Origin of the sequence: Flavobacterium pectinovorum, assembly GCF_006438875.1 — a bacterium.
Classification (GTDB): Bacteria; Bacteroidota; Bacteroidia; order Flavobacteriales; family Flavobacteriaceae; genus Flavobacterium; species Flavobacterium pectinovorum_A.
The window spans coordinates 1-115,343 of the sequence record NZ_RCZH01000009.1; the positions used below are offsets into that span (position 1 = coordinate 1).

Here is a 115,343-nt window from a genome sequence, read left to right on the forward strand (position 1 = left end):
GATTTATGGAGATAGTGCTTATACTGATTACGGTTTAGAAGATTTTGCCCTAATGAAAAAATGTGTTTTATTAAAAATTCAAAGAAAGTCAAATGCTAAACGAACAGATACAATAGAGCAAAAAAATGAAAAGTTAAAAATGAGAAAAAGAGTAGAAACAACAATAAGCGACATAAAAAAAATGTTTCCAAGAACTATACATGCAGTAACATTAGAAGGTTTTTTGATAAAACTGACATTGTTTGTATTTGGACTCCAGTTAAATAAAGCAATCAACTAGCAACTTGAATTAATTATATACAAAGGTAAGAAGTTGTGTCAGGATTAAAATAAATTAAACGGTAAATTTGTAGCACAATTAAGGATTTAAAATTTGTAACTATATGAAATTCAATACTAAAGTAATACATGGTGGTCAGCATCATGATCCAAGTACTGGTGCTGTTATGCCTCCGGTTTATCAAACTTCAACATTTATTCAAACCAGTCCGGGAAAACCTTTGGCAGATTATGAATATAGCAGAGCGTCGAATCCAACTCGTACAGCTTTAGAAAATGCTTTGGCAAGTATTGAAAATGGTACTCGCGGATTGGCATTTTCATCTGGTTTGGCAGCGACGGATTGTGTTTTGAGATCGTTTAAAGCCGGAGACGAAATCATTGCAATGGATGATTTATACGGAGGAACCTATAGAATGTTCTCCAGAATATATAAAGATTCAGGAATTAAATTTCATTTTGTTGATATGACGGATATCGAGAAATTGAAATCATTAATCAATGAAAATACAAAATTGGTTTGGGTAGAAACGCCTACAAATCCATTAATGAAATTGGCGGATATTCAGGAAGTGGCAAAAATTACTAAAGCCAATAATATTTTATTTGCTGTAGATAATACTTTTGCAACGCCATATTTGCAAAAACCGCTAGATTTAGGAGCGGATATCGTAATGCATTCTGCTACCAAATATCTTGGCGGGCATTCTGATGTTATTGCGGGAGCTTTGATTGTAAAAGATGAGGCTTTAGGAGAACAATTGCATTTTCAGCAATTTGCAACTGGAGCAACACTTGGACCAATGGATAGTTTCCTGGTTTTAAGAGGAATCAAAACGCTTTCGTTAAGAGTACAAAGACATTGTGAAAACGGAGAAAAAGTGGTCGAATATTTAAGCAATCACCCAAAAATCAATACAGTTTATTATCCGGGTTTAAAAAGCCATCCGTTTCATGAAATTGCTAAAAAGCAAATGAAAGCTTTTGGCGGAATGGTTTCGTTTACTTTTAAATCAGGAAAGAAAGAAGATTCGATTGCCTTTTTAGAGAAACTAAAAGTTTTTACTTTGGCAGAATCTCTTGGAGGAGTTGAGTCATTGGCAAATCATCCTGCTTTAATGACACATGCTTCTATTCCGGCTGATAAAAGGGCAGAAGTTGGTATTACTGACGATTTAGTTCGATTGAGTGTTGGTATTGAAGATGCCGAAGATTTAATCGCTGACTTAGAGCAAGCTTTGGCATAAAAAAATAAATTCCAAGATAAAAAAAATCCCAAATTCCAAAATTATTAAGATTGGAATTTGGGATTTTTATATTTTAAGATTCTTTAAAATTCTAAGTAGTAAATGTATCCTACGTTGAACCAAATTTGTGAATCGTTTGATTTGTTTTCTTTATAAAGATCTTTATTTGGATTTAAACCATCAACCCAATCAGAGCTAAATCCCTGATAACGGGCTTCGAACATCAAATCGCTCATTTCGGTTAGTTTGTAATGAACTCCAACACCTGCAGTTATGGATAGTACTACACCGGTTTCAGTAGAAAATCCATGTGCACGACCGTCAGACGGGGTTAGGTATTTTCCCGGAGTAATATCTAAATCTCCTAACAGACCTAAAGTCGAACCTGTTTGCGTAGAATAATAACTGGCAAGGAAACCTAAACTTACATACGGACTAAAACTACCAACAGTATTTTCATAATCATGAATTTTGATTGGTGAGAATTCCATTTGTGCTCCAAGGTTCAAAACGGTGCTTTTACCGTCCATACCTTTAAGGAATTTAACAGCTGGAGTTACGGGAGTTTTATCTACCCATTTTCCAAAATGTTTAAAATTAGTTTGGTTGAAGGATAATTCAGAGCGAACTTTAAAATGTTCTGTAAAAAAATGTTCTCTATTATTATTGGCAGAAAAATTTATGAAGTGGACAATTCCAATACCAAATCCGGTATTTCCAACATTTGTATCAAAGTTATTTCTTTGACCATAATCAGATTGAAAAACTACAGGACCGAAAACAATTCCTACTTCTTGAGCTATATTGGACTGGGCAGTCGCAATTGTGGAGATGCCAAAGATGGCAAATAATGTGATAATTACTGGTTTGAGCATAGTTTTGGGGCTTTCTAATCAGGGCAAATATATAAAAAACATGTACGATTCAAAACAATAAATTTGGCTATTAGAAAATAAGTAATAAAATACTTAATTTACTAACTTTAACTATGTTAAATTGATGTAAACTTAAAAGTGTAAATGTTATTTCAATCATTGTTTGAAAAATAAACAAATCGACTGCCCGGATGCAAAAAAATAACAATTTACTGTATCTTTGTGTGTTATTACGAAAACGTTTTCTCTAAACATTTTCGGAATGCATAATTGAGCAAAAAAATAAAATAATTTATTTCAAAATGGAACAAAAAATAAATGAGTTTATGGCTCTTGTAGAGTCAAAGAATCCAAACGAGCCTGAGTTTCTTCAAGCCGTAAGAGAGTTTGCAGAAACGGTAATTCCATTTATTGCAGAAAGAAAAAAATACGACGGTAAAAATTTACTTCTTAGAATTGCTGAACCGGAACGTTCTATAATTTTCAGAGTTCCATGGGTGGACGACAAAGGAGAAATAATTGTAAACAGAGGTTTTAGAATTCAGATGAATTCTGCAATTGGGCCGTACAAAGGTGGAATTAGGTTTCATCATTCTGTAAATTTATCAGTTTTAAAATTTTTAGCTTTCGAACAGGTTTTTAAGAATAGTCTTACTACACTTCCAATGGGTGGTGGAAAAGGAGGTTCAGATTTTGATCCGGAAGGAAAATCTGATGGAGAAATAATGCGTTTTTGTCAATCATTTATGACAGAGTTATGTCGTCATATTGGTCCTGACTTAGATGTTCCTGCAGGAGATATTGGTGTTGGTGCCAGAGAGATCGGATATTTATTTGGTCAATATAAAAGAATCAGAAACGAATTTACAGGAGTTTTAACCGGTAAAGGACTTGCTTACGGAGGATCATTAATACGTCCTGAGGCTACAGGATATGGAGTTGTTTATTTTACAGATCAAATGTTGCGTACTATCGGACATGAAATTAAAGGTAAAAGAGTAGCAATTTCAGGTTTCGGAAATGTGGCTTGGGGTGTTGCTTTAAAAATAAATGAACTTGGAGGAAAAGTAGTTACGATTTCTGGTCCTGATGGTTATATTCTTGATGAAGAAGGTATCTCTGGAGAGAAAATCGAACATATGGTAGAAATGAGAGCAACTGGTGATAACAGAGCCGAAGTTTATACGCATAAATATCCAAATGCTATTTTCCATAAAGGTAAAAGCCCATGGGAAGTAAAAGTTGATATTGCGATTCCATGTGCAACTCAAAATGAGTTAACAGGTGATGATGCCAAAAAACTTATTGATAATGGTGTTTTATGTGTGACCGAAGCTGCAAATATGCCATCTACTCTTGATGCCATCAAATTATTCCTGGATAATAAAGTATTATTTGCTCCAGGAAAAGCTGCAAATGCCGGAGGAGTTGCTGCATCTGGATTAGAAATGACACAAAACTCAATTCGTCTAAACTGGACAAGTGAAGAAGTTGATTTAAGATTAAAAGATATCATGGTTGGAATTCACAACCAATGTAAAAAATATGGTTCTGGAGAAGATGGTTATGTAAACTACGTAAAAGGAGCTAACATTGCCGGATTTGTTAAAGTTGCCGATGCTATGCTTGCACAAGGTGTAGTATAAAAATAAATTAAAATTTAAGAAGCCTTCATCAATCGTAAAAGTGAGATGAAGGCTTTTTTGTTTTTTGCCACGAATTTACGAATTATTCTTCCTTAAAGGGGAATAAAAATATTCGTGAATTGCTTCGCCTATTCGCTATCGCTTGGGTCGTGAATATCTACATAGAAAGGAATTGATTTTTGTTTTAAGTAAATCGTTTATATTAGAATTTTATCCATATTTAAAGCTTAATTTTTCTTAATCTCTTAATGGTTCAAAAAAAGAACTTTATTTAAAGTAGAACAAAAATCAAATACTTTCGTTTGTAGTATATTTGTCTATCTGAATACGCTAAATAATGAAGAGAAGTTTTCTGTATATTTTATTTTTATTGTTGTTTCAATTTAATTTCGCTCAAAGTAAATTGTCCTGGCAAGGCTATTTTTCGTATAATGAAATAAAAGATATTTCAGAATCTTCGACAACCGTTTTTGCTGCTTCAGAAAATGCTTTGTTCTCTAAAAATTCCGCAACAAATTTGGTTAAAACAACCACTACGGTTGACGGACTTTCCGGTCAGACTATTTCGGCGGTTTATTATAGTGAAACATTCAAGAAAACGATTGTTGGTTACGAAAACGGTTTGATGATTGTAATCAACGAAACCGACGGAAGCATGTTGAAAGTCGTTGATATCATCAATAAACAATTATCGCCAAGCATTAAGAAAATCAATCATTTTATGGAACATAATGGTTTGCTTTATGTTTCTTGTGATTTCGGAATAGTACAATTCAATTTGACGACTTTGCAATTTGGAGATACTTATTTTATTGGTGACAATGGCGCAGAAATTAGCGTAAAACAAACTACTTTTTTTAATGGATTCATTTATGCAGCCACTTCAAACGGAATCAAAAAAGCAGACAGCACAAATCCAAATTTAGTCGATTATCAACAATGGCTTCTTGTAAACTCCGGCGATTGGTCAAGTGTTGAGGCTTTAGATACAGAACTTATTGCGATAAATTCAGCGGGATATATTCATAGGTTTAACTCCAATACATTTGTTGGTTTTTTTCAGCTTCCGCAACCGTCTACAGATATGAGGGCGAGAAATCACAATTTATTTATTACAATACCAAATTCGGTTTTCGTCTATAATAATCAAATGGTTTTGAATCGGCAGATTACAAATGCACAGGTTTTGGATAATACTTTGAATTTTACCTGTTCTACTGCTGTTGGTGATATGATTTTCATCGGAACAAAAGAAAAAGGATTATTCACTTCTACGCTTGCAGGAGCTTCAGTTTTTCAAGAAATTACACCTACAGGACCAGCCCGAAATAATATTTTTTCCTTAGACGTTTCTCCAAATGCGTTGTGGACGGTTTATGGCGATTATAACACTTCTTATGATCCTTATCCTTTAGATACTTATGGTATTAGCAGATACAATACTTCGGGTTGGCTGAATATTCCTTATTCAGAAGTTTATGATGCAAAATCGATAACGCGTATTCTTATTAATCCTAAAAATGAAAGCCAGGTTTATGCGAGTTCTTTCTTTTCAGGTCTGGTAAAGATAGAAGATGACGTGCCTAATTTTTTGTATAATGAAAAAAACAGCGGTCTGGAAAGTATTACATATGCCGGACCAGATTATATAGATGTCAGGATTAATGGAAATGCTTTTGATAAATCCGGAAATCTGTGGGTAACCAATAGCCGAATTAATAACGGTTTAAAGGTTTTGAAAACCAATGGACAATGGCAAAGTTATGCTACAAGTACAATTTTGGCTAAAGCCGAAGACGTCAGTTACTCAAATATTGCTATTGATAAAAATGGCACAAAATGGATTTCTACTAATAGAGATGGTGTGATTGCTTTTAATGAAAGTACAAACACGTTCAAAAAAATTACAATGGGTGCTGATTCCGGAAACTTGCCGGCAACAGATGTTAGATCTGTGGCAGTTGATACTAAAAATCAGCTTTGGATAGGAACTATAAAAGGTTTGAGAGTTTTGTCGAATGTTGGCAGTTTTCAAACGGAAGGTCAATTAAAAGCAAACCCAATTATTATAATGGAAGATAATCTGGCTCAGGAATTATTATACGAGCAGTTTATTACTTCGATTGTGGTAGATGGATCTAATAATAAATGGATCGGCACTAGTGATTCCGGAGTATTTATGGTGTCGCCAAACGGGCAGGAAACAAAATATCATTTTACTATAAATAATTCTCCTTTACCCAGTAATTCTATAAATGATATTAAAATTAATAGTGTAACCGGGGAGGTTTTTATTGCAACAAACAAAGGAATGATTGCTTTTAAAGGAATCGCAACGCAGGCAAATGAAGATTTGAACAATGTATATATTTATCCAAATCCTGTTCGTCCAACCTATTCAGGAACTGTAAAAGTAGCCGGATTAATTGATAAAGCCAATGTCAAAATTACAGACATTGAAGGTAATTTGGTTTATGAAACCACTTCAACCGGTGGAACTATAGAATGGGATACAACTGCTTTTGGAAGATATAAAGTAGCTTCAGGAGTTTATATGGTTTTTATTTCTGCTCAGGACGGAAGTGAAACTAAGGTTAAAAAAGTCATGATAATTCGTTAGTTTTTCAGTCTCGGTCGCAGTTTTCAGTTTCAAAAAATTAATAATTGGCAATCAGGTTTTAGTTCTTCAAAAAATCTAAAATCTAAAATCTAAAATCTAAAATCTAAAATTGTTAGTCAAAACCAAAGCAATAGTAATTTCGACATTAAAATTTCAGGAGAAAAGTTTGATTGTAAAATGTTTCACACTTTCAAACGGACTGAAATCTTATTTTGTGCGTGACGCTTTTTCGAGTCGGAAGGCAAGTCAGAAAATTGCTTATTTCCAGCCTTTGTCTATTCTTGAAATTGAAGCGGTTCATAAAAATAAAGGCACTTTAGAAAACTTCAAAGAAATTAAAACCGCAGTTCCTTTTCAAAGTATTCATACCGATCTGGTCAAAAGTACGATGGTAATGTTTCTGTCCGAAATGTTGCATTACTCCATTCAGGAAGAAGAAAAAAACGAATCCCTTTTTGTGTTTCTTGAAACGGCTTTAACCTGGCTTGATCATCATGACGAAATTTCTAACTTTCATATAATACTGCTTTTAGAAGCTACCAAGTACTTAGGTTTTTATCCTGATACTTCAGAAATTGATTTGCGTTATTTTGAAATGATTGAAGGCATCTTTACGCCTTTTCATGGATTAAGTGCACTTACGGAGCACGAAACAAACGTGTTTAAAAAACTAATTGATTTGAAGTTTGATAACGATCAAAAAGTTTTCAATGTAGTCGAAAGACAGCTTTTATTGAAGATTCTAATCGATTATTACAGTTTTCATTTAGATGGTTTTAAAAGGCCAAAATCTTTAGAAGTTTTGAAAGAAATATTTTCTTAAAACCGATTCCTATTTTTATATATTTGTGCGCTGAATTTTTATTAAATGTTAATTTTTTTCTCATTTAATAAGTTAATTCAATAATCAAACCACATCCAAAAATATTAATTTTTTAAGAAAAAGACTACTATGAAAAAAATTACATTCTCGATTTTTTTGCTTTTATTAGTTTGCGTTTCAGCATTTTCCCAAAGGAAATATGACGAAATCGTAAACACAGACAGTGCTGTACAGGATTTGGTACAGAACGGAATTACAGGAATTGTTGTTTTTAAAGAAGGATCAACTATAAAAGGTTTGGATCCTGAAACTAAAAAAGTGGTTTGGACTTTGACTAAAGAGGATTTTGGAGGTAAATCAGCAGTAGATATCATAGCTGATACAGATCTTACAAAACTTTTTGCGGATAAAAGTTCTTTAACAAACGTTGCCGGAAGTCCTTATGTTGAAGCTTACATCAATAGTAAGTACATGATCATTAATACTGATACTGGTAAAGTAGTTTACAATTCATCAAAAGAATCTTTTTGGGTAACACAATCAGATTTTATTCCGGAGACAAATGAGTATTTGCTTACTTTGAAAAAAGATGGCGACATGGCAATTGCATTGTTGGACATGACGACTGGCGAATTAAAATGGAATACTACTGTAGACAAAGCAAAGTCATTATTTAGCTTCTCTTTCAAAGAGTCAGTAAATACAAATATTGCTACAGTTCACGGATCAGTAATTTACTATTTACTATACGGAAAATTATATTCTTTTGACAGAGCAACAGGAAAGTTAAACTGGAAAGGTGAAGAAGATTATTCAAAATTCTATTTAACTCAAAACGATAAAAATATTGTTGTAGTAAATAATACAGGAACTTTTTCGAATAAACAATATTTGAATGTTTTGAATACAGAAACAGGAAAAAGTATCTGGAAAGAATCTATCAAAACAAAAAGAGTTGTTTATCTGGAAGATTGGGGAACAAAAATATTGGTAGCTCATTTTAGTGGATTTAACTTTTTTGACTTAAAAACAGGAGAAAAAATCTGGAAAAAAGATGCTCGTGGAGACGGATTGAAAAGAGTAATTCCTATCGATCAGGATTTCTTATATGTTGCTGAAAACGAAATGATGTTGATCAACAAAGACGGAGAAAAACTTTGGAAAAAATTCATCGAAATTTCTGACGATAAAGAAGATCCAATTTACTACTTAGGAAAAGTGGGTGAAAAAGTAATGTATCTTACAGGAACTTACGGAAACATGGTAGATTATAAAACAGGAGTTAAACTTTGGAAGCGTAATATTCAATTTGACAAAGATCGTCCGGTTTTGCCTACCTATGACGAAGCTACAAATTCTTATTTAGTATATAATGACGAGAAATTATACAAATTTGATCCAAGCATCAGCGACAAACCAGAGCCATTTGCTAAAGTAAACATCAAAAAAGAAAAAGAATTAAACAGTATCGAATTATTCCCTTGGGGAGTTGTGCTTTCTGGACCACTTGAAGTAATGGGTGTCAATATGGATGGTACAATTAAATATCACCTTACATATTCACAACCGGGAGAAGGAACAAGACGTCTTCTTAAAAGTGCTGCCATTGTTGGAAGTATTGGTTTAGGAGTTGGAGCAGGTGTAAGTGAATTTAAAGGTTCTGAGGTGACAATGACATACCGCGACTCTAGCGGAAATATGAGAACTACTGTTTTAGTGCCAGAAGATAAGAAGAATATGGATCAGGCAAAAAATTATGCAGCAGGAGCGGCGGCTATGGGTATTGTAGCGGCTAAATTTAATTCTCGTTTTAATGCAATGAAACAAAACAGAGATTACTCTTATATTTTTGCAAAAGCAGAAACAGGAGAAAAAATTCTTGTAAAAGTGAGTAAAGTAGACGGTGTTGAGGTTGATAAAATTATTTTTACAAACAACAAACCGGTTTACGAAATAGATCCTGCGACACAAAACATTTTTTATGTTTCGGATAAATCTATTCAGATTTTTAATAAAAAATAAGAAAAATAAAAACCAAAAGCCATCAGCATTTATTTTCTGATGGCTTTTTTTTTGCCTATGAAAAAAATAGTACTCTTAGTGGCTTTGCTTGTAATTGGATCAATTCAGGCACAAGAAAAAATAAGCTCCAAAACAAAGAAATTTAAAATTCCGGTAATTAGATATCCTGAATTTCCAGCTCTTGATAATGTATTGACGCAAACTGCTTTTTATCAAATGGATAAATCGCTGCAAGAAGAAGAAGCTAATTTAAAGAAGGATTTTTTTAATATTGACGGATTTATAAAAGATCCGGTAAACGGAAAGCTTAAGCTTTACTTGACCTTTGCGATGCCCAGATATACAGACACTCAAATAGATAGTGTGTATGATAAGGAAAAAAATCGCTGGACTTATAATGCACATTCTAACTATATAAATAATGTAAAACTGGATGTTAAATATGGTGATAAAATTATACTGACCAGAGATTTTGGAGGTTCAGATTCCTATTCAGTAAGTGTGGGAAATAGTATGGGCGCTTTGAAAATTGCAGCCTCAGAACAGGACAAAAAAGTAAAGACGGCAGTTAAGAACTCGGATTACAGTGATGTGGGACTTGGATTTGATAATGTTGTTTACAAAGCGGCAATAAGGATACAGGATTTTTTAAATTATAAATTTGGATATACAAGAGATATAGTAAAGGAAAAATTTGAGTTTGTAACTTCAAAAGGACATTCGGAATACAAACAAATGCTTGCTTTTGAAACAGAAATTACAGCTCAGATGGAGAAAGTAACTCTTGAGAAAGGTCTGGACGAGAAATTGCTGACACCGCATTTGCAATATTTGGAAAGTTTGTTGGTTAAATATCCGCTTTCTCCGGCAAATGAAGATATTCGTTTTATAGTCACTAACAATCTAGCTGAAACTTATTTCTTACTTGAAAATAAAGAAAAAGCTTTGCAGTATGCCAATTTATTGATTGAAAATGATAAGCAAGATTCAAGAGGATCTACAATTATCGAAAGAGTTAACAGAGGCTATTTTGCAGATAAAAAAATAAGAAGTCATACACCTCGTTTTGCAGAACTTAAAAAATTAGGTTTAAAAATTGCCGAAGAAAAAGAAGAATTACGATTAGCGTTTTTTGAAAAAATCGATCGTCAGGAAGCAGATTGGAATGTTGAGAAAGAAAATAGAGCTGCAGCTTTAGAAAAAAGTAAAATTCATCGTGAAAACATGCTGGATTCTATCGCATATCAGTCTAATCCCGATTTATTAGCAAAAATCATTGCTAATTTTGGCGGAAGTGATGTCCTGAAAAAAATCGAGAAAACGCATTTGTTGTCTAAGTTAACTTTAGAAGAAAGTAAGATACCTCAAACAGAAGAAAGATGGGCGACGACGACTAACTATCTTCTAAAAAAGAAAATGCCCGAAACGTATTATGAAATCGTAAATGGGCCGGAAGCATGGAGTCACAGCGATCGCGAAAGTGCAGTAGAGGCAAAATGGGCAAAATTACCGGTGTATACGTATAGCAATCTTTCGGCAAACTTAGATCCGGTGAATTTTTTGACTGCTTTTAGACTTGATTTATGGAATAAACTGGAACTTTTGCAAGACGAAATGGTGGACGGAAAATTATGCTATCACTTGAATTATTTCGAAAAAACTTTAAATTCAAGTAATAGAACAATTCCTAAAACAGATTATCATCTTTTTGTAGACAAAGAAAATTTTTCGATTGTAGCGACAGAAAGAACAGAATTTGATGATGGAAATAAAAGTTTTTTTGAGAGAAAGCTTTTCAAAGATTATCGTCCGGTAGCGGCTTTAAATTCAGGAAAGATTCCGCATAAAATTGATTATGAAATTGAAGATTTTTATGGAGATACTTCCTATCAGGAAAGCCGTGAAAAAGTTGAGGTAAATGCTGTTTTTGGAAATAGAATTTTCATGAAAGAAGTTTATTTCGGAAGTTTTAAATAGTCTTTTACATTTTAAAAAAAGAATAATAAGAATTGATTGGTTTTTGGATTATTAACTCAAAATTTTGAGATTAGTACCGGAAACTAATCAATTCTTTTGTTTTTGTATCTATTATCTCAACAAAAGTTTGTGAAATTTCAAGAAATTGATGGTCAATAATCCAAAATTCCTTACTTTCGCACCTCGATTAAGAAAAGGATAAAATGAGCACAAAATTTACTGAATACAAAGGACTTGACTTACCAACAGTAGCGTCAGAAGTACTTGATTTTTGGAAGGAAGAAAATATATTTGAAAAGAGTGTAACAACTCGCGAAGGAGCAGAGCCTTTCGTGTTTTTTGAAGGTCCGCCTTCAGCAAATGGTTTACCGGGAATTCACCACGTGATGGCACGTGCGATTAAAGATATTTTTTGCAGATATAAAACTCAAAAAGGTTTTCAGGTAAAAAGAAAAGCCGGCTGGGATACGCACGGATTGCCTGTAGAATTAGGTACCGAAAAAGAACTTGGAATTACAAAAGAAGATATTGGTAAAACAATTTCTATCGAAGAATATAACGAAGCGTGTAAAAAAACCGTAATGCGTTATACCGACGTATGGAATGATTTGACCGAAAAAATGGGATATTGGGTAGATATGGAAGATCCATATGTAACTTATAAACCAAAATACATGGAATCTGTTTGGTGGCTTTTGAAACAAATCTATGATAAAGGTTTGTTGTACAAAGGATACACGATTCAGCCATATTCTCCTAAAGCAGGAACAGGATTGTCTTCTCACGAAGTAAATCAGCCTGGAGCATATCGTGATGTTACAGATACTACGATTGTAGCACAATTCAAAACTTTACCGGAAACTTTACCAAGCTTTTTACAAGGATTTGGAGATATTCATATTTTGGCTTGGACGACAACTCCCTGGACATTGCCGTCGAATACCGCTTTGACAGTTGGGCCTAGAATCGATTACGTTTTAGTAAAAACATTTAATCAATATACTTTTGAACCAATCAATGTTGTTTTAGCTAAAAATTTAGTTGGAAAACAATTTGGAAAAGGATTTTTCGCAAGCGAAGATGATGCTGACTTTATTAATGTAAAAGAAGGGGATAAAAAACTTCCGTATAAAATCTTAGCAGAAGCTAAAGGAGCTGATTTAGTAGAAATTCGTTACGAGCAATTATTACCATACGTATTACCTTATCAAAATGCAGAAAATGCATTTAGAGTAATTGCCGGAGATTTCGTTACTACAGAAGACGGAACAGGAGTTGTACATACCGCTCCAACTTTTGGTGCAGATGATGCTAAAGTTGCAAAAGAAGCTAAGCCGGAAGTGCCGCCAATGTTGGTTTTGGACGAAACTGGAACACCAGTTCCTTTGGTAGATTTACAAGGAAGATTCACTTCGCATTTAGGAGATCTTGCCGGTAAATATGTAAAAAACGAATATTATGATGCAGGTCAGGCGCCAGAGCGTTCTGTAGATGTTGAAATTGCTATTCGATTAAAAGAAGAAAATAAAGCCTTTAAGGTTGAAAAATACGTACATAGTTATCCACACAGTTGGAGGACAGATGAGCCGTTATTATATTATCCACTAGACTCTTGGTTCATAAAAGTAACCGATGTAAAAGATAGAATGTTCGATCTGAACGAAACTATCAATTGGAAGCCTAAGTCTACTGGTGAAGGACGTTTTGGAAATTGGTTGAAAAATGCCAACGACTGGAACTTATCTCGTTCTAGATATTGGGGTATTCCGTTGCCAATTTGGAGAACAGAAGACAAAAAAGAAGAAGTTCTTATTGGTTCTGTTGAAGAATTGTACAATGCGATCGAAAAATCTATCGAAGCTGGTTTTCAAAAAGAAAATCCGTTTAAAGGTTTTGAGATCGGAAATATGTCTGAATCTAATTATGATTTAATCGATTTACACAAAAATGTAGTCGATCAAATAACTTTAGTTTCGGCTTCAGGCCAACCAATGAAACGCGAAAGTGATCTAATTGATGTTTGGTTTGATTCAGGAGCAATGCCGTACGCCCAATGGCATTATCCTTTTGAGAATAAAGATAAAATTGACGAGAATAAAGATTTTCCTGCGAATTTCATTGCAGAAGGTGTTGATCAGACTCGTGGATGGTTTTATACGTTACACGCAATCGGAACTTTGGTTTTTGATAAAGTAGCTTATAAAAATGTAGTTTCGAATGGTTTAGTTTTGGATAAAGACGGAATAAAAATGTCTAAGAGCAAAGGGAACACTATTGATCCTTTTAAAACTATTGCCGAATATGGTCCTGATGCCACACGTTGGTATATGATCATGAATGCAAATCCTTGGGACAACTTAAAATTTGATCTTGAAGGAATTGCTGAGGTTCGCCGTAAATTCTTCGGAACATTATACAACACCTATTCCTTCTTTTCGTTATATGCCAATATCGATGGATTTAAATACGCTGAAGCGGAAATTCCGTTAAACGAAAGACCGGAAATCGATCAATGGATTATTTCTGAATTGCATACATTAATAAAATTTGTTGATGAATGTTATGAAGATTATGAGCCTACAAGAGCAGCAAGGGCTATTTCTGACTTCGTTCAGGAAAACTTGAGCAACTGGTACGTTCGTTTATGCCGTCGTCGTTTCTGGAAAGGAGAATATGCTCATGATAAAATTGCAGCTTACCAAACGCTTTATACTTGTCTGTTAACGATCAGTAAATTAAGCGCTCCGATCGCTCCTTTTTTCATGGATAAATTATACCGAGATTTAACAAGTTCAACACAAACCGAGCAATATGCCAGTGTTCACTTGGCTGAGTTTCCAAAATTTGTCGAAAACTTTGTTAATAAAACGTTAGAAAGCAAAATGCAGAAAGCGCAAACCATCTCGTCTTTGGTTTTATCGCTTCGTAAAAAGGAAATGATTAAAGTACGTCAACCCTTGCAAAAGGTAATGATTCCGGTACTTGACGATAATCAGAGAGCTGAAATTGAAGCTATTTCTGAGCTTGTAAAAGCAGAGGTAAACGTTAAGGAAATCATACTTTTGGATGATGATTCAGGTATTTTGGTGAAACAAATTAAGCCTAATTTCAAGGCTTTAGGACCCCGTTTTGGGAAAGATATGGGTCTGATTTCCAAAGAAATACAATCTTTTTCGGCAGATCAGATTAGTCAATTAGACAAGCAAGGGACGTTAGATGTTGTTATTGCTGGAAATAATGTAACTTTATCACTAGAAGATGTCGAAATAACATCTCAGGATATTGAAGGTTGGTTGGTTGCAAATTCAAACGGAATTACAGTTGCGCTTGATATTACAATCTCTGAAGAATTGAAAAACGAAGGTATCGCGAGAGAATTAGTAAACAGGATTCAAAATATCCGTAAAGATTCTGGATTTGAAGTTACTGATAAGATTAAAATTCAAATAAAGAGAAGCGGTATCTTAGAAGAAGCAATTCTGAAAAATGAAGACTATATTAAGTCTGAGACATTAACAGAAGATTTGGTTTTTGTGGACGCCTTAGAAAACGGCACAGAAATTGAGTTTGATGATATTAAAACATTGATATTAATTTCAAAATAATATAAATACCATGATAGATGAAATTACAAGATACTCTGATGCTGACTTAGCAGAGTTTAAAGAAATAATTCAAAACAAAATACAAAAAGCACAAGCCGATCTGGATTTGATAAAAAGTGCTTACATGAACGATTTGAATAACGGAACAGATGATACTTCTCCAACTTTTAAAGCATTTGAAGAAGGAAGCGAAACAATGTCTAAAGAAGCAAACTCACAGTTGGCAATTAGACAGGAGAAGTTTATACGCGATCTAAAAAACGCCCTATTCCGTGTTGAAAACAAAACGTATGGTATTTGCAAAGTAACAGGTAAATTAATCGGTAAAGAAAGGCTTAAAATCGTTCCTCATGCTACCATGAGTATCGAAGCTAAAAACTTGCAACGATAATCTACTTTTAGATACAAATAAGCGCTCCTTTTAGGGGCGTTTTTTTTTGTTTAATGTTTGGCAAAGCTGTTTAAAGACTGGTGTTTTTTATTTTGAGAGAAATTATTTATAATTATTCAAAATAAGCCAAAATAAAGGTGTTGTTATTTKTAAGAATAATAAAAAAGGAAGAAGATTGAGATGGGAAAGATATATTTTAACTAGAACTGCTCATCTTATGAGCAGTTCTAGTTAATAAAAATAAAGATTAAGCTAAGTTTTTTTCTAATTCTAATTTGTGTTTTCTTAAAATAGCTCTAGTCATTCCTAAGTTAGCCTTAGTAGAATCTGCTGCAAGATAAATCATGAACTTTTTGTTTGGGGAAATGTCAATAATGTGAATTTGATTAGAAAGTGTAATCAAAATATCTTCAATTTCCTGATTTAAATTTAAGGCTTTTACAGCGCTTAATTTTGCTTTTACAACTTCCAGGTTGTAAGCTGCTGCAAGTTCAGGGTCAAAGCCTGGATCTACTGTTAAGTTTCCAAAGCTCAATCCTGATTCAATTTCGGTTACAGCTACTGCTATAAAACCATTTACGTTGGTTTTCATTTCATTTAAAAACACGTTTAAGAAGTCGTTACTCATAATTTAGTGGGTTTGTTGGGTTAATAGATTTATGTTATTTTAATAGGGAATTCTTACTTAACTCAGTAGCTACTTCATCCGTTGATCGCATTAACAGACCAAGATTGCTTCCGTCTTTAGAAAAAGCAATTATAAAATTTGTACCGCTTATTTTGTTTCCGATCACAACGCCTTCGGAGGTTTTTAAGAAGAGTTGTTTTAATGCGCCTTTATCTAAATCGATTAAAAATTTTTCGCTCATAGATAAAATTGCCGCGCTCATTGCTGCAATACTGTCTCCGTAATCCAGGTGAAGAGAAGTGATTAGTTTTCCTTTTCCATTTAGAATTAATGCAGCGCTGGATTTTGTGTTAACTAAAAAAGCGTTTAAGGTGGTAGTGATTTCATTCATATTTTGTAGGAGTTGGGAGAGTTATTAAAAATAATTCATTGTCGTATCTTATGAGTGATAAATATAGCTTTTTTAGATAAACAAGTGTTAATTTTTATTAACAAATTTAAATTAATTTATGTATTATTGTAATACCAAAACATTACTGATTTTATTATTTACTATAAACAACTTGTACTATGGCTAAAGTTTTGAAATTTAAAGAAGTTAACTCTGATGTTGAGCATAGAATGAAAGAATTTGAAAAGATACGTATCAAGTTCAAAGCGGATGTGAAAAAGGCTGAAGCTAAAAAACCAACTGACGGAAAAGAAGGTAAAGGATTGCTTAAATCTATATCAGATTTTTTTACTGATAGTCCAAAAGCACCGGCGAAACCAGTTGTCAAAAAATAACTTACACATGAAATTTAATCTAAACTAAATGTGGTTTGATTTTATTACAAAAGAATTAACGCTCCATTAGGGGCGTTTTTTTTGATTAAATTGCTATTTTTGCCGCATCAAAAAATAATAAAATGACATTACGAAAAGCGTATTTCCTTATATTCTTAGTTTTAATTGTTGATCAGCTTTCTAAAATCTATGTAAAAACAAATTTTGTTTTAGGTGAAGAAGTAAAGGTGATGGGTGCTGAGTGGTTCAAAATTCATTTTATCGAAAATGAAGGAATGGCTTGGGGAACAAAAATTCCCGGAGAATATGGCAAATTGATTTTGACAGTTTTTAGAATTTTTGCCGTTTTCGGAATTGGGTATTGGTTAGCCGATGCAATAAAAAAACGTCATTCTACTTATTTGGTCGTAGCTATTGCATTAATCTTTGCGGGCGCGGCAGGAAATATTATCGATTCTGTGTTTTACGGAGTAATTTTCGATGACAGTACACACAACCTGGCAACTCTTTTTTCGCCAACTCCATACGGATCATGGTTTCATGGTTTGGTAGTAGATATGTTTTATTTCCCTATTTGGGAAGGAAATCTGCCAACTTGGTTACCAATATTTGGAGGTAAGCATTTTGCTTTTTTCAATGCAATTTTTAACGTAGCCGATATGGCGATTTCAACAGGAGTTGGGATCTTGCTGGTTTTCAATAAAAGAGCATTTCCAAAAACAACATAACTAGTTTTTAAAATTCCAATCTCGAAGCGCAATGTCATTAAGTTAAGCTTTTGAAAAATAAAATTATTGCAAATCAAATCCGTTTTTATCCGCGTTTTTACGAAGTAAATCTGTTATATCCGCGTCAAAATTAGACACTGATTTTACTGATTCGCTAAAGCGAAAACGCTGATAAAAACGGATTTTTCTAATTATTTTCTGGATTAAATTGTTAAGTGATTTTATAGATTTCCCCTTGACTTAATGAAATTGCCCGCAACGTCGGGATAAATTCCAAATTCCAATATCTGTAGCCAGGAAAGCTTCAAATATTGGAATTTGGAATTTTATATTATTGGGATTTACATTTAGGGCTTGCAGATATTGGAATTTGGAATTTTACATAATGGGGATTTAATATTATTGTGTTATTTTTACCGTACGAAAAACCAAACTTATGCAAAGTCCGTCTTTCTCTATATATGATGCATCGGCAGGCTCAGGAAAGACCTATACTTTGGTTAAAGAATATCTGAAAATTATTCTTTCTTCTCCAAGAAATGATGCTTATCGAAATATTCTGGCAATAACTTTTACCAATAAAGCGGTTCACGAAATGAAAAGCCGTATTGTTGGGAGTTTGTCTGAATTTGCAAAAGAAGAACCTTCTGCAAAAGCGGTCGACTTAATGGAGGATTTGGCTCGCGATACAGGACTTTCTATAATTAAAATCAAAACAAAATCTCAAAGTATTATTAAGCATCTTATTCATAATTATGCTGCTTTTGATATTTCTACGATCGACAAATTCACCCACAAAGTAATACGTGCTTTTGCGCACGATTTAAATTTGCCAATGACTTTTGAAGTTACATTGGATACTGAAAATTTATTGATCGAAGCGGTTGATGCAATTATTGCTCAGGCAGGACAAGATGAAACTTTGACAAAGTTGTTGATTGATTTTACGATGGAGAAAACAGACGACGATAAAAGTTGGGATGTTTCGCGTGAAATTCTGGAAACAGGAAGGTTGGTTTTGAATGAAAACAATCGAAATGAGATTTTGCATTTTCAAGACAAATCAATTGAAGAGTTTGTCGAAATAAAAAAGAAAATGCTGGGGCTGTGTAAAGATTTGGAATCTGAAAATGAAAATTTTGCCACAGAAGCACTTTCTCTAATTGATAAAAACGGAATCGATTTAAAATCGTTTTCCCGAGGTACTTTTCCTAATCATTTAGAAAGTATTCGAGATGGGAAATTTAATCCCCGAAATAAAACATTTCATGAATTTGATGATATTGCGATTAATAAAACAGCCAAAGACAAGGCTTTAATCGAAAATATAATTCCGGAACTGCTTCAAACTTTAGAAAAAATCTATAAAAATTTCGAAAAAAGAGATTTTTACAAAGCCTTTCTGAAAAATATAACGCCACTTTCGTTACTGAATACCGTTAGTAATGAGTTGGCTAAAATTCAATCCGAACAAAATATTTTATCTATATCTGAATTTAATGCGATCATCCATCGTGAAATTCAGAATCAACCGGCGCCTTTTATCTATGAACGATTAGGGGAAAGGTATCGTCATTTTTTTATTGATGAATTTCAGGATACTTCAGAAATGCAATGGCAAAACCTGATTCCGTTAATCGATAATTCACTTTCAGGTCAGGATGATTTTGGAAATAAAGGAACTCTGATGATTGTGGGGGATCCTAAACAATCTATTTATCGCTGGCGCGGAGGAAAAGCAGAGCAATTTATTGAATTAAGTAAAGAGGCAAATCCTTTTAACAATCCCGATAAAGAAATAAAGCATTTAGATACAAATTATCGCAGTTATAGCGAGGTAATTGATTTTAATAATGCTTTTTTTAAATTGATGTCAACTGAATTTTCAAATGAAGATTATAAGGATTTATACGAAAATCATAGTTTTCAGAATTCAAATTCAAAAAAAGGCGGTTATGTAAATATTTCTTTTCTTCCGATAATTGAAAAAAGTGATGCTGATGAAGAAGAAGTTGTTGAGAAATCAGATTTGTATGTTTTGGCAACTTTAAATACAATTCAAAAAGTAGTTAGTGAAGGTTTTGAATATAAAGACATCGTGATTTTGACTCGAAAAAGAGATCAGGGAATCGCGATTGCAAATTATTTAACGGAACAGAATATTCCGCTTTTGTCTTCAGAAACCTTAATGATTCAAAATGCGACAGAAGTTCGGTTGATTGTTTATTTGTTGAAGTATCTGAATAATAGTGCTGACTTAGAATCTAAAGCTAATTTTCTGCATTTTTTGGCAACTCACAAAGAAACGAATCTGCCAATCCATGATTTTATTGCAATGGGAATGTCAAAAAGGTTTGAAGCTGATTTTGAAAAATGGCTTTTGACTTTTGATGTTTCGCTTTCTTTTGAAAACGTTCGCAAGAAATCTTTGTATGAAGCCGTTGAAATTATCATTTCGAAGTTTGTGCTTCCGGCAGAAGGAAATGCATACATTCAGTTTTTTCTGGATATTGTTCTGGAACGGGATATTAGGAATCAAGCCGGAATAGCTGATTTTTTATATTTTTGGGATAAAAACGGTGATCGATTTAGTATTCCTTCTCCCGAAGGAAATAATGCCGTCCGGATTATGACCATTCATAAGTCAAAAGGGCTGGAGTTTCCAGTGGTTATTATGCCTTTTGCAGAAGAAGATTATAATCGAAAACCAAAAGATAAATTATGGCTCGATACAGAAGATGTTGATTTGGATATTCCTCGAGCTTTAATTGATAATAGCAGCGCAGTTGAAGGTTTTGGAGAAAGTGCTTCGGCGGTTTTTAATCTGAAGAAACAAGAAGAGTTGTTGGATAATATCAATGTTTTGTATGTTGCATTGACTCGTGCCGAAGAACAGTTGTATGTAATCTCTCAATCTTTAAAAGAAAGAAAAGATGGCGAATTCCCGAATAACATGGCTTCTTTTTTTATTAAATATCTCATTAATGAAGGAGTTTATGATTCTGGAAGATTAGAATATGATTTTGGAAATAAAACCAGACTTTCGAATCGTGGAAGAACTGTTGATTTAGTAAAACCAATTCCTGTAGTTTCTGAAGTTTTAAATCCGAAGAATATAAAAATTGCACAACGAGAAGCCTTAATGTGGGGAACGCATCAGCAAGAAGCAATATCTTATGGAAATGTTGTGCATGAGATTTTGGCTTTTGTTAAAGATAAATCTGATGTTGATTTGGCGGTTACAAAAGCACTTGAAAATGGATTGATAAAGGTCGATCAGGTTGATCAGGTCTTAAGGACGTTGAAGGAAATTGTAAATCATTCGGAATTGAGTTTTTGTTTTGATGGAAATTACTCCATTTTAAACGAGCAGACTATAGTTCAAAAAGAAGGAAAGATTTTAAAACCAGACCGAATTGTGATAACCAATAATAATGAAGCTTATCTTTTGGATTATAAAACCGGACTGGCTAATCCTAAATATAAGCAACAACTTCAGGAATATCAGGATGCCATCGAAGATTTGGGATACAAAGTGTTAAAAAAAGCTCTTGTATATATAGGAACAGAAATCGATGTAGTAAATTTGTGAAAAAATTAATCAGATGTTAAAGGATTAACGTAGCTTAAGTTTTGATAAGTAGTTAATATTTAACGTTTTAAATATATTAAAATGTACGGTAAAATTAAAGAGCATTTGCAAAGTGAGTTGCAAACTATTGAAGAAAATGGGATTTTTAAAAAAGAACGTATTATAACATCTGCACAAGATGCTGAAATTACGATTTCTACAGGGGAAAAGGTTTTGAACTTTTGTGCCAACAATTATTTAGGGCTTTCTTCTCATCCGGAAGTTGTTCAGGCAGCTAAAGACGCAATGGATACTCATGGTTTCGGAATGTCATCGGTTCGTTTTATTTGCGGAACACAAGATATTCATAAAACTCTGGAGAAAAAGATCTCTGATTTTTATGGTACAGAAGATACGATTCTTTATGCAGCTGCTTTTGATGCAAACGGAGGAGTTTTTGAACCTTTATTAGGAGAGAATGATGCTATAATTTCAGATAGTTTAAATCATGCTTCTATTATAGATGGTGTTCGTTTGTGTAAAGCGGCTCGCTATCGTTATGAAAATAGCAACATGCAAGACCTGGAACAGCAGTTAATAAAAGCTAATGAAGCCGGAGCACGTTTTAAATTAATTGTTACGGATGGAGTTTTCTCTATGGACGGACTTGTGGCGCCTTTGGATAAAATTTGCGATTTGGCTGATAAATATGATGCAATGGTTATGGTTGACGAATGTCACGCTGCCGGATTTATAGGTGCTACCGGTAAAGGTACACTTGAAGCAAAAGGCGTAATGGGAAGAGTTGATATTATAACAGGGACTCTTGGTAAAGCTCTTGGTGGTGCAATGGGAGGTTATACAACAGCAAAGAAAGAAATTGTTGAATTGTTGCGTCAGCGTTCAAGACCATATTTGTTTTCGAACTCACTTGCACCGGCGATTGTTGGTGCTTCTATTAAGGTCTTTGAGCTTTTAGAAAAAGATACTACCTTAAGAGATAAACTAGAGTGGAATACAAACTACTTTAAAGAAGGAATGAAAAATGCCGGATTTGACATTATTGATGGTGATTCAGCAATTGTGCCTGTTATGTTATATGATGCAAAATTATCTCAAACGATGGCAAATGAACTTTTGAAGCAAGGAATTTATGTAATTGGCTTCTTTTTTCCTGTTGTTCCAAAAGATAAGGCAAGAATCAGAGTTCAGCTGTCAGCGGCGCATACAAAAGAACATTTAGACAAGGCTATAAAGGCCTTTGTATCAGTGGGACAAATGTTAAAAGTTATATAATTCCCACTTTGGTGAAATTTTTGTAGGTTTTTTTTAACATTTCATTTTGTATTTAAAAAATTTGGTGTTACTTTTGCTTGTAATTAACTAAATTGTAATTAAAAAAATTAAGTATGAAACATCTTAACAAACTTTTAGTTGCTGTGATGATGGTGATGGGTTTAAGTTCTCACGCACAAGACAGTAACAATCCATGGGCTATCTCATTTGGAGTTAATGCAGTTGATACAAGAACCAGTTCTGGTGCAGGACACGGTTTCTTTGATCAACACTTTTCTCAGCCATTCGCTGTAAAAGACAATTGGAACATCCTTCCTTCTTTATCTTACATTGCTGTAAATAGATATGTTGGACATGGTTTCTCTGTTGGTTTACAAGGATCTGTAAACAAAATTGATAAATTGGTTACTTTTGCTCCAACTGCTCCAGGGCATGACAACAGAGGTAATATTGTAACTAATCCTGGAGACTTAATGTATTATGGTATTGATGCTACTGTAAAGTATAGCTTCCAAGAATTAATCAAATCTAAAGTAGTTGATCCTTCGCTATCTGTTGGTGGTGGTTATACTTTCTTTGGTGACGAAAGTTTTGGTACAGTTAACCCAGGTGCTGGTGTAACTTTTTGGTTCACAGATGCAATTGGTCTTGAGCTTGCTACAAAATACAAATGGGCTGTTGCTGACGGTCAAGGAGATCGTTCAGTTTTCCAACATACTGCAGGTCTAGTTTTCAAATTCGGAGGTAAAGATACTGACGGAGACGGAATCTACGATAAAGATGATGCTTGTCCAGATGTTGCTGGTTTAAAACAATTCAACGGATGTCCTGATACTGACGGAGACGGAATCGTTGACGCTAGTGATGCTTGTCCAGATGTATTTGGTTTAGCTGCATTAAACGGATGTCCTGATACTGACGGAGACGGAATTGCTGATAAAGATGATGCTTGTCCAGATGTTGCTGGTTTAGCTGCTTTAAAAGGTTGTCCTGATACTGACGGTGATGGTATCGCTGACAAAGATGACAAATGTCCTACAGTTGCTGGTCCTAAAGAAAATGGTGGTTGTCCTTTCTTAGACGCTGACAAAGACGGTGTTGCTGATAAAGATGATGATTGTCCTACAGTTTACGGTCCTGCTTCAAACAGAGGATGTCCAGAAGTAACTTCTGAAGCTTTAGAAGATCTTAAAGTTCAAGCAAGAGCGGTTTACTTTAACTCAGGTAAAGCTACTTTCAAAACAGGAGACAAAGAAACTCCAGCTAGATTGGATGCGATTAAAGAAATCCTTAAAAACTATCCAAACGCGAAATTCTCTATTGAAGGACACACAGATAGTACAGGTTCTGTTAAAATCAACCAAAAATTATCTGAAGATAGAGCTGCTGCTGTAATGAACGCTTTAATTGAAAGAGGTGTTAATCCAGAAAACTTAGTTTCTAAAGGATTTGGATCTACTCAACCAGTTGCAAGTAACAAAACTGCTGCAGGTAAAGCACAAAACAGAAGAACAGAAATTAGACACATTGGTTCTAAATACCAAGGTAAAATCTAATTTACTTTCTAAATAAATTTTAAAAGCCATTCTTAATTGAATGGCTTTTTTTATTTTTATCAAATGAAAAATATTTCTTTTCTCGAAAAAATTGCTGCTGTTGTAATTCAGGATTATTCGGCTAAACTTGCGGATATAACTATTGTTTTGCCAAATAAAAGAGCAAAGGTTTTTTTAATTGAAGCTTTAAAAAAGGAGACAAAAAAAACAATTCTTGCTCCTGAAATTGTTAGTATTGAAGATTTTGTACAAGATGTTGCGTCTATCAGATCTGTAGATTCGATTGAACTTTTATTTGAGTTTTATGAAGTATATCTTTCTATAACCGAAAAACAGCATCAACAATCTTTTGAGTTATTTGCAAACTGGGCTAAAACCCTTTTGCAGGATTTTAATGAGATTGATCGTTATCTTTTAGATCCTTCGCATGTTTTGTCGTATTTGAAAGATATAGAAGATATTAAAAAATGGGGTATCGAAGTCGAAAACAAAACAAAACTTCTGGAAAATTATATTGAATTCTGGAAGCTATTGCCTTTGTATTATGATTCGCTATACAATCATTTGCTGAACAAAGCAATTGGATATCAAGGTTTAATTTATAGAGAGGCTGTAAATAATTTGAACCACTTTTCGAATTCCGTTGCAAACAAGACTTTTATTTTTGCGGGATTTAATGCCTTAAATGCTGCTGAAGAAAGAATTGTTCAACATCTTTTAGCACTGGATCAGGCGAAAATTTATTGGGATGTTGATCAAACTTTTCTAAATGATCCTTATCATGATGCCGGACTCTTTGTGCGTCGTTTTAAAGAAAGCTGGAAACATTATAAGTCAAATATATTTGAGTGGATTGCAGACGATTTTTCTCAGTCTAAAAACATTCAGGTTATTGGAACTCCAAAAACTATTGGTCAGGCAAAATTGGCAGGAAGTATTATTGAGAATATAATCAATAATGATCCGTCAACATCTCTTGACAAAGTGGCTATTGTACTTGGAGAAGAAAATTTATTAATGCCAATTTTGTATTCATTGCCGGCTTCGGTTGGAGCCTTGAATATTACGATGGGATATTCCGGAAAAAATAATCCATCGCAAATATTAATTGCGAAGTTGTTTAAGATGCATACAAATGCGCTTTCCCGAAAAGGCGAGAGTTATGTTTTTTATTATAAAGATGTACTCGATATTTTGACACATCCTTTGGTAGAACCTTACGCGAACGCAAGTAATTTGGTGAAGATTATCAAAGAAAATAACTATACATTTATTACTCATAATAGAATTTTAGAACTCAACTCAAGTCCTTCTATTCTATTTGGTTTATTATTTCAGAAATGGGAGAATGGATCAATGGCAGTCTTAGAAAATATTTCGACGCTTTTGCTGTTGATAAAAGAAAATTTCAATAATGATAATGAAGAAGAGAAAATTGCGAAAGCTTTTGTTTTCTCTGTTTTCAAAGTGATCAATAAGCTTATAAATTATTATTCGAAGCATCATTATATAGATAATATTGATACGCTTCATGCAATTTATAAACAAATTATCGATCTAGCAGAAGTTTCTTTTGAAGGAGAACCTTTGCATGGTTTGCAGATTATGGGAGTTTTGGAAAGTCGTGTTCTTGATTTTGATACCGTCATTGTTACATCAATGAATGAAGGGAAATTTCCTGCGGGAAAATCACAAAATTCGTTTATACCTTATGATGTAAAACGCGAATTAGGTTTGCCAACTTTCAAGGAAAAAGATGCTATTTATACCTATCACTTTTATCATTTGCTGCAAAGAGCCAAAAATATTTATCTGATTTATAATACTGAAAATGATGGATTGGATGCTGGAGAACGCAGTCGTTTTATCACGCAGCTCGAAGTTGAAAAACAAAAACAGCATAATCTTACATTTGATATTTACAACCCGGTTTTACCAACAATGGCATATCAGCCTATGATAATTCCAAAGTCTGAAGCAGTGATGGAACGATTGAAAGAAATTGCTCTTGCCGGTTTTTCACCTTCTGCATTGACGAGTTATATTAGAAATCCTATCGATTTTTACTTTCAAAAAATACTTCGAATTCGAGAAGTCGAAGAGGTCGAAGAGAATATTGCGTTAAACACTTTGGGAACAATAATTCACGAAACCTTAAAAGCTTTGTACGATCCTTTTGTCGGGAAGTTTATCTCGGAAACGGATATTTCAAATTGCTTTAAATTGTTAGATGATGAAGTTTTAAGACAGTTCAAAGTAGTTTATAAAGAGGGAGAGATTAAGAAAGGACGTAATCTTTTGGCTTTTGAAGTTGCAAAACGTAATGTTTCTAATTTCCTGAGAATGGAATTGGAGGAAATTAAAAATGGTGACGCAATAAAAATCATAGCTTTAGAAAAAACTTTCGAAAGAGAATTAAAGCATCCAAATTTGCCATTTCCGGTTCTGATAAAAGGAAATGTAGACAGAATTGAACTGCGTAACGGAAAAATAAGAATCATTGATTATAAGACCGGAAAAGTAGAAAAGACGAATGTTGTATTGAAATCATGGAATGGATTAACTCAGGAGCTTAAAAACGATAAAATTATTCAGGTTCTGGCTTATGCTTTTATGTTTGAAAAAGAAGCCAATGATGTTCCTATAGAAGTTGGAATTATTTCGTTTAAGAATTTGAAATCCGGTTTTTTACCATTCGGTTATAAAGAAGAAAAAGAATTGAACTCAACGGTGGGTAAAGAAATCTTAAACAATTATATTGAAGAAATTGTGGTTTTGTTGAAAGAGATTTTTGATGTGAATATTCCTTTTGAAGAAAAAACAGACTAATTGCCAAAGTATAATCAAAATTTGAACTCAGTTAATTTTGATTAAGGATAACTGGCATCATTTTTAAACAAAAGCTGAACTTACGTATAAAGCATATTTTACAAGTTCAGCTTTTTTATAAATAGCTCTTAGCTAAATATCTTTTTGAAAAAACCTTTCTTTTGGGTTTCCTGATTATTTGTAGTGTTGATACTTCCGTTCTCAAAACGAAACCTTCTAAACTTCATCAGTTTTACATTTAAGTCAAAGCGCAATTCGTCAACAGTTTTCATGGGATTGATTTTTTTGCAAATTTATGAAAAACTTCCGCTAAACAGGGGTTAAGATAAATGTTGAGATAATAATTTAATAATCTGAACCGGATTGTTGTGTTTTTAGATAAATCTTCTTTTTTTGTTAGGATTTATTATAGTTTCTACTTTAAAAATAAAGAAATGTTGTGCTATAAACAAAAGTAATTCAAATGGTTACGTGTGCCTTTTTTTTAACAAGTGTTTATCGGACAATTATATTATTTAAAAATATCTTTGGCCATTCCTTAAAAAATAAAATAACATTATGATTGATTTAAATGCACTTGTTGAAGAGACCGGAGCCGAGTCTGGTTTGAGTTTTAATATAGATGGAGTTTTACTTGAATCAGTTAATTTGGAGTATGACGGAAATGTTGCTGCAATGATAGGAATGATCTTAAAAATGTGTTTAGAAATGTCTGAAGATGTAAATAATGGAGATCTTAAACAAGTCATGATTAAAAACCAGGATGGTATTGTGGTTGCGAATAAAAATGAGGAGGATAATTGTATTGCACTACTTTCTAAAGATATAAGTAAAATGGGACTTTTGCTGCGCAAGATGGATACCATTTTCAATAATTAATTTAAACCTAAATTTAAACATGTCAGATTTTTTACAGAATTTTCAAAATGATTTAAGAGAGAATATCAACGGATTCATTGCAGTTTCAGTAACTGAAGTTGAAACAGGAATGTCTTATTGTTCACTTTCTTTAAATCCAAATTTTGACCCCGAATTAGCATCTGCTTATAATCTAGAAGTTGTAAAAGCAAAATTAAACGCTATTAAAGCTTTAGGATTGGACCAAAAAATCAACGATATCTTAATTACACTTACAGATCAAATACATATTATTGATGTTTCTGAAGACGGTAAATACTTTATTTATTTAGCTGTTGATGCAACAAAAGCAAATCTTGGATTAACAAGAGCGACATTGGCTAAATTTAAAAAAGATATTATTTCAAAGCTTTAATATTTGCCCCCAAAAATGAGAAAAGGCTATTTCAAGATGATTTTGAAATGGCCTTTTTGGTTTTTTGTACTTTCTGAGTTATTGAAAAAAGTCTAATAAAACAGCTTTCAATTCTTCTTTATTTTCAATTTGACTCATATGTCCGTCTTCAAAAGAAACAAGTTGAGCAGTTGTATCTTCTATTTGGGAAAGACTTTCTTCGTAGTTCAAAACCGGATCTTTTTTGCCTAAAATCAATAAAACCGGAAATAGGTTTTTATGTAAAAGGACTTCTCTGTCTTTTCTGATTTTCATTCCTTCAAGCGAAGCAATAATTCCTTGTAGAGGAGTTTTTAATGCCTGAACTTTTACTTTTTCGATTTCATCTGCCAATCGTGTTCTGTTGTTTTCGCTGAATAAATTACCAATAGCCAGGCTTACAAAGTTTATATAATTTTGTTTTACCGCTTTTATAGCGCGATTTCGGTTTATTTTTTTCTCGTGGCTATCTGCTTTTGAAGTTGAGTTCAGCAAAACTAATTTCTGAATTTGGTTTGGGAATAATTCGGCGAAAGCCAAACCAACATATCCACCCATAGAATGTCCAAGAATGGTTGCTTTTTCAATTTTTAAATGTTCCAGAACTCCATGAACAGCTTTTGCATTATCTTCCATTTCATGAACATATCCCAGACAATCAGATTCGCCGTGACCTAATAAATCAATGGTAATCACGCGATGTTTTTCTGAAAACAAGGCAACGTATTCCTGCCACATTTTTTTGTTTTCCAGAAAGCCATGAAGCAGCACAATTGCAGTTCCGGAACCTGAGTCAGTATAAGAGATTTTTGTATTTTTATATAGAATGTTTTTCAAAATGGTATTTTATTGTAAAAGTTTGTTGTGGCAACGAAGTTTTTTCGCCACGAATTTCACAAATTTACGCGAATCAACTTAATTTTAAAAATTCAATTGCACGAATTTTACTTTAAAAAGGAGATTAAAATAATTATAGAGTTTTCTAATTTGTGAAAATTTGTGCAATTTGTGGCGAACTTTTTTCTGTCTTTTACCAATTAAATGAAGTTGCTAAAAAAAACGGCTTCCATTTCTGAAAGCCGTTTAGTTTATGATTTTAAAAAGGAATTAACATCTGCAAAATACTTTTCTTTTGCATCCAGCCATCCATAATGCCTGCAATGGTCAAGCAAAATTAGCTTTGAATTTGGAAAGGTTTTATTTGCCAATTCACCAATTTGATTACTGATAACATCTTGTTTTCCCTGAATAATCAGAACAGAATTTTTAAAGGTTTTCAGCTTTTCTTTACAGTCAAAATTAATTTTCTGCATATCATCCCAAAGTAATCCGTTTATTTTTGAATTTCCCTGAGTCAATCTTTCTGCAATAATTGGAACATATTTTTTGTCGTAAACATAAGCCGGCGCCATTGCTCTTCCGCGAGCTAAACGTGCTGCGTGAGAAGTGTTACCTTTTGCAATCTCGGCATTCCAGTAATTCATGGAATCTTTCTCGACTTTGGTCAGGTTTCTTTCAATAAGATTTTCTGTTTTCAGCAAAGTCAAATCGATTCCGCCAGACGATGATAAAACCAATTTATTGATGCTATTGGGATAAATTGTAGCATAATACGAAGCTAGCATTCCACCAAAAGAATGCCCTAAAATATTCCATTTTTTAATATTGAGATGTTTTCTCAATGATTCAATATCATCAGCCATTATTTTCATCGAAATGGTTTCTGAATTCAATTCTTTCAATTCTGATTTTCCGGTTCCGCGCTGATCGTAAATAATAGTTTCCTGACTTTCGGCGAGTGTTTTAGCCATGCTTTCAAAACCGTTACTGTTCATTCCCGGACCACCGTTAATAATCAAAAGCGGTTCACCTTTTCCGAATATTTTATAATAAGTTTTACTCGAATCATTGTTCGTAGCATAACCTTCGGTTTGGGCAAAAGCGTTTCCTAAAACCATTAGAAAAGCAAATAGAAAAATCTTTTTCATTATGAATTAGGAGTTCATTAAACTTTCGATTTCATCTACTTCAATCGGAATATTACGCATCAGGTTAAAAGGTTCTCCTTTTTCCTGAACCACAACATTATCTTCCAGACGAATCCCAAAACCTTCTGCCGGAATATAAATTCCAGGTTCAACCGTAAAAACCATATTGGCTTTCATAGGTTCGTGAAGCAATCCATAATCATGAGTATTCAATCCCAAATGATGAGAAGTTCCGTGCATAAAATATTTTTTGTACGCTGGCCATTCCGGATTTTCGTTCTGAACATCGGCTTTGTCAATTAAACCTAAGCCCAGTAATTCAGAAGTCATTACTTTACCCACTTCAATATGATATTGTTTCCAAAGCGTTCCCGGAGTCAACATTTTTGTCGCTTCGTTTTTAACTTTCAAAACAGCATTGTAAACCGCTTTTTGTCTTTCAGAGAATTTTCCCGAAACCGGAATTGTTCTCGTCATATCACTCGAATAATTAGCATATTCAGCAGCAACATCCAATAAAATCAAATCTCCGGCTTTACATTGCTGATTGTTTTCGATATAATGCAAAACGTTTGCATTGTTTCCCGAAGCAATAATTGGCGTATAAGCAAAACCTTTAGAACGGTTACGGATGAATTCGTGAATCAATTCGGCTTCGATTTCATATTCTGTAACATTTGGTTTTACAAACGGCAATAATCTACGGAAACCTTTCTCTGTAATATCACAAGCTTGCTGAATCAAATCGATTTCTTCGCTTTCTTTTATAGAACGAATGCGTTGCAAAATTGGGTTGCTTTTTGCCACATTATGTGCAGGATAATTTTCTTTCCACCATTTTACAAAACGAGCTTCGCGAGTTTCAGTTTCAACAACTGCGCGATAGTGTTCGTTAGTATTAATGTACATCGTATCTGCATACGTCATCATTTCGTTCAAAACCTTATGAAAATCCTGTAACCAATAAACCGTTCTGATTCCCGAAACCTGAAAAGCGCGTTCTTTAGTCAGTTTTTCACCTTCCCAAATTGCGATATGTTCGCTGGTTTCTTTCAGGAAAAGCATTTCTTTTTGGCTCTCATGAGGCGCATCCGGAAACAAAAGCAAGATACTTTCTTCCTGATCCACACCGCTTAGATAAAAAATATCTCGGTGTTGTTCAAACGGCAAAGTACTATCTGCACTAATTGGGTAAATGTCATTTGAGTTAAAAACGGCAACACTGTTAGGTTTCATTTCTGCCGTGAATTTTCTGCGATTTTTTACAAAAAGAGCGCTGTTTATTTGATGATATTTCATAATAATGTGAGTTTTGAACTTCGAATTTCAAAATTACTAATTTTTAGAGAATGGCATCAGATTGCTTTATTAAAGTTTTCTTATTTGTTTTGGTTTTGCCACGAAGACGCTAAGGCACTAAGTTTTTTTCAATCTTGTCTTTCTGAGGAACGAAGAATTTCCGCGACAATTGTCACGCAATCTTGTCATTTCGACCGGAGGGAGAAATCGCACTCGTAAATCGTCAAAGATTGGCGATTTTGATTGCGGAGCTTCTTGTGGGGATTCTTCGTTCCTCAGAAAGACAAGTTTGTGGGTAAACGGGATTTTCTAAAGACTCAGAAACTTAGATTCTCAGAACCTTAGAACGTTAATAATGGCGTGTCCCTCCGGGTCGGGCTTTCGGCTATATCTTTTATTTCGTCCTGATAGCTATCGGGACTTTCATAAAAGGATACCACCTCAATCCCTCACGCGAACTTCGGTTTTATAAGAACTTTATTTTTACGGGATGTGGTTTCCCGTAAAGAAGTTAATTGAGAAATAACAACATTTGCATTTAATCTTGAAAATTGTGTTTAATTTACAAATGTCAGATCATTTGTTTGAAATCAAGATTAACAGTTTTGTATAAATAGAACCAAAATAATATTACTTAAAATAATGAAAACAAAATTACTTCGATTTACAATTCTTTTATTTATTACTTTCTTAATGATCTCATGTGCTTCCGAAGAAATTTTGAGTGCAGAAAATACTGTTTTAGAGTTTAAAATTAATGATCAATATTTGATAACAAATGCCGAAATTGATGAGCAAACAGGAATTGTCACTAAAAGATTGCCTGAATTTATTGATTTTAAAAATTTAAATATTGATTTGAAAATTTCAGAATCTGCTTCAATTACGCCAGATCCAAAAACCATTAAGGATTACTCTTCTCCCGTAACTTTTATAGTTAAGTCTGAATCGGGATTAGAAAAAACGTATTTGGTTAAATTAGAACATATGGATATAAATAGGTATGAATCATGCACAGATTCTAATGCTCATAAATGGTTTGGAGGAGATAATAGAACCAATGCTCCGGATATCTTGCCATTTGACAGAAATATTGGGACAGGGCAAACTGTATTGTTAAATAAGGATTTAGTTCCGTCGCGTTTTGGTATTCATCTTCGAGAAGGTTTTGCGTACTATGAAACGAAGACTCTATATGGGGAAGAGGTGAAATTAAAATTAATTATTAGAGATGAAACTAAAAAAACTATTGCGTCTACTGAAACTATTGTTTCGGCAAACTTTAGTGGTGGTTTTATTTCTTTTGATTTGCAAAACCAATATCTTTTATTAGAAGCCGGAAAAAAATATGTTTTCTATTGGTATTTAGTAGATGGTGCAGCTTTAGGAATTATGGCAGGTAGTTCTGGAGATACAACGAATGGTTCTGGATTCTGTTTCCAAACAGGATATTCAGGAGATTCTAAAATTAGAAATAAAACCACTCTGGAAGATTTAAGCGTTTGGGGCGAACATCCTTGGCATTTTAATATGGAACTAGAAGGAAAAGAATAATAATTAAGTATTTATAAAAAAATCGAAGCAACAAACTTCGGTTTTTTTATAAATATATCTTTCGTAGAAATTATCTTTTTTCGCTCAACAATTTCTCTAATAAAGCCACTTTCTCTTTTTCAGCTTCAACCAATCTTTCGTAAAGTTTTTTATTCTCTTCAAAAGATTCAATGAGTTTATCTAAAGGATTAAAAGTGCAATTGTTGTTTTTTATAGAAGAAGCATCATTATGATAAGTATTCCCAATAATATTAAAAACAGCTTCTTCAGAGAAATTCTTTATTACTTCGGCGGGAACGCCCAAAGCTTTGGCAATTGCATTTAGTTTTTCGTCGTCAACGCTTTCGCTTCCTTCAATAATAGAGATAGATTGTTGATTAGTGCCAATTGCAATCGCAAGGGCTTCTTGTTTCATATCTCTAAGCTCTCTTATTCGGCTTATGTTTCGCCCGATGTGTCTAGGTTTTGGTGCTGTGCTCATAATTCAAAGATATTTAAAATTCTTTTACATTTTTGGTTTTGGTAGAAAACAAGTCTTTGTTTGTGAGATACATTTTGTAAATTGTTTCCGATATTGTAAAAATACAATTTTTCTTACTATTTATGATTTTGAATGAAGATATTATTACACTTGTCATTTTTCTGTCACTTCGGCACGGGATCGGGCAATGTCATTAAGTTAAGCTTTTAAAAAATAAAATTATTGCAGATCAAATCCGTTTTTATCCGCGTTTTTACGAAGTAAATCTGTTTTATCCGCGTCAAAATTAGATGCTGATTTTACTGATTCGCTAAAGCGAAAACGCTGATAAAAACGGATTTTTCTAATTATTTTGATTATACTGTTAAGTAATTTTATAGATTTTCCCTTGACTTAATGACATTGAGATGCGGGATGCAAACAAAATCGCTAATCTTTGACGAGTTTCGCGTGTGATTTCTCTCCCGAAGCCTCGGGATCGAAATGACAAGATTGTGTAATATTGTTATGTCAAAAAACAATTAAAAGAAATGACCATAGAAAAAGCAAAACCAAACGACGACCAAATCCTCACAGAAATCACCAAAAAGTCAAAAGCATATTGGGGATATTCTAAAGAACAAATTGAAAACTGGTCGCAATTCTTAACAGTTTCAAAAGAATATATTGAAACCAAATCCGTCTACAATTTAATTGTTGAAGATCAAATTATTGGATATTACTCATTCTTCCACGAAAGTGAAAATACTATTAAACTGGATAATTTGTTTGTCTTGCCCGATTTTATTGGCAAAGGATTCGGGAAAGTATTAATGAATGATTTTCTTATCCGTTTAAAAGATCAAAGCGTTCACAAAGTAATTCTCAATTCAGAACCAAATGCTGAGGAATTTTATTCTAAATTAGGATTTGTAAAAGTGGGGCAGATAGAAACGTCTATTAAAGATCGATATATGCCAATAATGGAGTTATTGATAGAAAATTACAAAAACGAATAGTAAAGATTTAGAATAAATTTTAAAGTCATAAAAGATGAAATTAAATACCGAAGTTAAGTATTTAACCCATAAACAAAGCGCCAATTTTTTGTTGGTTTCGCTATCTCTTATCTGGGCGTGGATGTTTATTGCATCCAAAATTGACAGAGGAAACGATCGCGGATTTATGACTAGTTTTGGTACTATAATAATTTTGACTTTTATATTGGTGCAATTCTTTGCAAAGGTTAAATCAGGAGAATATCTCGCAACATTCTTTTATCTCAGTTTTGGGATTTTAGCAGTTTTTTTATTTACCATGACTATTGGGCTTCTTATTGCGGCAGTGATCGGATGGGCAGGTTTTGTAGTTCCGCTAACTACAATTGGTTTTTTGTTATTTTTTATTCTTAGACGATTGTTTTCGTTTCCAGATAATTTTGTTGCATTTTGGGTATTGTTTTCATTGCCAATCCTGATGGGTGTAACATTGAAAGTATTGCCTTTTATTGTAAGTATTGATAAGCACGAATTAGGAATTGGGTTTCCAATTGCGATTTATTTAAGCTTTGTTTTTATCGCAATTGCGATACTTTGCAGGGAAAGTCAAATAGTAATTATAGAAGAATAAAAATGGAAGAGTAACAACATGTTATAAAAGATAAGATGAAATTCGGGCGTCTTGAATTGAATAATTATCTATTATAAAACAAAAGTATTATGATTGAGAGAGAAAGAATAAACCTTATATGAAATCAAAAACTGAAATAAGAAAAGTCGAAAACCGAGATCTGGATTTTGTCTATAAAGCAATTTGCGAACTTGAAAATGAAGAACTGGATTTTGAAGTTTTTACGGCAATATTCAATGAGAACATTTCGAATCCAAACAATTTATATTTACTGGCAGATAATGAAAACGAAGGTTTAGGATTTATTAGTTTTCACACACAAAACCTTTTACATCATTGCGGAGTGGTCGGCGAAATCCAGGAATTTTTTATTCATCAAAATCATCGTGGAAAAGGAATTGGTAAACAATTGATAAATGAGATTCTGCAATATGCAGATCAAAATAATCTGAAAAGTATCGAGGTCACGACAAATAAAAGACGAGTAGAAAACGTGTTGATTTATGAAAATCTAGGTTTCAATCTATCGCATAATAAGTTTACGATTTATAAATAAGCTTTACAGCGATTAAAAGATTAAACATAAAAAAAACTGCTATTGTTAATAGCAGTTTTAATATATTGATGATTATCTTGTTATTATAGAGCGTATTCCATACAAATACTATTTGTTGCTGTTCTCCATAAATACCAGCCACAAACGTTTCTTCCGTAATAAGAAACTTCGTCACCATTACACATCGGATATGGTACGCAGTTTACGGCTCCGGCATTGATTGATTTCAATTCTTCTTTTGATAATTTTTGTGATGCTAATTTTTGTAAGTTTTTCATAAATAAGTTTTTTTGGATTTTCCTACTCTATAAGTTTTTCGGATACGACTTAGATAAAAATACAAATTATTTTTTCTAAATAAATACTTACAAAAAGAAAACCTTGCGTTTCTAATTGATTTTTTAAGAATCGTCAATCTTTTTCTTTATTTGAGATAAATTTGCAGTAATTTCCTTCTTTTTTATGCTTTTAATGCAATTGTTGGTTTTGAAAATAAGTGAAAAAAACTTGTGGATCTTATAGTCCATCATTGCTTTTTATTGGGTTGTCACTTCATGCTTTAAATTTTATCAACACAAAAACAATAAGTGCAGCAATGGTCATTTTTGCTTCATTTGCAATTAGTTTTTCCTTTTTTGTATTAAAAGATGGTGTTTATATGTTACTGAGTTGTGTAGTTTTTACTTTAGGATTGGGATTGTTGCTTTACAGGAAAGAAAGAATAATTACTGAATAAAAGAGAAGTGGAATTGGAACTCTTGTTTTTATTTGTATTTTCGTTTATCTGAAAGCGTAAAAATAAAACCAAACGAAATTGAATAAATATCTAAAATATCTAATCTCGCTCTTTATGGCTTTTGTCGTGATTGCGAGTGATGCTACTTTAGATTTTCAATCAAAATCTGCCGATTATTATCAATCTTCGTGTGTAATTCTAAAAACAGAAATAGATATAAAAAAGGCTCGTTTATATTCATATAAGCGCTTTGTTTCTCCAATTAAGATTTCGTTTTTAGTTCCTTTAAAATTTCTTCAATTTGCAGTTGTTTTTAGTCTCCAAATTCTGGTTTTTCTAAAAATGAGAATATTTCTTTATCAAAAAATAAACTCATTTTTAAATGAATCTGTTTTTGTAAACGAAATAATCACTTCAAACAATTATTATAAAAGTTTATACAACGCTTAGTTTTTTCTAAGCCTTTTGTGCGTTTCAACGCATACGATGATAAAATAATGTCTAATCATTTATCATTTTCAAAATGTATAAACAAAATAATAAAACACGTTTAGAGCAATCTAAGCGACCATTTCTTTATTGGATAAAAAGAAAATTCATTGTAATAATAACCGCTTTTATGCTCGGAATGTCAAACGGAATGAATGTACACGATCAAGCCATTAAAGGAAATCAGAATTATACGGAACAGCATAAAAAGGATTGATTTCTTGATGTTTGATTTATGAAAAACGAGGCGATTAAGCTTCGTTTTTTTTATATAAGTAAGTGTAAGTGTTTCGTAATTTGGGTGTTATTGTTTTTAATAGAATAATATTATAAATCATTCTGTGTCAGAGAAATAATTTGAGAGCTAAATTTAATTATATTTTTCTGTCAAAAAATCAAGTTTAATTCTAAATGTTAAATTTTTTTTAATAGTTTTGAGCCAATTCCTACACAACCACTAGCCTGAATTATGGATAATAAAACCAAGTTTTTTAAAAACACATTATTACTTCAGTTTATCCCCGTTTTTTTATTAGGGATTTTTATTTTATCCAATTTTAGAGAACAAAAAACACTTCGAATAAGAGATTTTCATCCGTACGAATTTAATTATGGGCAATTGGTTCCTGTATTAATTTTCGGTATCGGATTGTTGCTTTCGCTTTTAAGTTTATTAATTAAACAAAAAGAAACTGAGCAGGATGAAACAGAAGTTTTAAAAATAAAACGCAGACAAAACTTCTGGAAGTTTGCTTTTTATAATAATGTTTTTCTTGTGGCAGGAATCGCTATTTTTTCGGCAGGAGTCTACAGTAAAGAGCCACTTGTTATCAATCAGTCAATTCTTTTTTACAGTTTGATTATTTCAAGGTCTGTACTTGTTATTATAATTAGTTTGGCTACGGCGGCTTTTTTATTGGCGGTAGGAATTAATTGGAAAACCAATAAAGCACTTGCAGTTACGATCTTAATCTTTAGTTTTTTTATTATTGGCGTTTCCTTTGTTGGTGAATACGCTTTTGTAGATAAATTCATAACTGCTTCTGAAGATTTTAATAGTGCTAAAAACGAAAAAAAACCGTCAGTAAATGAAGAGGTAGAAGAAGATTATACTGAAAGCGAAGAAGGCGAAGAAAGTTATGAAGGTGAAGATGAGGACGAAAGTGAAGTAATTGAAAAAGAACCGCTGGAAATAGACAAATCAAGATTGGTTACTTCATTTGAAACTGTAATGGAAAATTGGTTTGGAGAAAAAATCACATACAGAGATGAATTTACCTATACCAGAATTTCTGTTAGCAATAGCTTACAACAAGGTGATGATGGTAATTTTTACTTGTTGAATTACATGGTCAATTTAAAAGACCGTCCTAAGGAACTTACCGCTGCATTTGAGAATTATAAAGAGATTTTTTATAGTACAGTTTCAGAAGAAAAATATCAAAGTGCCGGTTTTGATCAAGTTGTTGACGGACTATTGTTGACTTATGAGGATGTTGGTACTGATCGTGAAAAGCTAAATAATATCTATCGAGTTATGGAAATGGATGCTGCAGATGAAACAGAACCTAATATTGGAGGGTATTTTCCTGGACTTGAAAAATATTGTTCTTCTTATACGCTTAGAAAACTTAGGCTTTTTAAGGGTTTCAGCCAGTACAATTCTGATATTGTTTGGTTTTATAGCTTTTGGGCGAGAAGAAACAAAGATGGCAGCGCAGATGAGATTGCCTTTATTTTAAAAGATATAAAAGAACATTACAAATAAACTACAATTCCAGAATGGTAAAGTCTTATAAAATAATTTTAATAATTCAATTTTTTGTATTAGCTGTATTTGGGCTTGTGTTTCATAAAGTGCAATACGGTAACGATTTTGCAGTAATTTCTGCAGTTCCATTATTGTTAATTGGTATTTCTCCTTTTCTTTTATTGGGAATTTCAATATTACTTCAGCGATTAATTGTGGGGGTTATTTATTCTGATTCATCAAATGACAATTCAGAAAAAGACAGCGAAGATAAATTTTGGTACAATTCTTTTTTAGCCAATGTGATTTTTGCTGGTGTGGTTTTTTTGGCTTCTGTTGTTTCTGTTCTTCTAAGTTTTGGAATTGGAATAAATGGAAATTATGATTTTGTAGTTCGGTTTTCTGTTTTTTTAGGAATTATAATTATTGCGAGTTTGGTTATTGGTCTTTTCCTAAGAATAAAAGATTCTGCAATTGAAGTAAGCAAACCACTTGGAGGCTTAATGGTTTTTCTTTCGGTACTTATTTTTGGAGGCTCTTTATTTTTTGGACTGCAAAATTTTATAACGCTTCAATATTCTTCAAATGATGTAATTGGAGGTATAAAAAGAGTTCCTGAAGTCGATGGAACAGCTATATCTGTTGATAGCACCTCGGGTGTAGAAACTTCTGATGTAGAAACTGCTGCTGTTGATAGTGTAGCAGCCGCATATGGGGAAATGCAAGATTCGCGAGTGAATGATTATTATGGTGTAAAGGAATTTAGTTATCCTGAATTAGAGAAAGAAGTAGGTTCAAAAGGAATATTTAGCAACTATAACTGGGATGGAACAGAGGATCTTCTTAGAGTTTTTTTATCTGATTTTTTAAGACTAAAAAAAGGGCAATCTTTTATGGATATTAGAAGGTCAATTCATTTGGGTTCTTCTTCTGGTCAATATTCAGAGATTGTCAGGAAAAGTAAAATGGTACGGAATAATTATCAAGACCTGGAAGCAACATTTGAGAATTATAGTCCTTTGATTTATGCTTTTGTATCTGAAAAAATCTATTTTGATTCCAATTTAAATTTGTTAGTAGATGCGCTGATAAAAAGTCATGATGATATTAATGCTGTAGCTGTAGATACAGAAATAGATTCATTTGATAAAATTTATGGAATTATGACTTCTGGTACTAAAAAAGAATTTCCTGGCTTTTATTATGATAAGCTTAAGCCATATGTTTCAAAAGGAACTTTAGAGTTAATTAAGAAAAATGCTGATGAAAATGGTGAAAGCGAATACAGTACCCAATTAACTACAGTTTGGATGTACAGTTTTTGGGCAAGAAGAAATAAGGAGAGAAATCTTTGGATTACCTACACGATTTTGGAAAAAATAAAAGCACATTATGAAGAAAAATAAATTCTAAGTTTAGTAAATATTTGATTGTATTAAAAAAAACTAAGGAATTAAGCTTTTGCAGATTGTGCTTGTAAAAATAAAAACCGAAGCGATAAACTTCGGTTTAATTTTATAATGTTCCCAATTTTGGAGTTTGGATTTTTTTTATTGGGATTTAATTATTCGATCCATTTATAATATCTCGCTCCAATCAAATTCGGGATTTCTTTTTCTATTCGATCTAAAACCCATTCGTTTTTTGGAGTTCTGATACTTTGTTTTTGCTCTTTTTTGTGAAGACTTTCATAAGTTTCAAGACCAATTTCTACGCTTTCTTCTAAGTTTTCAAAAAGTTTAACTTTGGCTAAAGCCGATTGCCATTCCGATTGAATCGTTCCTTCAAAAACTTTTGATTTCGATCCGCTTCCGTACGCCAGAAATCCGAATTTAGTTCCGGCGACTTCAGTTTTTGTATCATAATAATGAGCCAAAGTCGATAATAATCCCATGAAAATAGATCCTGTATAAAGATTCCCAATTAAAGATGAAGCTAATTCTGCAGGTTGTAATTTCTCGGTTACAAACTTTTTGTATTCGTCTGATTTTCCAACTTCTTTAATTTTATTTTGATAATCTGCGGGTTCGATATTCTCTACAATAATTTTATCGGCACTGTCTAAAGTATAAATCTCAGATAACATTCTTCTGCCTTGAAAAGAATAGGGAAGATGCATAATAATACTGTTCCAAGTATTGTATAAAGTTTCGGTCGTATTTTTTAATTTCTTGAATAAAAAATAAGCATTTCGCGTACGATCCATATAACATTGATTCGAATATTGTCCATCAAAAACTGGTTGATCTTTGTGGATTTCGATTTCGGCTTCTAAATTGTCAAACCACGGATCATTGCTCTCGTTTTGCGTAATTGCTTCTTTTGAGATAGTTCTGTAAGGTTTGAAAAAATCAAAAACACCTTTTGTACTTGTTGCCCAATTTTCATCAAAAGCGATAATTCTTGGGTTTGAAGTTATCAACATTGCCAAAGCTCCGGCGCCTTGTGTGTATTCTCCTGTTGAATTCAAGTCGTATTTTGCAAAATCAGTTGTAACAACAATTGCTTTTTTAGCTGGATTGAGTTTTACAAAATCAATACAGTTTTGCAAAGCATCAACGCCGCCAATACAGGCAAAAGTAAAATCGACTACATCGCATTCAGCCAAAGAATCCTCTCTGAATTTTTGTTCCATTAAACTGATTAAGAAAGAACTGATAGGTTTAGAACTGTCGATTCCGCTTTCGGTTCCAACATAAATCCGACTAATTTCGTTTAGGTTTATTTCGTTCTCCAGAATAAGTTTTGTCAAAGCATTGGCTCCAAAAACTACCGCATCCTGATGAACGTCAGGTAATGTCATTTTGATTAATCCAAGACCTTTTTCTAATTTTTCCGGTTCTATATTTCTGGCAATTGCCAAAGTTTTGATGGGTAAATGTATGTTGGCTACATCAAAAGAGATAGCGTCGATTCCTGTTTTCATTCTGATTTTTTTTGAAGCCGATAAAGGTAAAATTATGCTGTTAAAATTCACTTGTTTTAGTTCAATAAAATTCATCATGACTTTATTTTTGAGGAAAAGAAGTCAAAAAGCTTTAAAAAATAGCAATTTGGTAATTATATAAAAATCAGGATTAAGTTAAAATGGCTTGCGAAAGATTTCTATTTTGTTGTTTTTAAATAATTTGTAATAAAGTTGGCAAAAGCTCTTTAAAATCATTATAAATAACAACGAAATGGTTGTAGTTCATGTCTAATTGCTTTATTTTTGTCTAATTTTTTAAAACAAACTACTTAAACACTTATGGCACAATCTGCACTATTGAATGCTTCCATCTTAAAGAAAGTGGCTATGGCTCTTTCGGGAATATTCTTAATCACGTTTTTAGCGCTGCATGTTTCCTTAAATTTTATTTCTATTATTAGTGAAAACGTTTTTAACGAAGCTTCTCACTTTATGGGATACAATCCGCTGATTCAATATGTAATGCAACCAGTTTTGGCAATCGGAGTAATTTTCCATTTCGTTATGGGATTTGTATTGACTGCTCAAAATACTGCTGCGAGACCAATTGCTTATGCAAAATACAACGGAGCTGCAAATGCTTCATGGAGTTCTAGAAATATGATTATTTCCGGATTGGTTATTTTGGCTTTCTTAGGATTGCATTTCTATGATTTTTGGTTTCCTGAAGTTACCTATAAATATATTGCAGGTACAGCTCCGGATGCTACAAGATATTATGGAGAATTAGTTCATAAATTTCATGATCCAATTCGTACGGCAATTTATTGTGTATCATTTGTGTTGTTAGGATTTCACCTTTGGCACGGATTCGGTTCATCTCTTCAATCTATGGGGATGCACAATAAATATTCAAGATTCTTAAGCAAAGTTGGTTATGGTTTTGCGGTTATTGTACCGGCACTTTTCATCATCATTGCATTATTTCATCATTTCAATAATTAATATAAATTATAATGGCATTAGATTCAAAAATTCCACACGGCCCAATATCGGACAAATGGACAGATTATAAAGATCATATTAATTTAGTAAACCCTGCAAACAAACGTAATTTAGATATTATTATCGTTGGTACAGGTTTGGCTGGAGGTTCAGCTGCGGCTACTTTGGCTGAGCAGGGATATAACGTAAAAGCATTTTGTTTTCAGGATTCACCTCGTCGTGCGCACTCAATTGCTGCACAAGGTGGTATCAATGCAGCAAAAAATTATAAAGGTGACGGTGACTCTGTTTACAGATTATTTTATGATACTGTAAAAGGGGGTGATTACCGTGCACGTGAGGCAAACGTTCACCGTTTGGCTGAAGTTTCTGCTAATATTATTGACCAGTGTGTGGCTCAAGGAGTTCCATTGGCTCGTGAATATGGTGGATTATTGGATAACCGTTCTTTTGGAGGAACTTTGGTTTCTCGTACTTTTTACGCACAAGGACAAACCGGACAACAATTATTGTTAGGAGCTTATTCTGCAATGAACCGTCAGATTGGTCGTGGAAAAGTAAAAATGTATAACCGTCACGAAATGCTTGACATTGTAATCGTGAACGGAAAAGCGAGAGGTATCATCGCTCGTAATCTTATTACAGGAGAAATAGAAAGACATTCTGCTCACGCGGTAGTAGTTGGTTCTGGAGGATACGGAAACGTGTTTTTCTTATCAACAAATGCTATGGGAAGTAACGCAACAGCAGCTTGGAAAATACATAAAAAAGGAGCGTTTTTCGCAAATCCTTGTTACACACAAATTCACCCAACATGTATTCCGGTTTCTGGAGATCACCAGTCAAAACTGACTTTGATGTCTGAATCGTTACGTAATGATGGACGTATTTGGGTTCCTGCAAAACAAGAAGATGCTCAGGCAATTCGTGAAGGAAAGAAAAAAGCAACTGATTTATCTGAAGTTGAAAGAGATTATTTCTTAGAAAGAAGATATCCTGCTTTTGGTAACTTAGTACCTCGTGATGTGGCATCTCGTGCTGCAAAAGAAAGATGTGATGCTGGTTTTGGAGTTAACAAAACTGGAGAAGCGGTTTATTTGGATTTTGCTGCAGCAATTAACCGTTACGGAACTGAAGAAGCGTTTGTAAAAGGTTTAGATGCTAATGATAAAGCATTAGTAACTAAACTAGGAGCTGAAATCGTGAAAAGTAAATACGGAAACTTATTCCAGATGTATTACAAAATCGTCGATGAAGATCCTTATACAACACCAATGATGATTTACCCTGCGGTTCACTACACAATGGGTGGAACTTGGGTTGATTATAACTTAATGACTACAATTCCGGGATGTTTCTCAATTGGAGAATCTAACTTCTCTGATCACGGAGCAAATAGACTTGGAGCTTCTGCTTTGATGCAAGGTTTAGCTGATGGATATTTCGTATTACCTTATACTATTGGAGATTATTTAGCTCCGGATATTAAAATGGGAGAAATTTCTACAGATTTACCAGAATTCGTAGCAGCAGAAAAAGAAGTAAAAGATCAAATCGACAGATTTATCAATAATAAAGGAACTCATTCTGTAGATTATTTCCATAAGAAATTAGGAAAAATCATGTGGGATAAAGTAGGTATGGCTCGTAATGCTAAAGGTTTATCTGAAGCTATCGAAGAAATTGCTGCTTTACGTGAAGAGTTTTATAAAGATGTAAAAGTTCCTGGAAGCGCTAACGAATTTAATCAGGAATTAGAGAAAGCGACACGTGTTGCCGATTTCTTAGAGTTAGGCGAATTGTTCGCGAAAGATGCATTACACCGTAATGAGTCTTGTGGAGGTCACTTCCGTGAAGAATACCAAACTGAAGAAGGAGAAGCACTTCGTGATGATGAAAACTTTGCATACGTTGCAGCTTGGGAGTACAAAGGAAAACCAAGTGATGCCGTATTACACAAAGAAGCTCTGGTTTACGAAAATATTAAATTAGTTCAAAGAAGCTACAAGTAAAAGTTAAGAGTTAAAGGTTATGAGTTCATTAAAGTCGTTCGAAGATTTAGAATGCTGGAAAGCAGCAAGAGAATTGAGAATTTTTGTGTCTCAAAATATAATTCCGAAATTTTCAATCGAAGAAAAATATGCCTTAACGAGTCAACTTAGACGTTCTTCAAGATCTGTTAGTGATAATATTGCCGAAGGGTATGGAAGATATCATTATCAGGAAAATATTCAATTTTGTAGAATTGCCCGAGGTTCTTTAACAGAAGCATTAAATCAGGTAATAACAGCAATGGATGAAAATTATATTGAAGAAGATTTGTTGCAACAATTTAGAGAAAGGTTCGAAAGAACCAAAGCAATATTAAATGGATATATAAATTATTTAGCTAAGACAAAAATGATGTAGCAGAAGAAAATAAAATCGTAAGATTTTATTGTTTGACTTCTAACGTTTAACTCTTAACTTATAACCCATAACGAAATTATGAAACTTACATTAAAAATATGGCGTCAGAAAAACGCCCAAGATAAAGGGGGAATTGTTGATTACCCAATCGACGGAATCGAACCAGATATGTCTTTCCTTGAAATGCTTGATGTTCTTAACGAACAATTAATTAACAAAGGTGAAGAACCGGTAGCATTTGACCACGATTGTCGTGAAGGAATTTGCGGAATGTGTTCATTATTCATCAACGGAGAAGCACACGGACCAGACAGAGGAGTTACAACTTGTCAATTACACATGCGTATGTTTAAAGATGGTGATACGATTTTTATCGAGCCATTTAGAGCAAAAGCTTTCCCTGTAATTAAAGATTTAGTTGTTGACAGAAGTTCTTTTGACAGAATTCAGCACGCGGGAGGATTTATCTCGGTAAATACTTCAGGTAATACAATTGATGCAAATACAATTCCGATTAACAAACACGATGCAGATAAATCATTTGATGCTGCTGCTTGTATTGGTTGTGGAGCTTGTGTTGCAACTTGTAAAAACTCATCAGCAATGTTGTTCGTTGCTGCAAAAGTTTCTCAATATGCTTTATTGCCTCAGGGTCAAATCGAAGCTGTTGATCGTGTTTTAAACATGGTTCACCAAATGGATCACGAAGGTTTTGGTAACTGTACTAATACTGGAGCTTGTGAAGTAGAATGCCCTAAAGGAATTTCTCTTGAAAATATCGCACGTATGAACCGTGAATATTTATCAGCAAGCTTAAAAGGATAATCTAAGACTTTTAGTTTTATATAAAAAAACGCATTCATTAAGTTGAATGCGTTTTTTTATGCTTTTATTCGTAATACAATTGCGAAGCACTTATTTCTTGCTTTTCTTTTCCTTCTTGCTGTATAAAACACGTTAAAGTAGTCCCGCCAATCTGGTCAAAATAACTGATATTGATTTTATGAATACCTTTTTCGAGTTTCATAACTCCATAAGCTTCATTGAGCCAATGAATCCCGTCGTTATTGACCACTAATTCATTATCGATAAAAAGCTTCGATCCGTCGTCTGAAAGCGTCGAAATTGTGTAATTTGCCGTTTCAGGGATATAGATGTATCCGTTGAATTTTAAGCCGATATAACGCTCTGTTTTCGTTTTCCATTTTTCACTGCTTACAGCGCCTTCAAAAATACCCGAATTAACAGGTTTTGCTAATTCTAAATCCTGAACTTGTTGAAATAATGTTCCGGTGAAATAATCAAATTTCAAACCTTTTTTAGTTGGTTTTATGGCTAAAGCCGATTTTAATTCCGGATTTCTAACCAATATTTTATTGATCGAACTTTTTCGTCCGCTTGGACTGATTTGAACGGTTTTGATAATTCGATATTCGCCTTTCGGAATATTTATCGTTACTGGTTTAGTGTAAAGTTCAGCGGTTTCATCTGGATTATAACCGTCAATGGTATAGAAAATTTGCCCATTTTTAATGGTTGGTTTTAAATCCAAAATATATTTTGATGCGATTAATGCTGTTTCATTCGAGCCAAAAGGTGTTGGAACTTTATATAATCTTTTTTGTGCTTCCAGTTTTTCTAAATGGTGTGGCATTCTGTCCAGAACAAAATTATTGTAATTTTTATTTTTAGGTTCTGTCCAGGCAATTTCTGCTAAAGCAAATACCCGTGGATAAATTTGATAGTTTAATTTAGCCGGACTCGTTATGTATTCTGACCAAAGATTAGACTGGACGCCCATGATATATTTTTGCTCCTCAACCGTTAAACTGTCAACAGGAGTTGGGTTATAATTGTAGATTTTATCAACGGTAATTAGTCTGCCTACTGTTAAAGGTTCTTGTGGCGAATAACCCTGATTATAATCCAGATAAAGAACCTGCTCCGGATTCATGATTACAAAATGTTTCTGTTTTGCTGCGCTAATTCCGCCGGATTCACCTCGCCAGGACATTACAGCAGCATTTGGAGCCAATCCGCCTTCGAGCATTTCGTCCCAACCTAAGATTTGTCTTCCATTTGCATTCAGGAATTTTTCAATTCTTGTTGTGAGATAACTTTGTAATTCATGTTCGTTTTTTAAACCTAACTCTTTAATTTTTTTCTGGCAATTCGGACATTCTTTCCATCTTGCTTTTGGGCATTCGTCTCCGCCGACATGAATGTATTTGCTTGGAAACAAAGCCATAACTTCTGTCAAAACATCTTCTAAAAATGTATAGGTTTCTTCTTTTCCTGCACAGAAAATATCTTCAAAAACGCCCCACGATTCTATAACTTTATATTGACGATCCGGAAAACAGGATAAATTTGGGTAAGCCGTAACTGCTGCTGTTGCATGACCCGGCATTTCTATTTCGGGAATGATATTTACGTAATGTGCTTCGGCAAATTTTACGACGTCTTTGATTTCTTCCTGAGTATAAAAACCTCCGTAAGGATTTCCGTCAAAAAAATAAGGAAATCTTTCGAACTTATTCCCCACTAAAGTCTGTGCTCTTTTTGAACCAACTTCAGTTAGTTTTGGATATTTTTTGATCTCAATTCTCCAGCCCTGATCGTCAGTTAAGTGCCAATGAAAGTTGTTTAACTTATAGCTGGACATTTGTGCAATAAAATCTTTTATAACAGCAACAGAGAAAAAATGACGGCAGACGTCTAAATGCAGACCTCGGTAAGAATATCGGGGTTCATCTTCGATAATTACACAAGGAAGTTTAACTTCTTGTACTTTTGGTTTGTTAGGAAGCATTTGTAGTAAACTTTGAACGGCATAAAACAGCCCTTCTTCACTTCCGGTAACGGTAATTTTTTTGGATGTGATACTAATTTTATACGCTTCTTTTTTTAGAGATGCCGATGGATTTTTAGTAATAAATAAAACTTCAATATTGCTTTTTTTATTAGATGTATTCGAGTTTATCGCAGATTCAAAAATGTTTGCTGTCTTTTGTTCTTTAGCACTGAATTTATTCTTCTCAAAAACAACTTTAACCTGTCCGTTTAAACGAATACTGTCTCCAGTTGCTTTGTATGAATTCGGCGCGGGAATTATCGAATTATTATTGGAGGAAGTTTGTGCACTTCCAAAAGAATAATAGAATATCAAAAGGAGAAATATACTTTTTTGCATGGTTGCTTTCTTGGTTGTTAAACAAATTTAGGATTTCTAATTGAGTTTGCGTTTTTTTTGCAAAACTTATTGGTGTTTAAATGTCTTTAAAATAGGTGAATTAACTTTTTTATTACATTGTATTATAATTTGTTTCGCAATAATATTGCATTTATTGTTTACATTTGCTTCAACAAAAATGAATTTGCATGAATAATGATAATGAAGTGGTTAATTACACTAAGGAAGAACGTAAAAATCTTATTTTAAAAGAGATTAACTTGCATACTCGTGTGAGTTTTGAAACGCTTTCGGCTAAATTATTTGTTTCAGAAGATACAGTGAGACGTGATATTAATGAACTTGAATCTGAATCTTTATTGATTAAAGTAAAAGGTGGTGCGATGACAAAAGCATATCACCATTCTTCGACTAATAATCAAACTTATGCAGGTGAATCCAAACAAATTATTGCACAAAAAACTTTAAGTCTTCTTCATGATGGTATGGTTTTGTTAATTGGTGGCGGAACTACAATTCGCGAATTTATCCGATTGATTCCTGACGATATGAATTTGACCATTTTTACGGTTACTGTTTTATCAGCAGTCGAACTTCTGGACAAACCCAATGTTAAAATTATCATGATTGGCGGTAGCATTTCTTCGTACAGCCAAATGTGTGTGAGCGGCGATGTCTATAATCAGTTGGCGAATATTAAAGTCGATTTATTGATATTAGGAACCAATGCCTTAGATATCGAAGGTGGTTTCTCAGACTCTGATTGGGAAACGGTTCAGGTAAAAAAAGCAATGATTCAGGCTTCTGAAAAAACAGCGATTCTTACTATTTCTGAAAAACTGGATACGGTTCTAAAAATGAAAATTGCCAACTTATCTGAGGTTGATTACGTAGTTACAGAAGTTGATCCTGATCACGAAAAATTACAGTCGTATAAAAAGGCAGTTCCCAGTTTAGTATTTATTTAATATGACTATCCGTGACGAATACCAAGCCCAAATAATATAAAAAAGTTTGCCACGAATTTCTCGAATTACCCCGAATTGTTTAATTGTACAGATTAGCAAATCTGCATAAATCTGTGCAATTTGGGACTAGTTTTTTTAAGTAGTTTCAAAATAAAAATTCGAGACAATTCGAGAAATTTGTGGCAAAAAAACAAGTTTGATACTCTTTGCAGACTTCCATATTAGTTAATCCCAATTCTTCATTAACAAATTGATCCAGTTCTGGTGAAAGATTTTATCTAAATCTTCATTAGAATAGCCGTTGTTTTTAAAAATCAGAACCAATTTCTGCAAATCGGCAATGGTATCTAAATCATACGGACCTTGTTCTGTTCCAAAAGCACCATCCAAATCAGAACCTACACCAATATGATTCGCATTTCCGGCTAATTGGCAAATGTGATCCATGTGTTTGAAAACACTTTCGAGATTGCAATTGGTACCTTTTGGAGTCGAAACGCCTCTTTCCCAATTCGGAACTAACATCCATGCATCTAAAGCTCCGCCAATAACTGCTCCTCTAGAAACTAAAGCTTTGATCATTTCGTCACTATATTGACGGTTATGATCAACTAAACTTCTGCAGTTATTATGACTCGCCCAAACTGGTCCGTTGTAATGATCTAATGCCTGCCAAAAAGCATCATCGCACAAATGAGTTGCGTCCAGAATAATATTCAAACGTTCCATTTCTTTTAATAAATCCAGACCGTTTTGTTGCATTTTTCCGGTTGCGTCTGTTCCGTTTGCGTAGCGTCCAGGACCATAATGCGCAGGTCCAATGGCTCGTAATCCATAATTGTATGCTTTTTCTAAATAGGAAACATCAATAATAGAATCGGCACCTTCTAAACTCAGGATATAACCAATTGGTTTTTTATCGTTTGGAGTTCCGTCATTCCATAAATCAATTTGTTTTAATAATGATTTTTTATCGGTAATAGCGGTTATTTCTCCGGCTTCTTCCATCGCTTTGTACCATGCAAGTTGTCCCTGAGTTTGCGCCCAGGCTTGTTCAGGAGAATTCCAACCCGGAATAATACTGTCCGGTTTTACAAATCTTGCAATTTGAGTCGCTACCACAATACCAATATTGCCGCGTCGCAAATCAGGAAACGAAACCGTAGCGCGTTCGCGATCTGGTTTGTCGTTCATTCCTTTTTCGAGATGGCGTAAAGTTGGTACGTCATTTCTTAAATCTCTATTCCATTCCATCGCGTTCATGCTCAGGTCTAAATGGGCGTCTATTATAAACATAGTATTTTTTTTAAGCCACAAAGGTCCAAAGGCTCAGAGGTTCTCAACAAGTGTTATTATGAGGCCTATTCTCTTTCTTCTTCGCTCTATTTTCTATTCTTTTTTCTTTATTCTCCTTTTTCTTCTGCTAGATATTAATTTTTCTGCTTCGGGCAACAACCTGCCATTGATCGCAAATTTGATGTTCATTATTTACAACCTGAACCGAATCATAAAGTGCACAGGTTGGGCAAACATGATAAGGTTGGGCATAAATGGTGTCGCCAATAGCATACTCGTTTTTTCCTTTATTTTCTATAATTAAATGCTCTTCTGAATGTGAAATCGGAATTAGATTTTCGTCATTTAAGATTACTAATCTTTTGTCAATTGGGTTTTCAGAAGCTACTGCTTTATATCCTATATCGATACAAAAAGTAGAAGATGTTGGTTTTGAAATAATAGTTCCAACAATAACCAGCGCCGGTTCGAAATTTTGTTCCGGTAAATGAATTTGGTAATTAGAATCCCAATAAACAAAAGTTCCAGGGCTGCATTCTACGTTTTTTTGAGTGGCATAAAAAGGAAATGTATTGGATCCTCCGGCAACAATTTTTAATTCGTAAGCTAGTTTTTTCTGAAGAGCTTGAATTTCTTCATTTATGCTAAAAAATAGATTCGAAGCTATATCCGTTCTGTGTTCGACATCGCCTTTTAAATGACCATCATAAATATGAATTCCTGCAAAATGGATATTTTTTAATGGAATAATTTCATCGATTAAAGCGCTCCAGTTTTTATGAATCGAAATTCCTGTTCGGTTCATTCCTGTATTCAAATCCAGATAAACAGTTAGTTTCAAGTTGTTTTTCTCTGCACTTTCATTTAAGGCTTTCGCCGAATCAATATTGTCAACTATAGTCGAAAAAGCAACATTTGGATATTTCTGTAGTAATGAAATCCATCTTTCTTTTTTAACTCCAACTGGTTGATAGGCGAGAAGTACATCTGGAATTTCGTGTATAGCAGCAAGTTCAGCTTCGGCAATGGTGGCGCATTTAACTTTGTTAATGTCATAAGTTTTAAATAAATCCAGAATCTCACCAATTTTATGCGTTTTGATGTGTGGTCTCAATTTTTGAGTTTCACGATTTACAGCTTCAATCAAACGCTCAATGTTCAGCTGAATACGATCTTCGTAAACGGCTAAAAAGGGAGTGTCAATGCGGATTTCGGAATTAATTTTCCACCAATTTTCTTGCATAACTTTAGTTTCTTGTTTTTGCTACGACTTCAATTAAATTTTGAAAAGCTTGTAACGATTGTTCGTATTTTAAATCCAAAAGCATTTCTTTCGAAAATAAATTAGAACCAATTCCAACACAAACTACTCCGGATTTAAACCATGCTTTTAGATTGCTTTCTTCTAAAGTTACGCCGCCTGTTGGCATTATTTTTAAATTTGGAAACGGCGCTCTAATCGCTTTTACATATCCGGGACCTCCAATTTTATCGGCAGGAAAAAGCTTTACAATTTCAGCTCCTAATTTATTGGCATGAAGAATTTCGTTTAAAGTCGCAGCGCCTGGAATCCAGTAAATGTTATTTTTAAAGCAATAATTTCCAATTTCTAAATCAGTGTGAGGGCAAACAATACAATCTGCGCCCAAAAGATGAAACGTTTCTGCATCATCTACGCTTAAAATAGATCCAACGGCTATTTTTACATCTAAATTATTCGCTTTTTTGAAAGCTATCATTTGACTAAAAACTTCTTTAGCATTATCTGCACGAGCAGCAAACTCGATAATTTTTATGCCAGCATCAGCCGCTGATTGCAAGACTATTTGGGCTGTTTCAATGTTGATTTGTGTTACTAACGGAAGTACACCTTGCGTTTTTAATATGCTGTACATTTTCTTATTTTATCTATTAATTCTATTACTTGAGCCGTTTTTAATAAAATGACTTATTTCGTTCTCATTTGTTATGGCAAAATCTCCGTGAATGCTTTGTTTGATTACACCGGAGGCAGTTGCCCATTCGATACATTCTTGTCCGGATAATTTATGGGATAATCCATATAATAATCCTGCATTGAAAGCGTCTCCCGAACCAATTTGATCTGTTACAACGTGTATTTTGTGTTCTTGTGTTTGGTAGAAATTACTTTCATGGATCAACAATCCTTTGTATAAATGTGCCGGTCCGTCTGATTTTCTAAAACTCATTGCCAATGTTTTTAGATAAGGCATTTTTACTTTTAATAATTCGAAGGTTTTCTGAAAACGATCTTCATCTGAAGCTGCATTATCTGTTTTGATTCCGAAATAAATTTCAATTGCATCTAAATCAGCAACAGTAATTGTGCTGTATTGAAGTAAATCCGGCATAATCTCAGAAGGATGTTTTCCGTATTGCCATAATTTTGATCGAAAGTTAAAATCAGAAGAAATCGGAATTCCTTTTTTGTGTGCAGTCAGAATTGCTTCTTTGCAAGCTAAACCTGCTTCATTAGAAACTCCGGGACTAATTCCCGACCAATGAAAATGTGTTGCATCGGCCAAAGCCAAATCCCAATTAATCTGATCTTTTTGAATGGTTGCAAACGAAGAATTGCTTCGGTCATAAATAACCTGCGATTGCCTGATTTGATTTCCGGCTTCGACAAAATACAATCCTAAACGTTCTCCGCCATACACACATTTTGAAGTATGTACTTTGTATTTCTGAAGTTCGTTTAAAGCTAATTGTGCCAGATCATTTTGAGGTAATCGGGTAATATAATCGGTTTGGATGCCGAGTTGAGAAAGTAATACACAAACATTTGCTTCGGCACCGCCAACGTGTACTTTTATTTCATTGGCTTGTGTAAATCGGTTTCCATCAGCAACATTCATCCGGAGTAATAATTCTCCGAAAGTTGCAATTCTTGTTTGTGGTGATGTATTCATGGTTGTTGTTTTTTTTGCCAAAGATTTTAGATGATTTTTTTTTACCATTAAGATATTAAGAAAATTAAGCTTGACTTAACGAAACTTAAAAAGGTTAAGAAAAATTAAGCTTAACTTCTTAATGAAACTTAATATCTTAATGGTTCAACTGAATGATTAATATTTAAATATTCAATATTTTTTTTACCATTAAGATATTAAGAAAATTAAGCTTGACTTAATGAAACTTAAAAAGGTTAAGAAAAATTAAGCTTAGCTTCTTAATAAACTTAATATCTTAATGGTTCAATAAATAAGCTGTGTGAATCGGTTTAATCCGTAAAATCTGTGGACTAAAATTTTTAATATAATTCGAAAACAGCTTCTACTTCAACAGGAATATTATCTGGTAAAGATCCCATTCCTACGGCGCTTCTTACTCCAATTCCGTTTTCTTGTCCCCAAACTTCGGCAAACAATTCACTGCAGCCGTTTATTACATATGGATGTCTCAGGAAATCGCCATTACAATTCACCATTCCTAAAACTTTTATAACACGTTTTACTTTGTTCAGGCTTCCAAAATTGGTTACAATTGTAGAAAGCATTGTTAAGCCGACTTGTCTTGCTGCTAATTTTCCTTCTTCGATATCCATGTCATCACCAATTCGGCCAATGATTAAGGATTTGTCGTCATTAACAGGCCCGTGACCTGAAAGGTATAAATATTTACCATCAACTAAATAAGGTTTATAAATACCAAGTGGTTGGGGTGCCGGTGGTAAGGATAAGCCTAATGTTTCAAATTTTTCTTGTGGTAATAAATTCATGATATTAATGTATTATAGAGTTTAAAATAAAAACGAAAATGATTCCTAAAACAGATACTAGAGATTCCATGACGGTCCATGATTTGAAAGTATCTTTCAGGCTGATATTAAAATATTCTTTGAACATCCAGAAACTTGGATCGTTGACGTGCGAGCACATTAAACTTCCGGCTCCGACGGATAAAACCAGTAAGTTAGGATCTAGTCCGGTGGTTTGTAGTAAAGGTAATAAAACACTGGCAGTCATTAATCCTGCCGCAGTTGCAGACCCAACACAAACGCGTATGATTGCCGCCATTATCCATGCCAATAAATATGGATGAATGTTTGTTTGTGTTAGTGAGGCTACAATAGTTTCGTTTACACCGCTTACAATCATTACTTCTTTTAATCCTCCCGCGCCACCAACAATTAAAACTATTAAAGCGACATCTTTTATTGCAACGGCATAATCTTCCATTACTGATGTGATGCTTCTGTTCATTCTAATTCCTAAAGTATAAGTGCAAATCAATAGAGAAATCAGCATAATCATGCTTGGTTCTCCGACGGTTTTGCAAATGTTTACTAAAGTTTCATTTTTTGAAAGCATTGGCAATATTGAAGTCAGCGTTAATCCGAAAACAGGAAATAAGGCTGAGAATAAACTTAGTGCAAAACTGGGTTGTTTGCCTTCGTTTACGACTTCTTCGACATTTAGAATTTCATGATCGGATTCGGTTTTGATATTCTTCAATAAATTAGAAAATAACAAACCCGCAATAAAAATAGTCGGAATAGCGATTATAATTCCGTAGACTAAAACAAGTCCAATATCAGCATTCAAAATAGTGCTTAACGCCATTGGAGACGGGTGTGGAGGCAAAAAACCGTGTGCTACTGAAAGCGACGCCAGCATTGGAATACCGAGATATACTTTTGAAAGCTTAAATTGATGGGCTACTGAAAAGATTAATGGAACTAACAAAACAAATCCTACGCTATAAAATAGTGGTATCCCAACAATAAATCCGGTAATCATTAAGCCAAGGCGAACGTATTTTTTACCCGTCCATCCCATAACTGTTTTGGCAATGACATTGGCGGCGCCTGATGAAACGGTAAGTTTACCAATACAGGTTCCGAAAACAATAATCAAAGTGATTGATCCTAACATTTCGCCCAAACCTTTTTGAACGGTTTGTGACAAAGTGTTTATTGGCAGGCCTAAAAATAGACCTGCTAATAAAGCTGTTATGATAAATGCAATAAACGGATTGATTTTAAACCAAGCTATCTGAATGATTAAAAACGCAATGCATGCCGTAAGAATTAAAATGCTCATTTATTCTTTATAATTAAAAATTAAAAATCGAGAATTAAAAATTAATTAAACACATAGAAACATAGCTTTGCAGAACCTAAAAAGGCGTTTGACTTATAATAAATCTCATAGCACTATATGGAACGCGGTTTCGATTTTTTTTAATTTTTAATTTCTCAATTTTTAATTAAAAAAACTATGTTTCTATGTGTTTAAATTATTTATCCCACCACATTCTTGTTGTAAAACTATCTTCGCCCTGGCGTTTGATCGCTTCAGCTAAGTTAGTTGAATTCACTGAATATTCGCTGGTTGAGTATTTCAAACGTCTTGGAATTGTGCCGTTTGTAACGTTACCCGGAAAGTTTACAGGAACTAAAACAGGATATCCTGTTCTTCTCCAGTTGGCATAAATTTCTTGTTCGTCTACAAATAAGGCAACATAAACCTGCGTATGAATTTGATTCATTTTAGCTTCGGTTGATCCAGCAACATTGTATGGATTGACAGTTAAATATGGCGTTGCATCTGCAATTGTGTAGGCTGCACCATAAATTCCCATGTTTAAGAAAGATGCTTTAACCCCTTTTTCATATAAATCTTTATCAGTTTCACCTGTGTACCATCCTCTTACGGCAGCTTCGGCTAAATATAAATTAGTTTCGGCATTGCTTAAAAGTACAAGAGGCGCGTCGAATCTGAAAATCGTACTTTGGTTAGGTTCAGAATAAGTTGCTTGTTCAATTGGTGTTGGAGCAGTTTTAATTCCGTTAGGGAAACCTTTTTGAATAGAGGCATCCGTATTTTGCGTTGTTCCTTGCCAAACTCCTGCATAAACACTAATTCTTGGATCGGCAGTGTTTTTTAATAAATCAATGAATGTTTTGGCTAATTTTCCACCTTCAACATTTTTCTGACCATATGATGCGTTTGTAAAATCTTGTCTTCTGGCATCAAAACCAACCGGGTTTCTGTTGAAATCATTTGGACCGTCAGTATATTTCATGATTGCATTATCAATTCCGTTAAGAATAACGCCGCCCGCAATAGCTTTGGTTACCCATGTTTTTGATAAAGCAGGATCAACTTTACTTAATCTTAATCCCAAACGAAGCATTAGAGAATAAGAGAATTTTTTCCATTTTGTAACATCGCCATCATAGATAAAATCGGCTTTGCCAAAACTTGGTTTCGCAGCGTCTAATGCTGTTGCAGCTTCGTCCAATTCTTTCAATAAATCTTTGTATATGAATTCCTGAGTATCATATTTTGGAAGAAATATTTGTGAACTAGTTGCTTTTGCAGCTTCAGAATACGGAATGTCACCGTACAAATCTGTAATTCTATGATATAAATATGCTTTCCAGATTCTGGCAATATTCAGTTTATTACTGTCGTTTGCATTGTCTTTTACGGCATCAATTACGATTTGAGTTTCATTTAGCGCCGTTGGATATATCTGGTTGAAATAGGCCGAAAAATAAACTTCATTACTCAAATATTTATCTCCCACACCAGAAGCTTCTTTATACGTAGCATAATGTTGCAGCATTCCGCCGCATTCCAAAATATTGGTAAAAAAATAATTATTGTTTAAACCATCCAATTGCGCTCTGCTGAAAAGAAAATTCGGATTTGGTTTTTCAACAACATTTGGGTTAGTATTGATTTCTTCGAAATCTTTTGTACAGGCGGTCATACTTCCTAAAAGTATGCCTGTTATGTATAATATGGTTATCTTTTTCATGTCTTTTAATTTAAAAATTAATTAAGGGAGTTTAAAATTTGACATTTAAACTTAAACCGAAACTTCTGGTTTTTGGCACTCCAAATTGTTCTACACCTTGTGCATTTCCGGCACTAAATACAGATTCCGGATCTACGTTTGGCGTTTTCTTATAAAGAATGAATAAGTTTCTTGCCACAAACGAAATAGAAGCTCCCTGAAGTTTTGATAATCCTTTCAATTTTTCAAGCGGTAATTGATATCCAATAATTACTTGTCTTAGTTTTATAAAACTTGCATCGTAAACAAATGTTGATGAAATGTTTTTTAAACCGTCATAATAAGTTCTAAGGTTTTCTGGTGCAATAACCATATCAACCGGATTTCCGTTGGTGTCAACACCTTTAATTGGTAAACCATTTTCACGACCTTCAAGAGTTAATTTTGTCAAACCCATACGAGTTCCGTACAAATCAGTACCGGAATATAAGCTTCCGCCAAATTTACCATCAATCAAAAAGCTGAATGAGATGTTTCTGTATTTGAATTCATTACTAAGCCCCGCAGCCCAAGGATGAACTCCCTGACCTAACTCTTCAAGAGGACCTTGTGCAATTGTTGCAGAACCGCCACTTACATTATAAACCGTATTTCCTTTAGCATCAACACGAGGTCTGTATCCTTTTATGATACTGTATGGGCGACCAACATCACTTGTAATTGTAACATATCCGTTTACAGAAGTTGCCATCGTAATTGAGTTTAACTGATCTGTAAGTGCTTCAACTGTATTTTTGTTATAGGATCCGTTGAAACTTGCATCCCAGGAGAAATTTTCTGAATTAATGATTTTTCCGCTAAGTAAAACTTCAACTCCTTCGTTTCTCATTTTACCAAGATTCAATAAAGCTGTATTAGCTCCTGAAGCATTAGAAATTGTAGTTTCGACAATATCATTTGTAGTTGCACGGTTGTAATATGCAAAGTCAAGATTTAAACGGTTATTAAAAAAACCTAAATCAGTTCCAACTTCAAATGTTGTAGAAGTTAACGGGCTTAAAGTAGAATTTGGAACCCTTGTACCTGTTGGCGTTTGTAATTGTTGACCGTTATGTCCGCCCTGAACCATTGAATAAGATTGGTTTAATGCATATGGATCCGGTGTTGCACCACCAACTTGAGCCCAGGAAGTTCTAAGTTTTGCAAACGAAACAAATTCCGGCATTTTTAAGATATCTGAAACTATTATACTTGTTCCAACAGAGGGATAAAATACCGTATTGTTATCTTTTGAAAGCGTCGAAAACCAATCCTGACGTCCTGTAAAGTTCAAAAACACAACATTTTTATAGTCTAAATCTACAGCTCCATAAACAGAATTTGTTTTTGTTTTTCCGTAAGGATAACTATAAGTCAAGGTTGATAAATTGCTCAAAGCATAGAAATCATCCAGTACAAAACCAGAACCTTCTACTCTTGTTTCATCTCTTAAAGTCGTACGGGAGTTTACACCTAATAAAGCATTTAAAGAGAAATTTCCGTAGATATTTTTCTTGCCATAATTAAGAATTGCTTCTGAATTCAGGTTAGATAATTTAACTTTTGAACCTTGCGCATATCCAATAGGATTGTTTAAAGTTGTTTTTGGGATGTATCCAAAGAAGTCATAATCTGTAAAATCTTGTCCAATTCGCCCTTGAAGAAATAAATCAGGCGTAAAGTTCATTTTTACATTCAACATTCCGATAAAACGGTTTTTTGTATCGCTGTTTTTAATTTTATTTACTACAAAATAAGGGTTTGTAGCCACCGCAACCGGATTCCATGCTTCTTCAACGCCATTTGCATCATAACCTGGGGCAAGATTTCTAATATCAACTGTGTTGGCAATCATGTAAGTTCCCCAGTTTGGGTTTGCTTCAGCATCTGAAACCGTAACTCTATTATTTGATTTTTCTAAATTATATTGTGCAACAACATCAAATTTTAACCAATCAGTCAAGTTGACATTACTGGCGATATTGATGCTTTTGCGATTAAAATCATTATTGGGTACAACACCTTGATTGTCCGTGTTTGAAAACGAAAGACGTCCTGTAGCTTTTTCGGTTCCTCCGGATAAAGCGATAGAGTTTATAAAAGTCGTTCCTGTTTCGTAGAAATTCTTGATATTATCTTTTTGTGCAACATACGGTCTTGCAACACCGTCAAACTGGATCACATTTGTTCCGTCCATTTTAGCTCCCCAGGACCAGCGTCCGTCAGCAACTGCTTCAGCTTGTGTAGTTGGTTTTTTTCCGTTTGCTCCGGAACCATATTCATACTGCCAATCTGGTATGATCGATGGAGTTTCAAAAGTAAAAGAAGTATTGTATTCAACTCCAATTCCCTTTTGAGCCGTACCTCTTTTGGTTTGAATCAAGATAACACCGTTTGCTGCATTTGCACCATAAAGTGCAGCAGCAGTTCCGCCTTTTAAAACCGTAATCGTCTTAATGTCGTCAGGATTTATAACTGATGTTCCGTCACCACGGTCAACGTTGATTCTGGTAGATCCCGGACCGTTTCCAATACCCGGTAAGTTAAGCTGAGTATTATCAATAGGCAAATCATTTACAACATACATTGGTTGGTTATTTCCGTTTAAGGAACCATTACCACGAATTACAACTCTCGTAGAACCGTTTGGACCTGTTGCGGTGCTGCTCACGTTTACACCGGCAATTTTTCCAACTAATGCATTGGCGATATTGGTTTCTTTCGCCTTTGTAAATTCAGTTCCTTTAAGTTCCGTTACAGCATATGCAATAGATTTAGTGCTTTTTTTAACCCCAAGTGCCGTAACTACCACTTGTTCCAGAGCATTTTCTGCAGGTTTTAATCTAATGGTTAAATTTGAAGTATTAATTAAAGCAAACGATGAGGTTTCGTAACCCATGTAGGATACAATAACATGAGCTTCATTTTCCGGAACGTTTAATTTGAATTTTCCGTTTTCATCTGATATTGTTACTATTTTATTATTGCTTTCTGCATAAATAGTTGCTCCGGCAATTGGCATTCCGTCGTCCTGACCTATAATTTGGCCAGTAACTTCAATCTGACTGCTTTTTTGTTCAAAAAGATGCTTTTTAAAAGCAGCCTCTTTTGCGTTTGCTGAGAAAATTATTCCCCCAATGAACACTAATGAAATAAGCTTTGTTTTCATAATACTGTGGTTTTCATGTTTTTTTTGGTTTTTATTGGCGATCAAATATATATATTTATTTTAAACACCTGCATTTTTTTTGCATAAAATGCATATTTTTTGCAATATATTTTCCTGAAGTATTTTTGTTATCTAAAAAATTAGCGCTTTCTAGCCGTTTTTTGAGAAAATTTTGCAGAAATCCGTTTTTGCAGAAAAAACAATTTTAATCTTAAAATTCGTATTTTTGAAAGATGAAAATCGCACTTATTCAATCAGATCTTTATTGGGAAGACGCTTCTAAGAACAAAAAAAACTTCGAAACGATTATAAATCAAATCGATTCAGACATAAATTTGATTGTTCTTCCTGAAATGTTTTCGACAGGATTTACCATGAATGCTTCAGAAGTTGCAGAAACTATGCAAGGAGAAACGGTTCACTGGATGCAGTCTATGGCAAAACAGAAAAATTGTGCTTTGACAGGAAGTTTGATAATTACAGAAAATGGAAATTATTATAACCGAATGTTATTTATTTTTCCGTCAGGCGAAATGCAGCATTATGACAAGCGTCACTTGTTTTCGCTCGCAGGCGAAAATAAATTTTATACTGCAGGAACTCAAAAAGTAATTGTTGATTATCTGGGTTGGAAGATTTGTCTGCAGATTTGTTACGATTTAAGGTTTCCGGTTTTTGTCCGAAATGTCGAAAATTATGATCTGCTTTTATACGTTGCCAATTGGCCAAAAGTCCGAACAAATGCCTGGGATTCTTTGCTGAAAGCCCGTGCAATCGAAAATTTAAGTTATGTAGTTGGAGTGAATCGAATAGGTTTGGATGCCAACAATTATGAACATATTGGACATTCGCAAGTAGTTGATTTTTTAGGAAATTACATTCTTCAACCACAAGAAACAGAAAATGTTTTTGTGGTCGAATTAGATAAAAATGTAATGTTGGAAACTCGAAAAAAACTCGATTTCTTAAGTGATAAGGATGTTTTTAGTATTGACTTTTAATAGCAGTTTAGAAGATTGCTTTTAAAGTTTTTCTAATACTACAATTTCGTTATTAGGGTTTTTAATGCGAATGGAAATTTTCTGATATTCCCATTGAGATCCTTTTTTTATGGCGAAAATGTCTAGTTTGCCATTATTTTTTGTTCCGTTGATTCTTACTGATGCTTTGACAGTATTATGATTGTCTGAGTAAAAAATGCTTCCTTCTAAAATTGCTAATTTATCGATTGGCTCAATTTTTCCAATATTTCCAATAGTTTTTGAATCTTCATTAGCTTTTTTAATTGCTACTTCAAAAAGTAAATTATCTGCGTAAGCCTGAGTAATATCGATTATATTTTCTTGAGAAGTTGAGGTCAGTAAAAGTCCAATTAGAAGTATGGAAAATAGAGTAGAAGGTAAAAACCATTTCCAATTTCTTGTCAGCCAGTTTTCTTTTTCAATCAGACTATTTTCCATATTTCTTTGTTATGTAAGATTAAGATTTAGAAAGCTTTTCGCTTTTTCTCTTCCTCTTTTTTCTTCTTGGCGTCTTGTTTTTTCTCGACTTCAGGATTGTATTTAATACTCATGTCAACGGTTTCGTCCCGATCCCAATTAGAACGCACATCAAATTCCTGCTGGTAATAGAATACTTCCTCCGCATACTCTTTCTTTAAAAAGTTTCCGGCATCATATATTTTATTTTTATTGTCGTCGTAAACAACCCTAATCGTAAACGAGTTAGGTTCAACAAGATCGAATACAAGTCTGGTTTCGCCTTCAGAATATTGACTGGCAAGAACTACGTCACCTTTTTTGTTTGTCAATTCAACAATTATTGGAAATCGTTTTACGTTTTTCAAATTCAAAATGATATTTCCGTAATCTTCAAGTTCCTTTGTCGTTAATTTATATGATAAAGTATCATTTGTCTTGTCGTAGAAATCCGTTAAAGCACCTGGCAAAAATTGAAAATGATATTTCTCCAAAGGTTCTTTCTTGAAATCTACATATAGTTTTTGGTCAAATTCATCATATTCTGTAGTAAAATCTACAGCCACAGAATCTTTATTAATCAATTTGATTTTTGTCTTATCAAATTTCACTAATGGAGTAGCAGTTTCCAGCGTAAATCGATCTCTAAAATTTATGATCCCGTTTTGTACTGCTGTAATATTCAAAGTGTCTTTTTTCTGATCCTTAATTTTAAAAGAAAACTTTTTATCATAATTCGGCGCGGTAACTTGCAGATTTAGCGAATCAACTTTAATAGGTTTATACCAAACCTGCAAAGAATCTTTTTTAGGAAATTGTGTCACAATAGTTTCCAGAACTTCAGTATTGTTTTTTAATACAATTTTTGGTTTCGAAATCTTAAAGTTTTGTTTTCCGTCATAAGGAAGATAAAGTCTGTTGCCGGAAGCTTGTATCGGTTTAAAAGTCTTTAACGGAAGTGTTTCCTTAAATAATTCCAATTCAAAAATGGTGTCATTTGGCACCGTAATAAAATGTTTAATGAATCCTATTTTATCATCTTTAGGATTATATTTATTGTTACTGCCTTTGTCTTTCATGGCAACCAATAAATATTTTCCGGCCTTTAAATTTTCTAATTTAAAAAGGCGCGTACTATCCAAAGTGTTGGTAATATATCTTGGAAGTTCCTTATAAACTACTGAATCCTTGTATTTGTCATTTGCTTCATAAAGCATTACGGATACAAAATTGTCTACATCTTTATTATAAGCATCTTTAATTTTTCCGCTAAGCGAAAGAGAATCAATATAAGAACCCGTCGAGAAAACATACTTGAATTGATTCAATGCATTTCCTTCATTATTGTCTGCTATACTTTGACCAAAATTGAAACTATAAGTAGTATTTGGCTGCAAAGTATCTCTGATTTTGACCGTTATAACCTTGCTTACAGATGTTGGCGTAATCAGCGGTTCATTTTTCATTGGTGGCGAAATGATCAGCTGTTTGTTTACAGTTTTAAGTTTTACAAATTCATCAAATGTCAACACAAATTGGTCACCTTTAAAGTCTGTACTATAGTTTTTTGGAAAACTTTGTATCAAAACCGGAGGCAAAGTATCTTTTAATCCACCAGTGATGCTGCCTCTTTTGGCACAGCTCATCATTAATAATAACAGTAAAAAGGGGATATATTTTAAGTTGTTTTTCAACATAATTAATTTGAATTTGATTGCACAAAATAACGATTATATTTGCTTTAATTGAAACTTTTTATCCATTTATTAGGATATTTAGCAGTTCAGTTTAGCTGTTTTTTTGAATTTGAATCTGTCAAGATGATATAATTTCTTACTTTTGAGCTTAAATTTAATTTCTCTCAGTTTTGATAAAAAGATTTTTGTGGTCTTTATTCGTTTTTTTACTGATAAGTTGCGGTAAAAATGATAAACCAATAATTGCCTTTTATTATTGGAAAACCATCTTTAAATTATCTCAAAATGAAACAGAAGTTTTAAGGGATAATAATGTCACTAAGCTTTATGTTCGGTATTTTGACATTAGCTTACATCCCGAAAATCAACAGCCAATTCCAGTAAGTCCGATACGTTTTCAGCAAAACGCAAATAATTTCACTATTGTTCCGGTCGTTTTTATTCAAAACAAAGTCATGTTATTGCCAGATTTGGATATTGATGACCTGGCTCAGAAAACTTTTTCTTTTATTGAAGAAATCAATGCAAAGAATAAAATTCAGTGTAATGAAATTCAAATTGATTGTGACTGGACATTAAAAAGCAAAGACAATTACCTAAAATTTATTGAACGATTCAAGAAGCTTTCGCAAAAGAAGCTTTCGGCAACAATTCGATTGCATCAGGTAAAGTATTTCAGGAAAACAAAAATCCCAAATGTTGATTCAGGCGTTTTGATGTATTATAATATGGGAACAATCGCTCCGGATGCTGCGAATTCTATTTACGATAAAAAGATTGCTGAACGTTATCTGAAAAGTTTAAAAAAATATCCCTTGCATCTTGATTTGGCTTTGCCCATATATTCCTGGGGAGTTCATATCAGGAATCAAAAAGTAATTGGTTTGCGTTCTAAAATAAACGTAAACGAACTTAATAAAGATCAAAATTTTGAGCAGATAAATGCTGTTTTTTTTAAAGTGAAACAATCTAATTATAAAAATGGTGTTTTTTATGAAGAGAATGATTTACTGAAAACAGAAGCAATTTCTCCTGAAGATCTGCTGGAAATGGCAGATGATTTAGACGATAATTTAGCTCAAAAACCAAAAGAAATTATATTTTACGATTTAGACGAATTCAATTTAAAAAACTATGAAAAGAATATTTTTAAGCAAGTTATTTCTTGTTTCTAGCGTTGCCTTACTATCTGTTTGCGGAATAATTTATGCTTGCGCCGATGGTGACGATTGGGATTATTTTGGATATAATTCGAATTTTACTCCGGAAACATTTGCCGATAAATCATATTCGCCGCTTTTTTTATCAGGTGCTATTTTTTACGGAATTGGGTTTGACAGAGAACATAATTCCAGATTTAATGAAGATATAAAATCGGATTGGGAGAATTATCTGAAAGGTAAAGTCGATGCGGCAACGGTAAGTCATTTCATGATTGGAGACGAAACCGCAAATCCTTATGCTGAAAAAGACAAAGTTTCTGCAAACAAAACCGAAATCACGCAGCTTCATGTTTATTATAAAACCAAAAAAGAGAGCCAGACTTCTCTAAAATGGGGAAAGAAAATAAGCTTGAAAGATGCGAAAGTGAAAAGTTTTATAGAGTTTTTGTATTTGGCACAAAAGATAGAAACGGTTTCGATAGGCGATGAATATTGGAGTTATGATCCCGTTGTGGCAAAAACTTTCAAAGATTTAAAAATGATTCAGTCTATTGAGAATGTTTACAACACAACCTCAGATTCATTCTTGAAAAACAGATATTGGTTTCTGACTATGAAGGCTTATTTTTATAGCAATAACAAACCAAAAGCAATTTTGTTTTTTAATAAAACAGAGAATTCAGTTGCTAAAAACACTTTGTATTATCGTGCATTATCTTATGTAGCGGGAATTAATTATCAGCAGAAAAAGTATGCAACTTCAAATTATTTGTATGCTGTAGTTTTTGATAAATGTCCGGAAATGAGAATTGTTACCGCTTATAGTTTTCACCCAAAAAATGAAGCCGATTGGAATAAGTCTTTGGCAATGGCAAAAAATAATAAAGAAAAAGCCGCACTTTGGGCAGTTCACGGATATTATAAAGACGAAAGACAAGCAATTGAAAAAATCTACGAATTAGATCCTAAAAGCGAACATTTGAATTATTTGCTGACAAGGCTGATCAATAAACAAGAGCAGAATATAAATAATTCATTTGCGGTAAAAACAAATCCGGATGATTATAGCGCGCCTTCAGTAGCGCAGACGGTTGCCGAGAACAGAGCCGAAAACCAAACTAAATTTGATAAAAAAGGATTTGATTTAGTTTCGAAAATTGCTGCTGCTGGTAATACAGAGAAACCATATTTATGGGATATTTCGTTAGGGTATTTGCAAACTTTAAAAGGAGATTTTGCCAACGCAGATATTAATTTTAATAAAGCCGAAAAAACGCTGCCTAAAACAGAATTGGCAGGATATCAGTTAAGATTACTTCGTTTTGTAAATAATATGAGCAAAATTGATAAACTCACTGACAAAAACGAGAAAACAATTCTGGCAGATTTAAATTGGCTGTATTATGAACTTCCAAAAACGTATAAAGAACAAGAGTTTCGTTATCAAAATGCGGTTTCGTGGAGCAAGAATTATTTAGCGGCACTTTATAAAGCTAAAGGAAATCCGGTTATGGTGGAATTATTTGGTGGAGATTCGCATTCAAACCCTTATTATTGGAGTGGTGGAAATTCGTTTTATGACAATGAAAAAGATTTGCTGGATATGAAAACTTTTTTGGCTAAGCCAAATAAAACTGAAATCGAAAAAATCGCTTCCGGAATTTATAGTTTGAAACTAAAAGACATTAATAATTTTCAGGCAGTTCAGGCAACTTTCAAAAATAAAATTCCTGAGGCAATTGCTTTTATTCAGCAAACAGATTCTGTTCAGCATTATCAGTTTTTAGGAAATCCGTTTAACGGGAACATTAAAGATTGCCATGATTGCGAACATGCAGCTTATCAAAAGAAGAAATATTCTCAGCTTGAGTTTTTAAACACCATAAAAGCAATGCAGGATAAACTGGCTCAAAAAGAAGATGTTTTTACGAATAGTTTATTGTTAGGAAATGCGTTCTATAATATAAGTCATTTTGGTAACGGCAGAACTTTTTACGAAATAACTATTGTGGGTTACGGTTCTAGTCCGTATTCGTTTAGAGATTCGATGAAGAAAATGATTACCAATTGTGATCTTCCAAAAATGTATTATCAAAAAGCATTTGAAGCAGCAACAACAAAAGAACAAAAAGCAAAATGTATTTACTTATTGTCAAAATGTGAACGTAATGAGTTTTATAATAATAAATACAGCAATGTAACGAATTGGTGGAGTGTTGAAGATGATAAAGTTAATTTCACTGCGTGGAATGGTTTCAAAGCGTTGAAAAAGGATTATGCAGATACAAAGTATTATCAGGATGTAATTGCAGAATGTGGTTATTTTAATACTTATATCAATCAATAATTTGTAATTGTATCTTTGTCTTAATATAATTAATGAGATGGTAAATAAAATTGAACATATAGGAATTGCAGTAAAAAACATGGACGATGCAAATGTATTGTTCGAAAAACTGCTGGGAGTTCCGTCCTATAAACAAGAGGAAGTTGAAAGTGAAGGTGTTTTGACTTCTTTTTTTCAAACGGGTACAAATAAAATTGAACTTTTAATGGCGAAGAATCCGGAGAGTCCAATTGCAAAATTCTTAGAAAAAAAAGGAGAAGGAATTCATCACATCGCTTTTGATGTTGAAGATATATATTCCGAAATTGAAAGATTAAAGAACGAGGGTTTTGTATTGATTAACGAAAATCCTAAAAAAGGAGCAGATAATAAATTGGTCGTTTTTTTGCATCCAAAAAACACAAATGGCGTCTTAGTTGAGCTTTGTCAGGAAATTCAGTAAAGAAATATGCTTTTTTTTATTTTAAATAAGACGTTGAAAATCAATTAAGTTCTTAACAACACCCGTTATTATTTGAAATTAATTACAAATGATGTCCCAAAATATTTGGAGTGAATTAAAAATAGTAGTAATATTGCATCCTCAAACCGGTCCTATAGCTCAGCTGGTTAGAGCACCTGACTCATAATCAGGTGGTCCCTGGTTCGAGCCCAGGTGGGACCACCAAAAGCCTCATATTTTATGAGGCTTTTTTTTTGTTTAAAACATTGCATTTGTGCAAAAAACTTATACATTTGTCAAGGAATGTCGCTGTAAACCACGGTTTTGTGCGAAATTTCAACAAAGACCCCAAGTCTAACTTAATACATTGTGCTTGTTTTGGAGCATGTCAAAATTATGAGAATAATAAGAACTATTTATTTAGCTACTGTTTTACTATTGGTCAATTTTAGTTATGCTGGATCAAAAGATATGCCTGCACCACCAACAGCTAAAGGAGCAGCTGCCACAACTGCCGATGGTCTACCCGTTGAAGATGGCTCGCCAATTGATCAAAATCTTGTTTTTTTGATGATGGCAGGTTTAGTTTTAGGTTCGGTGTTTGTCTATAGAAATAAAATAAAAAAAGCTTCAATGTAAATTGAAGCTTTTTTTATGTCAAATGGCTTTGTGAAAAAATAAGGAAATATTCCTCGTGATCTTGTTTTATTCTATAGCGTTGTCAGGAAATTAAAAAACAACAGGAAATTTTTTTAATCCTCTTATTATGTTGCTGGCACGCCATTCGAGAGAATCGGCATCGGGATTGAATTTGATATTGGGTAAACGCTCTAAAATAGTTTTTATGGCAATTTCACATTCCAAACGAGCCAACGGTGCGCCAATGCAAAAATGTATTCCGTAACCAAAAGCAAGATGTTTGTTGTTTTGTCGGGTTATATCAAATCTTAAGGAGTCGTCAAATTTTGCTTCATCTTGATTTGCAGATAAAAAAATGACCAATACACCTTCACCTTTTTTAATTTTTATTCCGTTAATAAGGATGTCTTCTGCAGCAAGCCTCATTGTCGAATTTATTACAGGCCCGTTATATCTTAGCATTTCTTCGACAGCTGAATGAATTAAGTCAGGATTATTTTTTAAAAGATTTAATTGTTTAGGATGGGATAGTAGGGAATGCATTCCGTTACTGATTAAATTAACGGTAGTTTCATGTCCTGCAATAATAAGAAGGAAAATAGTAGCATAAAGCTCATTTTCTGTTAAATGATCTTCGGCTAATTCCAGACGTAAAAAAGCACTGATTAGGTCGTTGCCTGGGTTTTTTCTGCGTAAAGCAAAAACATTACTTAAATAATTGATAAAAGCATCTGCACTTTCTTCGATAGATTGTTTGTTTTTTTCGGTTACCTGAACTTCGATTAATACATCTGACCAGTTTCTAAGTTTTTCGCGATCTTCTACAGGCAAGCCAAGTAATTCAGCAATTACAATTATAGGCAACTGATACGCGAAGTCATCAATAAAATCACATTTTTTGTCGGTTTGAATTTTATCTATTAATTCGTTGGTGATTTGTTGAATTCGAGGGCGCATTGCTGTAATAAGCTTTGGAGTAAACGCTTTTTGAGCAAAAATTCGTAAACGAGTATGATTTGGCGGGTCATTGGCAAGCATATGAAACCTCCGAAGTATATAGGCGGGACTTGCCCGGTTTGTTTTTCCTTTTAAAGGATCAGTGTCAGATGTTCTTAAGCTGTTGGGAGATTTGATAAATCTGTGGTCGCGTAAGACTTCGATTGCATCGTTAAATTTAGAAATTAACCAAACAGGGAATCCATCGTCTAATATTATTTTCTGAATAGGAGCTGTGTTTCTTAATTTCTGAAATATCAGTTCGGGATTTTCATGAAATGCTGGATCATCAAAATTTATCAAAACATGTGATTTTGTAGAAAAAGGACAAGTTTTTTTACTTTCGACAGCAAACAATTCCCTGTCTGTAGTTGAGTTTTTCATACATTAGGATTTATGGAGTTAAATTTGTTGTAAGGCTGTTATAAAAGTAAGAAAATATGCAGTATTTGTATTTTAGTTGTCTGATTTTTAGTGAATTGTTATTATTTTAAGATAGAATGATTAAAACAGAAAATTCTGATAGATTTTTTTAAATGATATAGAAATAATTGTTTTATTTTGTGTTAAAATCCTTATAATGAAATTGTTGTGTTTTTTGTCGCAACGAATTAATTGAAGCTAATTTTGAAAAAAAAACGCATTAGGCAATACTGAGATCGTATTGTTTGGAAGAGGAAAGGATAAAAAAAGCCTCAATATAAATTGAAGCTTCTTTTTATGAGGGCTGATTTTTAATCTTATTGGTTTATAGAATAAAGTCGGGAGATATATTTTCCTACTACATCAAATTCTAAGTTTATCTTAGTTCCTATTTTAAAATCCTTAAAATTGGTATGTTCATAGGTATAAGGAATAATTGAAACGCTAAATTCTTTTGTTTTAGAATTTACAACCGTAAGACTTACTCCGTTAACAGTTATGGAGCCTTTTTCTATGGTGATATTACTTAGGTTTTTGTCATATTCAAAAGTGTAATTCCAGCTTCCGTTTGCTTCTTCGATTTTGATACAAGTTCCAATTTGGTCTACGTGACCCTGAACGATATGACCATCAAGACGATCTCCAAGCTTCATTCCTCTTTCGAGATTTACAACGTCACCGGTTTTCCAGTCTCCAATATTTGTTTTCAAAATAGTTTCGTCGATAGCAGTGACGGTATAGTATGAATCTTTTATCGCTACGACAGTTAGGCATATTCCGTTGTGTGAAACGCTTTGGTCAATTTTTAATTCATTTGTGATAGAAGAATCAACAGTTATGTGAAGATTGCTTTGATCTTTTTGTATTTCGTGAATCCTTCCGAGGGTTTCTATAATTCCTGTAAACATTGTTGTTTTATTTTACTAAATTTGCACATCAAAATTAGTAATAAATAAGCTGAGCTCATGAATAAAAAAGCAGAAAATATAATTGTTGGAATTTCAATTGGAGATTTAAACGGTATTGGAAGCGAAGTTATACTTAAAACATTCGAAGATTCGCGAATGTTAGAAATGTGTACGCCAGTTATTTTTGCAAACGCCAAAATACTTTCTTTCGTTAAAAAAAGTTTTACTTCGACGGTTCAATTTCATGGAGTTGATAAATTAGATCAGGTTTTACCGGGAAAATTAAATGTCTTCAATCTTTGGAAAGAAGGAGTTGATATTAATCTGGGTAAAAATGATGAAAAAATTGGCGAGTATGCTGTGAAGTCTTTTGTGGCTGCAACGAAAGCTTTAAAAGACGGAGAAATTGACGTTTTAGTTACGGCGCCAATAAATAAATACAATATTCAGTCAGAAGGATTTAAATTTCCGGGACATACAGATTATCTGGATCAGGAATTGGAAGGTAATGCCTTAATGATGATGGTTCAGGACAATCTAAGAGTTGGTTTATTAACAGATCATGTTCCTTTAAGTGAAGTTTCGTCGCATTTGACAGAAGAATTAATTACCAGAAAAATAGAAACAGTTAGAAAATCACTAATTCAGGATTTTAGTATTGTAAGACCAAAAATTGCTGTGTTAGGATTGAATCCACATGCTGGCGATGGTGGTGTAATAGGAAAAGAAGATGATTTGATCTTGAGGCCAACTTTAAAGAAAATATTTGATGCCGGAACGATGGTTTTTGGTCCTTTTCCTGCTGATGGTTTTTTTGGAAGCAGTCAATATGAAAAATATGATGCGATTGTAGCAACTTATCACGATCAGGGATTAATTCCTTTTAAGACCTTGTCTTTTGGAAAAGGAGTAAATTATACGGCAGGTTTAGATAAAATCAGAACTTCGCCGGATCATGGTACAGCATACGATATTGCTGGAAAAGACATGGCAGATTTCAATTCATTTAAAGAAGCGATTTATCTTGCAATAGATATTTTTAACTCGCGTAATCAGTATGAAGAGATTAGTCAAAAACCTCTTAAAATAAAAGAAAAACAGTTATAAACAAAAAAAGGTGAATAAGATTATTAGTTTTATAATAATTTTATATCTTTGCACCCCGATTCAGATATCTGAGTTTTAGATATGAATTGGTCAAATTGATGTTGAAATGAGCAAAATAAAAGAATTTTTAATTCCTTTCATAGGATTAAAACTAGGAAAACACCATTTTGAGTATCAAATAAGTAACACGTTCTTTGAGAACTTTGATTACGACGAATTTCAAAGTTCGGATATCAAAGTAGGTTTAGTTTTAGATAAGCAAAGCAACATGTTAGAGTTGGAATTCAAACATAAAGGGACTGTAAATGTACCTTGTGATCTAACTGGCGAAGAATTTGATCTTCCTATAAAAGGGAAAATGAAGTTAATTGTTCGTTTTGGAGATGAATTCAATAATGATAACGAAGAGTTGTTGATTTTGCCACACGGAGAGCATGAAATAGATGTAACACAATACATTTATGAAATGATTGCACTTTCAGTACCGCTAAAACGAGTTCATCCAGGAATAAAAGACGGCACCTTGAAAAGTGAGGCTTTAACAAAACTGAATGAATTAACAGTCAAAGAAGAAAAAGAAGAGAGTAAACAAGAAGAAGATATTGACCCGCGTTGGGACAAATTAAAGAAACTATTAACGGATAAATAATATAGTAAAATGGCACATCCTAAGAGAAAAATCTCGAAAACAAGAAGAGATAAGAGAAGAACACATTATAAAGCTACTGTAGCTCAAATCGCTACATGTCCTATTACTGGAGAAGCACATTTATACCACAGAGCTTACTGGCATGAAGGTAAAATGTATTACAGAGGGCAAGTTGTTATCGATAAATCTGTAGCGGTTGCTTAATACGTTTTCGTAATGATACTAGAACTCTCACATAGTGAGAGTTTTTTTTGTTGATTATTATTTTCTTTTTTTAAGAAAATGCATACAAATTCATTTCGTTTTTTTTTGTAATTTTCAAGTCTTTTAAAAATTTTTCAAATAGTGATATTTGAAACGAAATAATAGAATATAATGAATACAATCACAGCCGCAATTACCGCTGTTGGAGCTTACGTTCCTGACTTTGTACTTTCTAACAAAGTATTGGAAACAATGGTCGATACCAATGACGAATGGATTACTACTCGTACCGGAATTAAAGAAAGAAGAATTCTTAAAGATGCTGACAAAGGAACATCGTTTCTTGCTATAAAAGCAGCACAGGATTTAATTGCAAAAGCCAATATTGACCCTTTAGAGATTGATATGGTAATAATGGCAACAGCTACTGCAGATATGCCGGTAGCCTCTACAGGAGTTTATGTTGCAACAGAAATTGGAGCCACTAATGCATTTGCATATGATTTACAAGCGGCGTGCTCAAGTTTCTTATATGGTATGTCAACTGCTGCAGCTTATGTGCAGTCAGGAAGATACAAAAAAGTATTATTAATTGGTGCTGATAAAATGTCGTCAATTGTAGATTATACAGACAGAGCAACTTGTATTATTTTTGGTGATGGAGCAGGAGCTGTTTTATTTGAACCAAATTATGAAGGCTTAGGCTTACAAGACGAATACTTACGAAGCGATGGTGTAGGACGCGATTTTCTTAAAATTTCTGCCGGAGGTTCTCTAATACCAACTACTGAAGAGACCGTAAAAAACAAACAACATAATATCGTTCAGGACGGAAAAACCGTTTTTAAATATGCTGTAACTAATATGGCAGATGCAAGCGAATTGATTTTGAAAAGAAACAATTTGACTAAAGATGATGTTAACTGGTTAGTGCCACATCAGGCTAACAAACGTATTATAGATGCTACTGCAGGCAGAATGGAACTTGAAGAATCAAAAGTATTAATGAATATTGAAAGATATGGTAATACGACTTCAGCAACCTTGCCGTTAGTGTTAAATGACTTTGAACACTTATTAAAAAAGGGAGATAATATTATTTTTGCTGCTTTTGGTGGTGGATTCACTTGGGGATCTATTTACCTAAAATGGGCTTACGATAAGAAATAAATTAAAACTAAAAACAAATCATTATGGATTTAAAAGAAATTCAAAACCTAATCAAATTTGTAGCAAATTCGGGAGTTGCAGAAGTAAAGTTAGAAATGGATGATGTAAAAATCACTATCAGAACAACTTTAGAAGGAAATGTAACTGAAACTACTTATGTACAACAATTACCAGCTCAGGCTGCGTTGCCACAAGCGGTAGCTCCTCAAGTTGCTCCTGCTGTTGTAAGTGTAACTAGTGAGGCATCTGCACCAGCAGAAGATTCTAAATTCATTATTATAAAATCTCCAATTATTGGAACTTTTTATAGAAAACCATCTCCTGATAAACCAGTTTTTACTGAAGTAGGAAGTACTATTGCAAAAGGTGATGTTCTTTGTGTAATTGAAGCAATGAAATTATTCAACGAAATCGAATCAGAAGTTACAGGTAAAATTGTAAAAATTCTTGTAGACGATATGTCTCCTGTAGAATTTGACCAACCTTTATTCTTAGTTGATCCATCTTAATTTTAGATCGTTAGATCTTTAGATTTTAGACTTTTCGAAAGTACTTAAAATCTAATTATCCAATTATCTAATTATCTAATTATCTAATTTTAAAAAGATGTTTAAAAAAATATTAATTGCGAATAGAGGAGAAATTGCACTTCGTGTAATTCGTACATGTAAGGAAATGGGAATCAAAACTGTAGCAGTTTACTCTACAGCCGATGCAGAGAGTTTACATGTTAAGTTTGCTGATGAAGCGGTTTGTATTGGTCCTCCTCCAAGTAACTTATCGTATTTGAAAATGTCAAATATAATTGCTGCTGCCGAAATTACGAACGCAGACGCAATACACCCAGGATACGGATTTCTTTCTGAGAATGCTAAATTCTCAAAAATTTGTCAAGAGCACGGAATCAAATTTATTGGTGCCGCTCCTGAAATGATTGATAAAATGGGAGATAAAGCTTCTGCAAAAGCTACAATGAAAGCTGCAGGAGTTCCATGTGTACCAGGTTCTGAAGGATTATTAGAATCTTTCGAACAAACACAACAATTAGCAAAAGAATTTGGTTACCCGGTTATGCTTAAAGCTACCGCTGGTGGTGGTGGAAAAGGAATGCGTGCTGTATGGAAAGAAGATGAATTATTGAAAGCATGGGAAAGTGCACGTCAGGAAGCTGCCGCTGCATTTGGAAATGACGGAATGTACATGGAGAAACTTATCGAAGAGCCACGTCATATCGAAATTCAGGTTGTTGGAGATTCATACGGAAAAGCATGTCACCTTTCTGAAAGAGATTGCTCTGTACAACGTCGTCACCAAAAATTAACTGAAGAAACACCTTCACCATTCATGACAGACGAATTGCGTACTGCAATGGGAGAAGCTGCTGTAAAAGCTGCTGAATTCATTAAATACGAAGGAGCTGGAACGGTAGAATTTTTAGTGGATAAACACAGAAATTTCTACTTCATGGAAATGAATACACGTATTCAGGTAGAGCACCCAATTACAGAACAAGTTATAGATTATGACTTGATTCGTGAGCAAATTATGGTTGCAGCCGGAATTCCAATTTCAGGAAAAAACTATTTGCCACAATTACACGCAATCGAATGTCGTATTAATGCCGAAGATCCTTATAATGATTTTCGTCCTTCACCAGGAAAAATTACTACACTTCATATGCCGGGTGGACACGGAGTTCGTTTAGATACTCACGTATATTCAGGTTATAGTATTCCGCCAAATTACGATTCAATGATCGCTAAGTTAATTACTACAGCTCAATCTCGTGAAGAAGCTATTAGTAAAATGCGTAGAGCTTTGGATGAATTTGTTATCGAAGGTGTGAAAACTACAATACCTTTCCATAGACAATTAATGGATGATCCAAGATATATTGCAGGAGATTATACAACTGCATTTATGGATACTTTTAAAATGAATCCAATAGAATAATTATAAAAGGCTGTCAATTTTTTGACAGCCTTTTTTGTTTTACGTCATATTTTTAATTCCACAGGTTTACAATTTTCTTTCAGGTAAACACTTTTATTGTATATTTTTTACACACTTTTCTAAAGGATTATACACTTTTTTACAGTTTTAAATTTCAGTATTTTTAAGTAAATCCTTTGTTAATAAGGGTTTAATAGGTTTTGGACATCATATTTAAGTAATGGCATAATAATTTCATTACCTAAAGCGTAAACAAACTATTAAATAATTAAAATATACTATTATGAAAAATCTATTTTTATCAGCCGCAATTGTTTTAGGAGGTTTAACTTCATTTGCTTCAACAGCTCCAATAACAAACACTATTGTAAAAACTATTGTAGTATCAGATGAATACACAGAAATTAAATTGGAAGAATTACCAGCTCCAATTGCAGAAGCTTTGAAAAAAGCATATCCAACTGCAGTTATTACAAAAGCATATAAAAACGAAAAATCAGAATATAAATTAGACGTTACAGTTGGTGACAAAGTAGGAAATCTTTTTGCTAATGCAGACGGATCTTGGATCAAAAAATAATCTAAATAGGTTCTCGTGAAGATTCAAATTAGCAATATCAGACTCAAATTAACAATATTAAAATACAACTATCATGAAAAATTTATTTTTATCAGCCGCAATCGTTTTGGGAGGTTTAACATCATTTGCATCAACTTCTCCAATTTCAAATACAATCGTAAAAACAATTTCAGTACAAGAAGAGTACACTGAAATTAAATTAGAAGAAGTTCCAGCTGCAGTAACAGATGCGCTTAAAAAAGCATATCCGGATGCAGTTCTTAACAAAGCATACAAAAACGCAACTTCTCAATACAAACTAGAAGTTACAGTAGGAGACAAAGTAGGTTCTCTTTATGCTAACGCAGATGGATCTTGGATTAAAAAATAATCGGGACTAACCATTAAAAAATATCGCTATGAAAAAGTTAATCTTATCGGCAGCTATCGTTTTAGGTAGTTTGTCAATGCAGGCAGGAAATACTATTGTAATTAATTCAGTGCCGCAATCCGTAAATGTTCAGGACGAATATAAAGAAATAGATGCTGTTCCGGCAGCAATCAAAACAGCTCTTGACAATGCTTATCCAGGTGTAAAACTAGAAAAAGCATATGTAAATGAAAAGAAAGAGTATAAAATTGAAATCACTGTTAGAGGCGAAAAATCTACTGTTTATACAGACGCTTCAGGTAATATTCTTAAGAAATAATTTAAACTAACTATAAAAACTATTAATTATGAAAAAGCTAATCTTATCTGCTGCAATTATTCTTGGAGGATTATCAGTTCAGGCAGCCACGCCTGCGGTAAAAACTTCAATGGTACAATCTGTTAATATTCAGGATGAGTATAAGGAAATTGGTGCAGATGCTGTTCCTGCAGCCGTAAAATCGACGATCGATAAATCGTTTCCAAATACAAAGCTTGAAAAAGCGTATAAAAACGACAAAGATCAGTACAAACTTGAAATTTCAAGTGGAGACAAAAAGTACACTGTATTTACAGATGCTTCAGGAAACATTATTAAAAAATAATTAAAAAAAGAGCACGATGAAAAAGTTAATCTTATCAGCAGCAATCGTTCTGGGAAGTTTGTCAGGTTACGCAAGTACGCCGACAACTCCTGAGCAAGCAAAAATGACTATTTCTATTCAAGCCGAATATACGGAAGTTAGTGCAGATGCTGTACCTGCTGCTGTAAAAACCGCTTTGCAAACTGCTTATCCCGGTGCAAAACTGGACAAAGCATTTGTAAACGAAAAGAAAGAATACAAATTAGAAATATCGGTTGGTGACCAAAAGGCTACTGTGTATTCAGATGTCAATGGCAACTGGTTGAAAATATAATTAGGTGAAATTAGATTTATGTTTTTGGTGAAAAAGAGATTGCTTATAGCAATCTCTTTTTTTTTGCATAATTTTATGAAAAGACAATTTTATAAGTATTATTTTAGCAAAAAAGTCCCTAAAAACAAATGCCAAAGATATTACTGATAGAAGATGATATTTCGTTTTGTAAATTATTAGAAAAATTTCTAGTAAAAAAAGCATACGAAGTCACTATTGCTTTCTCAGCTGCAGAAGCTAAAATAGCAATCAAAAATGAATCCTTTGATTTGATTTTGACAGATCTTCGTTTGCCTGATTCTGATGGTATTGGACTTATGTCAGAATTTAAAATTTCTCATCCTCACATTCCTGTTGTTCTCATGACAGGTTATTCAGATGTAAATACAGCGGTGAAAGCAATCAAAAATGGAGCTGCTGATTATATATCGAAGCCTTTTAATCCTGATGAGGTTTTATTGGTTATCACCAATGCTTTGAAAAATGCTGAAATTGAGGAAATTCCGGTAAAAGAAAAAAAAGCGACTAAGAAAATTGCTGCAACTGAAAATGAATTTGTAAAGGGAATTTCTGTTGCTTCAAAAAAGTTATTAGATCATATTCACTTGGTAAGTCCAACGGATATGTCAGTTTTGATTATCGGCGAAAGCGGAACCGGAAAAGAAATCATTGCTAAAAGCATTCATCAGCAAAGTACCCGAAAAAACAATAATTTTATTGCAGTCGATTGTGGAGCAATTCCGAAGGAATTAGCAGCAAGTGAATTTTTCGGGCATTTAAAAGGGTCTTTTACAGGCGCGATAAGTGATAAAATGGGATATTTTGAAGCAGCAAATGGCGGAACTATTTTTTTAGATGAAATAGGAAACCTTTCCTATGAAAATCAAATTCAGTTATTGAGGGCGCTTCAGGAGAGAAAAATAAAACCTGTTGGAAGTAATAAAGAAATTAACGTCGATATAAGGATTATTACTGCTACAAACGAAGATTTGCGTGAAGCAGTAAAAAACGGCGATTTTAGAGAAGATTTATACCATAGAATCAACGAATTCTCTATTCTTTCACCTTCATTAAAAGATCGCGATGAAGATTTGATGGTTTTTGCCGATTATTTTCTGGAAAAAGCCAACCAGCAATTAAATAAAGACATTATAGGATTTTCGCCGGAAGTAGTTACGATTTTCCAAAATTACAATTGGCCCGGAAATCTGCGTGAGTTGCAAAACTGCGTTAAACGCTCTACACTTTTAACGCAAGGTGATTATATCGAAAGTGATGTATTGCCTGCCGAGTTTTTTCAGATTCAAAAGCAACAAAACAGCAACGGTAATTTCTCCTTATCAGAAAACGAAAAAGAAGCTATTATCCATGCTTTATCGAAAGCAAAAAACAATAAATCTGAAGCTGCAAAATTGCTGAAGATTACCAGAAAGACACTTTACAATAAATTAAAGCAATATAATATCGATTAAGCTATTTCTTGTTTTAAGGCTTCGAAAAGTAAATTAGTTTTTACTTTTAAATCATTAAAAATATTCTCCATTTCGGAAATCTCAAAATCGTTTTTCTCTAGTTTTTTCAAAGCATCCCCAATTTCTCTTGCCTCGATTTGTTTAAACATAGGAGCAATTCTGTGTGCAATTGATTTGATTTCGTCTTTATTTTGTTCTTTAATCGCACTTTCCAGAAATGTTAAATTCTCGGCACTGCTTTCTATAAACGATTTTATAACTTCTTTTAAAGCTACATTATCATTGCCTAAAAATTCATTCAGCGTTTTTAAGGAATACAATTGTGACGAAGTATTTTCCTCAGTTTCTATAATTTCATTATTTGGCAATTCGTCATTTTCAAGAATATGCCCAATAGTTTCAAGCAATACTTTCGGAGAATATGGTTTCTTAATTACGGTCGTAAAACCGGCCTTAGAATAAATAGAAAAATCCAAATCCGTTCTTCCGGTTAATGCAATTACAGGCTGATTTTTATAAGTTGTAATTCCGGAACTTTTCAATTTTTCAAGAAATGCAAACCCGTCCATTTCCGGCATCTGAATATCAGTAATCACAAAGTCAAAAGAAGTTGATTTAATAGCTTCCAGAGCTTTAATTGCGCTATTAAAAGAAAATACATTATGACCTTCCTGTTTCAAAACACCGCTCGTTAAATTCAAAAGATTGATATCATCATCAAGAACAATAAAGGTTTGTTTTTTAATCTCTCGCGTAATAATAGATTTTCTAACTTCAGGAATTGAATTCTGACTGGTATCAAATAATAAAGGAAGCTGAATTTCAAAAGTACTTCCTTTTCCAAAAGTACTTTCAAGTTGTAGATTCCCACCCAAAATAGATATTATTTTCTGGCAAATTGATAATCCTAAACCAGTTCCTCCGTATTTTTTTTCAATATTTTCGTTTGCCTGAGCAAATTCTTCAAAAACTAATTTCTGATTTGACTTTTCAATTCCTATTCCCGAGTCTTCAATTGTAATTGTAAAAAAGCGATTGTCATCAGCAATATAAGCGCTGATTTTTATAAAACCTTCCTCAGTAAATTTATATGCATTCCCAATAATATTGCTTAGAATTTGTTTCAATCGAAACGGGTCACCAACAATTCTCGAATTTAGTTTATCATTGACATTAATAATAAGGTCAATATTCTTTTGCTGGTAAACAGTTTGAATACTTTTAGCAACTTCGTCGATAATTTCAGGTAATAAAAAAGGAACTTTCTCGATCGAAATTTTCCCTGCTTCAATTTGAGAAAAGTCCAGTAAATCCTGAACCAACTGCGTAATATATTCCGAAGAATTTTTGATGTTTTTAATAAAATAAGATTGTTTAGTATTAACATCAGAATTGCCTAAAAGTTCTGAATAACCGACAATAGTACTCAACGGTGTTTTTAAATCATGACTAACAGTCGAAATCAATTGTTCGCGACTTTTAAGCAGATTTTTAGTTTTGAAATTGGCAATCTCAAGCTGTTTTTTATACAATTGCGATTTAGAATAATCGCTCACAATCAAAATAGAGAAAAACAAAGTCAATATTAAACCAATAATAGCCGAAGCTGTCACGATTTCATTAACTTTTTTAAGCGATTTTTCTTTTAGTGAATTGTTTTTAATGGAGTTAATGATGATTTCTCTTTCGATAATTCGAAGTACTTTTCGAAGTTGTTCAGAGATCGCAATTTCATTTTTTAGTAATTTATTTTCCTCGAAATTCAAAGATTCTTTTTTCTTTTCAGCGCGTATTTTCACAGAGCTCAAAAGCTTTTTAGAATTGGCCAAAATAGAATCAGAAGCTTGTTTGCTCAAAGTATTTGTGCTGTCATCCGGAATATTTTGATTGAGATAATCAACATATTTCTGAAGTACATTTTTTTGATAACTGCCTAATTGATTCGGGTTTTTAGTGAAATCCTGAAGTTCTAACTTTCGAAGTTTAAACTCCATTTTTGTAATTTCATCAATGGCAGAATTTACAGAAACTTCATCGTCGGCTTTATTTTTTATGGTTTTTAATTGCTGAATATTTTTGGTTTTTTCAGACAAATAAAAAGTAACACTATCCAATAATGTTTTTTGATATTGGGTTGTAACAATTTGTTTTAAAGTATCAATTCTGGATTTTAAGGAATCGGTTTCAGTGAGGTAACTTTTAAAGTCTTCTTCAGAATTGGTTTGAATTGTTTTTCGCGCTAAACTTTCTGTTTTATAAACATTCGAGAATAATTTGCTGACTCTTAAAATTTTGGTTTTTTCGAAAGCAATTTTATCTTCTAATTTATTGTAGACTACATTTTCAGAATATAAAAACCATCCCACAGTAATAACCAAAGCCAGTAATGCAACATAGCTGAAGAGGACTTTTAGCGCTGTGTAACTTTTTTTGCTCTCCATAGATTATGATAGTAGAATTTGGATGTTTTTATATTAGTAATTCAATGCAATTTATTCAAAAAAAACTGTTTTAAAAAGATAAATTAATGCCAATCTGTTACATAATTCAAAGGTCTAGAAAGTAAAATAGCCGCAGATTATATAAAATCTACGGCTATTATTATTTTAACTTATATGATTAAAGCGTTTCTTCTAACCATTTAAAAAATTCACCTTGCCAAACCTGAGCGTTTTGTGGTTTTAAAACCCAGTGATTTTCATCAGGGAAATAAACCAAACGGCTTTTAATTCCTCTTAATTGCGCAGCCTGAAAAGCTTCTTGTCCTTGTCCAATTGGAACACGGAAATCTTTCCCGCCCTGAACAATTAAAATAGGTCTGTTCCAGTTTTGAACCAAAGTTGCCGGATTAAAAGTTGTGTACGCTTTTTGAGCAACAGCATTGTCTTTTTCCCAGTAAGCACCACCAAAATCCCAGTTGTTAAAGAAAACTTCCTCAGTAGTTCCCAACATACTTACCGTGTTGAAAACCCCATCATGAGCGATAAAAGTTTTGAAACGGTTTTTGTGAATTCCAGCTAAATAAAATACTGAATATCCTCCGTAGCTCGCACCAACGCACCCTAAACGGCTTTTGTCAACATAACTTTCTTTAGACACATCGTCAATTGCAGAAAGGTAATCGTCCATAACCTGTCCACCCCAATCTTTACTAATTTGCTCGTTCCATTCAACACCATGTCCTGGCATTCCGCGACGGTTTGGCGCAACTACTACATAACCTTTTGCAGCCATTAATTGGAAATTCCAACGGAAAGAATACGATTGTGTCAACGCAGATTGTGGTCCGCCCTGACAGAATAATAAAGTTGGATATTTTTTTGAAGCATCAAAATTTGGAGGTAAAATTACCCAAACCAACATTTTTTTGCCGTCAGTAGTCGTAACATAACGTTTCTCAGTTTTGCTAACTGCGATAGTTTTGTAAGTTTCTGTATTTACATTTGAAAGTTGTTTCCAGGTGTTTTTCTTCAAATTAAAAGAAAAAATCTCCGGAGCGTGATTCATGTCATTTCTTGTAACAATAATATCGTCGCCGGCAAAACCAACTAGATCATTAACGTCAAAATCTCCATTTGTCAATTGACGAACCTGAATTGCGATTCTTGTTAATCCCGGAAAGTTTACCGTAAAAAGTTGTTTTGTACCATCAACCGGAGCTACAAAATAAATGTTTTTGCCATCTTTACTCCAGATAAAATTATCTACAGTTCCGTCCCAATTTGCCGTTAAGTTGGTTTTGATTCCTTTAAATTCAACAATAATGTCGTTTTTGTCAGCCTCATAACCATCACGTTTCATTTGTAACCAAGTCAGGTTTCCTGTTGGAGAAAATTGTGGAGCAGTATCGTAACCTAAATTACCTTCGGTTCTGTTGGTTGTTTTTTGAGTTTCTAAGTTGTACTCATAAATATCTGTGTTAGTAGAAATCGCATATTGTGTTCCTGCTTTTTTCTTGCAAACATACAAGATGCTTTTTCCGTCAGGCGACCAGATATAATCTTCGTCACCACCAAAAGGTTTTTGTGGAGAATCAAAATTTTCACCTTTTAAAACATCAATTCCTGTTGCACCTTCCTTGTTTTCTTTATAAAAAACGTGGTTGAATTTACCTTCGTTCCAAGTATCCCAATGACGATAATCTAAACCATCATAAATCTGAACTTCTGATTTGTCTAACTTCGGATAAAAATCTTTACCCAAAACTTTGTCAATTTTTACTTCTTCATTATACACTAAAAACTTTCCGTCAGGCGAAATGTTTTTGTCAGTCAAAATTTCTTTTGTGTCTTTAATTTCAGTTGCATTTCCGCCAGTTATAGGCACAATGTAAAACTTAGAATGCGATTTGTTTTCTTCTACAGAAGGAGTAGAAACTTTAAAAACAACATTTTTCGCATCTTTTGAAAGTCCAAGAGCACTCACTCGTCCTAATTTCCATAACAATTCTGGTGACATTACATTCTGTCCAATGGCGTTTAAACTCATCATTATTAAGGTTGTAAATAATACTTTTTTCATAATAAAATTCTAATATTCGTGGGGCTAAAAATACAACTTTTAAATTCCAATTTTTAAATTTCAAATCCCAATTATTGTTAAAAGTTATCCTCTTTTGTAATTATTTTGTCGCTGAGCATTTCGATGTTTGGAGTAATTGTCATTAAGTCAAGGAAAACCCAATGGAACTAGTTGAAAATAAATCAATTTCATTATTAAAACACACATTTAGATTTGTTTTTTGTTCCATCGGAACATTTCATTGGTAGCCAAATAAATAGGATGTTTTTTTACGTTCCGTAGGAACGTTTGATTTGATAATAATGGTAAAATATATACAGATTTACATACCGAATTTGTCAAACGTCCCTACGGGACGATATTGCTTACTACGCATTTTTTTTTCTACCGATGAGATGTTCCGATGGAACAAGTTGTTATTGACAATATCTCATCAAATTGTTTTTGGCTAGCTTTTTTTGATTTTAGAAGCCTGAAACCTATGAAAAACTGATAATCTTAATGATATTGAACCTTGATTCCAAAACTTTTCAGGGAAGATTCCGCCACGAATTCACGAATTTTAAAGTTAATACATGGCAAATAAAAATACGTTTAAAACAAAGTTTTGGAATTTGGAATTTTACAATTGAAATTTATTTTTTGGTACAAAAAATCTGTATTTTTATAAAAAATTTAACAAATGGAATTGAGTTACTGGGAACTTAAAAATTGGTTTACAAATGTTGACTATACTATTGTAGGAAGCGGCATTGTAGGTTTGCATGCAGCATTACGCTTGCGCGAAAGGTTTCCAGCTGCAAAAATTCTGGTGTTAGAAAAAGGAATGTTGCCGCAAGGCGCAAGCACCAAAAATGCAGGTTTTGCCTGTTTTGGAAGTCTTTCTGAAATTATGGACGATCTCAAAACACATTCAGAAGAAGAAGTTGTTAATCTAATTGAGAAACGTTGGAAAGGTTTACAATTACTTCGAAAAAGATTAGGAGATTCTGCAATAGATTTTAAACCTCACGGCGGATATGAATTGTTTTTGAAAGAAGATGAACTTGGTTTTGGAGAATGTATTTCGAAATTGCCTTTTATAAACGAAATTCTGAGATCACTTTTCAAAGCCGATGTTTTTACCAAAGAAACAGACCGATTCGGGTTTGGAAACATTCAGGATTATTTAATTTTTAATCCATTTGAAGCTCAAATTGATACCGGAAATATGATGCAGGAATTGTTGCGACAAGCAGTTTCGGATAATATTTTGATTCTAAATCAACAAACAGTTACGGCATATTCTGATTTAGGAAATCAGGTCGAAATCGTTTTGAAGGATTTTAGTTTTAAATCCAAAAAAATACTTTTTGCTACAAATGGTTTTGCAAATGCTTTAACAAAAGGTGCCGTTCAGCCAGCGAGAGCGCAAGTTTTAATAACAGAACCAATTCATAATTTAGATATAAAAGGTACATTTCATTTAGATCGGGGTTATTATTATTTCAGAAATATAAACGATAGAATCTTACTTGGAGGCGGAAGAAATCTGGATTTTGAAACTGAAAATACAACCGAATTTGGTCAGACAGAAATTATACAAAATAAACTGGAGGATTTACTTAAAAATATTATTTTACCCAATCATGATTTCAGGATTGCGCATCGCTGGAGCGGTATTATGGGAGTAGGAAACAGTAAAAATCCTGTTGTTACGCAATTGTCAGAAAATGTGTTTTGCGGAGTACGTTTAGGCGGAATGGGTGTAGCAATAGGCAGTTTAATAGGAACAGAATTAGCAGATTTAATATAAAATATAAATTACCAGAACCAAAATAATTAAACCAAAACCAACCGAAAACATGCAAAAAACTACATTTATTGTTCTTTTTTCTTTTTTTAACCTTCTTTTTTTACAAGCAAATAATAAACCGGAAACCAATTTTTTTGATCTGAATTTTGATGTTACCGTATCATTAATCGGTGAGGTTGAGGTTGATTATCATGATTATGATTTTACAGCAACCTACGAATGGCAGTTTGAATATGGTCCCATAGGATTTAAGACTGGAGAAGGTAAAACGATAACCGTTTCTGGCTGGCCATATTACAATTTTAAACTGGATCCTTTGAAAGGATATGATTTTAGAATTAGAGCAAACAACTTGGTAAATAATGCTCTTGTCTGGACAGATTGGTCGCAGACAAAAACAATATTCGCAACAAGTGATAAAGTTTTTTCTGTGGGGTACACGGCTAATTTCGATGATTCAAAAGCAACAAATCTGGAATGGCGAGGATTGCTTTATAATAATTCTACAAGTGACGCTGGTATAGGTTTTTCTACAGGAAACAATCATAGTGCCAATGGTGATAAGGGTTCATCAGTATATATGGCTAATTACAATTATGATTCAAATTCTTATATTGGTTTTGTGTCTCCCAGATTTAATGACCTGGCAACAGATCGAAAAATAAAATTCTGGACCTATGGATATTATCCGGAAACGGAGTTATTGGTTGGTACAATGACAGATCCTAATGATTTCAATACGTTTCATTTACTTGCTCCGGTTGAAGTAAAAACGGGTGGTGGCTGGCAGCCACAGACTATTTATCTGAACAATTATAAAGGTACTGATCAGTATATTGTGTTTTTCTTTAAAAGTAAATATTATGGAGCTGATAGTAATGAGGTTTATTTAGACGACTTTAGTTATGAAAAAGCTTCGGATTGTTTTGATCAAACCAATTTTGCCGTCACAAATATTGAGCAAAAGTCAGTTCAAATAAGCTTTGATGCTCCAAATGAAAATAATTTTCAGGTAAGTTTAACCAATGTTGCCAAACATACTACAGAAATTTTTAATATTCAAAGCAGCCCTTTTACCATAAATAATTTAGTGGGGAATACGGATTATCAAGTGAAAGTAAGAGCCAATTGTATTGATGATTTATTTTCTAATTGGACAAAAACAATTCCTTTTAAAACACCTTGTACCGTTATTTCAGATAGTTACAGTACCTCTTTTGAAGGAACCAATTATATTGATCCTTGCTGGAGTGTAATTGCCAATAATTGTCTAGTTCGTAGTAGTTTAGAAAATGTTGGGGGATCAACTAGGTTCACACCGAAAACGGGTGATGCAACAATTATAATTTCGAAATTCGTTTCAACTTTAAATGTTGATAAAGCCTATTTGATAACTCCATATATTGCTGATTTAGATGCTGATAAAAGAGTAAGATTTAGCCTTTTGACCTATAGCGGCAGTTATAAATACCACACTAGTTCGCTAACGATTGGTACGATGTCTGATCCTAAAGATGCGAGCACGTTCATTGCTCTAAAAACAATTTTACCATCAGAAATGAATGAAATTGAGAACTTAAATAAATCGTCACTTTGGAAAGAACATACGGTTTATTTAGACAATTATTTAAAAACTAATAATCATCATTATATAGCTTTGAGATATAATAATGAGAGTGAATCAGAATTTAGCATTGATGATTTTGTATATGAAAAAGCGTCGTTTTGCTTAGAGCCGCTTAATCCAAGAACGACTAGTTTTGGGTATGACTTCGCAACGGTGACCTGGGATAATTATAAGCCAGCAACGGAATGGCAGATTGAATACGGACCAAAAGGTTTTGAACACGGAACAGGAACTATTGTAACTGCAAACACATTTCCTTTTAAAATTACCGAATCTGTTTTAGATGATACTGAATATGATTTCTATGTGCGCAATAAATGCGGCAATGATTATAGCGGATGGTCTGATAAGGGATATTTCAAGACCAAATGCATAGGAGTAACTGCTGGTTACAAAGAGGATTTTGAAACTTTTGCTTTTGAAAAAAATGGCTGCTGGACCAGAATTGTGCCTAATTTTACTGTGGAAAGTTATTATACTAAAAATGATTTTATAGATTCTCCTAAACAATCTGCGCCAAATTATTTAGTGCATAGCGGTTTAAGATCTATTTGTTTGTTGAATAAACCTGACGTACTTTTTCCTGGGGAAACAAAAACAGAAGGTAATTCAGATAGAATCGTACTTATTTCTCCAAGATTAAAAGATTTTGACCATTATAAAAAAATCAGTTTTTGGTTGTCAACCAGACAACAGAGTTCACAGGCTCCGGCAGAATTGATCGTGGGTACAATGTCAGATCCTGATGACGCCACTACTTTTACACCTTATAGAGTAGTTGCTATTCCGGTAACGAGCCATGATAAAATGATAAAATATGAAATAGAATTTTCTGATTATTATGGAACAGATAAGTTTATTGCTTTCAAGCAGAGCAAAATAAATGTAAGACTGACTGATTTTTTCCTTGATGATTTCGAATACAATCAAAACGAATGTATAAAACCTGGATTATTAGGAGCAAGACAGTCGGGTAGTGATATTGCAACTTTAGATTGGCGAGATAATAACACGAAGAAACCATCAGAAAGTTGGGATATTGAATACGGACCAAAAGGATTTGCTGATGGATCAGGAACGATAATAAATGTAAAAACAAATCCGGCTAATTTAACAGGTTTAGCACAGGGAATTTATGATTGCAGAGTAAGAGCGTATTGCGAAGCCGGAATTGCAAGTGATTGGTCTGATCGTTATACTTTTAAAATTGGCTGTACCGAAAAAGCTCCTTTTGTAGAAAACTTTGATCAATATCAGGTTCTTAACGAAATTCCTGGTTTCTGCTGGACTAAAAACAGCTTTATGGATACGCAGCTTTTAGAATGTTATTTAACCAATATTAATAGCTCTCCAAATGTTTTTTACTTGCAAAATAATCGGGATACGCCACTTTTAGTGTCACCTTATTTGGAGGATTTTGACAAAGACAAGAAAATTAAATTTTGGCTTAATGGGCAGTTAACAAGCAGTAATATAAAATCGGGAGATTTGGTAATTGGAACTATCAAAAATCCGTTAGATATTTCGACATTTGAACCGTATCAAACTATTTCAGTTGAAGAACTAAAAAACTTACCGAAATACGGAAAAGAAGTCAATGTTGATTTTTCTAAATATAAAGGTTCAAATAAGCAGATCGCATTTATGTTTAAATTGAATGATGATATATGGAGTGGAACTAACAGAGTCTTGATCGATGATTTTAATTATGATCAAACCTTGTCTTGTTATGAGCCAATAGATGTTGTTTTTTCGAATATCAATAATAATTCGGTTCAAATAAACTGGACTTCAAAAAACGCATTACCAGAAAAAGTTGAGATAGAATATGGTGCAACCGGATTTACTCCGGGCATGGGAACTATTCTAAATACAACTGCAAACGAAATAAAAGTTTCGAACTTGCAATCTGGAATTTCCTATCAGTTTTATTTTAAAACAGTATGTGATGCCGGAAATTCGATCGTGGTTGGACCAAAGAAAATTGAAACAACATGCAGCGTTAAAACCTTACCATGGATTGAGAAATTTAGTAATTTACCTGCTTACGGAAAAGATGTATTGCCTGATTGTTTCAAATTGTTGCACGGGAGTTTAACTCTTGAAAACACTGCTGTAGAAGAAGTTTTCAGTAATTATAGTCCGGATTATTTGCGAGATGGTTTTGATGATCATAGTTATATCTACTTAAGAGGAGATTTTTGGACAGATTTTATGGCTCCTATGTTTCATCTGGAAGCAGGGACAACCTATAAATTTAGTGTACAAGGAAGAAATAGTTACGAATATAGAACGCAGGGAATTGGATTATCTGCAGGAAGAGGACAAAATGCATATAATATGGAAACCAGATTGGGAGGCACTGGCAGACTTACAGAATATAATTATAGTGAGGTAGTGTCTTATTTTACGCCAGTTGTTTCTGGAGATTATAGTTTTTTAATGGATTTTTCAAATTCTGGTGCACCAAATTTACTTGCGGATAATTTTGAATTAAAAGAAGGGTATAAAGTATCCGTTGATGGAAATAAAAATTCAACTGTCTATGATTTTCAAAAAGGAATAACAGATGATATTATTCTTGAAGATACATTTGATGCAAGTTGTGAAATAGGTTTTGATGATCAGTCGGCAGCAAATAAAGTAGTTGTAATGAGCAAGGGTTCATCAGGGAGCAATTGGGTAACGACTTCAACAAATTCAAATTCTGGAAAAACAAACGAAAATGCAGCTTCTATTTGGGAATTAAATCAAAGTAATATTTCTAAAGTAAACACTAAGATAGATGCTAAAAATGCAGCTTCTTTATTTATGAGTTTTGAACTGAAACAAAGATTTGTTGATCACAATACGGAGTCTATGTTTAGAGTTATTGTAAACGGAAATGTGTTGGGAGATGTAATCAAACCTGTAACAAACAAAGCAGATAGTTTTCAGAAATATATGTTTGATTTAACCCCTTATGTAGGTTCAGAAATCAGGATTTCGCTGCAGCATATTGGGAAAACGGATTTTGAAGATACCGCATTTTTAGATAATTTAACCTTTGCAAAAACAGTAGAGAACTTGTCAGTTGTGGAGAATAAGATTACAGATTTTAAATATTATCCAAATCCAATCGAAAATATTTTAAATATAGAAAGTAATTCGATAATTTCGAATTTGGAAGTTTATAATCTAAATGGACAATTGCTTTTTGAAAGTAAATATTCAGATGCAAAAATAGCTGTCGATTTTAAACGATATGCAACAGGTGTTTACTTGGTTGTTTTAAAACAGGATGACAAAAAGGAAACCTTTAAAGTGATAAAAAAATAATAGTATAACCGGATTGTTAAGACTACTTTTAGAAAAAAAGAATTAGCAGAAATAATATAATGGCAGCACCCAAAAAACCAACACCAAAGAAACCGACAACAGCAAGTAAACCAAAACCAGCTTCGAAGAAGACTACTCGTTCTTTTGGCGAAAAAGTGAAATGGTTTTTTATAAAAGCATGTTTGTGGTTTTTTGGAGTTTCGATCGCATCTGTTGTATTTTTTAAATATGTTCCGGTACCGTTTACGCCTTTAATGATTATTCGTGCAATCGAAAATAAAACCGGTGGAAAGGAAGTTTATTTTGATCACGATTGGGAACCAATCGATAAAATTTCGATGAATCTTCAAAAAGCCGTGATTGCAAGCGAAGACGGAACTTTTCTGATACACAATGGTTTCGATTTTAAAGCATTGCAAAAAGCCTATAAAAGCAACGAGCGCGGTCGCCGAATTCGTGGCGGAAGTACCATCTCGCAACAAACAGCCAAAAACGTTTTTTTATGGCAAGGAAAAAGTTATTTGCGAAAAGGACTGGAAGCTTATTTTACCGTTTTGATCGAAATTATCTGGGGCAAAGAACGTATCATGGAAGTTTATCTGAATAGTATCGAAATGGGCGATGGTGTTTACGGAGCATATGCCGCAACAGAACATTGGTATCGTCGTGATGCTTCGAGTTTGACGCCAATGCAAGCAGCGGGAATTGCTGCAATATTGCCAAACCCAAGAAAGTTTAAAGCAACAGGATCTTCAAGTTATATTAACAGACGTAAAGAAAGAATTGTTCGTGAAATGCGTGCTGTTGGAAAAATAAATTATAATGCGAAGTAAAAAAGCCTTTTTTGCATTCCTGATATTATCATCGACTTTGATTTTTGGACAAGCAAAAACTAAAGAAATTGGTCTTATTACAGATAATGACTTATACACTTCATCTAAAAATGATATGTACTATACGAATGGTTTAGAGTTTTTCTACCGTTTTCTCTCGAAGAACAACAACGAAAAAATCGCTAAAAAAATCACGGAATTTCGAATAGGACAATATATTTATAATCCAAGATTTATCAATGCAGAAGCTGTTGGCGAAAATGACCGTCCGTTTACGGCTTATCTTTTTGCCGAGGCGGGACGAAGTTTTTTTTACAAAAGTGAGTCGGTTTTAAAGACTGATTTTCAATTGGGTTTTATGGGACCAAATGCTTTTGGAAGAGAAACCCAAGAAAGTTTTCATCACTTAATTGGTTATAAAGAAGTTTTTGGCTGGGAAAATCAATTGCATAATGCTTTTGGCGTTCAGGCGCATGCTTTGTATTCAAAGAAATTATTCCCGAATAAACACAATGATTTTGTAGATCTTCATTTTCAGTCAGAAGCGAATCTGGGAACTATTTTCACAGGAGTTTCCACAGGACTTTTAGCACGAATAGGTTTCAAGAGATTATTACCAATTTACGATTCAAATTTGCACGATGCTTCGATAAGTGCAGAACCGCAATACAATATTAGAGAGTTTTATTTCTACGCAATCCCAAGTGTCAATTACCAGTTTTATGATGCTACAATCGAAGGAAGTATGTTCAATAACACAAGTCCGTTAACTTTTGACATAACGCATTGGCGCTTTAATGCCGAATTTGGTTTAAAATACCGCCATAACAATTGGAATTTATCCTATTCTTTTATTTACCGAGGCAGAGAAGTAGAACCTAATGAAATTACAAATACAAGCGCAGGATATTTTTTCGGATCAATAAGATTGGGGTATTTGTTGAAATAGGGTTTGCCACAAAGGCACAAAGGCACAAAGGCACAAAGTTTTTTTATAGTTTGTTTTCATTTTATTATCATTTCGACGGAAGAGAAATCCTCATAAGTAACTCGACAAGGTTTTTTAAATTTCAAAGAATAATTATGATATTAAGCAGTCTTCCTTTCGAGAACAATGAAATTACTATTGAAAAAGTAATGGCAGGAATAGTGCTGTTATTTGTTTATTTTATCCCAAGCATAATTTCATGGAATAAAAAAAACAGCAAATTTTTGTTGGTTTGTAATTTGTTTATGGGCTGGACTGGTATTGGCTGGTTTATCTCTTTATTATGGGCTTTAAATATAAACAGGCAGCATGCGTTAATTATAGCTCAGGAAAAAAAGAAAAAAAAGCAGGATAGAAAAGAAGCAAAACGCAAAATTTTGTTAGACACAGATAGTGCGGATTTATAATCCTGCTCTGGGAAGTCTTTTCGCCTGCGTGAGCGTCTCGCTCGTGACCGCAAAGATTATGACAAGATTGTGTAAAAACAAAAACGTCTCTTGATATTCTCCGCTAGGAGATAAATGTTGGTAGAAAAAAACAGCATAAAGTAAATATGTCCCTTAGGGCAATGTCATTAAGTTAAGAGAAAACCCAATGGAACAAGTTCTTAAGGACAATATCGCGTCTGGTTGCTTGTTTATTTTGATTATTAGAAAATAAATCCATTTCATTATTTAAGATACATATTTTTATGTTTTTTTGTTCCATCGGAACATCTCATCGGTAGTCAAATAAATACAGCATTTTTTACGTTCCGTAGGAACGTTTGGTTTTATAAATAATAACGGCAAAAATACATACAGAGTAGACACACAATTTGTCAAACGTCCTTACAGGACGATATTTCTCACGATCTATTTTTATTCTACCAATGAAATGTTCCGATGGAACAAATTGTGGATGGGCAATTCTTTCTTTCTACCAACCTGTAATCTCTCCGAGATATTTTTTATCCGGTCTGCGAAGAGTTATTAAATCAAAAAGCCACTCCGTTTTTTGGAATGGCTTTATATATTTTGACTAAAAATTCTATTATTTGTCCTTCAATAACTTCTCTAAATATTCGACTTTTTCTTTTTCAGCAAGAACTAGACGTTCGTAAAGTTCAACTACTTTATCTAAAGGATTAAAGTTGCAAACAGAGCCGCTTTCAAATTTTCCAAAATTTCCGGGGCTATCGTTGAAAGTATTAAAGTACGTAATCATATTTTCTTCTGAAAAACTTTTTATTGCTTCTGCGGTTACACCAAGTGCTTTTGCGATTTCGACAAGTTTATCTTCGTCTATAGTTTCACTGTTTTCTATCGCCGATATTGCTTGTTGGTTTGTTCCTAAAGCTTGTGCCAAAGCTTCTTGTTTCATATCTCGAAGTTCACGAATACGGCTAATTTTTCGCCCTATATGATTTGGTTTTGTTGCTGTGCTCATAATTCAAAGATATTTAAAATTCCTTTTGTAAAATAGTTTTTAGTAAAAAACAGATTGCCCTCGTAAGATACAATTCTTAAACGGTTTGCGTCTGATGATTTTACATTGAATGAAAAGCAAAAATACAATTTTTCAGACAAATATTTAGTAAAAGCAAAACTTCGAAGATTCTTAAAAAAATAAAAGTTCTAATCTAGCCCCGATGGAAATGATATCCTTTTTACTGCTCCTTTAGCAGGAAAAAGATATAATGTACAGCGGGACAAGAGGTCTTTTGAAAACGGGAATTTCTGCTTCTGAATAAAAATAAAACCCCTGAATTTCAATCAAAACAGATTTAAAATTCAATTTACGGGATGCCGTAAATAAAATATTTTTTTAAATACTACTTTTATCGCCTAATACTACTAAAAGAAAACTATTATGAAAAAAACAATCTTAGGGTTAGTCCTATTTTTAAGTCTTGTAAGTTGTTCAACGGGAGATTCAGATTCTATTGGAACTGGAGAACCTAAGGAAGCAAACATGAAAATTGGTTTTGTAAATTCCGGCACAAAGAAAACCGGAAAAGACGTATTAAGAAATACTTTGCCTGTTGAAATAAAAAGTGTTGTAGTGACGGCTGTTAATGGCGGCATTGCGCAAGAAAATATATTTAATCTGGTTGAAAATGGTACAATTGGTGCTGCAAGTGATTTTGTACTAAGAAATCTGAAAACCGGAACATCTGAGTTTTCAGTATTAACAACTTCAAACGTTGAGCCAGCAACTTGGGCTACGAATTCGCCGGTTGTAGAAAATGCAACTGAAACGCTAAATTCTGTATCGCAAAGACTTTTAAATAAAATCCCTTCTATTGTTTATAAATCTAAAGCTACAATTACCAGAAATGTTGTTGCAGGGGATAATGATGCAATTCAATTTGAATTAGAACCATTAAACGGAAGATTGATTTCGTTATTCGCTTTTGCAGAGGATTTAAAAGGACAAGGATATACTGCAAAATTGTTTTGTGGTCAGATTTCGTATGTTCTTGGTGCTGATCCAGCCTGGAACTATGAGTGGAATAAAACTCCAACTGCAATTGAATTTACCAGTGAGCAAATTGTAAGTGATTATTTGTGCTCTGGTGACAAAGTTAATGATGGTTATTTTTGGACTACTAATACCGGAAACGGAAGAACTTATAGAGTAGAAGTTTATGATGTTGATGGGGCGTTAGTAAAAATTACGGAGTTTCAAGTGCCGTATGTTAATGGAGTATCGCTTAATAATCTTTATACGATAACTTCTGATGGAATGTTGGACAAATCAAGTACACAATCGACTTTTGTGATTACTGAGCTTAATAATCTTCCTTTCGTTACAAATGATAAGTAATTTCTAAAGAAAAGTAAAAAATTAAATCCCAAATTCCAATCGAAAACAGATTTGGAATTTGGGATTTTAATCCCGATAGTTATCGGGATGGAATTTATTTTCCTTTTTAAGGTTTCAAGATCAAAACCGATGGCGTATTATTTAGCCACGTACTTTGAGATTCTATTAGTTTTTTCCAACTGTCAAGACTTATGATCATTAAGTTTTGGCTTTCTAGAAATTCTTTTTTAATAGTTCTGTCGTGCATAATCATGATGTGATTTGGTGCAATTTGTTCGATTGAACGAATTGTTTCCTGAATATCGCGAGTACTTTTTACTTCGCCGCTTGCGTCCAGAACCGTAATTTGTGAACCATTATTATTGATTAACTTTTTGGCATATTCTATTAAAAAGGCATCTTCTTTGCTGAAAATCGGCATAAAAATCTGATTGACCTCTTCTAAGTCTTTATCAATAAAAATTCCGACTGGCATTCTGCTTTTCGTAATAATGTGACGTGTTCTTTCATCAAAAGGAGAATTTTCGAACAAACCTTCTTTTCCTGTAAACTTATCAATCAAACGATCCGGATTTACGATTCGGGTTGTAAAGCCAAGGATTTTTCCCAGTAAAGTTCCGTCAAAAATAGATTGACCTAAACCAACTAATAATAAATCATATTCGCCTTGGTTTGCGGTTTCGATGATATCTGTGTCAATGTCATTTGTAACTTTAAAAATACTAACCATGTTCTGGTTGAGATTTTCTGCTTCCTGAATAACCGGAACAAGCATTTTGCGTTCATGGTCTTTGATATCAAAAGAGTGAATCTCGGTGCTTAATGATAAATGCATCGCTGTTACAATAGAGTTATCAGGCTGTTTTTTTACCAGACTATTTGCGATTTTCAATAATTTCTTTCCTCTTTCCGGAGTTGCGAAAGAAAGCAGAATCTTGTATTTGCTTTTATTGCCAATTTCCTGTGGGACTGCGGTCATTTTATCTTTAAAAATAAATCCGATAAAATCCAGCGCCGGACCTGTCATAAAAGTGGTTACCAAAGCCATAATTACCATCATGGTGAAAATTTCTGTTGATAAAACGCCTAAATCATAACCAATGTTTAGAACTACTAATTCCATTAAACCACGTGTATTCATTAAAGCTCCAATTGCCAAACTGTCTTTCCAGCTTTGCCCGACAAATTTTGCTGCTAATGCACTTCCCAAGAATTTTCCAACTACGGCAACGGCAATAATTACTGCGGTAACTTTCCATAAATAAGGATCATTCAATAAACCTATTTGTGTACGTAAACCAGTAAATACAAAGAATAAAGGTAATAAGACGATAATGGCAACGTCTTCGACTTTTTCGATAAAAATATTTCGGAACTTGTTGTTTTCCGGCATAATTGCTCCGGCTAAGAAAGCACCAAATAAAGCGTGGATTCCAATTAACTCAGAAGCATAAGCAGAAAATAAAAGTGTAATGAAGAAAATTGCAACAACTGGTTTATTCAAACTTTCGCGGGTTGAATTTAAATCTCCGACACGTTTCAGGAACGGACGAACTATTTTTAGCATTACAATTACATACAAAATAGCCAAACCTATTACATACAAAGCACTTGTAAAGGAACCTGCTTTTACGATCGCAATTACAACAGCAAGAATACACCAGGCTGTAATATCGTCTGCAGCAGCACAAGTTATGGCAATGGTTCCCAGTTTTGTTTTTTGCATGCCTCGTTCCTGTACAATTCTGGCTAGAACAGGAAATGCGGTTATACTCATGGCGATTCCCATAAATAATCCGAAAGAAGCAAATTCAACTCCAACAGGAGCAAAAGTGTGATAGATAAAATAAGCCAATGTTAATCCTAATGCAAAAGGAATTACAATACTTGCATGGCTAATTACAACAGCATCATGCGCTTTGTTTTTTAGTACTTTCAAATCCAGTTCCATTCCAATTACGAACATGAAAAGAATCAAACCAATCTGACTTAAAAATTGTAAATTTCCTAAAGATTCTTTTGGGAATAAAGCGGCTGAAAATTCAGGAAAATACATTCCGACTAATGATGGTCCTAAAACAATACCGGCAATCATTTCGCCAATTACAGAAGGCTGTCCGATTTTTCTAAAAAACCAGCCGAACAAACGTGCGACTAATATAATAGTAACGATCTGCGCCAATAAAATTGCTAAAGGATGTTGCAGGTTTTCAACCATAGAATGGAGAAAATCATTCCAATGATTACTTGCGATTTTTTTGTGAACGATTCCGCGTCCCACTTCAAGTACAGCACCTTTTGAGATTACCCAATATATTAAAGCGGTGAAACCGCCAATAACAGTAATGTAAAATAAGGAGTTTTTTATGTTATTCATAACTCGTTTTTTAGATTTTAATGCTGCAAATATCAGAACTGAGAATTAAGTGATAAAGGAAATTTAAAGCTAATTTTCAATGTATGTAACAAGGCCGAAAAACTTTGTAATAAGTTGTATAATTTGGCAATAAACGGCTGTCAGGCAGAACGAAGTCGGAGGTTTATATTGTAATAAAGGGTTGCGACTTCAACACATAGAAACATAGATATAACTTCTAAAAAAGAATGCAAAAAAGAAATACATTTCTTTCACATAGCATACTCTGTGTATTTAAATAAGTGAAACGCCTTTTTTCAGATTACAGAATCTATGTTTCTATGTGTTAAAATTAAGTACGCCGAATATCTTATATGTTTTAGATTTTTACCTTTTTCAAAAAGTCAGAACGGTAGGTTTCGCTTAAAATTAAAGTACTGTTTTTGTCATTTTTTTCTAAATGATGTAAGACAATTTCGTTATGATTGAAAAACTTAATCGCTTTTACGGCAACAATTTCTTTTTTGTTTACACGGCAGAAATCGGCATCAGGTAGTTCGCTTAGAAGTGTATCAAATTTTACATTTTTCAGGTTTAGAAAACTTCCGTCAACCAAAAGAACGGTTTTATCGCGACTGTCACTAATTGCAGTTTTGATGTATTGAATTTGATTAAAATATAACAATGTTTTTCCTTTATCGGTATTTAGCTGAATGAACTTTTTTGCAGCGTCAGGTTTATGAAAACGTTCAAAAGCTTTTGAGATTGCTTTTTGCAAACGTTCCAGTTTTACCGGTTTTGTTATGTAATCTACCGCATCGATATTAAAAGCGTCGGCGGCATATTCTTTATAAGCCGTGCAAAAAATAACCATTTTATTATCCAGCATTTCGGCCAGATGCAAACCGTCAATTCCCGGCATTTCGATGTCTGATATTAACAGATCAAAATCGAGATTCGGGATTTCGGCAAGAAGTTTTTCAGGATTGTTGAATGTCTTTACGATTTCGACTTCCGGAATTTGTTCGCAAAGCATTTTCAGATACATTAATCCCGGTAACTCATCGTCCAGAAGCAAGCATTTCAGTTTTGTATTCAAGTAAATCTATTTTAAGATGAGCTATATAAACGTCGTTTTCTACGAATTTATCGAGCTTGAAATTGTTCTTATAAATAATGCGTAATCTATGTTCTAAAGTGGCATGACCAAAACCGCTGCGTTCTTTTTTTAATACTTTTTTATCCGATATTTTATTCGAAACCGTCATAAAAAAGGAATTATCTCTAAACTCAAAAACGACCGAAATAAAAGCATCGGCACTTTGCAAATCAGCATGTTTAAAGGCGTTTTCGATTAAATCAATAGAAATTAAAGGCGCCAATAAAGGTTGTTCGTATAATTTATCTTCTTTGTTAATATTGGTTTTGATCTTCAGTTCAAAAAGCGGACTGATTTTGATTTTGTTGATTTCGATTAGATTCAATGCAAAATCAATCTCTTCTTTGGCTGTGACAAATTTCTTTTTGCTTTCGTATAAAATATAATCCAAAACATTCGCCAGTTTATCCAAAGCAAAATAAGTTTGATAAGCGTGCGACTGAATTGAATTCAATATATTCTTAAACAAATGCGGATTCAGTTTTGATTCTAATGTCTCTAATTGCAAATCATTGACTTTCATTTCGAGTGCATAAAAACTCTTTTCGGCATCATCTTTTGCTTTTTTGAATTGCAATAATTGATACATTAAAAAGCAGATAATGACGATTAGCAATAAAAGAATTGCCAAAAAAATAAAAGTTATGGTGTTGTTTTCCTGCATTGATTATAAAGTTTTTTTTGCCACGAATTTCACGAAAAAGCACGAATTAAAATTATTGTAAATCTGCTAAAATCTGTGTAAATCTGCGTGCTATTTTTTTGCCACAGATTAAAATGATTATTTATCCTTTGTATTTTTTTCTGAGAATTTCACGAATAAGCACGAATTATAATATCTGCTTAATCTGCAAAATCTGCGAGAACTTTTTTAGTATTAAATCAAAATAAATTAATCCGCGCATATCCGTTTAATCCGCAAAACCCGTGGGTAATATTTTTTAATGACTAGAAACAAACTTCAATCCAATGATCGAAGCAATTAAAGTTGAAAGAAAAAAGATTCTCCAGAAAGTTGCCGGTTCTTTAAAAATTAAAATTCCAACTAAAACAGTTCCAACGGCACCAATTCCTGTCCAAACAGCATAAGCGGTTCCAATTGGTAAAACCTGCGTGGCTTTATACAATAAAAACATGCTGATAGAAAGGCAAACGAAAAAACCAATCATCCAGTAAGTTGATAGAATTCCTGTTGTTTCTTTGGCTTTGCCTAAACAAGATGCAAACCCAACTTCAAAAAGTCCTGCAATTATTAATAAAATCCAGTTCATTTTGTTTCCTTTTTAAATTTAACTACAAATATGAGAAAAGCTAACGTAGGATCGCACAAAACATCTAATTTTTCCTAAAAATCAAAATATTAATTATGTTAACAAACAGTAAAAACGACCCGAATATTTATGATTTCGAGCACTTTTCACTACATTTGCATCCATTTTAAAGAATTTATGAAAAACGCTGTACAGGTTGGATTTTGGGAAAAATTAGCCAGAATCATACTTAAAAATAGAATTGCGATACTCGTTGGGGTTTCTCTCCTGACAATTTTCCTTGGTTATCAATGGAAGAATCTTGCTATGACGTATACTGAAGCGAATTTGCTTCCTAAAAATCATATTGCAAATAAAGACTATCAAAAATTCCTCTCTAAATTTGGTGAAGAAGGAAATCTTGTCGTAATTGGTTTTCAGGATCCTAAGTTTTTTACTCCAAAAAATTATGCGGCGTGGAATGAATTAATGACGGGTTTAAAAAATTCTAAAGAAGTTGATTTGGTTGTTTCTTTAAACGATTTAAAAAAACTGGAAAAAGATACCGTGAACCAAAAATTTGTTCTCGATCCGTTTATAGATCAAAGCAAAGCGACAGATCCTGAATATTTAAAAAAGATACAATACGATTTATTTCATAATTTACCTTTTTATGAAGGTTTGCTTTTCAATAAAGAAAGCGGAAGTATTCGTTCAGCTATTTATATCAATAAAGCACTTGTAAATACGGCGGAAAGAAAAACTTTTATCCTGGAAAATCTGGTTCCGAAGATTGATAAATTCGAAAAAACTACAGGAATCGATTTGAAAGTTTCTGGAATGCCATACATCAGAACAATCAATGCTGATAATATGAAAGGTGAAATCGGGCTCTTTATTGGCGCGGCTTTATTTACAGTTTCATTGATTTTCTTTTTCTTTTTCCGTTCTTTCAGAGCGACATTTATTTCGATTTGTATTTTAATCGTTGGTGTAATCTGGTCGTTTGGAACACTTGGATTATTTCATTATAAAATCACGATTTTAACAGCTATTATTCCGCCATTAATTATCGTAATTGGTATCACGAATTGTATTTTCCTGATCAATAAATACCAGCAGGAAATTAAACTGCACAACAATCAGGCAAAGGCTTTGCAGCGTATTATTTCTAAAATTGGAGTTTCGACTTTAATGACGAATTTAACGACTGCGATAGGTTTTGCTACTTTTATGATTACTGGAAACGACTTGCTTTTTGAATTTGGTTTAGTGACTTCGATCAATGTGATTTCGGTTTATTTATTGACGCTTTTGATTGTGCCTATTGTGTACAGTTTTATGGATGTTCCGGGAGAAAAACATTTGTACCATTTGACTAAAACTTATATTTCGACTTTATTGGATTTTGTTGAAAATGTGGTGAAAAACAAACGAAAAGTAATTTATACAATCTACGGATTACTACTAGTTTTTAGTGTAATTGGAGTTTCGCAAATGAAAGTTTCAGGAAGTTTAATTGGTGAAATGCCAAAAAGTGCTTCTTTCTTTAAAGATATTTTATTCTATGAAAAAGAGTTTAACGGTGTAATGCCGCTAGAAATCATGATTGACACCAAACATAAAAAAGGTGTTATGAAGTTGTCGACGATGCGTAAAATGGATGAGTTGCAAAATACAATTGCAAGCCTTCCGGAATTGTCAAAACCGGTTTCTATAGTAAATTTGGTTAAATATTCGAAACAGGCTTTTTATAACGGAAATCCTGAATATTACCAATTGCCAACATCACAGGAACAGACTTTTATTTTGTCGTATGCTAAGAATGCAACAAAAAATAGCAAAGACAATCTTATGAAAAGTTATGTTGATTCGACTGGACAATATGCTCGAATCACCACTTTTATGAGAGATATTGGTACGGATGAAATGGCGAAAGTCGAGAAAAAACTACACAAGAAAATTGATGAGGTTTTCCCAAAAGATCGTTACGAAGTTACCGTTACCGGAAAAGCATTGGTTTTCCAGAAAGGAACCTCTTATTTGGTTGATAATTTAATTGAATCATTGATTTTTGCGATTTTGGTAATTGCGATTTTGATGCTGTATTTATTCAGATCATTCAAAATGGTTTTTGCATCCGTGATTACGAATATTTTGCCGCTTTGTATTACGTCCGGATTGATGGGGTATTTTGGTATTCCGTTAAAACCTTCAACGATTTTAGTATTCAGTATCGCTTTTGGAATCTCGGTTGATAATGCGATTCAGTTTATGGCGAAGTATAAACATGATTTAATACAAAGTAACGGAAAGGTAAAAAAATCCGTTTTCAGTGCTTTAAGAGAAACGGGTATTAGTACTTTTTATACTTCGGTAGTTTTGATTTTAGGATTTGCTACTTTCACACTTTCGAGCTTTAGCGGAACAATTGCGCTGGGAGGATTAATTTCCTGCACATTGGCGTTTGCTATGTTTGCTAATTTATTGGTTTTACCAGCTTTGGTTTTGACTTTTGAAAAGAAGAAAGCTAAGAAAGAGGATTTGGAAGGATTGGAAGGGTGAAAAGTTTGCCACGAATTTCACGAATTAGCACGAATTAACTTTGTCAAAGTTTGCACGCGAACTTATCATTTCGACGGAGGAGAAATCTCCGCGAGAAGCTCGACAAAGATTGGCTTTTAGTTGCGGAGTCACTTGCGGAGATTCCTCGTTCCTCGGAATGACAAAAAATGAGAATAAATAAAAAAAACATCGGGCTCTTATGAAACTAAAAGCCCTAGTCCAGATAGAAGCGATATCCTTTTTCTTACTTCTTTAGTAAGAAAAAGATATAGCGGATTGCTTCGCCAATTCGCACTTTCAGGCTCGGGTGCAGGAAAATTAGCTTCAAAAATTAATTATTATCGTTTATATTTGCAACTCGATATAAAAACACTGATTTTTATTTTAATCTAAAATCAGAAATCTAAAATCTAAAATTAAAATGAAACACACAAAAGTTAAAGACTTATTAAACAGTACGACGACGCTACAGGAAGTGAATGCAAAAGGATGGGTGAGAACATTTAGAAATAATCAGTTCATCGCGCTTAATGACGGTTCTACCATTAATAATATACAATGTGTTGTTGATTTTGAAAATACACCGGATGAAACTTTAAAAAGAGTTACTACCGGGGCTGCAATTTCGGTAACGGGAACTTTGATCGAAAGTAAAGGTGCAGGTCAGAAATATGAAATTCAGGTGAACAAACTTGAAATCTTAGGAGATTCTGATGCGGAGAAATTCCCGATACAGCCAAAGAATAAGCCTAGTTTGGATTTCTTGCGTGAAAATGCGCATTTACGTGTTCGTACGAATATGTTTGGTGCTATTATGCGTGTGCGTTCGGTATTATCATTTGCAGTTCATAACTATTTTCAACAAAAAGGTTTTGTGTATGTAAATACGCCAATCATTACAGGTTCTGATGCTGAAGGTGCAGGAGAAATGTTTAAAGTTACAGCTTTGCCATTCGACAATACACCAAGAACTGAAGACGGAAAAGTAAATTATAAAGACGATTTCTTCGAAAAAGAAACAAACTTAACAGTTTCGGGACAATTAGAAGGAGAGACTTATGCAATGGCTTTGGGGCAGATTTATACTTTTGGACCAACTTTTAGAGCAGAGAATTCAAATACTTCTCGTCACCTGGCAGAGTTTTGGATGATCGAGCCTGAAGTTGCTTTCAACGATCTTGACGATAACATGGATTTAGCTGAAGATTTTATTCAGTATGTAATCAAATATGCTTTAGACAATTGTAAAGATGATTTGGCGTTCTTAGAAGGTAGACTTCTTGAAGAAGAAAAATCAAAACCACAAGCGGAAAGAAGCGAAATGGCATTGTTGGAGAAATTAAACTTCGTATTGGAGAACAACTTCAAACGTGTTTCGTATACGGAAGCTATTGATATCTTGAGAGATTCAACTCCAAATAAAAAGAAAAAATTCCAATATATTATCAACGAATGGGGAGCTGATTTACAGTCAGAACACGAGCGTTACTTGGTGGAAAAACACTTTAAATGTCCGGTAATTTTGTTTGATTACCCAGCTAATATTAAAGCGTTTTACATGCGTTTGAATGATAATACTGAACCAGGAAGAGAAACAGTTCGTGCAATGGATATCCTTTTCCCTGGAATTGGAGAAATTGTTGGTGGTTCTGAAAGAGAAGAGCGTTACGACGTTTTGATCGAAAAAATGAAAGCCTTAGAAATCGACGAAGAAGAATTGTCATGGTATTTAGATACAAGAAGATTCGGTTCAGCGACTCACGCAGGTTTCGGATTAGGATTTGAGCGTTTGGTATTGTTTGTAACCGGAATGACAAACATTAGAGACGTAATTCCTTTTCCAAGAACTCCTGGAAACGCAGAATTTTAAGAAAAAAAGATTTGCCACGAAGACGCGAAGACACAAAGATTTTTTCTTATTATCGTTGCGTCTAAGCAAGGTTTGCCGCGAAGGCCCAAAGACGCAAAGTTTTTTATAAAGTTTGCTAATCAAAGATTTAAAAAATAAAAATACCACGAAGACACAAAGCAAGTCGATCGCGTATTTTTATTTTTAAAGATTTAAGTCTTTAATTAAAAATTAACTTCGCGCCTTTGCGCCTTCGTGGCAAAACAAAAATATTATGCTCTCTGAAAAAACTGAAGAAATTGGAAGAATAATTGTAAACTCTGCTTTTAAAGTTCATAGACAACTTGGACCGGATTATTAGAAAGAGTTTATAAAGTTTGTTTGGCTCATGAAATTACAAAGGCCGGTCTTGATGTAAAGCGTCAAGTCGATATTCCAATTGTTTATGATGGAATTGAATTTAGCGAAGGATTACGATTAGATTTGTTGATTGAAGATTCTATAATTATAGAAATAAAAGCAGTTGAACAAATGAATCCAGTTTGGGAAGCACAAATTATAAGCCAATTAAAATTGCTAAATAAAGATTTAGGCTTTTTAATTAATTTCAATGTACCCTTAATAAAAAGTGGTATCAGAAGATTTATAAACACGAAAAGAGTATTTTAAAATATTTCAAATAAAAGCCTTAAAGGCAAATAAAAATAAAAACTTTGCGCCTTCGCGTCTTAGTGGCTAAAAAAATTAGTGCCTTATTATGCTAAAGCAATTTTTAAATTTAAAATTATCCCAGAAATTATCTCCACAGCAAATTCAGCTGATGAAGTTAATTCAATTGCCTACGCAAGCTTTTGAGCAACGTTTATTAGAAGAGATGAACGAAAATCCGGCTCTTGAGGCTGGAAAAGAAGAAGAATACGAAGCTGATGAATTCGCAAATGAAGACTATGACGATTATGATGATGCAGAATCAGACAGAATCGAAGCAGACGACATTAATATAGACGAATACTTAAGCGACGACGATACTCCGGATTATAAAACTCAGGTTAATAATTATAGTGAAGACGAAGAACGCGAAACACCTTTTGCTTCTCCGATAAGTTTTCATCAGGATTTAATCAATCAATTGAATACTTTTATTTTGAATGATGAAGAACGCGAAATCGCCGAATTCCTTGTTGGAAGTATTGATGATATGGGTTACATCCGTAGGAGCGTTCCGGATATTGTAGATGATATGGCGTTTACTCAGGGTATTTATACGGATGAGAAAATGGTCGAAAAAATGATGCAGGTTATTCATGAGCTTGAACCTTCGGGAGTTGGTGCGCGTGATTTACAGGAATGTTTATTGTTGCAATTGAAGCATAAAACGCCAACGGAATATGTTGATTTAGCAATTGATATTATCGAAAATCAGTTTGATGCTTTTACTAAAAAACATTACGATAAACTGCTTCAAAAATATAGTGTTTCAAACGAACAGCTTAAAAAAGCAATTCACGAGATAGAAAGATTAAACCCAAAACCGGGAGGATCTTATACCGGAAACAATAAAGTTACCGAAAATGTTGTTCCGGATTTCGCCATCAGAATTGTGGATGGTGAACTAGAATTGACTTTAAACGGAAGAAATGCTCCGTCTTTGCACGTTTCTAAAGATTATCAGGAAATGATGCAGACGTATAAAGATTCTCGTGATAAATCATCGGCTCAAAAAGATGCTGTTCAGTTTATCAAACAAAAACTAGATTCGGCTAAATGGTTTATCGATGCGATCAGACAACGTCAGGAAACACTTTTTGTAACCATGAATGCGATTATGCATTATCAGGAAGAATTCTTTTTAGATGGCGATGAAACCAAGTTAAAACCGATGATCTTAAAAGATATTGCAGATATGGTTGGTTTGGATATTTCGACGATTTCGCGTGTAGCCAACAGTAAATATGTTGAAACACCGTACGGAACCAAACTTATCAAAGAGTTTTTCTCTGAAGCAATGAAGAATGATCAGGGAGAAGATGTTTCGACTTTAGAAATCAAAAAAATTCTTAAAAATACAATTGAAGAAGAAGATAAAAAGAAACCTTTGCCAGACGATCAATTGGCAGATATCTTAAAAGAAAAAGGTTATCCGATTGCTCGTAGAACAATTGCAAAATACCGTGAACAACTTGATATTCCGGTAGCAAGAATGAGAAAGAAGATATAATATAAATCATATTCCACAATAAACCGGACTGAAGTCCGACCCTACAATATTGTTCGAGCCAAAGGCTCTTTTTAAAGTTCCGAAGGAACATATTATATTGTAGAGCTGGACTTCAGTCCAGTTTAAATAAAAGAATATTATTAAAAAAAAATAAAAAACCCGACAAATTCAAAATCTGTCGGGTTTTATTTTATAATAGAAATATCTAATTATTTATATTGTTCCGGTGTAATCGTAATCTCAAATAGATAGTTTTCTTTTTTGTCGTCGTAGTTATAAATCAAGGTAAAATCGTTGTCACGAAATGTTTGAAGTCCAGGATTTGCTTTAACGGTACTTAGTAAACTTTCTTCAATGTTTTTCTTTATGGTTTCAATTTCTGCCGTTTCTTTTTCGACATTTAATAAAGTCAAATTGTATTGAACAATTTTGTCTTTAGGCAAAGTTACGTTGTCAAGACGAATTCCTTCCTGAATGACTAAAGGGCAATTTTGATTGTATTTTGCAACCAATTCAACCATTTCCTTGTCGGTAACAGGTTCTTTAAAAGAGTAATATAAAATTAAAGTCAGTGATAATGCTACAATTGCACTTATTATTAAAATATTTAAATTCTTTTTCTTTTTAGTTTGCAGCATCTTTTACTTTATTTTTTTGTGAAGAAAATATCTATTTGTCCTGATTTTTTTTCATGGCATTATAATAAGCTGCACGACTCAGCGGCTCATATTCTTCGGTTTCACCAAGCATGACTAATTTATCATTATCGGTTTTACGAAAACTATAATTAGCGAGATTTCCTGTTCTGGTACAAACAGCGTGAACTTTAGTCACATATTCGGCAGTTGCCATAAGCGCTGGCATTGGTCCGAAAGGATTTCCTTTAAAATCCATATCAAGTCCTGCAACTATCACACGAATTCCCTGATTGGCAAGATCATTACAAACCGTAACAATTTCATCATCAAAAAATTGCGCTTCATCAATACCAATAACATCGCAGCCTTGTGCTAAAATAGCAATATTGGCGGCGGCAGGAACCGGTGTTGAACGAATTTCGTTGGCATCATGTGATACAACCATTTCGTCATGATAGCGAGTATCAATGGCAGGTTTAAAGATTTCGACTTTTTGTTTGGCAAATTGAGCGCGTTTTAATCTGCGGATTAACTCCTCGGTTTTACCCGAAAACATTGATCCACAAATAACTTCAATCCAACCAAATTGTTCTTTGTGATTTACTGTATTTTCGAGAAACATTTTGTATTTTTCTACCTTTAAAAATGAATAGTTTTTATTACTTTGTACTGGTAATAAATCGACGTGAAAAATTGCTGTTTTTACACTTTTTCAAAAGTAGAAAATTTTTATCAAATCGAAGATTCGCGAACGCTTATTAACAGAAATAAAAAAATATCTTTCAGATTATACCAGGAATAAAGATATTCAAATACAAAATATACTAAAAATACCCTATTCACTATAATTTCAACAGTTATGAAAAAAAAATTGGAAGCCGATTTAATCAGCATTGCACATCGAATTTTAAAGCTTAAAAATAAATCCGATATCAATCAATTGTATCTTGAAACACAGAAATTATATGAAAAACTAGCGGTATTGAAGTTTGTAGACGAAAACTTTGATACTGTAAAGCCAACAATCACTCACAGTGAAATCAGCGCGGAAGTTGAAGCTATCTTCGAAAAAGAAGCGGTAACTCCGGCAGAAACTGTAATTGAAACTCCAATTGTTGCTGAAAAAATTGCAGTAGAAGAAACTCGTGAACCTGTAATCGTTGAAGAAGTAGTTGCCGAAACTCCGGAAGAAATAACTCCTGAGCTGATTGAAGAAATTGTGGAGGAAGTTGTTGAAGAACCTGTTATTGAAAAAGTAGAGGAACAGGAAGCGATTAAAGAAACAGAACCTGAAAAAGAAGATAAAACTCCATTTGAAGAAATTTCTTTTACAACAATCAGCGATCTAAAACCAATTCCTAATTTTATTCCGGCTTTTGAATTAGACAGAGAAGAAGAAAATATAGAGAACAAAATAGAAGAAAAAGCAGAAGAGAAAATAGAAACTGTTACAAAACCAGAGCCTGTTTCTATCTTATTTGAAGATTTTGGAATTAATTATGCAGATGCCGAGTTTGTAAAAGTAGACAGTTTTGAATCTGTTTCACCAACTCCGTCAATCACCGAATTTAAAGAGAATAAAATTGTTGAAACAGCAATTTTAGAAACTCCGGCTGAACCAAGAATAGTAACCCTGAACGAAAAACTGGCAAAAGGTTTTCATGTTGATTTGAATGACAGAATTGCTTTTACCAAAAATCTTTTCGGAAACAGTTCGGAAGATTACAGCCGCGTTCTAAATCAATTATTAACGTTCGATACCTACAGCGAAGCTCAGGAATTTATCGAGAATATGGTAAAACCGGACTATAATAACTGGGAAGGAAAAGACGATTATGCAGAACGCTTTCTAGCAATTATAGAGAAGAAATTCGCGTAAACACGAATTTCACGAATTTACACGAATTAAAAATAATTTTATAATTATTAGTTTGTGCAATTTTTAAACAAACAGAATTCGTGCTAATTAGTGAAATCTGTGTTATCTTAATTTAAATTTAATTATGTCTAAATTATATATCGTTCCAACGCCAATTGGCAATCTTGAAGACATGACTTTTCGTGCCATTCGGATTTTGAAAGAAGTCGATTTGATCCTTGCCGAAGATACCAGAACGAGTGGGAAATTGTTGAAGCATTTTGAAATTGGCACGCACATGCACAGTCATCATATGCACAACGAACACAAAACTACCGAGAATTTAATTGCCCGTTTGAAAGCTGGTGAGAACATCGCTTTAATTTCGGATGCAGGAACTCCAGCAATCTCAGATCCCGGTTTTTTATTGACGCGCGCTTGTGTCGAAAACAAAATTGAAGTAGAATGTTTACCTGGAGCGACCGCTTTTGTACCTGCTTTAGTAAACAGCGGATTACCAAATGATAAATTTGTTTTTGAAGGATTTCTGCCTGATAAAAAAGGACGTCAGACTCGATTTTTGGCTTTAGCCGAAGAAACCAGAACGATGATATTATACGTTTCGCCACATAAACTCGTTAAGACTTTAGCAGAGTTTATTACTTTTTTTGGCGAAGACAGACAAGTTTGTGTTTCGAGAGAATTATCAAAATTGCACGAAGAAAATGTACGCGGAACCGCAAGAGAAGTCTTAACTCATTTTGAAAAGACAGCTCCGCGTGGCGAAATAGTCGTTGTCGTTGCCGGAAAAACAATAATAAAAGAGCCTAAGAAAAGTAAATTTTCAAAAGACGATGACGAAAAAGAAGAAGAATAATTTTTGCCACGAATTCCACTAATTTCCCGAATTAGAGATCGAACTTAAAGTAAAAATTCGTGTTCAATTAGTGGAATTGCTTCGCCAGTTCGCTGTCGCTCGGGTCGTGGCTAAAAAAAATAAATTATAATCATGAGCATTCAAGCCTTTTTAGAAAAACTAAAACAAACTCCAACCGAAATAACATTCCCGGAAACTATTGCAGTAATCGAAGAAAATTACAATTTTACTCCAACAGCTTTTCAAAACGGAACACAACACAATGCAGCCGGAGAAAACTCAGGTTCTTGTAAATTATTTGCTTTCGCCAAATTGCAAAACTTAAGTAAAGAAGAAACGTTGGCGTGTTTTGGTGCTTATTATTTTGAAGAAGTTCTGGGAGATCCAAACGGAACAAATCACCAAAATATTAGAAACTTCATCAACACAGGCTGGAGCGGAATTCAGTTTGATGGAAGTGCTTTGGAATTAAAGTAACAGTAAAAACCTTTGTCAAAGTTTAAAACTTTGACAAAGGTAAAACCCGAATGTCTTTGCCACAGATTTCACAGATTAACACAGATTAAAAAAATCCTTTTTAAATCCTTTAATCTGTGGCATTAGAAAAAAAAATCACCTTTCTGATTAAACGATTTTCGATTTTTACAATCTAAAATCAACACTCTAAAATCTAAAATCAACCATGCGTTGGACCTTAAAAACAAAACCTTCTGAAGATAAAATCAAACATTTGGCGCAAGCCCTAAATGTAGAAGATTTTGTAGCAACGCTTTTGATTCAGCGTGGTATCGAAACTTTTGAAGATGCCAAGAATTTCTTTCGTCCTTCGCTAGAACATCTTCATGATCCATTCTTGATGAAAGATATGGATAAAGCGGTTGCACGAATCGAGTTGGCAATTGAAAATCAGGAAAATATCCTTGTTTTTGGAGATTATGATGTCGACGGAACAACGGCAGTTTCATTGGTTTCTGCCTATTTAAAATCGCATTATCCTAATATTGCTACTTATATTCCGGATCGTTATGCCGAAGGTTACGGAATTTCTTTTAAAGGAATTGATTTTGCCGATGATAATGGATTTTCGTTAATCATTGCGCTCGATTGTGGTATTAAATCCATTGATCATATTGCCTACGCAAAAGAAAAAAACATCGACTTTATTATTTGTGATCACCACAGACCTGGAGAATTTCTTCCGGATGCGATTGCGATTTTAGACCCAAAAAGAGAAGATTGTTCGTATCCTTATGATGAATTGTGCGGTTGCGGTGTTGGTTTTAAATTGATTCAGGCATTAGGAACAAATAGAAACGAAACGATTGAAGATTTAATTCCGTATCTGGATTTAGTTGCTACAGCAATTGCGGCGGATATTGTACCAATAACAGGCGAAAACAGAGTTTTGGCTTATTATGGATTGCAGGTTATTAATTCTGATCCAAGACCGGGAATTAAAGCTTTGGTACATCAGGTAAAGAAGAAAACGTTGGATATTACCGATGTTGTTTTTATTATTTCACCCCGAATAAATGCTGCCGGAAGAATTAAACATGGTAATCATGCCGTTGAATTATTGACGGAATTTAATTTTGAGCAAGCACAACAATTTGCGTCTGAAATTGAACAATACAATTCGGATCGAAAAGATTTAGACAAGCAAATTACCAAAGAAGCCTTTCAGCAAATCCTGACAAACAACGAACAAGAAAGGTTTTCGACTGTTGTTTTTCAAGAAGACTGGCACAAAGGCGTTATCGGAATTGTGGCTTCAAGACTTATCGAAACCTATTACCGACCAACTTTAGTATTTACTAAAAGTGGTGATAAATATGCCGCTTCTGCAAGATCTGTAAAAGGATTTGATGTCTACAATGCTCTTGATGCTTGTTCGGAGCATTTGGAACAATTTGGAGGACATATGTATGCGGCAGGAATGACTTTGAAAGCCGAAAACTATAAAATCTTTAAAGCTGCTTTTGAAAGACAAGTACAGGAAACCATTTTGCCGGAAATGCGAACTCCGGAAATAGAAGTGGATGCCGAAATTGACTTTACGGATATTACACCAAAATTAGTTCGGATTCTAAAACAATTTGAGCCTTTTGGACCTCTTAATATGACGCCTGTTTTTATGACTAAAAATGTAAAAGATACAGGTTATGCCAAAACTTTGGGTAGTGAAGAGGAACATTTGAGACTTTTTGTAAAACAACATAACTCAGATGGAATTGCCGCTATTGGTTTTGGTCTGGGAAAAAAATTAGACATTGTAAAAAATCAAAAACCTTTTGAGTTAGCCTATTCATTGGCTGAAAACGAGTGGAACGGAACTGTTTCGACTCAACTTATGCTTAAAGATATTAGAACAGATGAAAAATAAAGAAAAGAAGCAAGATCCTTATCAGGCTTTGCGTTACAGAGAATTTAATGTTTTTTTATTATTGCGTTTTGCCATGGTTTTTGCCTGGGCTATGCAGTTTATCGTTATAGAATGGGAAGTTTACAGTTTAACTAAAAACCCGCTTTCATTAGGAATTATTGGTTTAATGGAAGTTATTCCCGCTGTAGGGATGGCATTATTTGCCGGACATATTGTGGATCAAAAGGAAAAGAAGGGATTACTGGTAAAATGTATTCTGGGATTTTCTGTAATTAGTTTTGGATTGTTTTTAGTGACCTGGCCAAAAGTTGTTGGCGATTTATCTCCAACTGTTATTTTGTATTCCATTTATACTTTAGTTTTTTGGGGAGGATTAGTCAGAGCTTTTCTTGGTCCAACAATTTTCTCTCTTCTATCGCTTATTATTCCTAAAAAAGCATATCCAAATGCTGCTACATGGAGCAGTTCGGTTTGGCAAATTGGAGCCGTTATGGGGCCAGCGTTGGCTGGATTCTCAATTAACTGGATTGGTGTTCACTGGTCAATGTGTCTGGTTTTTGGATTCTCAATTCTTTCTTTAATTGCCTTATCACAAATCAGTAAAAAACCAATCACAAATCCAAAGATTGGAGAATCGATAAAAGATAGTCTTACAGAAGGTTTAAATTTCGTATTTAAAAACCAAATTGTTTTAGGTGCCTTATCACTTGACATGATTGCAGTGCTTTTTGGAGGTGCTGTAGCGTTATTACCTGTTTTTGCCCAAGATATCTTAAAAGTCGGGGCTGAAGGTTTTGGTATTTTAAGGGCTGCTCCTGCAGTAGGAGCTTTTATTACGATGCTCGTTTCTGCTTATGTGCCTTTATATAAAAATGCAGGAAAGAAACTTCTAATAGCCATATTTGTTTTTGGATTATCGATCATCCTATTTGGTCTTTCTACGTCATTTTGGCTTTCTGTTTTCGCTTTATTTTTGAGTGGACTTGCTGACGGAATTTCTGTAGTAATCCGTCAGACGATTTTACAGCTTAAAACTCCCGATCATATGCGAGGACGCGTTGGTGCTGTAAATTCAATTTTTGTTGGATCTTCTAATGAATTAGGTGCTTTTGAAAGTGGCGCAACAGCTAAATTAATGGGCACCGTAACATCTGTTGTTTTTGGAGGAAGCATTACGCTTTTGACTGTTATTGTAACAGCATTAAAATCACCGACATTTAGAAAATTAGATCTTAATAAGGATATGGAAGATCACCAAAATATGGAATGAGAAAACTGAAAAAAGTATTTCTGAAAATACATTTAGCATCAATAATTCTTTTGCTGATTAATTTCTGTATTAAGATCATTTTTGGTCTAAGTTTAATTGGGAATTTAATTTTGTTATTTAAAATTTCACTTTATACCTCAGGTCTGCTATTATTTTTTTTATATCTAAAGCCTTTTAAAAAGTTGTCTTTTTACTTTTCGTTATATGTGTTTTCGCCCATTTTAATTGGCTTAAGCTGGTTAATAGACGGAATTTCTGGAGCAATATTAGGATCGTTGTTTCTTTTTTTCTTTGTGCCGAGTGATGTTCGATTTGAAAACAATGAAATTGTTATTAATAAAAAATTCGGAGGATTACTTGGTAGATGTTGTGACTATGAAGTGGTCAAAAAAAAGATGTTTTTATTTGAAGAAAAAGCAGCAGAATTTAATTTCGATAAAAACATTTATTTGAAGAAAAAGGATGTTCAACTTCGCGAAAACTATTTAGAAATACATCTCGTATTAAAAGATTATGATCTTAAAGAAGATCAATATATTGAAAAAGACACAACTATTTTTGTGCTTATGAAGTAAATTTTCTGTTTCTAAAAGTCAATATCAAAATACTGAATAATGAAAAAAATACTATTGCCTTTCTTTTTTATACTTTCCTTTTTTGCAAATGGACAAAATCTATACATTAAAACATACGGAAACGAAAAAGACAAAGCTGTCATTTTTATTCACGGCGGACCAAGTGGAAATTCGACTTTGTTTGAAAGTACAACGGCTCAAAAATTGGCTGATCTGGGATTTTATGTCTTTGTTTATGATAGAAGAGGCGAGGGAAGATCTGCTGATCCTGAGGCAAAATTTACTTATCAGGAAGCTTTTCAGGATTTAAATGCCATTTATAAAGAATATCATTTAAGTAAAGCGATACTTTTAAGTCATAGTTTTGGAGGTTTGGTTGCAACTCTTTATACCGAAAAGTATCCACAGAATGTAAGCGCACTTGTTTTGGCTGGCGCTTTATTTTCCCAACAGGAAACTTATGATCATATTTTAAATTCCCTGACTAAAAAATATACTAAGAATCTAAATTCTGAGGGACTTAAGAAAATAAGCTCTATTGAAAAATTGAATAAAAATTCAGCTGAATATAGAAAAGCCTGTTTTGATTTGGCTGGAGAAAATGGTTACTTTAAAATGCCAAATCCTACCGAAGCATCAAAAAAATTATATGCCGATTACGAAGCAGGCGAATTTTTCAAAAACAATATCCGAAATAAAAACGCCCCATTACTTTTCTATCAAAACGAAAAGAAAAACAATATTGACACAAGATCATCTTTGAAGAAAATAAAAGCCAAAGGAATTCCCGTTTTTGCTATTTATGGTAAAGAAGACGGAGTTTTTTCAACCGGACAAATCAATTCTATTAAAAGTTTAGTTGGCGATAACCATTTTGCTTTATTAAACAATTGCTCGCACTATTTATTTGTTGACCAGCAAAATGAATTTCTATCAGATATAAAAAAGTGGCTAAAGTAAGCGGATTCACCATATAAGTTATATAAGTTCATTTAAGCATGATTGAGAAAACTTAAATGAACTTATATAACTTATATGGTAGAATATTTTTTTTGCAATATTTTATGAATCTTTTATTTAGAATTAATATAAATAATATTTATATTTGTTGGAATAAAATGTTTTACGATGAGAGAAATAGAGCAAATATATCATAACAACTTCGGAATTTCCTTTTACTGGAAAAAGGAAAATACAACTATACTAGACAAAGTACAATTGGTATTTAAGGAAACCGGTTTCTATTTTACAGTTCAGGAATTAAATCATTTTTGCGATTTAATCGAAGATAGTATGATCGAAAATGCTTGTTGCGAAGCTTGCGAATTAAAATATTCGTGCCATAAATTTTTATTGAAAACGCCTTGTAATTCTATAGATCTGGCTGTTTCTATGACAGAACTTAAATCGATTAAAGATTTGGTTGAAGGTTCTTTATTCCGAATTGATCTGGATGAATATGTTTACGGAGTTGGGATGAATTAAGAAACATTCTAAATATTTTAACAACA

General features: G+C 33.5%; 96 protein-coding genes, 1 tRNA gene and 2 pseudogenes. 67 read left to right on the forward strand and 32 right to left on the reverse strand.

Annotated elements, in window-relative coordinates; genetic code table 11:
* Positions 1–280 (forward strand): annotated as a pseudogene (locus EAH81_RS14345) (IS982 family transposase); the annotation flags it as partial.
* A 103-nt stretch (positions 281–383) separates the two neighbouring features.
* Positions 384–1,526, forward strand: a complete 1,143-nt coding sequence (locus tag EAH81_RS14350; RefSeq protein ID WP_140508240.1) for a cystathionine gamma-synthase — start codon at positions 384–386, stop codon at positions 1,524–1,526.
* 83 nt (positions 1,527–1,609) lie between these two features.
* Here the strand turns inward: EAH81_RS14350 and EAH81_RS14355 are convergent, their stop codons facing one another.
* Entirely contained in the window at positions 1,610–2,401 is a 792-nt protein-coding gene (locus EAH81_RS14355) for a THC0290_0291 family protein (RefSeq protein ID WP_140508242.1), read from the reverse strand.
* Between the two features lie 302 nt (positions 2,402–2,703).
* Here EAH81_RS14355 and gdhA point away from each other — a divergent pair, with 302 nt between their 5' ends.
* The 7 genes from gdhA (at position 2,704) to EAH81_RS14390 (ending at position 15,485) form a co-directional block, all read left to right on the forward strand.
* A complete protein-coding gene (gdhA, locus tag EAH81_RS14360; protein WP_140508244.1) occupies positions 2,704–4,047 on the forward strand; it encodes an NADP-specific glutamate dehydrogenase in 1,344 nt (447 codons plus the stop codon).
* A 337-nt stretch (positions 4,048–4,384) separates the two neighbouring features.
* Positions 4,385–6,667 (forward strand): T9SS type A sorting domain-containing protein, encoded by a 2,283-nt coding sequence (locus tag EAH81_RS14365; protein ID WP_140508246.1) that lies wholly within the window; start codon positions 4,385–4,387, stop codon positions 6,665–6,667.
* A 109-nt stretch (positions 6,668–6,776) separates the two neighbouring features.
* A complete protein-coding gene (recO, locus tag EAH81_RS14370; RefSeq protein WP_140508248.1) occupies positions 6,777–7,490 on the forward strand; it encodes a DNA repair protein RecO in 714 nt (237 codons plus the stop codon).
* Positions 7,491–7,619: 129 nt separating this feature from the next.
* Positions 7,620–9,512: a PQQ-binding-like beta-propeller repeat protein gene (locus EAH81_RS14375; protein ID WP_140508250.1), complete on the forward strand. Its 1,893-nt coding sequence runs from the start codon at positions 7,620–7,622 to the stop codon at positions 9,510–9,512.
* A 57-nt stretch (positions 9,513–9,569) separates the two neighbouring features.
* Positions 9,570–11,489 (forward strand): hypothetical protein, encoded by a 1,920-nt coding sequence (locus tag EAH81_RS14380; protein ID WP_140508252.1) that lies wholly within the window; start codon positions 9,570–9,572, stop codon positions 11,487–11,489.
* Between the two features lie 203 nt (positions 11,490–11,692).
* Complete coding sequence (gene ileS / locus EAH81_RS14385; protein WP_140508254.1) at positions 11,693–15,094, forward strand: isoleucine--tRNA ligase; 3,402 nt, start codon at positions 11,693–11,695, stop codon at positions 15,092–15,094.
* A gap of 10 nt (positions 15,095–15,104) precedes the next feature.
* On the forward strand, positions 15,105–15,485 hold the full coding sequence (locus EAH81_RS14390; RefSeq protein ID WP_007807070.1) for a TraR/DksA family transcriptional regulator: 381 nt from the start codon (positions 15,105–15,107) through the stop codon (positions 15,483–15,485).
* Between the two features lie 247 nt (positions 15,486–15,732).
* Here the strand turns inward: EAH81_RS14390 and EAH81_RS14395 are convergent, their stop codons facing one another.
* Both EAH81_RS14395 and EAH81_RS14400 read right to left on the reverse strand, forming a co-directional pair.
* Positions 15,733–16,113, reverse strand: coding sequence for a hypothetical protein (locus tag EAH81_RS14395; RefSeq protein ID WP_140508256.1), 381 nt, complete (start codon positions 16,111–16,113; stop codon positions 15,733–15,735).
* Positions 16,114–16,147: 34 nt separating this feature from the next.
* Positions 16,148–16,504 (reverse strand): roadblock/LC7 domain-containing protein, encoded by a 357-nt coding sequence (locus tag EAH81_RS14400; RefSeq protein ID WP_140508258.1) that lies wholly within the window; start codon positions 16,502–16,504, stop codon positions 16,148–16,150.
* Positions 16,505–16,683: 179 nt separating this feature from the next.
* On the opposite strand from EAH81_RS14400, the gene EAH81_RS14405 reads away from it, so the two are divergent.
* The 6 genes from EAH81_RS14405 (at position 16,684) to EAH81_RS14430 (ending at position 26,879) form a co-directional block, all read left to right on the forward strand.
* Positions 16,684–16,899 (forward strand): hypothetical protein, encoded by a 216-nt coding sequence (locus tag EAH81_RS14405; protein WP_140508260.1) that lies wholly within the window; start codon positions 16,684–16,686, stop codon positions 16,897–16,899.
* Positions 16,900–17,021: 122 nt separating this feature from the next.
* Positions 17,022–17,627, forward strand: a complete 606-nt coding sequence (locus tag EAH81_RS14410) for a lipoprotein signal peptidase (protein ID WP_140508262.1) — start codon at positions 17,022–17,024, stop codon at positions 17,625–17,627.
* A 436-nt stretch (positions 17,628–18,063) separates the two neighbouring features.
* Positions 18,064–21,219: a UvrD-helicase domain-containing protein gene (locus EAH81_RS14415; protein ID WP_140508264.1), complete on the forward strand. Its 3,156-nt coding sequence runs from the start codon at positions 18,064–18,066 to the stop codon at positions 21,217–21,219.
* Positions 21,220–21,300: 81 nt separating this feature from the next.
* Positions 21,301–22,494 carry a glycine C-acetyltransferase gene (kbl, locus tag EAH81_RS14420; protein WP_140508266.1) on the forward strand — a complete coding sequence of 398 codons (1,194 nt, stop codon included), beginning with the start codon at positions 21,301–21,303 and terminating at the stop codon, positions 22,492–22,494.
* Between the two features lie 113 nt (positions 22,495–22,607).
* Entirely contained in the window at positions 22,608–24,050 is a 1,443-nt protein-coding gene (locus EAH81_RS14425; protein ID WP_140508268.1) for an OmpA family protein, read from the forward strand.
* Positions 24,051–24,113: 63 nt separating this feature from the next.
* Complete coding sequence (locus EAH81_RS14430) at positions 24,114–26,879, forward strand: PD-(D/E)XK nuclease family protein (protein WP_140508270.1); 2,766 nt, start codon at positions 24,114–24,116, stop codon at positions 26,877–26,879.
* 128 nt (positions 26,880–27,007) lie between these two features.
* On the opposite strand, the gene EAH81_RS27450 is transcribed toward EAH81_RS14430, so the two are convergent.
* Entirely contained in the window at positions 27,008–27,151 is a 144-nt protein-coding gene (locus EAH81_RS27450; protein ID WP_161595815.1) for a hypothetical protein, read from the reverse strand.
* A gap of 286 nt (positions 27,152–27,437) precedes the next feature.
* On the opposite strand from EAH81_RS27450, the gene EAH81_RS14435 reads away from it, so the two are divergent.
* Positions 27,438–27,758, forward strand: coding sequence for a hypothetical protein (locus EAH81_RS14435; RefSeq protein WP_140508272.1), 321 nt, complete (start codon positions 27,438–27,440; stop codon positions 27,756–27,758).
* A 19-nt stretch (positions 27,759–27,777) separates the two neighbouring features.
* Positions 27,778–28,152 carry a hypothetical protein gene (locus tag EAH81_RS14440; protein ID WP_140508274.1) on the forward strand — a complete coding sequence of 125 codons (375 nt, stop codon included), beginning with the start codon at positions 27,778–27,780 and terminating at the stop codon, positions 28,150–28,152.
* Positions 28,153–28,230: 78 nt separating this feature from the next.
* Here EAH81_RS14440 and EAH81_RS14445 read toward each other — a convergent pair whose 3' ends face one another.
* The 3 genes from EAH81_RS14445 to EAH81_RS14455 form a co-directional block, all read right to left on the reverse strand.
* Positions 28,231–29,007 carry an alpha/beta fold hydrolase gene (locus tag EAH81_RS14445; protein WP_140508276.1) on the reverse strand — a complete coding sequence of 259 codons (777 nt, stop codon included), beginning with the start codon at positions 29,005–29,007 and terminating at the stop codon, positions 28,231–28,233.
* A 251-nt stretch (positions 29,008–29,258) separates the two neighbouring features.
* Positions 29,259–30,158: an alpha/beta fold hydrolase gene (locus tag EAH81_RS14450; RefSeq protein WP_140508278.1), complete on the reverse strand. Its 900-nt coding sequence runs from the start codon at positions 30,156–30,158 to the stop codon at positions 29,259–29,261.
* A gap of 6 nt (positions 30,159–30,164) precedes the next feature.
* Positions 30,165–31,457 carry an aminopeptidase P family protein gene (locus tag EAH81_RS14455; protein ID WP_140508280.1) on the reverse strand — a complete coding sequence of 431 codons (1,293 nt, stop codon included), beginning with the start codon at positions 31,455–31,457 and terminating at the stop codon, positions 30,165–30,167.
* A 642-nt stretch (positions 31,458–32,099) separates the two neighbouring features.
* Between EAH81_RS14455 and EAH81_RS14460 the strand changes: the two genes are divergently transcribed.
* On the forward strand, positions 32,100–33,011 hold the full coding sequence (locus EAH81_RS14460; RefSeq protein WP_140508282.1) for a hypothetical protein: 912 nt from the start codon (positions 32,100–32,102) through the stop codon (positions 33,009–33,011).
* Between the two features lie 70 nt (positions 33,012–33,081).
* Here the strand turns inward: EAH81_RS14460 and EAH81_RS14465 are convergent, their stop codons facing one another.
* Positions 33,082–33,492, reverse strand: coding sequence for a helix-turn-helix domain-containing protein (locus tag EAH81_RS14465; RefSeq protein WP_140508284.1), 411 nt, complete (start codon positions 33,490–33,492; stop codon positions 33,082–33,084).
* Positions 33,493–34,022: 530 nt separating this feature from the next.
* On the opposite strand from EAH81_RS14465, the gene EAH81_RS14470 reads away from it, so the two are divergent.
* The 3 genes from EAH81_RS14470 to EAH81_RS14480 all read left to right on the forward strand — a co-directional run bounded on the left by EAH81_RS14470 (position 34,023) and on the right by EAH81_RS14480 (position 35,656).
* Positions 34,023–34,490: a GNAT family N-acetyltransferase gene (locus tag EAH81_RS14470; RefSeq protein ID WP_140508286.1), complete on the forward strand. Its 468-nt coding sequence runs from the start codon at positions 34,023–34,025 to the stop codon at positions 34,488–34,490.
* A gap of 34 nt (positions 34,491–34,524) precedes the next feature.
* Complete coding sequence (locus EAH81_RS14475) at positions 34,525–35,100, forward strand: hypothetical protein (RefSeq protein WP_140508288.1); 576 nt, start codon at positions 34,525–34,527, stop codon at positions 35,098–35,100.
* A 118-nt stretch (positions 35,101–35,218) separates the two neighbouring features.
* On the forward strand, positions 35,219–35,656 hold the full coding sequence (locus tag EAH81_RS14480; protein WP_140508290.1) for a GNAT family N-acetyltransferase: 438 nt from the start codon (positions 35,219–35,221) through the stop codon (positions 35,654–35,656).
* An 83-nt stretch (positions 35,657–35,739) separates the two neighbouring features.
* Here EAH81_RS14480 and EAH81_RS14485 read toward each other — a convergent pair whose 3' ends face one another.
* Positions 35,740–35,934, reverse strand: a complete 195-nt coding sequence (locus EAH81_RS14485) for a hypothetical protein (RefSeq protein WP_140508292.1) — start codon at positions 35,932–35,934, stop codon at positions 35,740–35,742.
* Between the two features lie 218 nt (positions 35,935–36,152).
* Between EAH81_RS14485 and EAH81_RS14490 the strand changes: the two genes are divergently transcribed.
* The 5 genes from EAH81_RS14490 (at position 36,153) to EAH81_RS14510 (ending at position 40,037) form a co-directional block, all read left to right on the forward strand.
* Positions 36,153–36,392 (forward strand): hypothetical protein, encoded by a 240-nt coding sequence (locus tag EAH81_RS14490; protein WP_140508294.1) that lies wholly within the window; start codon positions 36,153–36,155, stop codon positions 36,390–36,392.
* A 78-nt stretch (positions 36,393–36,470) separates the two neighbouring features.
* On the forward strand, positions 36,471–36,842 hold the full coding sequence (locus tag EAH81_RS14495; RefSeq protein WP_140508296.1) for a hypothetical protein: 372 nt from the start codon (positions 36,471–36,473) through the stop codon (positions 36,840–36,842).
* A 73-nt stretch (positions 36,843–36,915) separates the two neighbouring features.
* Positions 36,916–37,098 (forward strand): hypothetical protein, encoded by a 183-nt coding sequence (locus tag EAH81_RS14500; protein ID WP_140508298.1) that lies wholly within the window; start codon positions 36,916–36,918, stop codon positions 37,096–37,098.
* A 252-nt stretch (positions 37,099–37,350) separates the two neighbouring features.
* Positions 37,351–38,649: a tetraspanin family protein gene (locus tag EAH81_RS14505; RefSeq protein WP_140508300.1), complete on the forward strand. Its 1,299-nt coding sequence runs from the start codon at positions 37,351–37,353 to the stop codon at positions 38,647–38,649.
* 14 nt (positions 38,650–38,663) lie between these two features.
* Complete coding sequence (locus EAH81_RS14510) at positions 38,664–40,037, forward strand: hypothetical protein (protein ID WP_140508302.1); 1,374 nt, start codon at positions 38,664–38,666, stop codon at positions 40,035–40,037.
* Positions 40,038–40,195: 158 nt separating this feature from the next.
* Here EAH81_RS14510 and EAH81_RS14515 read toward each other — a convergent pair whose 3' ends face one another.
* A complete protein-coding gene (locus tag EAH81_RS14515; protein WP_140508658.1) occupies positions 40,196–41,557 on the reverse strand; it encodes a hydroxymethylglutaryl-CoA synthase family protein in 1,362 nt (453 codons plus the stop codon).
* A gap of 321 nt (positions 41,558–41,878) precedes the next feature.
* Between EAH81_RS14515 and EAH81_RS14520 the strand changes: the two genes are divergently transcribed.
* The 4 genes from EAH81_RS14520 to EAH81_RS14535 all read left to right on the forward strand — a co-directional run bounded on the left by EAH81_RS14520 (position 41,879) and on the right by EAH81_RS14535 (position 45,778).
* Entirely contained in the window at positions 41,879–42,544 is a 666-nt protein-coding gene (locus tag EAH81_RS14520) for a succinate dehydrogenase cytochrome b subunit (protein WP_140508304.1), read from the forward strand.
* Positions 42,545–42,555: 11 nt separating this feature from the next.
* Positions 42,556–44,556: a fumarate reductase/succinate dehydrogenase flavoprotein subunit gene (locus EAH81_RS14525; protein ID WP_140508306.1), complete on the forward strand. Its 2,001-nt coding sequence runs from the start codon at positions 42,556–42,558 to the stop codon at positions 44,554–44,556.
* Positions 44,557–44,575: 19 nt separating this feature from the next.
* Positions 44,576–44,953, forward strand: coding sequence for a four helix bundle protein (locus tag EAH81_RS14530; protein ID WP_140508308.1), 378 nt, complete (start codon positions 44,576–44,578; stop codon positions 44,951–44,953).
* 78 nt (positions 44,954–45,031) lie between these two features.
* The gene (locus tag EAH81_RS14535) at positions 45,032–45,778 is read left to right on the forward strand and encodes a succinate dehydrogenase/fumarate reductase iron-sulfur subunit (protein ID WP_140508310.1); all 747 of its coding nucleotides are present in this window, start codon (positions 45,032–45,034) and stop codon (positions 45,776–45,778) included.
* 64 nt (positions 45,779–45,842) lie between these two features.
* Here EAH81_RS14535 and EAH81_RS14540 read toward each other — a convergent pair whose 3' ends face one another.
* A complete protein-coding gene (locus tag EAH81_RS14540) occupies positions 45,843–48,146 on the reverse strand; it encodes a family 20 glycosylhydrolase (protein WP_140508312.1) in 2,304 nt (767 codons plus the stop codon).
* Positions 48,147–48,334: 188 nt separating this feature from the next.
* Here EAH81_RS14540 and EAH81_RS14545 point away from each other — a divergent pair, with 188 nt between their 5' ends.
* The gene (locus EAH81_RS14545; RefSeq protein WP_140508314.1) at positions 48,335–49,114 is read left to right on the forward strand and encodes a DeoR/GlpR family DNA-binding transcription regulator; all 780 of its coding nucleotides are present in this window, start codon (positions 48,335–48,337) and stop codon (positions 49,112–49,114) included.
* A 225-nt stretch (positions 49,115–49,339) separates the two neighbouring features.
* Here EAH81_RS14545 and EAH81_RS14550 read toward each other — a convergent pair whose 3' ends face one another.
* The 8 genes from EAH81_RS14550 to EAH81_RS14585 form a co-directional block, all read right to left on the reverse strand.
* Positions 49,340–50,410 carry a dipeptidase gene (locus tag EAH81_RS14550; RefSeq protein WP_140508316.1) on the reverse strand — a complete coding sequence of 357 codons (1,071 nt, stop codon included), beginning with the start codon at positions 50,408–50,410 and terminating at the stop codon, positions 49,340–49,342.
* 127 nt (positions 50,411–50,537) lie between these two features.
* Positions 50,538–51,653, reverse strand: coding sequence for a D-TA family PLP-dependent enzyme (locus EAH81_RS14555; protein ID WP_140508318.1), 1,116 nt, complete (start codon positions 51,651–51,653; stop codon positions 50,538–50,540).
* A gap of 4 nt (positions 51,654–51,657) precedes the next feature.
* A complete protein-coding gene (locus tag EAH81_RS14560) occupies positions 51,658–52,305 on the reverse strand; it encodes a bifunctional 4-hydroxy-2-oxoglutarate aldolase/2-dehydro-3-deoxy-phosphogluconate aldolase (protein ID WP_140508320.1) in 648 nt (215 codons plus the stop codon).
* Between the two features lie 9 nt (positions 52,306–52,314).
* Positions 52,315–53,343, reverse strand: coding sequence for a sugar kinase (locus tag EAH81_RS14565; RefSeq protein ID WP_140508322.1), 1,029 nt, complete (start codon positions 53,341–53,343; stop codon positions 52,315–52,317).
* 341 nt (positions 53,344–53,684) lie between these two features.
* Complete coding sequence (locus EAH81_RS14570) at positions 53,685–54,152, reverse strand: RidA family protein (protein ID WP_041518541.1); 468 nt, start codon at positions 54,150–54,152, stop codon at positions 53,685–53,687.
* A gap of 4 nt (positions 54,153–54,156) precedes the next feature.
* The gene (locus EAH81_RS14575) at positions 54,157–55,476 is read right to left on the reverse strand and encodes a GntP family permease (protein WP_140508324.1); all 1,320 of its coding nucleotides are present in this window, start codon (positions 55,474–55,476) and stop codon (positions 54,157–54,159) included.
* Positions 55,477–55,672: 196 nt separating this feature from the next.
* Positions 55,673–57,202, reverse strand: a complete 1,530-nt coding sequence (locus tag EAH81_RS14580) for a SusD/RagB family nutrient-binding outer membrane lipoprotein (RefSeq protein WP_140508326.1) — start codon at positions 57,200–57,202, stop codon at positions 55,673–55,675.
* Between the two features lie 31 nt (positions 57,203–57,233).
* A complete protein-coding gene (locus tag EAH81_RS14585; protein ID WP_140508328.1) occupies positions 57,234–60,389 on the reverse strand; it encodes a SusC/RagA family TonB-linked outer membrane protein in 3,156 nt (1,051 codons plus the stop codon).
* Positions 60,390–60,622: 233 nt separating this feature from the next.
* Here EAH81_RS14585 and EAH81_RS14590 point away from each other — a divergent pair, with 233 nt between their 5' ends.
* Positions 60,623–61,390, forward strand: a complete 768-nt coding sequence (locus tag EAH81_RS14590; RefSeq protein ID WP_140508330.1) for an amidohydrolase — start codon at positions 60,623–60,625, stop codon at positions 61,388–61,390.
* Positions 61,391–61,411: 21 nt separating this feature from the next.
* Here EAH81_RS14590 and EAH81_RS14595 read toward each other — a convergent pair whose 3' ends face one another.
* Positions 61,412–61,849 (reverse strand): cytochrome c oxidase assembly factor Coa1 family protein, encoded by a 438-nt coding sequence (locus EAH81_RS14595; RefSeq protein ID WP_140508332.1) that lies wholly within the window; start codon positions 61,847–61,849, stop codon positions 61,412–61,414.
* Positions 61,850–61,875: 26 nt separating this feature from the next.
* Complete coding sequence (locus tag EAH81_RS14600; protein ID WP_140508334.1) at positions 61,876–63,564, reverse strand: Ig-like domain-containing protein; 1,689 nt, start codon at positions 63,562–63,564, stop codon at positions 61,876–61,878.
* A 185-nt stretch (positions 63,565–63,749) separates the two neighbouring features.
* Between EAH81_RS14600 and EAH81_RS14605 the strand changes: the two genes are divergently transcribed.
* The 5 genes from EAH81_RS14605 to EAH81_RS14625 all read left to right on the forward strand — a co-directional run bounded on the left by EAH81_RS14605 (position 63,750) and on the right by EAH81_RS14625 (position 68,155).
* Entirely contained in the window at positions 63,750–64,739 is a 990-nt protein-coding gene (locus tag EAH81_RS14605; RefSeq protein WP_241676569.1) for a hypothetical protein, read from the forward strand.
* Complete coding sequence (locus EAH81_RS14610) at positions 64,699–67,074, forward strand: hypothetical protein (RefSeq protein WP_140508336.1); 2,376 nt, start codon at positions 64,699–64,701, stop codon at positions 67,072–67,074. The genes EAH81_RS14605 and EAH81_RS14610 overlap by 41 nt, the downstream gene beginning before the upstream one ends.
* Positions 67,075–67,111: 37 nt before the next feature.
* Positions 67,112–67,516, forward strand: coding sequence for a methylmalonyl-CoA epimerase (mce, locus tag EAH81_RS14615; protein ID WP_140508338.1), 405 nt, complete (start codon positions 67,112–67,114; stop codon positions 67,514–67,516).
* Positions 67,517–67,664: 148 nt separating this feature from the next.
* A tRNA-Ile gene (locus EAH81_RS14620) sits at positions 67,665–67,741 on the forward strand.
* Between the two features lie 171 nt (positions 67,742–67,912).
* A complete protein-coding gene (locus tag EAH81_RS14625; protein WP_140508340.1) occupies positions 67,913–68,155 on the forward strand; it encodes a hypothetical protein in 243 nt (80 codons plus the stop codon).
* 90 nt (positions 68,156–68,245) lie between these two features.
* Here EAH81_RS14625 and EAH81_RS14630 read toward each other — a convergent pair whose 3' ends face one another.
* Positions 68,246–69,535: a cytochrome P450 family protein gene (locus EAH81_RS14630; protein WP_140508342.1), complete on the reverse strand. Its 1,290-nt coding sequence runs from the start codon at positions 69,533–69,535 to the stop codon at positions 68,246–68,248.
* 356 nt (positions 69,536–69,891) lie between these two features.
* The gene (locus EAH81_RS14635; RefSeq protein WP_140508344.1) at positions 69,892–70,482 is read right to left on the reverse strand and encodes a riboflavin synthase; all 591 of its coding nucleotides are present in this window, start codon (positions 70,480–70,482) and stop codon (positions 69,892–69,894) included.
* Between the two features lie 57 nt (positions 70,483–70,539).
* Here EAH81_RS14635 and pdxA point away from each other — a divergent pair, with 57 nt between their 5' ends.
* The 12 genes from pdxA to EAH81_RS14695 all read left to right on the forward strand — a co-directional run bounded on the left by pdxA (position 70,540) and on the right by EAH81_RS14695 (position 78,944).
* A complete protein-coding gene (pdxA, locus tag EAH81_RS14640) occupies positions 70,540–71,589 on the forward strand; it encodes a 4-hydroxythreonine-4-phosphate dehydrogenase PdxA (protein ID WP_140508346.1) in 1,050 nt (349 codons plus the stop codon).
* A 106-nt stretch (positions 71,590–71,695) separates the two neighbouring features.
* On the forward strand, positions 71,696–72,238 hold the full coding sequence (locus EAH81_RS14645; protein WP_140508349.1) for a YceD family protein: 543 nt from the start codon (positions 71,696–71,698) through the stop codon (positions 72,236–72,238).
* Positions 72,239–72,247: 9 nt separating this feature from the next.
* On the forward strand, positions 72,248–72,442 hold the full coding sequence (gene rpmF / locus EAH81_RS14650; protein ID WP_007137315.1) for a 50S ribosomal protein L32: 195 nt from the start codon (positions 72,248–72,250) through the stop codon (positions 72,440–72,442).
* 171 nt (positions 72,443–72,613) lie between these two features.
* On the forward strand, positions 72,614–73,612 hold the full coding sequence (locus EAH81_RS14655) for a beta-ketoacyl-ACP synthase III (RefSeq protein WP_140508351.1): 999 nt from the start codon (positions 72,614–72,616) through the stop codon (positions 73,610–73,612).
* A gap of 23 nt (positions 73,613–73,635) precedes the next feature.
* Positions 73,636–74,121, forward strand: a complete 486-nt coding sequence (gene accB, locus EAH81_RS14660) for an acetyl-CoA carboxylase biotin carboxyl carrier protein (protein WP_140508353.1) — start codon at positions 73,636–73,638, stop codon at positions 74,119–74,121.
* Between the two features lie 97 nt (positions 74,122–74,218).
* Complete coding sequence (accC, locus tag EAH81_RS14665; protein WP_140508355.1) at positions 74,219–75,565, forward strand: acetyl-CoA carboxylase biotin carboxylase subunit; 1,347 nt, start codon at positions 74,219–74,221, stop codon at positions 75,563–75,565.
* A 283-nt stretch (positions 75,566–75,848) separates the two neighbouring features.
* Entirely contained in the window at positions 75,849–76,145 is a 297-nt protein-coding gene (locus EAH81_RS14670) for a hypothetical protein (RefSeq protein ID WP_089352155.1), read from the forward strand.
* A gap of 73 nt (positions 76,146–76,218) precedes the next feature.
* Positions 76,219–76,515 (forward strand): hypothetical protein, encoded by a 297-nt coding sequence (locus tag EAH81_RS14675; protein WP_140508357.1) that lies wholly within the window; start codon positions 76,219–76,221, stop codon positions 76,513–76,515.
* A 28-nt stretch (positions 76,516–76,543) separates the two neighbouring features.
* Positions 76,544–76,834, forward strand: a complete 291-nt coding sequence (locus EAH81_RS14680) for a hypothetical protein (RefSeq protein WP_140508359.1) — start codon at positions 76,544–76,546, stop codon at positions 76,832–76,834.
* 28 nt (positions 76,835–76,862) lie between these two features.
* Positions 76,863–77,159 carry a PepSY-like domain-containing protein gene (locus EAH81_RS14685; protein ID WP_140508361.1) on the forward strand — a complete coding sequence of 99 codons (297 nt, stop codon included), beginning with the start codon at positions 76,863–76,865 and terminating at the stop codon, positions 77,157–77,159.
* Positions 77,160–77,175: 16 nt separating this feature from the next.
* A complete protein-coding gene (locus tag EAH81_RS14690; protein ID WP_140508363.1) occupies positions 77,176–77,472 on the forward strand; it encodes a hypothetical protein in 297 nt (98 codons plus the stop codon).
* Positions 77,473–77,600: 128 nt separating this feature from the next.
* Positions 77,601–78,944 (forward strand): sigma-54-dependent transcriptional regulator, encoded by a 1,344-nt coding sequence (locus EAH81_RS14695; protein ID WP_140508366.1) that lies wholly within the window; start codon positions 77,601–77,603, stop codon positions 78,942–78,944.
* Here EAH81_RS14695 and EAH81_RS14700 read toward each other — a convergent pair.
* Together EAH81_RS14700 and EAH81_RS14705 are read right to left on the reverse strand one after the other, a co-directional pair.
* Entirely contained in the window at positions 78,941–81,385 is a 2,445-nt protein-coding gene (locus tag EAH81_RS14700) for a sensor histidine kinase (protein WP_140508368.1), read from the reverse strand. The genes EAH81_RS14695 and EAH81_RS14700 overlap by 4 nt on opposite strands.
* A 178-nt stretch (positions 81,386–81,563) precedes the next feature.
* The gene (locus EAH81_RS14705) at positions 81,564–83,465 is read right to left on the reverse strand and encodes an alpha/beta hydrolase family protein (protein ID WP_140508370.1); all 1,902 of its coding nucleotides are present in this window, start codon (positions 83,463–83,465) and stop codon (positions 81,564–81,566) included.
* A 682-nt stretch (positions 83,466–84,147) separates the two neighbouring features.
* Here EAH81_RS14705 and EAH81_RS14710 point away from each other — a divergent pair.
* The 5 genes from EAH81_RS14710 to EAH81_RS14730 all read left to right on the forward strand — a co-directional run bounded on the left by EAH81_RS14710 (position 84,148) and on the right by EAH81_RS14730 (position 92,433).
* Entirely contained in the window at positions 84,148–85,260 is a 1,113-nt protein-coding gene (locus EAH81_RS14710) for an NAD(P)/FAD-dependent oxidoreductase (protein ID WP_140508373.1), read from the forward strand.
* A 49-nt stretch (positions 85,261–85,309) separates the two neighbouring features.
* Entirely contained in the window at positions 85,310–90,205 is a 4,896-nt protein-coding gene (locus tag EAH81_RS14715) for a fibronectin type III domain-containing protein (RefSeq protein ID WP_140508375.1), read from the forward strand.
* 59 nt (positions 90,206–90,264) lie between these two features.
* On the forward strand, positions 90,265–91,038 hold the full coding sequence (mtgA, locus tag EAH81_RS14720) for a monofunctional biosynthetic peptidoglycan transglycosylase (protein WP_140508377.1): 774 nt from the start codon (positions 90,265–90,267) through the stop codon (positions 91,036–91,038).
* Positions 91,028–91,987, forward strand: coding sequence for a lipid A deacylase LpxR family protein (locus tag EAH81_RS14725; RefSeq protein WP_140508380.1), 960 nt, complete (start codon positions 91,028–91,030; stop codon positions 91,985–91,987). Before mtgA ends, EAH81_RS14725 begins: the two co-directional genes overlap by 11 nt.
* A 188-nt stretch (positions 91,988–92,175) precedes the next feature.
* Entirely contained in the window at positions 92,176–92,433 is a 258-nt protein-coding gene (locus EAH81_RS14730) for a superinfection immunity protein (RefSeq protein ID WP_140508382.1), read from the forward strand.
* Between the two features lie 625 nt (positions 92,434–93,058).
* Here the strand turns inward: EAH81_RS14730 and EAH81_RS14735 are convergent.
* Complete coding sequence (locus EAH81_RS14735; protein WP_140508384.1) at positions 93,059–93,454, reverse strand: helix-turn-helix domain-containing protein; 396 nt, start codon at positions 93,452–93,454, stop codon at positions 93,059–93,061.
* 423 nt (positions 93,455–93,877) lie between these two features.
* On the opposite strand from EAH81_RS14735, the gene EAH81_RS14740 reads away from it, so the two are divergent.
* Complete coding sequence (locus tag EAH81_RS14740) at positions 93,878–94,834, forward strand: hypothetical protein (protein ID WP_140508387.1); 957 nt, start codon at positions 93,878–93,880, stop codon at positions 94,832–94,834.
* A 106-nt stretch (positions 94,835–94,940) separates the two neighbouring features.
* Here EAH81_RS14740 and EAH81_RS14745 read toward each other — a convergent pair whose 3' ends face one another.
* The 4 genes from EAH81_RS14745 to EAH81_RS14760 all read right to left on the reverse strand — a co-directional run bounded on the left by EAH81_RS14745 (position 94,941) and on the right by EAH81_RS14760 (position 99,620).
* A complete protein-coding gene (locus EAH81_RS14745; RefSeq protein WP_140508389.1) occupies positions 94,941–97,211 on the reverse strand; it encodes a cation:proton antiporter in 2,271 nt (756 codons plus the stop codon).
* Positions 97,212–97,569: 358 nt separating this feature from the next.
* Positions 97,570–98,289 carry a LytR/AlgR family response regulator transcription factor gene (locus EAH81_RS14750; RefSeq protein WP_140508392.1) on the reverse strand — a complete coding sequence of 240 codons (720 nt, stop codon included), beginning with the start codon at positions 98,287–98,289 and terminating at the stop codon, positions 97,570–97,572.
* A complete protein-coding gene (locus EAH81_RS14755) occupies positions 98,252–99,013 on the reverse strand; it encodes a sensor histidine kinase (RefSeq protein ID WP_140508394.1) in 762 nt (253 codons plus the stop codon). The genes EAH81_RS14750 and EAH81_RS14755 overlap by 38 nt, the downstream gene beginning before the upstream one ends.
* 277 nt (positions 99,014–99,290) lie before the next feature.
* A complete protein-coding gene (locus EAH81_RS14760) occupies positions 99,291–99,620 on the reverse strand; it encodes a DMT family transporter (protein ID WP_140508397.1) in 330 nt (109 codons plus the stop codon).
* A gap of 177 nt (positions 99,621–99,797) precedes the next feature.
* Between EAH81_RS14760 and EAH81_RS14765 the strand changes: the two genes are divergently transcribed.
* The 4 genes and pseudogenes from EAH81_RS14765 (at position 99,798) to rpoN (ending at position 106,231) form a co-directional block, all read left to right on the forward strand.
* The gene (locus EAH81_RS14765) at positions 99,798–102,164 is read left to right on the forward strand and encodes an efflux RND transporter permease subunit (protein WP_140508399.1); all 2,367 of its coding nucleotides are present in this window, start codon (positions 99,798–99,800) and stop codon (positions 102,162–102,164) included.
* 421 nt (positions 102,165–102,585) lie between these two features.
* Positions 102,586–104,034: an asparagine--tRNA ligase gene (asnS, locus tag EAH81_RS14770; RefSeq protein ID WP_140508402.1), complete on the forward strand. Its 1,449-nt coding sequence runs from the start codon at positions 102,586–102,588 to the stop codon at positions 104,032–104,034.
* A gap of 339 nt (positions 104,035–104,373) precedes the next feature.
* Positions 104,374–104,682 (forward strand): annotated as a pseudogene (locus EAH81_RS14775) (GxxExxY protein); the annotation flags it as partial.
* A gap of 88 nt (positions 104,683–104,770) precedes the next feature.
* Entirely contained in the window at positions 104,771–106,231 is a 1,461-nt protein-coding gene (rpoN, locus tag EAH81_RS14780; protein WP_140508405.1) for an RNA polymerase factor sigma-54, read from the forward strand.
* 209 nt (positions 106,232–106,440) lie between these two features.
* Here the strand turns inward: rpoN and EAH81_RS14785 are convergent, their stop codons facing one another.
* Both EAH81_RS14785 and EAH81_RS14790 read right to left on the reverse strand, forming a co-directional pair.
* Positions 106,441–106,869 (reverse strand): hypothetical protein, encoded by a 429-nt coding sequence (locus EAH81_RS14785; RefSeq protein ID WP_140508407.1) that lies wholly within the window; start codon positions 106,867–106,869, stop codon positions 106,441–106,443.
* 31 nt (positions 106,870–106,900) lie between these two features.
* The gene (locus EAH81_RS14790; protein WP_140508409.1) at positions 106,901–107,491 is read right to left on the reverse strand and encodes a thymidine kinase; all 591 of its coding nucleotides are present in this window, start codon (positions 107,489–107,491) and stop codon (positions 106,901–106,903) included.
* A 237-nt stretch (positions 107,492–107,728) separates the two neighbouring features.
* Here EAH81_RS14790 and EAH81_RS14795 point away from each other — a divergent pair, with 237 nt between their 5' ends.
* The 8 genes from EAH81_RS14795 (at position 107,729) to EAH81_RS14830 (ending at position 115,317) form a co-directional block, all read left to right on the forward strand.
* Entirely contained in the window at positions 107,729–108,748 is a 1,020-nt protein-coding gene (locus EAH81_RS14795; protein ID WP_140508412.1) for a hypothetical protein, read from the forward strand.
* 124 nt (positions 108,749–108,872) lie between these two features.
* Positions 108,873–109,604, forward strand: a complete 732-nt coding sequence (rsmI, locus tag EAH81_RS14800) for a 16S rRNA (cytidine(1402)-2'-O)-methyltransferase (RefSeq protein ID WP_140508414.1) — start codon at positions 108,873–108,875, stop codon at positions 109,602–109,604.
* Between the two features lie 132 nt (positions 109,605–109,736).
* Positions 109,737–110,081 carry a HopJ type III effector protein gene (locus EAH81_RS14805; protein ID WP_140508416.1) on the forward strand — a complete coding sequence of 115 codons (345 nt, stop codon included), beginning with the start codon at positions 109,737–109,739 and terminating at the stop codon, positions 110,079–110,081.
* 205 nt (positions 110,082–110,286) lie between these two features.
* Positions 110,287–111,987: a single-stranded-DNA-specific exonuclease RecJ gene (gene recJ, locus EAH81_RS14810; protein WP_140508418.1), complete on the forward strand. Its 1,701-nt coding sequence runs from the start codon at positions 110,287–110,289 to the stop codon at positions 111,985–111,987.
* Positions 111,977–113,257 carry an MFS transporter gene (locus EAH81_RS14815; RefSeq protein ID WP_140508420.1) on the forward strand — a complete coding sequence of 427 codons (1,281 nt, stop codon included), beginning with the start codon at positions 111,977–111,979 and terminating at the stop codon, positions 113,255–113,257. Before recJ ends, EAH81_RS14815 begins: the two co-directional genes overlap by 11 nt.
* A 110-nt stretch (positions 113,258–113,367) precedes the next feature.
* Positions 113,368–113,832: a hypothetical protein gene (locus EAH81_RS14820; protein ID WP_140508422.1), complete on the forward strand. Its 465-nt coding sequence runs from the start codon at positions 113,368–113,370 to the stop codon at positions 113,830–113,832.
* Positions 113,833–113,871: 39 nt separating this feature from the next.
* Positions 113,872–114,792: an alpha/beta fold hydrolase gene (locus EAH81_RS14825; RefSeq protein WP_140508424.1), complete on the forward strand. Its 921-nt coding sequence runs from the start codon at positions 113,872–113,874 to the stop codon at positions 114,790–114,792.
* A 168-nt stretch (positions 114,793–114,960) separates the two neighbouring features.
* Positions 114,961–115,317 (forward strand): hypothetical protein, encoded by a 357-nt coding sequence (locus EAH81_RS14830; RefSeq protein ID WP_140508427.1) that lies wholly within the window; start codon positions 114,961–114,963, stop codon positions 115,315–115,317.
* Positions 115,318–115,343: the final 26 nt, after the last annotated feature.

Bases quoted from the DNA above. Each gene is read 5' to 3' on its own strand.
- EAH81_RS14350 (WP_140508240.1), top strand. From the start codon at position 384: ATGAAATTCAATACTAAAGTAATACATGGTGGTCAGCATCATGATCCA.
- EAH81_RS14355 (WP_140508242.1), bottom strand. From the start codon at position 2,401: ATGCTCAAACCAGTAATTATCACATTATTTGCCATCTTTGGCATCTCC.
- gdhA (WP_140508244.1), top strand. From the start codon at position 2,704: ATGGAACAAAAAATAAATGAGTTTATGGCTCTTGTAGAGTCAAAGAAT.
- EAH81_RS14365 (WP_140508246.1), top strand. From the start codon at position 4,385: ATGAAGAGAAGTTTTCTGTATATTTTATTTTTATTGTTGTTTCAATTT.
- EAH81_RS14375 (WP_140508250.1), top strand. From the start codon at position 7,620: ATGAAAAAAATTACATTCTCGATTTTTTTGCTTTTATTAGTTTGCGTT.
- EAH81_RS14380 (WP_140508252.1), top strand. From the start codon at position 9,570: ATGAAAAAAATAGTACTCTTAGTGGCTTTGCTTGTAATTGGATCAATT.
- ileS (WP_140508254.1), top strand. From the start codon at position 11,693: ATGAGCACAAAATTTACTGAATACAAAGGACTTGACTTACCAACAGTA.
- EAH81_RS14390 (WP_007807070.1), top strand. From the start codon at position 15,105: ATGATAGATGAAATTACAAGATACTCTGATGCTGACTTAGCAGAGTTT.
- EAH81_RS14395 (WP_140508256.1), bottom strand. From the start codon at position 16,113: ATGAGTAACGACTTCTTAAACGTGTTTTTAAATGAAATGAAAACCAAC.
- EAH81_RS14400 (WP_140508258.1), bottom strand. From the start codon at position 16,504: ATGAATGAAATCACTACCACCTTAAACGCTTTTTTAGTTAACACAAAA.
- EAH81_RS14405 (WP_140508260.1), top strand. From the start codon at position 16,684: ATGGCTAAAGTTTTGAAATTTAAAGAAGTTAACTCTGATGTTGAGCAT.
- EAH81_RS14410 (WP_140508262.1), top strand. From the start codon at position 17,022: ATGACATTACGAAAAGCGTATTTCCTTATATTCTTAGTTTTAATTGTT.
- EAH81_RS14415 (WP_140508264.1), top strand. From the start codon at position 18,064: ATGCAAAGTCCGTCTTTCTCTATATATGATGCATCGGCAGGCTCAGGA.
- kbl (WP_140508266.1), top strand. From the start codon at position 21,301: ATGTACGGTAAAATTAAAGAGCATTTGCAAAGTGAGTTGCAAACTATT.
- EAH81_RS14425 (WP_140508268.1), top strand. From the start codon at position 22,608: ATGAAACATCTTAACAAACTTTTAGTTGCTGTGATGATGGTGATGGGT.
- EAH81_RS14430 (WP_140508270.1), top strand. From the start codon at position 24,114: ATGAAAAATATTTCTTTTCTCGAAAAAATTGCTGCTGTTGTAATTCAG.
- EAH81_RS27450 (WP_161595815.1), bottom strand. From the start codon at position 27,151: ATGAAAACTGTTGACGAATTGCGCTTTGACTTAAATGTAAAACTGATG.
- EAH81_RS14435 (WP_140508272.1), top strand. From the start codon at position 27,438: ATGATTGATTTAAATGCACTTGTTGAAGAGACCGGAGCCGAGTCTGGT.
- EAH81_RS14440 (WP_140508274.1), top strand. From the start codon at position 27,778: ATGTCAGATTTTTTACAGAATTTTCAAAATGATTTAAGAGAGAATATC.
- EAH81_RS14450 (WP_140508278.1), bottom strand. From the start codon at position 30,158: ATGAAAAAGATTTTTCTATTTGCTTTTCTAATGGTTTTAGGAAACGCT.
- EAH81_RS14455 (WP_140508280.1), bottom strand. From the start codon at position 31,457: ATGAAATATCATCAAATAAACAGCGCTCTTTTTGTAAAAAATCGCAGA.
- EAH81_RS14460 (WP_140508282.1), top strand. From the start codon at position 32,100: ATGAAAACAAAATTACTTCGATTTACAATTCTTTTATTTATTACTTTC.
- EAH81_RS14465 (WP_140508284.1), bottom strand. From the start codon at position 33,492: ATGAGCACAGCACCAAAACCTAGACACATCGGGCGAAACATAAGCCGA.
- EAH81_RS14470 (WP_140508286.1), top strand. From the start codon at position 34,023: ATGACCATAGAAAAAGCAAAACCAAACGACGACCAAATCCTCACAGAA.
- EAH81_RS14475 (WP_140508288.1), top strand. From the start codon at position 34,525: ATGAAATTAAATACCGAAGTTAAGTATTTAACCCATAAACAAAGCGCC.
- EAH81_RS14480 (WP_140508290.1), top strand. From the start codon at position 35,219: ATGAAATCAAAAACTGAAATAAGAAAAGTCGAAAACCGAGATCTGGAT.
- EAH81_RS14485 (WP_140508292.1), bottom strand. From the start codon at position 35,934: ATGAAAAACTTACAAAAATTAGCATCACAAAAATTATCAAAAGAAGAA.
- EAH81_RS14500 (WP_140508298.1), top strand. From the start codon at position 36,916: ATGTATAAACAAAATAATAAAACACGTTTAGAGCAATCTAAGCGACCA.
- EAH81_RS14505 (WP_140508300.1), top strand. From the start codon at position 37,351: ATGGATAATAAAACCAAGTTTTTTAAAAACACATTATTACTTCAGTTT.
- EAH81_RS14510 (WP_140508302.1), top strand. From the start codon at position 38,664: ATGGTAAAGTCTTATAAAATAATTTTAATAATTCAATTTTTTGTATTA.
- EAH81_RS14515 (WP_140508658.1), bottom strand. From the start codon at position 41,557: ATGAAAACAGGAATCGACGCTATCTCTTTTGATGTAGCCAACATACAT.
- EAH81_RS14520 (WP_140508304.1), top strand. From the start codon at position 41,879: ATGGCACAATCTGCACTATTGAATGCTTCCATCTTAAAGAAAGTGGCT.
- EAH81_RS14525 (WP_140508306.1), top strand. From the start codon at position 42,556: ATGGCATTAGATTCAAAAATTCCACACGGCCCAATATCGGACAAATGG.
- EAH81_RS14530 (WP_140508308.1), top strand. From the start codon at position 44,576: ATGAGTTCATTAAAGTCGTTCGAAGATTTAGAATGCTGGAAAGCAGCA.
- EAH81_RS14535 (WP_140508310.1), top strand. From the start codon at position 45,032: ATGAAACTTACATTAAAAATATGGCGTCAGAAAAACGCCCAAGATAAA.
- EAH81_RS14540 (WP_140508312.1), bottom strand. From the start codon at position 48,146: ATGCAAAAAAGTATATTTCTCCTTTTGATATTCTATTATTCTTTTGGA.
- EAH81_RS14545 (WP_140508314.1), top strand. From the start codon at position 48,335: ATGAATAATGATAATGAAGTGGTTAATTACACTAAGGAAGAACGTAAA.
- EAH81_RS14550 (WP_140508316.1), bottom strand. From the start codon at position 50,410: ATGTTTATAATAGACGCCCATTTAGACCTGAGCATGAACGCGATGGAA.
- EAH81_RS14555 (WP_140508318.1), bottom strand. From the start codon at position 51,653: ATGCAAGAAAATTGGTGGAAAATTAATTCCGAAATCCGCATTGACACT.
- EAH81_RS14560 (WP_140508320.1), bottom strand. From the start codon at position 52,305: ATGTACAGCATATTAAAAACGCAAGGTGTACTTCCGTTAGTAACACAA.
- EAH81_RS14565 (WP_140508322.1), bottom strand. From the start codon at position 53,343: ATGAATACATCACCACAAACAAGAATTGCAACTTTCGGAGAATTATTA.
- EAH81_RS14570 (WP_041518541.1), bottom strand. From the start codon at position 54,152: ATGAATTTATTACCACAAGAAAAATTTGAAACATTAGGCTTATCCTTA.
- EAH81_RS14575 (WP_140508324.1), bottom strand. From the start codon at position 55,476: ATGAGCATTTTAATTCTTACGGCATGCATTGCGTTTTTAATCATTCAG.
- EAH81_RS14580 (WP_140508326.1), bottom strand. From the start codon at position 57,202: ATGAAAAAGATAACCATATTATACATAACAGGCATACTTTTAGGAAGT.
- EAH81_RS14585 (WP_140508328.1), bottom strand. From the start codon at position 60,389: ATGAAAACAAAGCTTATTTCATTAGTGTTCATTGGGGGAATAATTTTC.
- EAH81_RS14590 (WP_140508330.1), top strand. From the start codon at position 60,623: ATGAAAATCGCACTTATTCAATCAGATCTTTATTGGGAAGACGCTTCT.
- EAH81_RS14595 (WP_140508332.1), bottom strand. From the start codon at position 61,849: ATGGAAAATAGTCTGATTGAAAAAGAAAACTGGCTGACAAGAAATTGG.
- EAH81_RS14600 (WP_140508334.1), bottom strand. From the start codon at position 63,564: ATGTTGAAAAACAACTTAAAATATATCCCCTTTTTACTGTTATTATTA.
- EAH81_RS14610 (WP_140508336.1), top strand. From the start codon at position 64,699: ATGAAAAGAATATTTTTAAGCAAGTTATTTCTTGTTTCTAGCGTTGCC.
- mce (WP_140508338.1), top strand. From the start codon at position 67,112: ATGGTAAATAAAATTGAACATATAGGAATTGCAGTAAAAAACATGGAC.
- EAH81_RS14625 (WP_140508340.1), top strand. From the start codon at position 67,913: ATGAGAATAATAAGAACTATTTATTTAGCTACTGTTTTACTATTGGTC.
- EAH81_RS14630 (WP_140508342.1), bottom strand. From the start codon at position 69,535: ATGAAAAACTCAACTACAGACAGGGAATTGTTTGCTGTCGAAAGTAAA.
- EAH81_RS14635 (WP_140508344.1), bottom strand. From the start codon at position 70,482: ATGTTTACAGGAATTATAGAAACCCTCGGAAGGATTCACGAAATACAA.
- pdxA (WP_140508346.1), top strand. From the start codon at position 70,540: ATGAATAAAAAAGCAGAAAATATAATTGTTGGAATTTCAATTGGAGAT.
- EAH81_RS14645 (WP_140508349.1), top strand. From the start codon at position 71,696: ATGAGCAAAATAAAAGAATTTTTAATTCCTTTCATAGGATTAAAACTA.
- rpmF (WP_007137315.1), top strand. From the start codon at position 72,248: ATGGCACATCCTAAGAGAAAAATCTCGAAAACAAGAAGAGATAAGAGA.
- EAH81_RS14655 (WP_140508351.1), top strand. From the start codon at position 72,614: ATGAATACAATCACAGCCGCAATTACCGCTGTTGGAGCTTACGTTCCT.
- accB (WP_140508353.1), top strand. From the start codon at position 73,636: ATGGATTTAAAAGAAATTCAAAACCTAATCAAATTTGTAGCAAATTCG.
- accC (WP_140508355.1), top strand. From the start codon at position 74,219: ATGTTTAAAAAAATATTAATTGCGAATAGAGGAGAAATTGCACTTCGT.
- EAH81_RS14670 (WP_089352155.1), top strand. From the start codon at position 75,849: ATGAAAAATCTATTTTTATCAGCCGCAATTGTTTTAGGAGGTTTAACT.
- EAH81_RS14675 (WP_140508357.1), top strand. From the start codon at position 76,219: ATGAAAAATTTATTTTTATCAGCCGCAATCGTTTTGGGAGGTTTAACA.
- EAH81_RS14680 (WP_140508359.1), top strand. From the start codon at position 76,544: ATGAAAAAGTTAATCTTATCGGCAGCTATCGTTTTAGGTAGTTTGTCA.
- EAH81_RS14685 (WP_140508361.1), top strand. From the start codon at position 76,863: ATGAAAAAGCTAATCTTATCTGCTGCAATTATTCTTGGAGGATTATCA.
- EAH81_RS14690 (WP_140508363.1), top strand. From the start codon at position 77,176: ATGAAAAAGTTAATCTTATCAGCAGCAATCGTTCTGGGAAGTTTGTCA.
- EAH81_RS14695 (WP_140508366.1), top strand. From the start codon at position 77,601: ATGCCAAAGATATTACTGATAGAAGATGATATTTCGTTTTGTAAATTA.
- EAH81_RS14700 (WP_140508368.1), bottom strand. From the start codon at position 81,385: ATGGAGAGCAAAAAAAGTTACACAGCGCTAAAAGTCCTCTTCAGCTAT.
- EAH81_RS14705 (WP_140508370.1), bottom strand. From the start codon at position 83,465: ATGAAAAAAGTATTATTTACAACCTTAATAATGATGAGTTTAAACGCC.
- EAH81_RS14710 (WP_140508373.1), top strand. From the start codon at position 84,148: ATGGAATTGAGTTACTGGGAACTTAAAAATTGGTTTACAAATGTTGAC.
- EAH81_RS14715 (WP_140508375.1), top strand. From the start codon at position 85,310: ATGCAAAAAACTACATTTATTGTTCTTTTTTCTTTTTTTAACCTTCTT.
- mtgA (WP_140508377.1), top strand. From the start codon at position 90,265: ATGGCAGCACCCAAAAAACCAACACCAAAGAAACCGACAACAGCAAGT.
- EAH81_RS14725 (WP_140508380.1), top strand. From the start codon at position 91,028: ATGCGAAGTAAAAAAGCCTTTTTTGCATTCCTGATATTATCATCGACT.
- EAH81_RS14730 (WP_140508382.1), top strand. From the start codon at position 92,176: ATGGCAGGAATAGTGCTGTTATTTGTTTATTTTATCCCAAGCATAATT.
- EAH81_RS14735 (WP_140508384.1), bottom strand. From the start codon at position 93,454: ATGAGCACAGCAACAAAACCAAATCATATAGGGCGAAAAATTAGCCGT.
- EAH81_RS14740 (WP_140508387.1), top strand. From the start codon at position 93,878: ATGAAAAAAACAATCTTAGGGTTAGTCCTATTTTTAAGTCTTGTAAGT.
- EAH81_RS14745 (WP_140508389.1), bottom strand. From the start codon at position 97,211: ATGAATAACATAAAAAACTCCTTATTTTACATTACTGTTATTGGCGGT.
- EAH81_RS14755 (WP_140508394.1), bottom strand. From the start codon at position 99,013: ATGCAGGAAAACAACACCATAACTTTTATTTTTTTGGCAATTCTTTTA.
- EAH81_RS14760 (WP_140508397.1), bottom strand. From the start codon at position 99,620: ATGAACTGGATTTTATTAATAATTGCAGGACTTTTTGAAGTTGGGTTT.
- EAH81_RS14765 (WP_140508399.1), top strand. From the start codon at position 99,798: ATGAAAAACGCTGTACAGGTTGGATTTTGGGAAAAATTAGCCAGAATC.
- asnS (WP_140508402.1), top strand. From the start codon at position 102,586: ATGAAACACACAAAAGTTAAAGACTTATTAAACAGTACGACGACGCTA.
- rpoN (WP_140508405.1), top strand. From the start codon at position 104,771: ATGCTAAAGCAATTTTTAAATTTAAAATTATCCCAGAAATTATCTCCA.
- EAH81_RS14785 (WP_140508407.1), bottom strand. From the start codon at position 106,869: ATGCTGCAAACTAAAAAGAAAAAGAATTTAAATATTTTAATAATAAGT.
- EAH81_RS14790 (WP_140508409.1), bottom strand. From the start codon at position 107,491: ATGTTTCTCGAAAATACAGTAAATCACAAAGAACAATTTGGTTGGATT.
- EAH81_RS14795 (WP_140508412.1), top strand. From the start codon at position 107,729: ATGAAAAAAAAATTGGAAGCCGATTTAATCAGCATTGCACATCGAATT.
- rsmI (WP_140508414.1), top strand. From the start codon at position 108,873: ATGTCTAAATTATATATCGTTCCAACGCCAATTGGCAATCTTGAAGAC.
- EAH81_RS14805 (WP_140508416.1), top strand. From the start codon at position 109,737: ATGAGCATTCAAGCCTTTTTAGAAAAACTAAAACAAACTCCAACCGAA.
- recJ (WP_140508418.1), top strand. From the start codon at position 110,287: ATGCGTTGGACCTTAAAAACAAAACCTTCTGAAGATAAAATCAAACAT.
- EAH81_RS14815 (WP_140508420.1), top strand. From the start codon at position 111,977: ATGAAAAATAAAGAAAAGAAGCAAGATCCTTATCAGGCTTTGCGTTAC.
- EAH81_RS14825 (WP_140508424.1), top strand. From the start codon at position 113,872: ATGAAAAAAATACTATTGCCTTTCTTTTTTATACTTTCCTTTTTTGCA.
- EAH81_RS14830 (WP_140508427.1), top strand. From the start codon at position 114,961: ATGAGAGAAATAGAGCAAATATATCATAACAACTTCGGAATTTCCTTT.